We start from the raw sequence: 113,966 nt of genomic DNA on the forward strand, positions 1-113,966 counted from the left end.
TGGGCGTCGAAAGTTGCCTGCCAGGCATGCTTGAAGCGAGGCACGTCCAGCCCCTGCACTTGCACACGCAACTGGTTGATGTAGTTGCCGGCCTGCTGGTCGTACAGGGTGTGGAACAGCATGCCCTGCTGCATGGGCGACAGCGGGTACACATCGGCGATCTGCCCGGCGTTTAGCGGCAGGCTGTCCAGTTGTGCCTGGGTCAGTGCGGCCAGCGGGAAGTCCGAGGGCGTAACACCCTGGTGCCGAGCGTCGCAGCAGTGCTCTACCAGCTCGGTCAGGGCCTGCTCGTAGGCTTGGGCCAGGTGTTCGATGGTGGCCGGGTGGTGAACGTCGGCGCTGAAGGTCCACTCCAGGAACAGTTCACCGCCGTACACCTGGCCGGTGATGCTCAGCCAGTTGCCCAACTGCGCACCGGCACATTGGGTGCGACCTGCCGCTTCACCACTCGGCATGAACAGTGCGCCGGCCTCGCCAGCGAAGCTGGCGTCGAACTGGCCGAGGTAGTTGAAGGTGATGCGGGCCTGGCCGGCGCCCGCCAGCTGCTGACGCGCTTCGGCTGTACCGAGGTAACGCAACAGGCCGTAGCCGATGCCTTTGTCCGGCACCCCGCGCAACTGCTCCTTAACCGCCTTGATCGACTGGCCCAGATCGTGACCCGGGGTGAGGCGCACCGGGAACAGGCTGGTGAACCAGCCCACGGTGCGGCTGAGGTCGAGGTCGTCGAACAGGTCTTCACGGCCATGGCCTTCCAGCTGCACCAGTACGTTGTCCTGTGCACTCCACTGGCACAGGGTGCGTGCCAGTGCGGTCAGCAGCAGGTCGTTGATCTGTGTGCGGTAGGCGGCCGGTGCCTGCTTCAGCAGTTTGGCGGTGCGTTCGGCATCCAGCCGCGTGGCGGCGGTGCGGGCATGGCTGTTGTCCAGGCTGCCCTGTGGGTTGTCACGCGGCAGCTCGGCATGGTCGCCGGCCAGCACCTGCTGCCAGTAGCCTTGCTGCGCTTGCAGGGCAGGGCTACTGGCGTGGGCGGCCAGGCGTTCGGCCCAGGCTTTCACCGGGCTGGTCTTGGCAGGCAGGCTGATGGCCTGGCCGTTGAGTACCTGCTGGTAGGCGGCTTGCAGGTCTTCGAGCAGCACCCGCCACGACACACCATCCACCACCAGGTGGTGAACCACCAGCAGCAGGCGCTGCTGGCCATCGGCGAAGTCGAACAGTTCGGCGCGCAGCAGCGGGCCGAGCGCCAGGTCGAGGCCGGCTTGCACGTCGTTGCCGGCAGCGTCGAGTTCGTCCAGCGTGGCCAGCTGGCGCTGGCGCACCAGCGGCGCATTGTCCAGCGGCTGGAAGCGGGCTTGCCACTGGCCGTTGCCCTGGATGAAACGCAGGCGCAGGGCGTCGTGCTGTTCAACCACTGCGCGCAAGGCTGCTTCCAATTGCGGCACCTGTACCGGGTCGGCCGGCTTCAGCAATACGGACTGGTTCCAGTGCGCAGGCTGGGCGATATCCATTTCGAAGAAACGCACCTGGGCTGGCAGCAGCGCGGCCTCGCCACTGATGGCGGTGTCCACCGCTGCCGCTGCGGCCACGGGCTGCCTGGCCTCGATGCGCTTGGCCACCTGGGCCAGCTGGGCGATGGTCTGTTGCTCGAACAGTTGCTTGGGGGTGATCTTGATGCCCTGGCGCTTGGCCCGGGCGATGATTTGCAGGCTGAGGATCGAGTCGCCGCCCAGCTCGAAGAAGTTGTCGCTGCTACCGACCTGCTCCAGCTTCAGTACATCGGCCCAGACAGCGGCCAGCTTCTCCTCGATTTCGCCCTCCGGCGCCACGTAGCCACGGCTGACGGCACCCGGTGCCGGCAGCGCACGCTTGTCGAGCTTGCCGTTGGCGGTCAGCGGCAGGCGCTCCAGCAACAGCATCTGGGCCGGCACCATGTAGTCTGGCAGGCGTGCTTGCAGTTGCGCCTGCAACTGCTGCACGGTCACGCCGCCGTCGGCCACGGCATAGGCCACCAGTTGCAGGCGTTCGGCATCGCCTTCCAGCGGCAGGGCCAGCACCACGGCGTCGTTGACACCCGGCAAGCCTGCCAATACCCGGCCAACTTCACCCGGCTCCACCCGGTAACCGCGGATTTTTACCTGGTCGTCGGCGCGGCCGATGAACTCGACCAGGCCATCTGCCGTCAGGCGGGCGCGGTCACCGCTGCGGTACAGGCGGGTGCCGCCTTCGGCGGGCACAAAGCGCTCGGCGGTCAGCGCTGGCTGCCCCAGGTAGCCCTGGGCAACACCTTGCCCGCCCAGGTACAGATCACCGGCAACCTGCGCCGCCAGTGGGTTCAGGTAGCCATCCAGCACCTGGGCGCAGGCATTGCCCAGCGGGCGGCCTACCGGCACTGTGCGGCAGCCAGGTACAGGCTGCCCGGGCTCGAAGGTGAGCACGCCAACCGTGGTTTCGGTCGGGCCGTAGTGGTTGATTACCCGGCAGCCCGGGCGCAATTCGCGGACCTTTTCCAGCAGGCCCCAGCTGCACGCCTCGCCCCCCAGGATCAGCGCCTCGGCAGGCAGCACATCGGCGGCGCGGGCTGCTTGCAGCAAGCCTTGCAAGTGGCTCGGCACCAGTTTCAGCACACCCACCTGGTGTTGCGCCATGTAGCTGGCGAAACCATCCGGGTCAAACGCCAGTTCCTGCGGCAGCAGGTGCAGCAGGCGGCCGGACGCCAGGGCGCCGAACAGCACGGTATGGCCCAGGTCGGCTGCGGGGGTGGACACCATCGCCATGCTGGCTGCGGCCGGCAGTTGCAGGCGTTCCAGCACGGCCTGGGTGTAGCTGGCCAGCGCGCCGTGGCTGACCACCACACCTTTCGGTTGGCCGGTCGAGCCGGAGGTGTAGATCAGGTAAGCCGGCTGCTCAGGGGTGATCGCCACCTCGACCGGGATGTCGCTGCAGGCTGCCCAGGCGGTGTGCTCGCAGGCAATCACCTGCACGCCTTGCAGGTCGGCGAAACGCTCATCACCGGGCTCGTGTAGCAGCACGGCGGCACCACTGTCGGCAATCAGTTGCTGCAGGCGCTCTTGCGGCTGCTGGCCGTCCAGCGGCAGGTAGGCAGCGCCGGTCTTGAGCACCGCGAGCAAGGCGCTGACCCACTCGATGGAGCGCGGCAGGCACAGGGCAACGATGTTGCCCGCACCAACGCCACGCTGGCGCAGGTAATCGGCCAGGCGGTTGGACGCTGCCTCAAGCCCGGCCTGGGTCATGAACCGCTCACCGGCGCGCACGCCGCCATGGGCCTGGCCCTGGGCCATGGCCTGGCGCCACAACGCCAGGATGTCGCCGTGCGGATAAGACTGCACGGCAGCCGGCAGCGCGGCCACCCCTTCTGGGCAGTCGACGATCACCTGCTGCGGGTCGCGGGTCAACGCGCCCAGCACCTGGCGCAGCGAGCCGGCCATGCGCTCGATGGTGGCCTGTTCGAACAGGTCGGTGGCGTAGGTGAAGTAGCCTTCGATGCCATCGGCCTTGTCGGAGAAGTCGAACGCCAGGTCAAAGCGGGCATCGCCGCCGTCACGGGCAAAGCCTTCCACCTCCAGTGCCCCCAGGCGCTTGCGCCCGGTGTCGCTGGCGGCCACGTGCTGGTTGATCTTGAACTGGAACAGCGGGTTGTGGGCCAGGTTGCGCTCAGGCAGCAAAGCATCCACCAGGTGTTCGAACGGTATCTCCTGGTGCGACTGCGCGCCGCCGATCACGTCCTTGACCTGCTCCAGCAGCGCGGCGAAGGTGGCGCGCTCGTCAACCTGTACACGCAACACCTGGGTGTTGATGAAGAAGCCGATCAGGCCTTCCAGCTCCTTGCGGTTGCGCCCGGCATTCGGCGCGCCGATACGGATGTCGGCCTGGCCGCTGTAGCGCGACAGCACCACCGCCATGGCCGCCAGCACCAGCACGAACAGCGTGTGGCCGCCCTTGCGCGCCTGGTTGCGCAGGGCTTCGGCCTGTTCGCCGGCAATGTCCACGCGCACCACCGCGCCGCGCTGGCTGGGTGTGGCCGGGCGCTCGAAATCCAGCGGCAGGCTCAGCACCGGTTGCTCATCGCCAAGCTGCGTGCGCCAGTAGGCCAGTTGCCGTTCTGCTTCCCCGGCTTCAAGCCAGGCGCGCTGCCAGATGGCGTAGTCCGCGTACTGGATCGGCAAGGCCGGCAGCTGCGCTTGGCGGCCTTCGGCCAGGGCGGTGTATAGCTGGATGAACTCCTGCACCAGCACATCGCTGGACCAGCCGTCAGAGATGATGTGGTGCATGCTCAGCACCAGCACGTGCTCCTCGTCCGCCACACGCAGCAGGGTCACCCGCAGCAGCGGCCCGGCCAGCAGGTCGAACGGTTGCTTGAGGGCAGCGTCCACCGCCACGCTCAAGGCACCCTCATCAGGTGGGCTGGCGAACGTCACCAGCTCCAGTGGCAGCGGGCAGTGCTCGAGAATGTCCTGGTGGAACGCACCCTCATCCGATGCAAAACGCGTACGCAGCGACTCGTGCCGTTGCACCAGCGCATCCAGCGCCTGTTGCAGTACCGCCTGGTCCAGCGCGCCCTTCAGGCGCACCGCCATCGGCACGTTGTAGGCCGGGCTGTCGGGCTCCAGTTGCCAGAGGAACAGCAGGCGCTGCTGGGCATACGACAGCGGGATGTGCGCCAGGCCCTGGCGTGCGGGCACGATGGGCAGCAGGCGGAAGCTCTGGCCGCTGGCCTGCATCTTGTCCAGGATCTGCTGGCGCTGCTCCAGCGGAAGGCCGACGAAACGTTGGGCGATGCGTTGTGCTGCTGTGAGTTCCATGTCAGGCCTCTGAGAATGCGTTCATCATTTGTTCGATATCGCTCAGGCCATCGTCGGAAAGCGACAGGCCTTGCTCGTCCAGTGCCTGGGCGAACGTGCGCAGTTCGGGGTGGCTGAAGATCAGCCGCAGGGGCACATCCAGCCCCAGTTCAACGTTGATCCGCGACACCGCCTGGGCAGCCAGCAGGGAGTGGCCGCCCAGCTCGAAGAAGTTGTCGTTCAGGCCCACGCGGGTCACGTTCAGCAACTGCGCCCAGATGTTGGCCAACTGCTGCTGGCGCTCGCTCTGCGGCGCCTCGTAGTCATGCTGCGGCTGGTTAGGGTCGGGCAGCGGCAGCGCCTTGCGGTCGAGCTTGCCGCTGGGCGTCAGCGGCATGCTCGGCAGGGTCACCAGGTAGGACGGGATCATGTAGTCGGGCAGGCTGGCCTTGAGGTACTGCTTCAGCGCCAGGCGCAGGTCGCCGCTGTGGCCTTCGGCCGGTACGGCATAGGCGCACAGCTGCTTGCCGCCGGGCAGGTCGATGGCCAGCACGGTGGCCTCACGCACGTCCGGGTGTGCCCGCAGGTACTGCTCGATTTCGCCCAGCTCGATGCGGAAGCCCCGTACTTTCACCTGGTGATCAACCCGCCCGCGATAGGCCAGCTGGCCGTTTTCGTCGTAGCAGCCCAGGTCGCCCGTGCGGTACAGGCGGCCACCGCCAACCGGGTCGAACGGGTCAGGGATGAAGCGTTCGGCAGTGAGCGACGGCCGCTGGTGATAACCACGCGCCAGGCAACCTGCCCCGCCGATGAACAGTTCACCGGGTACGCCGACCGGGGTCGGCGCCAGGCCATCATCGAGCGCATGCAGGCTGCGGCCCGGCAAGGCGCGGCCGATCGGTACGCCGCCCTTGCTGATCTGCTGCCCGGTCATCTGCGAACAGTCATAGGTGGTGGCGACCACGGTGGCTTCGGTCGGGCCATAGGTGTTCAGCAAGCGCACCGCTGGCGGGCCATCCGCCAGCCAGGCGCGCAGGGCGTCTTCCGGCACGGCTTCGCCGCCCACGTGAATCTGCTTCAGCCGGCCGTAGGCTTCGGGGGCACGGCGTTCCAGCGCCAGCAGGCGCCAGTAGGCAGCCGGCAGGTCGGCGACGGTTACACCGTGGCGGTTGATTTCATCCAGCAAGGTGGCGGTATCCCACAGCCGCAGGTCGCGAAGCACCACACAGGCGCCCTGGGCCAACGGCGGGAAGAACTGCTCGATGAAACCGTCGAAGCTGAAGGTGGCGAACTGCAACACGCGGTCGGCCGGGCTCAGGCGCGAGTAATCGCCGGCTACCTGGCAGAACACCGACAAGGCGTGGTGATCGATCGCTACGCCCTTGGGCATGCCGGTGGAGCCGGAGGTGTAAATCACGTAGGCCAGGTTCTGCGGTGCAGCCAGGTTCGCCAGTGGCTCGGCTGGCCAGGCTTGCAGCCAATCGATGCCGGGCTCCAGCACCACGCAAGGCAGCTGCTTGCCCAACTGCAGGCGATCACGTGAAGGCGCATCGGCCAGCAGCAGGCCGATGTTGCTGTCCTCGACCATGTAGGCCAGGCGCTCTTGCGGGTAGTCCGGGTCCAGCGGCACGTAGGCGCCACCGGCCTTGTGGATGGCGATCAGCGCCAAGGCCATGCCCAGGCCGCGCTCCACGGCCACGCCGACCAGGCTGTCCGGACCTACGCCCAGCGCCCGCAGGCGATGCGCCAGCTGGTTGCTGCTGCGGTCCAGCTCGGCGTAGGTCATTTGCTGGTCGTCGAAAATCAGCGCCACGGCGTCTGGCCGCTCACGCGCCTGGCGTTCAAACAGCTGATGCGCGCACAACCCGCTGGTGGTTTGAGGCGCAGGGTTCCAGCCATGGGTCAACTGCTGGCGCTCGGCGGTGCCGAGCAAGTCCAGCTCGGCAATGCAGCGCTGCGGCTCGGCGCAGATGGCTTCCAGCAACGCCTGCCAGTGCCCGGCCATGCGCTCGATGCGCGCCGCGTCGAACAGGTCGGTGCAATAGTTGAACGACGCCGTCACGCCATCGGAGCGCTCCAGCGTGTTCAGCGAAATGTCGTACTGCGCGCCCGGCTCCAGCAGGTCCACTTCCTTCACGCTCAGGCCGTGCAGGGCATCGCTGGACACCTGCTCGCCCAGGTCGCGCAGGTGGTTGTACAGCACCTGGAAGAACGGGTTCACGCCCTGGTCGCGCTCCGGGTACAGCGCTTCGGCCACCTCCAGGAATGGCACATCCTTGTTGGCCTGGGCCTGCAAGGTGGTTTCCTTGATGGCCGCCAGCAGCTGCGGGAACGGCTGGCTGCCATCCACGCCGATGCGGGCCACCACCACGTTGATGAAGAAGCCGATAAGCCCTTCCAGCTCCAGGCGGTTGCGGTTGGTGACCGGCACGCCGATGTTCAGCGTGCCCTTGCGGCTGTAGCGCGACAGCACGATGGCGTAGGCGGCCAGGAACACATGGAACAGCGTGGCATTGGACGCCACCGCCAGTGCCCGCAAACGCTCGGTGAGGGCCAACGGCAGGCGCACGTCGAAGCGGCTGCCCTGGTAGCTCTTGACCTGCGGGCGAATGCGGTCGGCCGGCAGTTCGAGCACCTCGAAGTCATCCTCCAGGCGCGCTTTCCAGTAGTCGATCTGCGCCTGCATCTGCCCTTCGGCCAGCCACTTGCGCTGCCAGGCGGCGAAGTCGGCGTACTGCACCGGCAGCGGTTCGATGGCGTGCACCTGGCCAGTGGCCGCCGCGTTGTAGGCAGCGGCAAACTCGCGCACCAGCAGGCTCATCGACCAGCCGTCGGAGACGATATGGTGCAGGGTCAGCGACAGCAGGTGCTGCTGCTCATCCACCTTGAACAGGCGGGCACGCAGCAGCGGGCCGTGCTCCAGGTCGAACGGGACAAACGCTTCGGCTTCCAGCTTGCGCATCTGCGCCGCGTGGTCCTGGCCGCTGAGGTCTTCGAAGCCGATCGGCACCGCAGCAGCCGGCAGGATGCGCTGCCAAGGCAGGCCCTCAGCCTCTACGAACACGGTGCGCAGCGATTCGTGACGGGCGACCAGGGCGTCCAGCGCGGCCTGCACCGCTGCACGGTCCAGATTGCCCTGCATGCGCACCGCCATCGGCGTGTTGTAGGCCAGGCTTTCGGGGTTCAGCTTCCAGAACAGCCACTGGCGGTTCTGCGAGCGGGACACTGGCAGCGGCTGTTGCCGGTCAAGGATTTCGATGTCCAGCCCGGCACCCTGCTCGCCCTCGGCTACCGCTTGCGCGAAGGCTTGCAGGTCGACGGTGTCGAACAGGGTACGCAACGGGAGATCCACGCCCAGTTGCTTGCGCACCCGTGATACGGCCTGCGTGGCCAGCAGCGAATGGCCGCCAAGGGCAAAGAAGTTATCCGTCAGGCCCACCTGCTGCACTTGCAGGACTTGCGCCCAGATTTGCGCCAACTGCACTTGCAACGGGGTCTGCGGTGCCTGGTAAGCCACCTGGGTGGCGACCGGCTCTGGCAATGCCTTGACGTCGACCTTGCCGTTGACGGTGACCGGCAGGTGCTCCAGCACCATCAGGTAGGCGGGCACCATGTGCTCGGGTAGCAGGCCCTTGAGGGTGGCGCGGATCGCGTCCTGCCAGGCCACGCTGTCGGCCGGCATCTGGCTCGGCACCAGCCATGCGGCCAGTTGCAGTTGTGGCGCCTGACCATGCACGCGCACCACCGCGTTGGCAACGCCGTCCAGCGCACGCAACTGGCTTTCGATTTCGGCCAGCTCTACACGGTAGCCACGGATTTTCACCTGGCCATCCATGCGCCCGGAAAATTGCAGGTCGCTGCCCTGGCGTACCCAGTCACCGCTGCGGTACAGGCGCTGGCCGTGGCTACCATGTGGATCAGGGACGAAGCGCTCGGCGGTGAGCGCCGGGCGCTTCAGGTAGCCACGGGCCAGGCCGGCGCCACCGATGTACAGCTCGCCCTTGGCCTTGGCCGGCAGCGGTTGCAGGCAATGGTCGAGCACCGCTACGCGGGTGTTGGCCAACGGCTGGCCGAGGCGGGCGTGCTCGTCAAGCTCGGCGACCAGCACACCGACTGTTGTCTCGGTCGGGCCGTAGTGGTTGAACACCTTTAGCGCCGGGTTCAACTGGCGAATCTTGCCCAGCAGGCCCGGGCTGATGGCCTCGCCGCCCAGCACCAGGCATTGCTCTGGCAGCGCCGAACGGCCAGCCACCAGCATCGCCTCCAGGTGCGACGGCACGATCTTCAGCGCGTCCACCTCATGGTCGGCCAGGTAGGTGGCGAAGCCTTCGGCGTCCAATACCTGTTCACGCGACAGCAGGTGCAGGGTGTGGCCGCCGCACAGGGCACCGAACAACATGGTGTGGCCCAGGTCGGCAGCCGGCGTCGAGACCTGGGCCATGCTGCGGATGCGTTCGACCGGCAGGCGGGCGGCGATGCCATCGACGTAGTTGGCCAATGCACCGTGGCTGATTGCCACGCCTTTCGGCTGGCCAGTGGTGCCAGAGGTGTAGATCACGTAGGCCAGGTTGGCCGGTTCGGGCGCAAGGCGAACGGCACTGGCGCTACCCGTTTGCGCCCAGTCGATGTGCTGCACGCCATCCGCCAGTTCAACCTGCCAGTTAGCGGGCGCCAGCACCAGGCGCGTGCCGCTGTCGGCCAACATGTAGGCCAGGCGCTCGGCTGGTTGCTCGGGCTCCAGTGGCAAGTACGCAGCACCGGCCTTGAGCACGCCAAGGATGCTGGCGAGCATGCCAACGCTGCGGTCGGCCAGTACGCCGACCAGTGTGTCCGGCCCTGCCCCGGCCTGGCTCAAGCGGTTGGCGATGGCTTCGGCCCGCGCATCGAGATCGGCAAAGCTGGCCTGTTCGCCTGCGGCCATTACCGCCATACGCTGGGGGTGGCTGCTGGCGGCAGCGGCAAAGCGTTGATGAACCAGCAAGGCTGCCCCGCCTGGCTTCGGCTCACCTTGGGCAACGACCAGGCCCGGCAATGCCAGCTCGCCTACCGCACCAGCGGTTTCATCGGCCAGCGCTTGCACCAGGGCCAGCCACTGTTCGCCAAGGGCTTCGACGGTGGCGGCATCGAGCACATCGGTCGCGTAGGTGAACGCCGCGTGCAACTGCCCGGCGCTTTCGTGGGTGTCCAGCGCCAGATCGAAGCGGGCGCTGTGCTTCTCCAGCGTGATCGGCGCCAGGCTCAGGCCGGAGCGGGTTTCAATGGCCTGCACATCCGCCACCTGTGCCTGGTGGTTGAACAACACACGGAACAGCGGGCTTTCGGTGCTGCGCGGCAGGTCCAGCGCTTCGACCAGTTGTTCGAACGGCAAGTCCTGGTGGCTTTGCGCGCCCACGGCGGTTTCACGCACGCGTTGCAGCAGCCCGGCAATGTCCAACAGCGGGTCGATCTCGGTGTGCAGTACCTGAGTGTTGATGAAGCAGCCGATCAGGCCCTGGCCTTCTGCACGGTTGCGGTTGGCGATGGGCACGCCAACGCGGATTGCGGTTTGGCCGCTGTAGCGCTGCAGCAGCAGCTTGAAGGCGGCCAGCAGGACCATGAACAGCGTGGCGTTGTGCTTGCGGGCCACACCGCGCAGGCGCTCGGCGACGTTTGCGGCGATGGGGAACTCGTGGCGTGCGCCCCGGTAGCTGGGCCGGCCCTGGCGGGTGCGGTCCAGCGGCAGTTCCAACGCCGAATGGTCGTCACCCAGGCGGGTTTGCCAGTAAGCCAGCTGGCGCTCCTGTTCACCGGCTTCCAGCCAGCTACGCTGCCACAGGGCATAGTCGCGATACTGGATGGGCAGCGGCTCAAGGGTAGCGTCGGTGCCCGCCACGGCGGCGTCGTACAGGCGCAGGAACTCGTCGATCAGCACATTCATCGACCAGCCGTCGGCGACGATGTGGTGCAGGGTCAGCAGCAACACGTGATCCTGTGGGGCCAGTTGCAGCAGGCGCACGCGTATCAGCGGGCCGCTGGCCAGGTCGAACGGGGCCAGCGCCTCGGCTTCGGCGATAGACTCGACAGCGGCCTGGCGGGCACTTTCGTCCAGTTCGGCCAGGGCATCCTGGCGCAACTGCAACGGGGCAGCGACGGTATCGACCTGCTGGCGTACGTCATCGCCATCGGCGACAAAGCGGGTACGCAGGGTTTCGTGGCGGGCGATCAGGGCATCGAAGGCGTGCTGCAGGGCTTGCAGGTCCAGCGGACCGTGCAGGCGCACGGCCAGGGGCAAGTTGTAAGCCGCCCCCTGCGGGTCGAGCTGCCAGAGGAACCACATGCGCCGCTGGGCGTACGACAGCTGGTCACGCTCGGCCACCTCCACACCTGGCGCAATCGGCAGCACGGAAAAGTCCATGCCCTCGCCCTGCAGCGCCTTGAGGAACAGGCGGCGCTTGTCGGGGCTGAGTTCGATGAAGCGGCGGGCGAGCTTGAGCGTTTGGTCGGCATTCATGTCGAGCGAAGTCCTGGCAGTCGAGCGGTAACTGTCAGACGAAGGCATGGGGGGCTGATTTAGGGGGAGTTCAAGCGGAGCAATTGTCTTGCCGCGACTCTTTAAATTGGCGCGATCCGTGTGGGAGCAAATGTCTTGTTAAAAATCTGAAAGCTTGCGCAGTCCCTGTGGGAGCGGGCGAGCCCGCGAACACCGGCAGCGCCGGTGCCATCCACCGCGTCGCCTGCTTCGCGGGCACGCCCGCTCCCACAGGGATTGCACCGCTGCCTAGGGCGCAGATGATCCTGCGGGGGCCAGCACATCAAGCAGCTGTCAGCGCAGCAGCTCGGAATGCCCCTCGGCCATCGCCACCACCACCTTGCGCTTGCCGGTAAACGGCGAGCGGGCATGGGCCGCGAGCATGTTGTCGAGCATCAGCACGTCATTCGCCAGCCACGGGAAGCTGATGGTGCACTCGTCCAGCACCCCGCGCACTTCATCAAGCAACGCATCCTCGATGGTCGTACCATCGCCGTAGTACACGTTGCGCGGCAGGTCCTCTTCCTCGACGATGTCCATCAGCGATTCGCGCACTTCCGGTTGCAGGTTCGACACATGGAACAGGTGCGCCTGGTTGAACCACACGTTGTCCCCGGTTACCGGGTGCCGCCCCACCACCTGGCAACGCTGACGGGTGCGCAGTTCGCCGTCATCCTTCCAGATGCACTCGATGGCATGTGCCCGGCAGTAGGCCTCGACCTGGCGCGGGTCTTCGGTGTTGAACACCTGCGACCATTCAACATCCAGCCCGTTGCCGTAGTTGCGCACGTACATCAAGCCCTTCTCTTCCAGCCGCTGGCGAATACGCACGGGCATGCGCCGGTACACTTCGCGGCTGTCGGCAATTGGCGTTTCACCACCGGTCTCGGCGGGGATCACGCTGTAGAACCAGATCTTCATCGGCCATTCCAGGGTATAGGCCTGCTCGTTGTGCAGCGGGATGCTCTGGTGCGCCGGGTATTCGGTGGAGGTGTACACGCCCTTGGTCACATTGCTGCGCGGGGTTGAACCGAACTCGTAGTTGAGCAGCGGGTGGCCGAAGGAGGCAGCGAACTGACGGAAGGCTTCTGCACCCGCCACTTCGAACCCGCGGAACAGAATGCCGCCAGCTTGCAGCAGGTGCCGGTCCACCAGTGGCTGCAATTCGGCAAAGGCCTCCAGCAGGTCAATGCCCGGTTCAGGCGCACGCACCAGCAGCGGCAGGTTGCCACGCGCGGCATCCAGGGGTTCGATGGCAAAGCTCAGCAGTTCACTCATGTACGGTCACCTCAAGCCAGGGCCGCGTTGGCGGCGAAATCGGGTTTTGCGCCATGGCGGCGCCTGACTAGATGAACGAGCGGGCCTGCGGGAAATTCACCAGGGCAACACACACAGGTAAAGCAAGGGCGTGCCGGTTCGTCTGAACGATGTGCACCCTTTTATCGCCCAGGAACCGTACATGACTCGCCAGCTTCTGCTCCTCGCCCTGCTCGCTGCGGCCCCGGCCGCCTGGTCGGCGGAACAATGCGCCGTGGAAATCCACGGTACCGACCAGATGACCTTCGACAAGGCCGCCATTTCCGTGCCCAAGGCCTGCACCTCGTTCACCGTCACCCTCACCCACCCCGGCGACATGCCGAAGAACGTCATGGGTCACAACTGGGTACTGAGCACCCCGGCCGACATGCAAGGCGTGCTGGATGACGGCCAGAAGGCCGGCGAGGCACAGGACTATGTAAAACCTGGCGACACCCGGGTGATCGCCCACACCCGACTGATCGGCGGCGGCGAAAAGGACAGCGTCACCCTGGATACAAAACAGCTGAAGGCCGGTACCGACTACAGCTTCTACTGCTCGTTCCCGTTCCACAGCACCTTGATGAAGGGCACCCTGACCCTCGGCAGCTGACCCCGCCCCCACCTCACCAGCGAGATCATGTTTCATGAAAACCTCCTCCCCCGGGGCCATCCGCGAACTGCTGGCCCTGCTCAAACCCTACCGCCCTGCGGTAATCGTTTCGGTGCTACTGGGCATGGTCGGCGGCCTGGCAGTGACTGCCCTGCTGGCCACCGTCAACCGGGGCCTGCACGCCGAAGGCGGCATGAGCCAGGGCGTGATCCTGGCCTTCGCCGGCCTGTGCGTGCTGGCACTGGTCAGCAGCGTGGCGGCCGACAGCGGCACCAACTATGTGGGCCAGAAGGTCATTGCCCGCTTGCGCAAGGACCTGGGTGCCAAGGTACTGTCGGCGCCAATCGAACAGATCGAGCGCTACCGTACCCACCGCCTGATCCCGGTGCTGACCCGTGATGTCGACACCATCAGCGACTTTGCCTTCGCCTTCGCCCCACTGGCGATCTCGCTGACCACGGTGACCGGTTGCATGGCCTACCTGGCCTGGCTGTCGTTGCCGATCTTTGCCATCACCCTGGTGGCCATCGGTATCGGCAGCGGCGTGCAGTACATCGCCCGGCAAAAAGGCGTGGCCGGCTTCAACGCCGCCCGCGATGCCGAAGACAACCTGCAAAAGCACTACTCGGCCATTGCCGAAGGCGCCAAGGAACTGCGCATCGACCGCCGCCGCCGGCATGCCATGCTGACGCGCAACATCCAGGGCACCGCCGACTTCATCGCCAATACCCACATCCGCGCCATCAACATCTTCGTGGTGGCCAAGAGCCTGGGCTCGATGCTGTTCTTCGTGGTCATCGGCCTGACCCTGGCCCTGCAATCGCTGTGGCCAAGCAACGACCCGGCGGTGATGAGCGGTTTCGTGCTGGTGCTGCTGTACATGAAAGGCCCGCTGGAAACGCTGATCGGCAACCTGCCGATCCTTGGCCGCGCCCAGGTGGCGTTCCGCCGCATTGCCGACTTGTCCGAGCGCTTTTCCTCGCCCGAACCGCACCTGTTGCTGGAGCCCCCGGTCAAGCGCGAGGCCTTGGCTACCGCGCACCTGGAACTGCGCAACGTCGAGTACGCCTACCCGCCGGTGGATGGCAAGGAGCCGTTCCGCGTGGGACCGGTGAACCTGAGCATCGAGCCGGGCGAAATCCTGTTCATCGTCGGTGAAAACGGCTGCGGCAAGACCTCGCTGATCAAGCTGTTGCTAGGCCTGTACACCCCGCAAAGCGGCGAAGTGCGCCTGAACGGCAAGGCCATCGGCCCGGAAGGGTTGGACGATTATCGCCAGCTGTTTACGACCGTGTTTGCCGATTACTACCTGTTCGAAGACCTCCCGGAGCACGAACACAGCCTGCCGGAAGATGCCACGCGCTACCTGGAACGGCTGGAGATTGCCCACAAGGTCAGCGTGCGCGACGGTGCCTTCACCACCACCGACCTGTCCACCGGGCAGCGCAAGCGCCTGGCGCTGGTCAATGCCTGGCTGGACGGGCGCCCGGTACTGGTGTTTGACGAATGGGCAGCGGACCAGGATCCGACCTTCCGCCGCGTGTTCTACACCGAGTTGTTGCCGGACCTGAAGCGGTTGGGCAAGACCATTATCGTGATCTCGCATGATGACCGGTATTTCGATACGGCGGACAAGGTGGTGCACCTTAGCCGTGGGAAGGTTGTGGAGCAGGCACTGGAGCCGGCTTGAGAGACTGAGGGGCGTAATGCCAGTCAGTTAAGACTGCCGGGGCTGCTGCGCAGCCCATCGCAGGCAAGCCAGCTCCCACAGGGATCGCATCAGGGCTGACAGGTGTTTGCCACAAGATATGCGGCGCCTGTGAGATCGAGCGCCGCCCGCGCGGCGCATCGCGAGCTGGCGCTGAAGATGCCGTGGCGAGCACCCGGCAACCCTGATGCCCTTGCCAGAAACCATAGAATCCCTCACACCGATTGCACTGAACTCAAGCCATGCGCCGTACCTGTGGGAGCTGGCTTGCCTGCGATGGGCCGCAACGCGGCCCCAAATCGCTTAACTGACCGGCATTACCTCTAGTCGCTCTATAGTTTGTCTATAATCGTTCTATAATTACCTATAAAGCGTCGCTACCCCAGGTTCTATAATTCCCCTATAATCACTCTATAATCAGCTATAAATCCAAAAGCGAGGCCGAAATGCCGGAATCCGTCTATCACCGCCCAACGCTCGCATCGCGCCTGTCGAAATTGATCCTGCAAGTCGCCGTAGGCAGTGCTGCAAGCTCGGGTGTGTTCCTGGCTGCGCCCAGGCGTACCGGTAAATCCACTTTTGCCCGCGAAGACCTGCGCCCCGCTCTCGAAGCAGCCGGAGCAATTGTGCTGTATGCCGACCTGTGGAAAGACCTGACCAAAGACCCCGGCCAGGTCATCGTAGAAACCGTGCGTGAGACGGTCGGGCGTAACGAAGGGTTCATCACACGGCTGGCGAAGTCCTCAGGCATGGAGAAGGTCACTGTCGGCGGCCTGAATTTCAGCGTGGACAAGATCGGCCTAGGGCAGGATATCGACCTCACCACGGCCTTGGTGGCGCTTTCCGATGAGTCACGCAAGATCATCGTCTTGATCATTGACGAGGCGCAGCACGCCATCACAACCGATCAGGGCATAGCAGCCTTGTTCGCCCTCAAGGCTGCCCGGGACGAACTCAACAGCTCGAAGCACCATGGCCTGCGCATCGTCTGCACCGGCTCGAACCGGGACAAACTGGCCATGCTGCGCAATAGCAAGGATCAGGCGTTTTTCGGCGCCGCGATGGTGCAGTTCCCGACCCTGGATCAGGACTTCATCGACTGGCTCTGCGCCAATATCGACCTCCCCTGCGCACTCGACCCGGCAGAGGTGTTCCAGCTGTTCAAGGAAAGTGGCTACCGCCCTGAGCTACTGGGCGCGGCAGCGGATGAAATCCGCTTTGACTTCGGTATTGAGCCAGAAACCGTTCCAGCACGTTTCCGGGAGCTTGTTCAGGCGCAAGCGGACGACCTGAATGCAAACCTGAAAAAGGTGATCCGCAGCCTTACGCCTATCCAGTCCGCTGTTCTGCGTGTCATGTGCCTGAAGGGTAACGAATACGCACCGTTTGAGGCCCCAACCTTGGCTCTGTACGTCAAGGCGATGGAACAGGCGGGAGTGGACGAAAACGAAGTCAAGGCCGAGGTACCGGGGGTGCAGCAAGCACTCATCGCCTTGCAGGACAAACACCTGGTGTGGAAGGCATCAAGGGGCGTGTATGCAGTCGATGAGCAGGTGATAGTCGATCTGGTACGCGCCGATGGGTTGCTGGAAGGGCTTGGTTGATTGCGTACAGCGCCAGGTATACTCGGCGCTGTACGCAAACCGTAATCAGAACAACCAGCTATACAACGCGTAAGCCACCACTACCGCCAGCACCGGCCGCAGCACGCGGTAGGCCTTGGGGTTGGCGCGCTTGAACTGCTTTACACGGCCGCTGATCCTGTTGCTGAAGCGCTTGCTCCAGGCGTACGCCTGGTTGATCCCGCCCACGCGCTCGTCGTCGGTGTTCTGCGGCGCGGTAGCGCGGCCAAGGAAGGCGCTGACCTTGCGGTTGATGCGGGTCATGAACGGGCTGCTCAGCGGGCGTTCGATGTCGCAGAACAGGATCACGCGGGTGACGTCGGTCTCGTTCTTGACCCAGTGCACGTAGGTTTCGTCGAACATCACGTCTTCGCCATCACGCCAGGCGTACTCCTCGCCATCAACGTAGATGCGGCAAGCATCGGAGTTGGGGGTAGACAGGCCCAGGTGGTAGCGCAGCGAACCTGCGAACGGGTCACGGTGCGGGTTGAGATGGCTACCGCCAGGCAGCAGGGCGAACATGGCGCCCTTGACGTTGGGGATGCTGCTGACCAGCTCGACAGTGCGCGGGCACAGGGTTTCGGCCGACGGCAGCGGCTTGTCGTACCACTTCAGGTAAAAACGCTTCCAGCCCTTCTTGAAGAAAGAACCGAAGCCGGCGTCGTTGTCCTTCTCGGCGGCGCGGATATACCCTTCGTCGAACAGGCGCATGGCCTCTTCGCGAATTTCCTGCCAGTTGTCCTTCAGCACATCCAGCTCGGGAAAGCGCTGACGATCCAGATAGGGCTTGGACGGCACGCCGGAGAACAGGTAGATCAACGCGTTGTAGGGGGCGAACAGCGCCGAATGGTTGACGAACTGGCGCAACACCGGCAGGCGGGCCTTGCCGCGCAGGTGCACGAACAGCACGCTGCCGAAAAACACCAGCAAGACACCCGCCTTGGCTGCAAAGGAAAAGGTCATGCTTTCACTCCTTGGGGAAGAGCCAGGGCTGCGCGTCCCGCTCTCCTGAAAATCATCCTGCCATCATAAACCGATCCCGCCGAGGTACAAACAACCCGGGCGGGATCGCATTGATGAAGATTTTGCAATAAACCAGGCCGCCGATTGTTGCGCCGGATCAGCGGCAGGACCGATTACTGCTGGTTTTCCTGCTCGCTGAACATGTCGGCAAACAACATGCTCGACAGGTAGCGCTCGCCCGAATCCGGCAGTACTACGACAATGGTCTTACCCTGCATTTCAGGTTTTTCGGCCAGGCGCACGGCAGCGGCCATGGCTGCGCCACAGGAAATACCGCAAAGGATGCCCTCTTCCTGCATCAGGCGGATGGCCATCGCCTTGGATTCTTCATCGGTTACCGTTTCCACCTGGTCGAGAATCGACAGGTCGAGGTTCTTTGGCACAAAACCGGCGCCAATGCCCTGAATCTTGTGCGGGCTAGGCTTGAGCTCTTCGCCGGCCAGGGTCTGGGTGATCAGCGGCGACGAAACGGGTTCGACGGCCACCGACAGGATCGCCTTGCCCTGGGTGTGCTTGATGTAGCGCGATACGCCGGTGATAGTCCCGCCGGTGCCCACGCCTGCGACCAATACGTCGACTGCGCCATCGGTGTCGTTCCAGATTTCCGGGCCGGTGGTTTTTTCATGGATGGCCGGGTTGGCCGGGTTTTCGAACTGGCCCGGCAGGAAGTACAGGGCCGGGTCGGAAGCGACGATTTCGCTGGCCTTCTCGATGGCGCCCTTCATGCCCTTGGCCGGGTCGGTCAGCACCAGTTCGGCGCCCAGTGCCTTCAGCACCTTACGGCGCTCCAGGCTCATCGAGGCCGGCATGGTCAGCATCAGCTTGTAGCCACGGGCGGCGGCGACGAAGGCCAGGCCGATACCGGTATTGCCCGAGGTGGGCTCGACGATGGTCATGCCCGGCTTGAGCTTGCCGCTGCTTTCGGCATCCCAGACCATGTTCGCGCCAATGCGGCACTTGACCGAGTAGCCCGGGTTACGCCCTTCGATCTTGGCCAGGATGGTCACGCCGCGCGGGGCAATACGGTTGATCTGCACCAGCGGCGTGTTACCGATGGAGTGGGCGTTGTCTGCAAAGATACGGCTCATGGCAGGGGTCCTTGGCATGAAAAAAAGCAGGGAAAGACCTCAAGGGTAAGCCCCGGCCGGTGGCCCGTAAAGCCTGTTCGAACTCGGCCGGGCAGGTTGCGGTCAACCGCACATCCTGCTTGGGAGACACCCCGATGAGAGCCCGTTACCGCTGGCCGCTGGCAGGCCTGGCCAGCCTGGTCGCGCTGCTGGTAGCCCTGCACCTGGCCCTGCCCTACCTGGTGCGCGACTACCTGAACGACAAACTGGCCGACATGGGCGAGTACCGGGGCCAGGTGGCCGATGTGGACCTGGCCTGGTGGCGCGGCGCGTACCAGATAAACGGCCTGAAAATCGTCAAGACCAGCGGCAAGGTGCCAGTGCCGCTGCTCGACGCACCGCTGATCGACCTTTCGGTAAGCTGGAGTTCGCTGTGGTACGACAAGGCGGTGGTGGCCGAAGTGACCTTCGTGCACCCGCAACTGAACTTCGTCGACGGTGGTAGCAAGCAGGCATCGCAAACCGGCCGAGGCACCGACTGGCGCCAACAACTGGAAAAACTGCTGCCCATCACCCTCAACGAGGTGCATATCGACAACGGCGTGCTGGCCTTTCGCAACTTCAACGCCGATCCACCGGTCGACCTCAAGGCCACCCAGCTGAACGCCACCCTCCGCAACCTGACCAACGTGCGCAACAAACAGGGCCGGCGCGACGCCAGCCTGGACGCGAGCGCCCTGCTGCTGGGCGATGCCAAGGTCGAAAGCCGTGCCACCTTCGACCCGTTCAGCGATTTCGACGACTTCCAGTTCCGCTTGCGCGCCACGGGCATCGAGTTGCGCAGGCTCAATGACTTTTCAAGCGCCTATGGCAAGTTCGATTTCAATGCTGGCCATGGTGACCTGGTGATCGAGGCGCAGGCCGAGAATGGCCGGCTCACGGGCTATATCAAACCGTTGCTGCGCGATGTGGACGTGTTCAACTGGCAACAGGATGTGCAGGAAAAGGACAAAGGCTTTTTCCGCTCGGTGTGGGAGGCATTGATAGGGGCCACCGAGACCGTGCTCAAGAACCAGCGCAAAAACCAGTTTGCCACCCGCGTGGAGCTTAGCGGCAGCGTGCACAAGCAGGATGTCAGCGCCTTCGAGGCATTCTTGCAGATACTGCGTAACGGCTTTGTCCAGGCCTTCAATGCACGGTATGAGCAGCCCGGGCCGGATGCCGACTGACTGAGCGTGACGGGGCATTCAGGGACTGAATACCCGGTCTGCGTTTTCAGCTGCCTAAGCCCGCGTTATAGTCGGTAACAAATCGAAAACAGGTGTTGGACCTTTCGCGGGCACGCCCGCTCCCACAGGTACTTCACAGCTCCAGAAGCTCGTGCAATTCCTGTGGGAGCGGGCGTGCCCGCGAAGAGGCCGGCACAGGCTTACAACAGAGGACAGCCCCATGAAGTTCGAAGGCACCCGCGACTACGTCGCCACAGACGACCTGAAACTGGCGGTAAACGCGGCTATCACCCTCGAACGCCCGCTACTGGTCAAGGGCGAGCCCGGCACCGGCAAGACCATGCTTGCCGAGCAACTGGCGGCATCTTTCGGCGCGCGCCTGATCACCTGGCACATCAAGTCCACCACCAAGGCCCATCAGGGCCTGTACGAGTACGACGCGGTCAGCCGCCTGCGCGACTCGCAGCTGGGTGTGGACAAGGTCCACGATGTGCGCAACTACCTGAAAAAGGGCAAGCTGTGGGAAGCCTTCGAAGCCGAAGAGCGGGTCATCCTGCTGATCGACGAAATCGACAAGGCCGACATCGAGTTCCCCAACGACCTGCTGCAAGAACTCGACAAGATGGAGTTCTACGTCTACGAAATCGACGAGACCATCAAGGCAAAACAACGCCCGATCATCATCATTACCTCCAACAACGAAAAAGAGCTGCCGGACGCCTTCCTGCGCCGCTGCTTCTTCCACTACATCGCCTTCCCGGACCGCACCACGCTGCAACAGATTGTCGACGTGCACTACCCCAACATCAGCCAGTCGCTGGTCAGCGAAGCGCTGGATGTGTTCTTCGACGTGCGCAAGGTGCCGGGCCTGAAGAAAAAGCCGTCCACCTCCGAGCTGGTCGACTGGCTGAAGCTGTTGATGGCCGACAACATCGGTGAAGCCGTGCTGCGCGAACGCGACCCGACCAAGGCCATCCCGCCGCTGGCAGGTGCCTTGGTGAAAAACGAGCAGGACGTGCAGCTGCTTGAGCGCCTGGCCTTCATGAGCCGGCGCGGCAACCGCTGACAGGAGCCGGGCCATGCTGCTCAACCTGTTCAATGAAATGCGTGCAGCCAAGGTGCCGGTGTCGGTGCGCGAGCTGCTGGACCTGCACCAGGCGCTGCAAAAGCACGTGGTGTTCGCCGACATGGACGAGTTCTATTACCTCGCCCGCGCCATCCTGGTAAAGGACGAACGCCATTTCGACAAGTTCGACCGGGCGTTTGCCGCCTACTTCAAGGGCCTGGAAAACCTCGACCGACACATCGAGGCATTGATCCCCGAAGACTGGCTGCGCAAGGAATTCGAGCGCTCGCTCACGGATGAAGAGCGTGCGCAAATCCAGACCCTGGGTGGCCTGGACAAGCTGATCGAGGCATTCAAGCAACGCCTTGAAGAGCAGAAGGAACGCCACGCCGGCGGCAACAAGTGGATCGGCACCGGCGGCACCAGCCCGTTCGGCTCGGGCGGTTTCAACCCCGAGGGCATCCGCGTGGGCGACGCCGGCAAGCGCCAGGGCAAGGCGGTGAAAGTGTGGGACCAGCGCGAATACAAGAACCTGGACGACCAGGTGGAACTGGGCACACGCAACATCAAGCTGGCCCTGCGCCGGCTGCGCAAGTTTGCCCGTGAAGGCGCCGCCGAAGAGCTGGACATCGATGGCACCATCGACCACACCGCACGTGACGCAGGCTTGCTGAACATCCAGATGCGCCCCGAGCGGCGCAACACGGTGAAGCTGCTGTTGCTGTTCGACATCGGCGGCTCGATGGATGCGCACATCAAGGTCTGCGAAGAGCTGTTCTCGGCCTGCAAGACCGAGTTCAAGCACCTGGAGTACTACTACTTCCACAACTGCGTGTACGAGTCGGTGTGGAAGAACAACCTGCGCCGCACCTCGGAGCGCTATTCCACCTTCGACCTGCTGCACAAGTATGGCGACGACTACAAAGTGATTTTCGTCGGCGACGCGGCCATGGCGCCCTACGAAATCACCCAGCCGGGTGGCAGCGTGGAGCACTGGAACGAAGAGGCCGGGTATGTGTGGATACAGCGGTTCATGGAGAAATTCAGGAAGATCATCTGGATCAACCCGTATCCGAAGCAGGCCTGGGACTACACCGCTTCGACCCATCTGGTGCGGGACCTGATCGAAGACAAGATGTACCCGCTGACCTTGCAGGGGTTGGAGGAAGGCATGCGTTACCTGTCCAAGTGATGTTGTGTGCACCGGCCCCTTCGCGGGCTCGCCCGCTCCCACAGGTCACCCGCAAACCCTGAATGTTGCGGTGTACCTGTGGGAGCGGGCGAGCCCGCGAAAGGGCCAGCGGCCTTACAACCAACGGTTCAGGTAATCCTGCTGCTCCCGCCAGGCCTCATCCTGCACCACAGCCCTGAACCGCACAGCAGCCCCCGGCATGCACTGCGCCATCTGCGCCAGCGCCAACGGCGTCAGCGCTCCCAATCGTGGATAGCCACCAATGGTCTGCCGGTCATTGAGCAACACGATCGGCTGCCCGTCCGGCGGCACCTGCACCGCACCCAGCGGGATACCTTCGGAAATCATTGGCGCGCCCTGATAGACCAGTTGCCGCCCCAGCAAGCGGATGCCCATGCGGTCGGCCCGGCTGTCCAGGGTCCAGTCACTGTTGAACGCCTCGAACAGGCTGGTACCGCTGAAATCACCAATCTGCGCGCCCATGACCAAATCAAGCACAGGCTTTTGTGTGTACTGCGGCCGCAACGCATGCGGCACCTCGCGCAGGGTTGCATCGCTACCGGGGAACGCTAATGCCTGGCCTTTAACCAGCGCAGCCCCTTGGCCATCGATGCCGCCCAGCTCTTCACGTACCACCGTGGCACAACTGCCCAGCACATCTGCGCCCAGGAACCCGCCCGGTGCCGCCAGATAAGCCCGAACGCCCTGCTTAGGCTGCTTCAGGGTCAAGCGCTGCCCCTTGCCCAGGACAAAACTGCGCCAAGGCGCCAGCGGCTGATCATCGACCCACGCATCCAGGTCGGCACCGGCCAGCGCCAGCACGCAATCCTGCTCCGCCACCACACTGAAGCCACCCAGCGCCACCTCGACCACCGGCGCTCCCAAGGCATTGCCCAGCAGCCAGTTGGCCCAGTGCATCGCCACCCAATCCAGCGCACCGCCCTGGGTTACGCCCAAGTGGCGCACGCCAAAGCGCCCGGCGTCCTGCAACTGGCACAACGGCGTACTGGCCTCGATCTTCAACTGCTTCATCCCTGCGCCTCCACATCACCACCCAAGGCCAGGAATTCGCTGCGCGAAACCGGCACGAAGCGCACCCGGTCACCGGGTTGCAACAGGCTGTAGCCCTCGCGATCCCGGTCGAACAGGCGCACCGGGGTACGGCCAATCAGGTTCCAGCCGCCCGGCGATACCGCTGGATACGCTGCCGTCTGCCGCTCGGCAATGCCCACGCTACCCGCTGCCACGCGCTTGCGCGGCGTGCTCAGGCGCGGGCTGGCCAGGCGTTCGTCCACCAGGCCCATAAAGCCAAAACCGGGGGCGAAGCCCAAAGCGAATACCGGATAGTCGCGCTCGCTGTGCAAGCGGATGACATCGGCTTCACTTAAGCCGCTGCGGGCTGCCAGCGCAGGCAGTTCCGGGCCGACACTGGCGTCGTACCACACCGGGATTTCATGTCGCCGGCCACCACTGCCGGTGTCTGGCTGCAAGCCCTCCAGCGCCTGGCTGATCAGCGCCCTCGCCTCACCCGGCGGCAGGTCGAACTGCACCATCAGCGTGGTGTAAGACGGCACCAGGTCCAGCAGATGCTGGCCGAACGCAGCGCTCAAGCGCTGGCTGGCGGCGAGCATCCACGGCATGTTCGCTTCGTCGATACGGTCGAACAGGCGCACCATCAGGCTGTCGATGGCCACCACTTCGATGCGCAGCTTCATCCTGCCTCCAGCGCATCAAGGGCCTGACGTATCTGCCGCACCGCCGCCACCGAACTGTCGTTATCGCCATGCACGCACAGGGTGCTGGCTTGCAGGCGCAGGGCACTGCCATCGGCCGCCACCAATGTGTCGCCGCGGGCAACACGCACAGCCTGCTCCACTACCAGCGCCGGGTCGTGGTGCACCGCACCAGGCAAGCGCCGCGACAGCAGATGACCGCTGGCGGTGTAGGCGCGGTCGGCGAACGCCTCGAACCACAGCGGCACGCCGACTTCATCGCCCAGCGCCTGGGCGGCGCGGTTGTCAGCGGTGGCCATGAGCATCAGCGGCAGGTTGCTGTCGTAGGCCGCCACGGCCTCCAGCACCGTGCGCAGCTTGAGCGGGTCGGCCATCATGTCGTTGTACAGCGCGCCATGGGGTTTCACATAGGCCACGCGGCCCCCCAGCACCTTGCAGATACCCTCCAGCGCACCGATCTGGTAGTGCAGCAAGTCACGGATCTCCTCCGCGCTGCAAGCCATGGCGCGGCGGCCAAAGCCGACCAGGTCCGGGTAGGCGGGGTGCGCGCCGATGGTCACGCCATGCTCTAGCGCCAGCGCCACGGTGCGGCGCATGATGCCGGGGTCACCCGCGTGGTAGCCACAGGCGATGTTGGCGCAGTCGATGTAGGGCATCACCTCGGCGTCCAGGCCCATGCGCCAGCTGCCGAAACTCTCGCCCATGTCACAATTGAGTAGCAGGCGTTCCACCACGTGGTCTCCCTTGTTGTTGTCCATAGGCCTACCTTACCGCGCCTTGAGCTGTTTGCCGCGGGTTTCCGGCAGGCTCAAGGCCGCCACGATGACGATCCCGTAGGACACTGCAGAGAACACGCCAATGCCCAGGCCCAGCGGTACATTCTGGCCGAGCATGCCGATCATCAACGGGAACAACGCCGCTATGACCTTGCCGATGTTGTAGCAGAAGCCCTGCCCCGAGCCACGAATGCGCGTGGGGAACAGTTCGGTGAGGAACGCGCCCATGCCACTGAAGATGCCCGAGGCAAAGAAGCCCAGCGGGAAGCCCAGCCACAGCATCACGCCATCGCTGACCTGCATTTGCGTGTACAGCAGCACGATGACGAACGAGCCCACGGCGAACAGGATGAAGTTCTTCTTGCGCCCCAGCAGGTCGGACAGGTAGGCGCTGACCACGTAACCCACGTACGAGCCAACGATCACCATGGCCAGGTAGCCCCCGGTGCCCAGCACGCTCAGGCCGCGCTCGTTCTTGAGGAAGGTCGGCAGCCATGACGTGATGGCGTAGTAGCCACCCAGCGCACCGGTGGTCAGCAGGGATGCCCGCACAGTGGTCCAGAGCATGCCCGGGGCAAAGATTTCGTAAAAGTGCGACGGTGCCTCGGCCTTTTCTTCTGCCTTGGCCTCGCGATACACCTCGGGGTCCTTGACCAGGCGGCGAACGAAGATCACGAACACCGCCGGCACCAGCCCCAGCAGGAACAGCGCGCGCCAGGCCTGCTCTGGCGGCAGCCAGGAGAACAACAGCGCGTAAAGAATCGCCGTGAGGCCCCAGCCGATAGCCCAGCCAGACTGCACCATGCCCACCGCCTTGCCGCGGTCCTGGGCACGGATCACCTCGCCGATCAGTACCGCGCCAGCCGTCCATTCACCGCCGAAGCCAAAGCCCATCAAAGTGCGGGCGATCAGCAACTGCTCGTAGCTCTGGGCAAAGCCGCACAGGAAGGTGAAAAAGGCGAACCACAGCACCGTCAGTTGCAGGGTACGCACCCGGCCGATGCGGTCGGAAAGGATACCGGCTACCCAGCCACCCACGGCCGAGGCGATCAGTGTGCTGGTGTGGATCAACCCGGCTTCGGTGGTGGTGATGCCCCACAGCATGATCAGTGTGGGGATGACGAAGCTGAGCATCTGCGTGTCCATGCCATCCAGGCCATAGCCGATCTTGCAGCTCCAGAAGGTGCGCCGTTGCTGTTTGTCGATATCGCGGTACCAGGCGAAAGGCCCGGACGAAGGGGGGGAACTGACCTGCTGCTGCACGCCGGTGGGGTTCATGGATGCCTCGGCTTGTTGGTATTGTTTTATGGGCGACATAAAGCGTCGCGGCCTGGGCACCATTGTTCAGAGGCCGCAACGCTTGCGTCCAACGAGAAAAACCGCCGGTCTGGAACAAGAAAAACTGATCATGAACCTTCGCTTCCTCGAAACATTCGTCTGGGTCGCCCGGCTCAAGAGCTTCCGCCTGACGGCAGAAAAGCTGTTCACCACCCAGGCCTCGGTGTCCAGCCGCATTGCCGCGCTGGAGGCGGACCTGGGTGTGAAGCTGCTGTTGCGTGATTCCCGCGGGGTCAGCCTGACCCCGGAAGGCGCCAAGGTGCTGGAATACGCCGAGCGCATGCTGGAAACCGCCAAGGCCATGAAGCAGTCGCTGGACAGCGATCGGGCCAAGGTCGGGCGCATTCGAATCGGCGTGATGGACACGGTGATCCATACCTGGATGAGCGCGCTGGTGGCAGAGCTGACCGAGCGCTACCCGCAGGTGGAAATCGAACTGGTGGCCGACACCGCGCTGAACCTGCGCGAGCAGCTGCAGAAGGGTTTTCTCGATGTGATCCTGCAGACCGACCTGCTGCGTGAGCAGTCGATCCGCAGCCTGGACCTGGCGCGCTACCCGATGGGCTGGGTAGTGGCTGCCGGCTCGCACCAGCACCGGGACTACGCATCGCTGGCCGAGCTTGGGCGCGAACGCATCATCACCTTCTCGAAGAATTCGCGACCACACCAGGAGGTGCTGAGCTTGCTGCAAGCTGCGGGGGCTGAGGCGCCGCGGCTGAACTGCGTGAACTCGGTGGCGGCGATTACCCGGTTGTTGCGTGACGGGTTTGGTATTGGTGCGTTGCCGCCGGCATTGGTAGATGCCGAGTTGGGCCGGGGCGAACTGGTGTTGCTACAAGGGCTGCAACCGCCGCCCGGCCTGGAGCTGGTGGTGGCCTGGCAGACCGGGGTGGCGTTGGTCGATGAAGTGGTCGGGGTTTGCCGGCAGGTGTTGGAGGGGTACGCGCGTGATGTGGGGGGGCAGCGGATCGTGCTGGTCTGAAAGATTGTCTTTGCCTGTGCCGGCCCTTTCGCGGGCTTGCCCGCTCCCACAGGTACTGCACAGCTCTCAAGGGCTGTGATGATCCTGTGGGAGCGGGCGAGCCCGCGAAGAGGCCGGCACAGCTACCGCAGCAATCAGCGCCAGCTTTCTTTAACTGCCCTGCGCCGCCCACCGAGGATCACCCAGCCAATCCCCAGCAACAGGCTTTCAACCACAAATGCCAGCACGAAACCGGCACCAACGCCCCAGCCAACCGCTTCGGGCACCAGCAAAATCTGATAGCTGTAGCCATTCAACGTCTCTTCGCGCAGCTGTGGGTCAGCCTGTACCAGCACATGCCAGGTTCGCTGCGCCCATGGCCCTTGCAGCGCCTGCCATTCGTTTTCCAGCAGTTGGTTGCGGATCATCAGGCTTTCGATGCTGTTGGCATCACTGTTGAACACCGGGTCGTCACTGCTGCGGTAATGCCGGAGCAGCGCCTGCAAGTCGCCCTTGAAAAAGCGCTCGGCCGTTTGCCGGAAACCATCCAGCGCCTCGCGCGACTCGAACAGGTGCGCCTCGACCCGCTGGCTATAGTCCTTGACCAGCCCCGGGGCCTGGATACCGGCCAGCAGGCCGAAGGTGAACAGCAGCAACCGCAGGTAACTTCTGAACATGCAGCGTCCTTAGCTCTGGCCGTGCGCCACGCATTCGCCGTGCCGCCACAGGGCCCATTGACCCGGCTCGTAGCGGTTCCAGGTCTCGTTCTCGGTCAGGGCCTCGGTGGCAATCACCGTGACCACGTCGTTGGGGGTGGTTTCGGCATGAAAATCGACGATCAGGTCGACATCCTTCAACCGTGCGGCACCAAAAGGCGCACGCCGGGTAATGTGTACCAGCTTGGTCGAGCAGAAGCAGAACAGCCAGTCGCCGTCGCTGAGCATGCAGTTGAACACGCCCTGGCCACGGTAGCCGGCACAGGCTTCGACCAGCACCGGCAGCAGCTGTTCCACCGGCACCGGCTCGGGGAAGGCGCTGCGGATGCGGTTGAGCAGGTCGCAGAAGGCCGCTTCGCTGTCGGTGTCGCCCACCGGCCGGTAGAAGCTGGCCAGGCCCTTGAAGTCGCCCAACTGGCCGTTGTGCGCGAAACACCAGTTGCGGCCCCACATTTCCCGTACGAACGGGTGAGTGTTGGACAGGCACACCTTGCCGACGTTGGCCTGGCGGATATGGCCAATCACCACTTCGCTCTTGATCGGGTAGCGCTGCACCAGGTTGGCGACTTCCGACTCGCTGCTCGCTGCCGGGTCCTGGAACAGGCGCAGGCCACGGCCTTCGTAGAAGCCGATGCCCCAGCCGTCACGGTGCGGGCCAGTCCGCCCGCCGCGCTGCATCAGGCCGGTGAAGCTGAAAACGATATCGGTAGGGACGTTGGCACTCATGCCCAGCAGTTCGCACATCGGCGTGTCTCCTGCGCTTACAGACGGGGCTCGACCCGGCCATTGCCGCGTGGTGCGGCCGGGCGTGGGTCGTCGCGGTAACGGTCACCGCGCTCGGCGGCCAAAGGGGCATGGGCGGCGAGCTGGTCATCTTCGGCGGCCTGGCGCTGGGCGGCGGCCTCGGCTTGCTCGCGGCGCTCGCGGGCGCGTTTTTCCAGCGGCCAGCGCAGCAGCACGAAGAGCAAATACAGGCCAAAGGCAATCATGCCGTACATGGCGAAGTCGGACACTGCGCGCCAGGCGTTGTTACCGACCTTGAAGGCGACATCCAGGGCGGTGATGGCGATGGCCGGGGCGAAGCTGTCCTTGACCGGGTCGACCACGGTCGGCGTCAGCAGCAGCACCGCCAGCAGCACCCGCAGCGGTTCGCGCAGCCAGCGCCACATCCAGCCGGTCAGCTTGAAGCCCACCAGCAGGCAGCCCAGGGCGGCCACAGCGTAGAGGCCCCAGAGAAGGGTGTAGTCGTTCTCGGTCATGGTGTTCGTGCAAGCCAGGCAAAGAGATGCCTATGATAAACACTTTTCCGGGCGCAGACAGTGTTTGCCTGTGCCGGCCTCTTCGCGGGCTCGCCCGCTCCCACAGGTATTGCGCACTGCTCGAGGGCTGTGGGAGCGGGCAAGCCCGCGAAGAGGCCGGCCCAGGCAACCCCAATCAAGAGATCCTCAATGCCGACCAAGCCCCAACCCCCGATTGCCAAAGCCGATCAAGCCGCCGCCCCGTACGCCTGGCTGCAACAGCGCGACACCCCCGAGGTGCTCGCCTACCTGCAAGCCGAAAACGCCTACCAGGAGGCCTGCCTGGCCGACCAGGCGCCGTTGCGCGAGCACTTGTTCGAAGAGATCAAGGGCCGCATCCAGGAAACCGACCTGTCGCTGCCGTCTCCCTGGGGCCCTTACCTCTATTACACCCGCACCACCGCTGGCGACGAATACCCACGCCATTACCGCTGCCCGCGCCCGGCCGACGACTCCAACACCGTCGATGAAAGCCAGGAGCAACTGCTGCTCGACCCCAACGCCCTGGCCAATGGCGGCTTCCTGTCGCTGGGCGCGTTCAACGTCAGCCCCGACCACCGTCTGCTGGCCTACAGCCTCGACACCAGCGGCGACGAAATCTACACCCTGTACGTCAAGGACCTTGCCACTGGCAATGTCACCACCCTGCCCTTCGACGACTGCGACGGCAGCCTGACCTGGGCCAACGACAGCCAGACGCTGTTCTTCGCCGAGCTGGACGACACTCACCGGCCCTGGCGGCTGCGCCGCCACACGCTGGGCAGCGACGCTGCACAGACCGTGTTCGAAGAACCCGACGGGCGCTTCTTCCTGCACTGCTACCGCTCCAGTTCCGAGCGCCAGCTGGTGCTGCTGCTCAACAGCAAGACCACCAGCGAGGCCTGGGTACTGGACGCCGAAACCCCGCAGGCGCCGTTCACCTGCCTGGCGCCGCGTGTCGAAGGCCATGAGTACTTCCCCGACCATGGCCAGCTGGACGGCGAGTGGCGCTGGTTCATCCGCACCAACCAGGACGGCATCAACTTCGCCCTGTACCACGCGCCGGTTGCGCCGGTGCCGCGCCGTGAGCAGTGGCAGGCGCTGGTCGCGCACCGCGACGCGATCATGCTCGAAGGCCTCAGCCTGAATGCCGGCGCCCTGACCCTGAGCCTGCGCGAAGGCGGCCTGCCAATCATCGAGGTACGCCCGCAAGGCCAGGTGCCTTATCGCGTCGAGCTGCCGGACGCTGCCTACAGCCTGTACGTGCAGGACAGCCTGGAGTTCGCCAGCACCCGCATACGCCTGCGCTACGAAGCCCTCAATCGCCCGGCCCAGGTGCGTCAGCTGGAGCTGGCCACCGGTGCCCAGGCCGTGCTCAAGCAAACCCCGGTGCTAGGGGCATTCGATGCCGATGACTATGTAAGCGAGCGCCTGTGGGCAAGCGCAGCGGACGGCACCCGGGTGCCGATCAGCCTGGTGCGTCGCCGCCAGGACCTGGGCAAGACCGTGCCGCTTTACCTGTACGGCTACGGCGCCTATGGCGAAAGCCTCGACCCGTGGTTCTCCCATGCGCGCCTGAGCCTGCTGGAACGTGGCGTGGCCTTTGCCATCGCCCATGTGCGTGGCGGCGGCGAACTGGGTGAAGCCTGGTACCGCGCCGGCAAGCAGGAGCACAAGCCCAACACCTTCAACGACTTCATCGCCTGCGCCGAGCACCTGATCGCCAAGGGCGTGACCACTGCTGCCCGGCTGGCCATCAGCGGCGGCAGCGCCGGCGGCCTGTTGATGGGCGCAGTGCTCAACCTGCGCCCCGAGCTGTTCCGTTGTGCAATTGCCGAAGTGCCGTTCGTCGACGTGCTCAACACCATGCTCGACCCCGACCTGCCACTGACCGTGACCGAGTACGACGAATGGGGCAACCCTGAAGATCCCGAGGTGTATGAACGGATCAAGGCGTATGCGCCGTATGAGAACGTGAAAGCGCAAGCCTACCCGGCCATGCTGGTGGTGGCGGGCTACAACGACAGCCGCGTGCAGTATTGGGAAGCGGCCAAGTGGGTGGCACGCTTGCGTACGCGCAAGACCGACAACAACCTGCTGCTGCTCAAGACCGAGATGGGGGCTGGCCATGGCGGGATGAGCGGGCGGTATCAGGGGTTGAAGGATGTGGCGCTGGAGTATGCGTTCGTGTTTGGGGAGTTGGGGGTGGCGTAAAACCCAGGATTGAGCACCAGCGCCGATCCCTGTGGGAGCGGGCATGCCCGCGAAGAATTCAACGCGGTGATTGGCACCGGCTTTGCCGGTGTTCGCGGGCTCGCCCGCTCCCACAGGAATTCGGTGCAGGCTGGCTAGATTCAATCATCCTGCACCGGCGCTTTCGGCGGCTCCGGCCGCAAACCCGGCAATGGTTGGTCCTTTGGCGGCCCGGGCACGGGCATTGGCGGCAACAAGGGCGCCCCCGGCTGGCTGTCATAAGCCTTGGGCGGCGTACTCGGGGTTACCTGCGGGTATGGCGTGGGCGTGGGCGTACCCGGTGCACCCGGCACCGGGGTAGTGAGACGGGGTGGCGTGCTGGCGGCTTCGGCCATGGGCAGGCCAGCCAGCAACAGCGCGCTGAGGATCGCGTGAAACATCTGCAACCTCCTGTCGGGAACCTTCCTACAGGCTACGCCTAAATCAAACCTTTCGCCTGTCCGCCTGCCCTGCAAGCGCGCTAGACTCAATGACATAACCGTCATTTGCCTGATCAGAACCAAGGAAACATCATGAGCTCCACTTCTTCCGCCGCCGCCACCGCGCGCCTCGACCGTATCCTGGCCGATGCCAAGCGTGACAAGGAAATGGGCTACCGCGACAAGGCCCTGAGAATGTACCCGCACGTCTGCGGCCGCTGCGCCCGCGAGTTCGCCGGCAAGCGCCTGAGCGAGTTGACCGTGCACCACCGTGACCACAACCACGACAACAACCCGCAGGACGGTTCCAACTGGGAACTGCTGTGCCTGTACTGCCACGACAACGAGCACTCACGTTACACCGACCAGCAGTACTTCAGCGAAGGCTCCACCAGCACCCCGAGCATCGCCAAGGCCACCCACAACCCGTTCGCCGCATTGGCGGGCATGTTGAAGAAAGACTGACCATCGATTCGCCCCCCGCTGCTGCCGGGCAGCCCGTATAATCGCGCTTTTTTCGCGAAGGGCCCCGGTACGTGGCAAACAAACGATACAGCTGCATCGGCCTGTTCAACCCCAAATCGGCAGAAAACGTCGGCTCGGTGATGCGCGCGGCGGGCTGCTATGGCGTCAATTCGGTGTTCTACACCGGCAAACGCTACGAACGCGCGCGTGACTTCGTCACCGACACCAAGCGCGTGCATTACGACATTCCGCTGATCGGCATCGATGACCTGCAACGCATCATCCCGCTGGGCTGCACGCCGGTGGCGGTGGAGCTGGTGGAAGGGGCGCGGCCGCTGCCGGAATATACCCACCCGGACCGGGCTATCTATATCTTCGGGCCTGAGGATGGCTCGTTGAGCGAGGATGTGCGGGGGTGGTGTGAAGAGACCATCTACATACCCACCGAAGGTTGCATGAACCTGGCGGCGACGGTGAATGTGGTGCTGTATGACCGCATGGCCAAGGGGCTGAATACCCGGTCGGGGCCCAAGTTCAAATAAAAAGGCCACCTTGTATTGGCAGTGCCGGCCTCTTCGCGGGCTCGCCCGCTCCCACAGAGGCAGTGTGAACCCTTGTGGGAGCGGGCGAGCCCGCGAAGAGGCCAGCCCTGCAAACACAGGGCGGCCAGGTGCTGAGCTCCGTCAGAACAGCACCGGTCTTGCTCAGATCACGAAGCGTTGATCCAGATGGTCTTCAGCTCCGTGTATTGGTCATGGGCCCAGATGGACTTGTCGCGCCCACCAAAGCCAGACTCCTTGTAGCCACCGAATGGCGTGGTCACATCACCTTCGCCGAAGCAGTTCACGGTCACCACGCCCGCGCGGATTTCCCGCGACAGGCGCAGCGCGTTGCGCAGGCTGCCGGTGTAGGCCGAAGCGGCCAGGCCGTAAACGGTGTCGTTGGCCAGCTCGATCGCCTCGTCGATGGTCTCGAAGCTGGTCACGCTCAGCACCGGGCCAAAGATTTCCTCGACGAACAGCTTGTTGTCGCGGCTGACGTTGTCGACGATGGTCGGCTGCACGAACACGCCTTCTTCGGTTTCGCCACCCTGCACGATGCTGAGCTTCTGCTCGGCAGCGTACTCCAGGTACGACTTCACCTTCTCGAAGTGCGACTTGCTGACCATGGCGCCCAGGCGGTTGTCCGGGTCCAGCGGGTCGCCCAGTTTCCAGTCTTTCAGGTGCTTGGCGATCAGGCCCAGCAGCTCGTCCTTCACGTCCTTGTGCACGATCAGGCGCGAGGAGGCCGAGCAGTTCTCGCCCATGTTCCAGAACGCACCGGCGGTGACGAACTGGGCCACTTCGTCCAGGTCTTCGCAGTCGTTCATGACCACGGCCGGGTTCTTGCCACCCAGCTCCAGCACGATGCGCTTGAGGTTGGACTCGGCGGCGTATTTCAGGAACAGGCGGCCGGTGTCGGTGGAGCCGGTGAAGCTGACCATCGGGATGTCCATGTGGCGGCCGATGGCCTCGCCCACTTCACGGCCACCACCAGGCACCAGGTTGAACACACCGGCAGGAATACCCGCCTCATGGGCCAGCTCGGCCACACGCAGGGCGCTGAGGGTGGTTTCCTTGGCCGGCTTGACCACGATCGAGCAACCGGCAGCCAGCGACGGGGCGATCTTCCAGGCCAGCATCAGCAGCGGGAAGTTCCATGGCAGCACCAGGCCGACCACGCCAATGGCTTCACGCACCACCATGGTCACGGCCGCGTTGCCGGTCGGGGCGGTGGCGTCGTAGATCTTGTCGATCAGCTCGGCGTGCCAGCGGATGGTGTGGATGGTTTCCGGCACGTCGACGGTCTGGCACTCGCTGACGGGCTTGCCGCTGTCCAGCGCTTCCAGCACGGCCAGCTCGTGGGCGTTGTCTTCCAGCAGTTGGGCGAACTTCTGCAGCACGTGCTTGCGGTCGTTCGGCTGCATCTTCGACCAGGTGCCCTCTTCGAACACACGCTTGGCCGCGGCCACGGCGACGTTGACGTCGTTGACGTCGCAGGCGGCGACCTCAGCCAGCTGCTTGCCGGTGGCCGGGTTGGTGGTGACGAAGGTGCGACCGGAGATGGCATCGCGGAATTCACCGTCGATGAACGCCTTGGTGCGCAGCTGCAGGTCGGCGGCGATGGCCGCGTATTGTTCCTTGCTCAGCAATTCAGCCATTTTTCCAGCCTCCTTATTTGATCTGGGCGATGGTGGCCTTCAGTTCGGTGACCACGCGCTGCAGCTCTTGCTTCTCGGCGGCGTCCAGGTCGTACAGCGGCTTGCGCACACCACCGGTGCTCAGGCCATTCAGGGCCACGCCGTTCTTGATGGCCTGGACGAACTTGCCACCTTCGAGGAAGTCCATCAGCGGCATCATGGCAGCCATGATCTTGCGGCCCTTGTCGAAGTCTTTCTCGATCACGCAGGCCTCGTACAGGGCCACGTGCTCGCGCGGGATGAAGTTGGAGCCGGCGCAGACCCAGCTCTTGGCGCCCCAGGCGAAGAATTCCAGGGCCTGGTCGTCCCAGCCGCACGACAGCTGGATGTTCGGGCGCTTGATGGCCAGGCGGTGCAGCTGGGCCATGTCACCGGAGCTTTCCTTGATGGCGACAATATTTTTCACGTCGGCCACGGCGTCGAAGAACTCTTCACCCATGCTTACGCTCATGCGGCCCGGGTAGTTGTAGAGCATGATCGGCAGGCCGGCGGCGGCGTCGACCGCTTTGACGTGCAGGGCGATTTCCTGCTGGGTTGGCAGCGCGTACGGCGGGGTGCCCACCAGCAGCGCGTCGGCCTTGATTTCCTTGGCGTGCTGGGCAAAGGCCACGGCGTCTTCGGTGCGGATGCCACCGGTGCCGACGATCAGCGGCAGGCGGCCGTTGAGCACGTCCTTGGCCTGGGCGGCCAGTTCGATGCGCTCCTGGGTGGTGTGGGCGTAGTACTCGCCGGTGGAGCCACCAATGATGACGCCGTGGATTTTCGACTCGACCAGGTATTCGAGGACCTCGGCAAACGCTGCCTTGTCGATCGAGCCGTCCGCAGCCAGCGGAGTGATTGCCGGGGTGTAGATGCCTTCGAATTTCACGGTAGGTTCTCCAGTGCGTTGCTCAGTGTTGTTAAGGCCGCCACGCAACCACGCGGCGGTGGGTTGTAAGGCTTCAGCCTAGCGAAGCAGCTTGTTGCAGGTTCAGCGAGCGGGTTTCCGGGGCCAGGGCGACCGAGAAGGCCAGGCCGACGAAGGTCACGCCAGCAGCGGCATACATGGTGGCGCCTATGCCATAGCTGTCGAGGGCGATGGGCACCAGCCAGGTGCCAACTGCCGCACCGATCCGCGACATGGAGGTGCCCACGCCCACGGCGCCAGCGCGGATTTCGGTGGGGAACAGTTCGTTGGGGTACACCAGTTGCAGCACCTGGGCGCCACCGATGAACAACGCATAGGCCCCGAACAGCACCAGGATGAGCATCTCGTTGCCATTGCTGAAGACCCCCAGGCCCACCAGCGCCAGCCCCGACCAGAAGAAGCTGTGCAGCAGCGTGGTGCGCCGGCCGATGGTGTTGAGCAGGCGGGTGCCAACGATGCAGCCGACCACGAACAGGAAGGTGATGGCGATGGAGCCGATCGAGGCCCAGTCCCCTTTCAGGTTCAGCGCGCCCAGCACTTTCGGGGCGAACGCATACACGGCAAATACCGGGATCACCGAGCAGGTCCAGAACATGGTGACGAACAGCATGCGCTTGCCGTAGCCGGAGTGCAGCAGGCTGAGGAACGACAGCTTGCGGGTCTTGGGCTCTTCCGGCAGGTTCTGCAGCGAAAAACCGTTGCCGTAGACGCGCTTGATCACCTGCTCGGCCTCGGCCGAACGGCCTTTGCTGATCAGCCAGCGTGGCGACTCCGGTGTACCCAGGCGGATGGCGAACAGCAACGCACCGATCACCGCCGCACTGGCCAGCACCAGGCGCCAGGCGTCATCGCCACCGTGGCGCAGGATGGCCTCACCGGCCAGGTAGGCGGTAGCGGCGCCGGCAAACCACAATACGGTCAGGGTAGCCAGGCGCGGGCCGCGGTTCTTCTTCGGCAGGAACTCCACCAGCAAAGAGGTGGCAACCGGGTATTCGATACCCACGGCGATGCCGATGGCGAACCGCAGCAGGAACAATGCAAGCGCCGATTCCACCCAGAACTGCGCAACCGAGGCCAGGATAAACAGGGTCGGGCCAACGAAGAACACACGCTTGCGGCCGAAGCGGTCGGTCAGCCAACCGCCGAAGAAACCACCGAAGAAAATGCCGATCAACGCCGAGGCAGCAATCATGCCCTGCCAGAAACTGGTGAGCCCCAGGCCTGCAGACATCTGCACCATGGCTACGCCGATAATGCTCAGTACATAGCCATCGACGAACGAGCCGCCACCGGAACGCAGGGTCAGCAACTGGTGGAAGTTGTTGATCGGTACATCTTCAATCGAAACATTCGGATTTGTCATTGTTGTTCCTACCACGTCTGCTACTTGCACATTTTCAAGGCGAGCGCGTCCGCGAAACTGAAAACCGCACTCAGCCCCGGGTGACCGGACTACCCATCTCGATCATCAAATTCGGGCAAGCCGTACCCGTGCCGGCCAACTAACGCCGACGCAAAATGTTCCATGGCCTAACTCAGGTAACGATCAGCTTTCTTTGCCTGCGCGGAACTGCCCCCACATCAGGTTGGCGTTCAACCCCAAGGAAACCAAGGGCTGCGGTGGGTTTGCACAAGGCCCGGGGGCATTGAGCAGAAACTCGATCAGTTCGTTCTTGTCACCGGCCAGCCAGTCGGCCAGCAACTTACCGGTGACGGTGCCACGGGTAACACCCAGGCCGTTACAGCACAGTGCACCCACTACGTTTGGCGCCAACTGGCCAAAGAAGCCCATGTGGTTGCGTGACAATGCCAGTGCACCGCCCCAGGTATATTCAAAGTCCACAGCAGGCAACATCGGGAAGCGCCGGGCAAACGATTCGCGGTGGCGTTCCACGAAGCGCGCCAGGTACTTGCGGTTGCTGCGCCCGTCGGGGTTGTAGCTGAAGCTGTTGCGGATCAGCAGGCGGTTGTCGACCGTGCGGCGCATGGTGGTGCCGAACGGGTCGGCCGGGATGACGCCCCAGTAAGGCTTGCCGCCCAGGCGCGCCTGCTCTTCCTCGGTCAGCGGGCGGGTGATGCTGCCGTAGGTGAACACCGGCAGCATGCGGCCCTTGAGGAAACCGAAGCTCATGCCGAAGGCGTTGGTGGTGAGTACCAGCTTGTCGGCCGTGATCGAGCCGTTGGCATGGCGCAGCACGACCTTGTCGCCGTACTCGACGTCGGTGATCGGCGTGTGCTCGTACAGCGAAACATTCGCCGGCAAGCTGTCAGCCAGGCCTTTGACCAATGCCGAAGGTTGCAGCAAGGCGGTGCCCGGGGTGAACAGGCCCTTGCGGTAGAAGTCCGTGCCGATGTGATCGGGCAAGTCGCGGCCTTCAATCACTTCGTAGGGCTGGCCAAGCTTGTCCAGGCCCCGGCGGTAGGCGTCCAGCACGGCAATGCCGCGGTCTTCGATGGCCGCCTGGTACTTGCCGCAGTGCCGGAACTGGCACTCGATGTCGTACTGCTCGATCAGGTCCTTGAGGTACTGCTGGCCCCCCAGGTTGAGCTTGAGGATGGTCTTGGCGATGTCGATATCGCCGATGTAATCCTCGGCACCGATATCGTGCGGCAGGTCGATGGCAAAGCCAGCGTTGCGCCCGGAGGTGCCGAAGCCGACTTCCTGGGCTTCGACCAGCACGATCTCGTCATGCGGAAAGTTCGTTGCCAGCTGGCGTGCGGCAGCCAGGCCGGTGAAGCCTGCGCCCACCACGACCCAGCGCGCGTGGCTGTGGCCACTGTGGGCCGGCCTTGGCGTACGCGGTTTGCTCAGGTGGTACCAGCCACAGCTGGCATCATCGGCAGGTAACGAACTTATTTTTGTCATCTCACTAACCTGGATCTTGTTGTCGACGGGCGGTCAAGGCCGCAGGCCTGACCTTGGTAATTCATATCTGGATCGGTACATCCAGCCCTTGCGGTGCGGCGTACTCGGCCATGCGCCGGCGCGACAGCTCGAAGTGCTCGCGCACCAGCTGGCCGGCAGTTTGCGGGTCGCGGCGCTCGATGGCCTGGATCATCTGCTCGTGCTGCTCGCAGGCGATTTCGAGGTCGCGCTGCATGTCGTCGGTGGTCGGGTGGCGGTAGAAGATCTTGCCCAGCCGGGTGTGGTCGATCAGCAGGCGGCGCAGGCTCGGCAGCAGATAGTCGTTGTGTGCCATCTTGCCGATTTCCAGGTGGAAGGCGTCGTTGTAGAGCACGCGGTTTTCCACGTCGCGCTCTTCGATAGCCTGGCGGAACTGGGCCTGGATGCCTTTGAGCACTTCGATTTCTTCAGTGCTGGCGTAGGTGGCGGCCAACTGGGTGGTGGCCACGTAGATAAGCGGCGCGGCAACGTAGAAGCTGTGCAGCGACTCGTGGTTCATGGCGGCGACGCGTGGCGCGCGGTTGGCTTCGAGCTCGATGTAGCCTTCGGCGGCAATCTGGCGCAGCAGCTCACGGACAGGGGGGCGCGACAGACCAAATTCGTCGCACAGGGCCAGTTCGTCCACCACGGCGCCCGGGGCCAGTTCCATGCTGAGGATCCGGCGGCGCAGCGCTTCGGCCAGGACGGCTTTGCGGTCCGGCGGCACTTCTGCGGCGAGTGGTTGGACGGTGGCTTTCATGGCGGCCTTCTTTGTTGTCATAGAGCTATGTCTACTATTTGTATAACGACTATAGGGCACTGTTAGACAATGTGTCTACAGCAATTTCGATGAACGGTGAAATCTGTTTGGGCCTTTGTTTTTAGGGGTTTCAGCGGGGTCCAAGGGTGGAATTAAACACCCTTGGGGCTGCATTGCCAAACCGGACAGGTAATTATCCAGATCAGACAAATGTGCAAAATGTACGGGCCCCTTCGCGGGCTTGCCCGCTCCCACAGGTCCGGCGCAGGCCCTGAAAGCTGTGCTGTACCTGTGGGAGCGGGCAAGCCCGCGAAGGGGCCGGCACAAGCAAAAAAGCCACCTGCAGGCAGGTGGCTCTGTTTCATTCACACAAATCCTGTTACGCGGTCGCCAAGGCCTCGCGCCGTGCATGCCGCTTGCTGGTAATCACCCCCAACACCAAAATCACCAACGCCAGTGCAAAGGTCAGCGACACCTCCATGCGGTGCTTGGGCATGACGAACATGGTACCCAGGGCAAAGATGATGAAGCCGATCACCGCATAGGTCAGCCACGGGTACAGCCACATCTTGAAGGCAATCTCCACGTTCTGCCGTTGCAGGATGGCGCGCATGCGCAGTTGCGAGAAGGCAATCGCCAGGTACACCAGCAAGGCGATCGACCCGGAGCTGGCCAGCAGGAAGGCAAACACCTCGGCCGGGGCGAAATAGTTGACGATGGTCGCCAGCATGCCGATCAGCGTGCTGCCGATCACCGCCGCACGCGGCACGCCCACCTTCGAGGTGCGCTGGATGAAGCCCGGCGCATCGCCGCGCCTGCTCAACGAGTAGAGCATCCGTGAAGAAATGTAGATCGACGAGTTCAGGCAGCTGGCCACCGCCACCAGCACCACGATGTCCACCAGTTGCTTGGCATACGGGATGTTCATGATTTCCAGTGCCCGCTGATACGAGCCCTGTACCGGCAGCAACGGGTCGTTCCACGGCACCACCGAGATGATCACGAAGATCGACAGCAGGTAGAACACGCTGATGCGCCAGATCACCGAGCGGGTAGCCTTGGCGATGTTGCGCGCCGGGTCTTTGGATTCGGAGGCGGCAATGGTGACCGCTTCGGTACCCAGGTAGCTGAACATGGTGGTCAGCAAGGCGCCGATGATCGCCGTCCAGCCATTGGGCATGAAACCGCCCTGCTGCTCCAGCAACAGCGGCAAACCGCTCACTTCACGCCCCGGCAACACACCGGCCAGGGCCGCTGCGCCCAAGGTGATGAAAGCGACGATGGCGATTACCTTGAGCATGGCGAACCAGAACTCGAACTCGCCGTACTTGGCCACGCTGAAGAGGTTGGTAGCGGTCAGCAGCACGGTCATGCTCAGGGCGAAGAACCAGGCATCGATGTGCGGGAACCAGTTATTGAGTACCACGCCAGCGGCAATGGCTTCGATCGGTATTACCAGCACCCAGAACCACCAGTACAGCCAGCCGATGGTAAAGCCGGCCCAACGGCCGATGGCGCGGTCGGCATACGTGGAGAACGAACCGGTATCGGGGCTGGCGACGGCCATTTCCCCAAGCATGCGCATCACCAGCACCACCAGCGCGCCGGCCAGTGCATAGGCGACGATGGCCGAGGGGCCGGCTGCGGCAATGGCGTGCCCGGAGCCGATGAACAACCCGGCACCGATGACCCCGGCGATGGAGAGCATGGTCACATGGCGTTGCTTGAAGCCTTGCGCCAGCTGATTGCCGGCGCCACTCGCGCTTGTCATTGTCATCCTGATCCCTGCTTTTGTTTTCTTTGTGGGGGGACGTGAAGCTCCTGGATCGAAACCCAGCGTGGATGAGCTTCGCGCCCGGTCACGGTACGCCAGCGAGGGGCTGGTCAAGTTGCCTGGATCCGCCACGGACTTGACCATAAATGACATTGGCAGCTTTGAAACCTGCGCGGCAGAGCCTTCTGCGCGACACGGGATGTCGCCCGGCGCACCGACTGAACCCTGGCGAGGGTTGGCAGGTCAGCTGCTTACACTTCACAAGGAGGCCTTGCCATGCTCGATATCCATAACGCGACGTCGTCGCAGCATAATGTCCATGGCCTGGAACGGGTCGGCTCGCTGGCCGGTGGCGCATTGATGTTCAGCAAGGGGCTGCGCCATGGTGGCCTAGTCGGCTTGCTGCAGATGGTGGTGGGGGGGATTGCGGTGGCACGCGGGGTCAGCGGGCATTGCTCGACCAAGGCGTGGTGGCAGCGGCACCGGCAGGAATATCACCGGTTGCGCCTGGATATAGAACGCAGTGCGGCGGAGCTGGAGGCGTTGAAGGCCAGTGCCAAGGCGGCGACCAGAGGGGTTACGGTGACTGGCAAGGATCCGCTGGCTGGCGCTTGACTGATGCATTGCCTGTACTGGCCTCTTCGCGGGCTTGCCCGCTCCCACAGGTATTGCGCAACCCTGTAAGGCCGTGCAGTACCTGTGGGAGCGGGCAAGCCCGCGAAGAGGCCGGTGCAGGCAATTGAGATGCCTAACGCAACGCCTTGCTCTGCAACACCTCGGAGCGCCGCCCCAGCACATTCTCGCTGATCTGCACGAAGTCTTCGGTACTCACGCTGGGCAGGCGCATCAACCCGCGTACCACATCGTCCAGCGAACGCTTGGCCTGGGTATGGATACGGATTTCCTTGTCCAGTGCCTGGAGCAGCATCACCCCACGGGCCACCTGGGCGGGGCTTGCGCGGTCGCCCTTGAGCCGGGTGACCTTGGCGCCCTGCTTGCTCAGACGTGCCTGCCAGGCCTGGTAACGGTCGTCACTCACGCCGCCGGAGCGGCGCAGCAGTTCGCTGGCGTAGTAGTCGGTCAGGCTTTCCACCAGCCAGTCACTGCCATCACGCCCACGAATTTGCGCAAACAACTGCACCACTTCGCGCAGCAACGGGCTGCTGCCGTTCTCGCTCACCATCGGCCGGGCGCTGTGCAGGTACAGCGAACCCTGCGCAGCCATTGCCCCGCGCCACATGCCATCACGGGCACCCACCAGCAACAGTTTTGGCGGGTTACGTGGGAACACGGCCTGCAACTGCGGCCACACGAACGTCAGCAGGGTCAGGCTGTCCATGCGCCGCATGCCCTGCCCCACCGGTGCGGCTATGGTGACCTCGGTATCGCCCAGGCGGGCACGGCGGCTGCCCAGGTCGCCAGCCAGCATCCAGCCGGTCGGGCGGTCGAACAGGCGCGAAACGTTGTCGATGCGGAACTTGTCCTTGCCAATGCGCGGCCAGGAGGTTTCGATGCTCTTCCAGCCCTCAGGCAGGTCAAACGCCAGGCGCGCCACCAACTCGGTGCCATCCTGCTGGTCAAGGCGCGCAGGCGGTACCAGCTGGTCGCCAAGGAACAGCGCCCAGTGCGGGGTAATGCGCGAGGAATAGGCACCGCTGGCGAGCTTCTGATCCAGCTGCACGCGGTAACTGAGGCTGGTCTTGCCGGCCGACGGCTGCCACACGCCGCGCTGCCCCTGCACTTGCCATTGGCCATCAGCCTGGAAGCCGCTATAGGCCCCGGCCTTGCCCAGGTCGAAGTCGAGGCGGCGTACGGCACTGCCGTCTGCCAAGGTGAGGCGGACTTCAGCCTGGCCACTGGCTGGCAGCAGATGCACCTGGTAGTCGAGGTCGACCTTTTTCGCCCAGGCCGGCGAACTGGCCATCAGGGTCAGTAACAGAAACAGCTGGCAACGCATACAGAAACTCCTTGTTTCCCCGTGGCAGCGGGCCGCGCCGGTCAGCTGGCACGGAAGATCAGGTGGTCTTCCCAGTCGTCTTCGTGCACATCGTCTTCACTGAGCATACGCCCCGACTGGGAAATGCGCTGTTCATGGACCTGCTGGCGATCGCCGCAGACCAGGTGGTGCCAGGCGGGCAGGTCCTTGCCTTCGCTGACCAGGCGGTAGCCGCAGGTACTTGGCAGCCACTTGAACTGGTCGGCCTTGCCCGGGGTAAGCTGAATGCAGTCGGGCACGTGGGCGAAGCGATTGGGGTAGTCGCTGCACTGACAGGTGTGCATGTCCAGCAGCTTGCAGGCGATGCGCGTGTAATAGACGCTGTTGTCATCCTCGTCCTCGAGCTTTTGCAGGCAGCACAGGCCACAACCGTCGCACAGCGACTCCCACTCTTGCGGGCTGAGTTGTTCGAGGGTCTTGCGCCGCCAGAACAGCGCGTTTTCAGCGATCATCACACGGGGTTCCTGCATTGAGTCAGCTACTAGCTTCAAGCTGTAAGCTTCAAGCTAAGACTGCGCGTACGGCTTTTCTCTTGGGGCTTGCAGCTTGCCACTTGAAGCTGGGTGCCATGGCGGCGCCAGTCTAGAGCCTGGCCTTCGGCAAAGCCAGACCGCTTGTCAGTCGCGACGGGACGCAGTAGCGTGCGGGTTTCCCGTCCGTTTGCAGGAGCAGTCATGAGCGCCAACCCCCGCATCGCCGATTACGCCATCAACGAGCAGTTCATCAACCGCTGGTCCCCGCGTGCTTTCACCGCCGAGCCTATCAGCGAAGAAACCCTGCTGAGCTTCCTGGAAGCCGCGCGCTGGGCACCGTCGGCGTACAACTCGCAGCCTTGGCGCTTCCTCTATGCCCGCCGCGACACGCCGAGCTGGGAGCGTTACCTGAGCCTGTTGGTGCCGTTCAACCGCGGCTGGGCGCAGCAGGCGTCGGCATTGGTGCTGGTCATTTCCAAGACGACGTTTGCCGCCCCGGGCGCGACGGAAGAAAAACCCGCGCTGTGGCACACCTTCGACACCGGCTCCGCCTGGGGGCACCTGGCGTTGCAGGCCAGCATCAGCGGCTGGCATACCCATGGCATGGCCGGCTTCGACCAGGACCTGGCGCGTCAGGAACTGAAGATTCCCGAGGGCTATGTACTGCATGCCATGGTGGCGATCGGCAAGCTGGGTGACAAGGCCAGCCTGGATGAAGCACTGCAATCGCGTGAAGTACCAAGCCCGCGCAAGCCGCTGAGCGAGCTGGCGGCTGAGGGTGATTTCAGCCTGTAAGCCTTTGGTTGGCTGTACTGGCCTCTTCGCGGGCACGCCCGCTCCCACAGGGATTGCACAGTACCTGAGGGATGTGGGGTACCTGTGGGAGCGGGCGTGCCCGCGAAGAGGCCGGTACAGGCACTACAAATCAATAGCCCCGGGCAAAGTCCACTTCACCCCGCAACCCCTGCCCCGCTTCATACGCCTGCACATTCTCGACAAACAACCGCACCATCGCCGCCGGCGAGGTGGGTGCCGAGCTGTGCCCGGTGAGCAGCAGCCCCCAGGCGGTCCAGAACGGGTGCTGGCGGGGCAATGGCTCCTGCCGGCACACATCGATCACCGCACCGGCCAGATGCCCTTCCTTCAGGGCCTCGACCAGATCGGCATCGACCACCGCCGCGCCACGCCCGGCATTGATGAACAACGTGGTCGGCTGGAAGCATTTGAACAGCGCAGCGTCATACAAGTCATGCGTGGCCGGGGTATCCGGCAACAGGTTGAGCACGTAGTCGACCTGGCCAACCATGCGCGGCAGGTCGGCCAGCGCCGCCACTTCGACGAACGGCGCCTGCTCCCGGGCGCTACTGGCCACGCCGTACAGCACCACGCCAAACGGTTGCAGGAATTCGGCCACCCGCTGGCCAATGTCGCCGGTGCCCACAATCAGCACCTTGCGCCCTTCCAGCGTACGCCCCGGGCGGTCGTCCCAGCGCCGCTCCACCTGGCTGACCAGGCGCGACAGCACCTCGCGCTCATGGCCGAGCATGTAGGTGAGCATGTACTCGGCCATCACCTGACCGAAGATGCCCACCGCCCGGGTCAGGCGATAGTCCCGCGGCAGGCCATCGGCCAGCAACGGCGTGATACCGGCCCAGGTCGACTGCATCCAGCCCGGCTTGTGGCCCTGGCGCAACAAGCTCGCCAGCAAGTCCGGCTGGCCTAGCCACACCGGGCACTGCGCTGCCTGACGGGCCAGTTCGGCAGAGTCACCGCTGGTGAGGATTTGCAGCTCTGGCGCCGCTTCGCGCAAAAGCCCGGCGTATCGGGCATGGTCATGCTCTGCGATCAGTACTCGCATGATCAGACCGGGTCGTTTCGGCGCAGCAGCTCTTCGGGCAGGTGCTCGATGTACTCGTCTTCCACCGGCGGCATCTGCAGGTGGTAGCCCTGGCTGTCGAGGTTCTCCAGCACCTTGGTGATGTCCTCGCGGGCCAGCTTGCGCTCAGGGGTGAGCACCAGGTCGAAGGCATGCAGCGGGGTACCGAAGAACGGCAACAGGCCTTCGGGTACGCGCTCCAGGCCGTCAGCCTTGAGCACGTACAGGTACATTTCGTTCTTGCGGGGGCTCTTGTAGATCGAGCAAATGCGTTTCATCGGGTCTCTCCGGCACCTGCAAGGCTGTCCAGCAGGGCCTGGCCCATACGCTCACGGCGCCAGCCGCGCAGCGAATCGGGCAGTTGATAAGGGCCATTGGGGTAGCCGCTCTTGAGCAGCGCTTCCAGGGCTTTCTTGCGCAGCATCAGCTCGGGGGCAATCCCCAGGCGCTCGCCTTCGGCCTGGCCGATGGCACGCAGCTGCTTGAGGATGCCAGCCGCCTCGATCGGCAGCGGCTCGGGCAACGCCTGAGGCCATTGCTCGGCAGGCTGGCTGGCAGCGCGCTGGATCAGCTGGATGAGGAATTCACCGTCCTGACGAATGGTGCGCGGGTGCATCTCGTCGATCCTGGCCAGCGCCGACAGGTTGTTCGGCTGGCTCTTGGCCATGGGCCACAGCGAGTGCTCCTTGAGGATACGGTTGCGCGGCACATCGCGGTTGCGCGCTTCGCGCTCGCGCCAGGCACACAGCGCTCGCAGCACCGCCAGTTGCTGGGGGGCCAGCTTCCAGGCGAGCTTGACGTCGCGGTAGAGGGTTTCGGGCTCGACCTCACGGCGCAACGCAGCCACCAGCTCGGCGCCGTCTTCGAGCACCCAGGCGTACTTGTCGTCGCTCAGGCGCGGGCGCAGGGCGGTAAACAGCTCGGCCAGGTGCACGGCATCCTCGGCGGCGTAGCTGACCTGGGTTTCCGACAGCGGGCGCTGCAGCCAGTCGGAGCGGGTTTCACCCTTGGGCAGTTCGATGCCCAGCACCTCCTGCACCAACCGCGAATAGCCCATGGAGAAACCCAGGTTCAGGTAACCGGCGGCCAACTGCGTGTCGAACAACGGCTGGGGCAGCTTGCCGGTCAGGCGCAACAGCACTTCGAGGTCTTCGCTGCAGGCGTGCAGCACCTTGACCACTGCGCTGTCATCCAGCAGGTCGGCCAAGGGTTGCCAGTTGCCGATCAGCAGCGGATCGATCAGGAAGGCCCGCTGGCCGTCGCCGATCTGGATCAGCCCGGCTTTCGGGTAGAAGGTGTCGACCCGCATGAATTCGGTGTCGACGGCGACAAAGGGCAGTTGGTGCCAGTCGCGGCAGTGTTCGGCCAGGCTCTGGTCGTCACGGATCCAGTGAATTTCGATGGCCACAAGGCTCTCCCACTAACATTGGCGCGCAGTATATACGGCGCGGGCACTGCTGGTGAAACCTGCGCCATCCTTGATATCGATCAGTGGTGCTGTTGTGCATGCCTGGCCCTGTGGGAGCGGGCATGCCCGCGAAGCAGGCGACGCGGTGGATGGCACGGGCTTCGCCCGTGTTCGCGGGCACGCCCGCTCCCACAGAGACCGCGCAAGCTTGCAGGTTTTGAACAAGACGGCCGCTCCGACATGGAACGCTCGTCGCTTCAGCGCTTGGCCGCCAGCCAAGGCCGGCAACTGGCGAACATGTCCAGCGACTGCTGGTAGACCTCGGTACGCACCTGCAACAGGCCGAGCATGGAGTGGAACAGGTTGTCCTGCGACAGCGGGGCATCGCTGAGCTTGGCCAGGCAGTCGGTATCGACGCCAAAGTCCTCTTTGTAGCTGTCAGAGAACCAGGTCAGCAGTGGCACGTGTTTCTGCTGCTCCGGGGCGATGGCGTAAGGCGTGCCGTGCAGGAACAGGTTGTACTCACCCAGCGACTCGCCATGATCGGAGAGGTAGATCATCGCGGTGTCGACCTTGTCCTGCTTGCTGCGCAGGGTGTCGATCAGCGAAGCCAGCACCTTGTCGGTGTAGGCCAGGGTGTTGTCGTAGCCGTTGATGATTTCCTGCTCGCTGCATTGGTTGAGCGCGTTGCTCTGGCACACAGGGGTGAAGCGCTCGCTGCCACCTGGGTAACGCTTGAAGTATTCCGGGCCATGGCTGCCCATCTGATGCAGCACCAGCACGGTATCCTTGTCGAGGTTGTCGATCAGCTCGTCCAGGCCTTGCAACAGGATCTGGTCATGGCATTCGCCATTGGCGCACAGCTGAGGGTCCTTCAGGTTGCTGACATCGATGAACTGCACGCGGTCGCAGGTACCTTTGCAGCCCGACTGGTTGTCACGCCACTGCACGGCCAGGCCGGCACGCTGAAGGATATCCAGCAGCCCTTCGCGGTTCTTCGCTACACGGGCATCGTATTCCTTGCGCGTCATGCCAGAGAACATGCACGGCACCGAGACGGCCGTTTCGGTACCGCACGAATGCACATCGGAAAACGCCAGCAGGCCCTGCTCCTTGGCCAGGTTCGGCGTGGTATCGCGCTCATAGCCCAGCACACCGAAGTGGTCTGCCCGCGCACTTTCACCCACCACCAGCACTGTCAGCGACTTGCGCTCGTGCTTCTGCCAGGCCACATCGCGTTTGGCATCTTCGCCGTAGTTCTGGAACGGCCGCGATGCCGTACCGACACGCTCGCTCACATAACCAATGGAAGCGCCGACGATATTGCTGGGGGTGAGCATCAGGCGCAATTCGTGGTGGTTGCGCAGCAACGACGACAAACCCTGGTAGTTGACCAGCGCCACCGAGCCCAGGGCCACCACGCAGGCGCCACTGACCACCAGCTTGCCGAGCAACTCGCGGTGCCAGCGGCGATAGGCGATGGGCGCCTTCCATAACAGCACCGAAGGCAGTACACCAAGCAGCAGGATATAGGCGGCAAACTTGAACGACATCAGGTCGCGTACTTCCGCAACGTTGGTCTCGGCCATATTACGGAACATGCCGGCATCAATAAGTACGCCGTACTGGTTCATGAAGTAAGCCACGCCCGCGCCACTCATGAACAACACAATGAGCAACGGTTTCAATACATAGCGGAAGGCAAACAACGTGAGGATCAGGTTGAAGGCAAACAGCATCAGCACGGCAAACGCCAGGCTCAGCCACAACCCCGACAGGCCGGGCGGCACAACCTCTTGCAGATGCTCCCAAAGGAACATGTTGAAGCCAATCAGCAGGTAAAGGCTGGCCAGCAGCGTGACCCATTCAGTCCGCAGGGATTTGAAGTTGAGCATCAGCGTTCGCAATCAAGAGTGATTATCAACCCCCAGGCCAGATGGCACCGTGGGAAAGTTGGGCGAACTCTAGAAAGCGCGTCATCAATTTTTTGTGAAAAAGACGGTAACAATTTCGTGAGCAGGCGTCTTTTATCAAATACGTGAAAACCGTTCAGCTGCCATTCAGCCTGGCAGCCGTCACCAGGCTGCGCAAAGACGGCTATCCTCAGAGGTCAGGACCTTACCGACAACCCCTGACAGAGGTGAAGAAATGCCAGTTCCGCATGATCTGCTCGCTGACCTGCACGTTACCGCTGATGCATTCCAGGCGCTCATTGACAAGGACCAGACGCTGCACTCGCTGCACAAGGAATACAACGCCAAGGACAAGGAGGTGGTTGCCGCCGAAAACAACGGCACCAACGACGAGACCGTCAACCGCTTGCGCAAGGAAAGGTTGCTGATCAAGGACAAGATCGAACGGATCATCCATCCGCCCAAATCCTGATGTAAATGTATTGAATTTACTGGCCTCTTCGCGGGCTTGCCCGCTCCCACAGGTCCCCACTGCCCTGAAGACCTGTGCAATACCTGTGGGAGCGGGCAAGCCCGCGAAGAGGCCAGCAGCCCTTACACAGCAACCAAAGCGTTCAACGCCCCATCCAGATCCTCGATCAGGTCACGATAGTCCTCGATCCCCATCGAAAGCCGCAGCAGGTTTTCGCTGATCCCCATCACCCCTTTCTGCTCCGGGCTCAGCGAGCAGTGCGACATGGTCCACGAGTGGTTGATCATGCTCTCCACCCCGCCCAGCGAGTCGGCCAGCACAAAAATCTGCAGCGCCTCCACCAGGCGGTTGAGCGCGGCGCGGTCGCCCTTGACCTTCATCGCCACCACCGCCCCGCCGCTTCGCATCTGCCGTTTGCACAGTTCGTGCTGCGGGTGGCTTTCCAGCCCTGGGTAATACACCTGTTCGATCTGCGGGTGGCTTTCAAGGAAGCGCGCTACCTGCAAGGCATTGGCACACTGGCGCTCCATGCGCACATCCAGGGTCTTCAGGCCGCGCAGGGCCAGGTAGCAGTCGAACGGCCCCTGCACCGCGCCAATCGCCATGCTGATGCGGCGCAGGCGTGCCAACAGTGCATCGTTGGCCGCCACCACCACGCCGCCGGTCAGGTCGGAATGGCCGCCGATGTACTTGCTGGCCGAATGCATCACCAGGTCCACACCCAGGGTGATCGGGCGCTGGTTCCACGGCGAGCAGAAGGTGTTGTCGATACAGGTGAGGATGCCCCGGGCCTTGGCCAGGTCGCACACCGCCTTGATGTCGACCAGGTGCAACAACGGGTTGGTGGGCGACTCGATCCAGATCAGCTGGGTTTCCGGTTTGATGGCTGCGGCCACCGCCTCAAGGTCGTTGAGGTCGACGTAGGTGGTGGTCAGGCCCGAGGTGCGGCTGCGGTAGTCCTCCAGGATGCGGAAGGTGCCACCGTACACACCGTTCATCACCACCACATGGGCATCCTTGGGCAGCAGCTCGAGCACGGTTGCCGTGGCGTTTACGCCCGACGCACAGGCCACCGCGCCCACGCCTTCTTCCAGGGCCGCGACACAGGTTTCGTAGGCATGCCGGGTGGGGTTGCCGACACGGCTGTAGGAGTACTCCGGCTTGTCGTCCAGGCTGCGCTTGGTGAACGAACTGGCGGTGACGATGGCCGGGAAAATGGCGTTTTCGGCGACGCTGAACTGCTCGCCGGCGTGAATGGTGCGGGTGGCGAAATTGCGTGGCTTGTCGGACATGGTCAGGCCCATTGGCAGAGTGAAAGCTGCAACTATCGCACAACCCAAATGTTCTGGCCTTGGGGTAATCTGTGAAAAATTTTTCTACACGGCCCGCGCGCGATATGGACAGTTTCGACCAGCACATTCTTACCCTGCTTCAGCGCGATGCCTCGATCTCGCTCAAAGACCTGGCCGAGGCCGTCAACCTGTCCACCACTCCCTGCTGGAAGCGGGTCAAGCGCCTGGAAGAAGAAGGCTACATACTCGGCCGTGTTGCCCTGCTGGACCCGGAACGGCTGGGATTGGGGCTTACCGTGTTCGTCCAGCTCAAGACCCAGCGCCACGACAGCGCCTGGCTGGAGCAGTTTGCCGCGACCGTGACCGGGTTCGAGGAAGTGATGGAGTTCTACCGCATGTCGGGGGACTGGGACTACATGTTGCGAGTGGTGGTGGGGGATATTGCGGCGTATGACCGGTTCTACAAAAAGCTGATTACCAGCACCGATGGGCTGTCCAACATCACTTCCAGTTTTGCCATGGAGCAGATGAAGTACACCACCGCTTATCCGGTGAACCGTTCCTGATTCTGGTAGGCAGTACCGGCCCTATCGCCGGCAAGCCAGCTCCCACAGGTACAGCACAGGTTCTGACATCTGTGCGATCCCTGTGGGAGCTGGCTTGCCAGCGATAGGGCCCTTACAGGCAACAATCAATCCGAGGCCAACACCGCCGCAATCCGGTTCCCCGCCTTGGCCTTCTCCACCTTGATCGCCACAAACTTCGACGTCGGCGTATACGTTCCCACACCATAACTCTCCAGCGGCACCAGCGGGTTGGTCTCCGGGTAATACGCCGCTGCCTGCCCTTCAGGCACGTCATACGCCACCAGGCGGAAGCCCGACACCCGCCGCTCCACGCCATCCTCCCACAGCGACACCAGGTCCACCTGCTCACCCGGTTCAAAGCCCAGGCGGCGGATGTCGGCCTCGTTGACGAACACCACCTCACGCAGGCCGAACACACCGCGGTAGCGGTCGTCCAGGCCATACAGGGTGGTGTTGTACTGGTCGTGCGAACGCAGGGTCTGCAGGATCAGGTCGGGCTTGTCGCCCCGCGCCAGCACCTTGGCGTTGATCAACTCTTCCGGCAGTGCGTGGGGCATGAACCGGGCCTTGCCCGTGGCGGTGCGGAAGTTGCGATCGGCAGCATTGTTGCCCAGATGGAAACCGCCCGGGCTATGCAGGCGTTCGTTGAAACCGGTAAAGCCCGGGATCACGTCGGCAATCATGTCACGAATACGGTTGTAGTCGGCCACCGCATATTCCCAGTCGATCGGCTGGTTGCCCAGCGTGGCCTTGGCCATGCCGGCGATGATCCACGGCTCCGAGCGCATGTGCGGCGAACGCGGGCGCAACTGGCCGTTGGAAATGTGCACCATGCTGAAGGTGTCTTCCACGGTCACGCCTTGCGGCCCTTCGGCCTGCAGGTCGATTTCGGTCCGGCCCAGGCAGGGCAGGATCAGCGCATCGCGGCCAGTGACCAGGTGCGAGCGGTTGAGTTTGGTGGATATCTGCACGGTCAACGCGCAATTCTGCAGCGCCGCGTGGGTGCGCGGCGTGTCCGGGGTAGCTTGGGCAAAGTTGCCGCCCAGGGCGACGAACACCTTGGCCCGCCCCTCTTCCATGGCCTTGATCGCCAGCACCGCGTTGTGCCCATGGGCACGCGGCACACGGAACTGGAAGCGTTTTTCGATGGCATCGAGCAGCGCCGGCTTGGGCTTTTCGTCGATGCCCATGGTGCGGTCGCCCTGCACGTTGCTGTGGCCGCGTACCGGCGACAAGCCAGCGCCTGGTTTGCCGACGTTGCCGCGCAGCAACTGCAGGTTGACGATTTCCTGCACGGTAGGCACCGAATGGCGGTGCTGGGTAACGCCCATGGCCCAGCACATGATCACCCGCTCAGCCTTGCGGTACATGCGTGCCGCCAGCTCGATCTCGGCCAGGGTCAGGCCCGACTGCTTGACGATATGCTCCCAGGAGGTGGCGTCCACTGCCGCCAGGTAGTCATCGACGCCGCTGGTATGCTCGGCGATAAAGGCATGGTCGAACACCGCAGGCTCACCGTTGGCCTGGGCTTCGCGCTCCCACTGCAACAGGTATTTGGCAATGCCGCGCATGGCCGCCATGTCACCGCCCAGGGCCGGGCGGAAGTAGGCGCTGGAGGTCGGTTCGGAGCCGTTGCTGAGCATTTCGAACGGGTGTTGCGGGTGCTGGAAGCGCTCCAGGCCCCGCTCTTTCAGCGGGTTGAAGCACACCACCTGAGCCCCGCGCTTGACCGCCTCACGCAGCGGCTCGAGCATGCGCGGGTGGTTGGTGCCTGGGTTCTGGCCGATGACAAAGATCGCGTCGGCCAGTTCCAGGTCGTGGAACACCACCGTGCCCTTACCCACCCCGAGGGTTTCCGACATGCCTGCGCCACTGGCTTCGTGGCACATGTTCGAGCAGTCGGGGAAGTTGTTGGTGCCGTAGGCGCGCACGAACAGCTGATAGAGGAACGCCGCCTCGTTGCTGGCCCGGCCCGACGTGTAGAACTCGGCCTCGTCTGGCGACTGCAGCGCACGCAGGTGCCTGGCGACCAGCTCGAAGGCCTCCTGCCAGGTGGTTTCGACATAGTGGTCGGTGGCAGCGTCGTAGCGCATCGGGTGCGTGAGGCGGCCCTGGTATTCGAGCCAGTAGTCAGTCTGGTCCTTCAGCGCGCTGACGCTGTATTTAGCGAAGAACGCCGGGTCAACCGAGCGGCCGGTGGCTTCCCAGTTGACTGCCTTGGCGCCGTTTTCGCAGAACTTGACCATGTCGCTTTCCGGCGACTCGCCCCAGGCGCAGCCGGGGCAGTCGAAGCCGCCGTTCTGGTTGGTCTTGAGCATGGCCCGCAGGTTCTTGAAGGCATTTTCGCTGCCAAGCCAGCTCTTGGTGACGCTCTTGAGCGCCCCCCAGCCGGCGGCGGCGCCTTTGTAGTCCCTGATGTGTTCGTCCTGGCTCATGCGATGAATCCTCACGCTGCGGTGCTTTTATCCAGCGTATGGAGCGTGGGGTGGGGGCGTCCAATCGAAAGATCTTACGGCGTGATAGGCGGTTTCGATCATGGGCCGGAATTGGGGTTGCAGCCTTCGCGGGCACGCCCGCTCCCACAGGATCACCTTGAACCTCAGCCTTGTGCTGTACCTGTGGGAGCGGGCATGCCCGCGAATCAGGCGACGCGGTGTCGGCACTGAAATGCCTGGCCTTAGCCATGATAGAGGCCATCGATCAACCGGTCGGACAAAGCAATTTGACGCCCCTGCCCCCAGGTTATAGCTTGGAGTTGTGTCCCAACCCATCGAGATTCGAGCGCGAACGTGGAACAGAACAGCCGGGCCCTGATCGACGGCTTCAACCGGAAAATCGACTACCTGCGGATGTCGGTCACCGACCGTTGTGACTTCCGTTGCGTGTATTGCATGGCCGAAGACATGCAGTTCCTGCCGCGCCAGCAAATCCTCAGCCTCGAAGAACTGTTCCAGGTGGCCGAGCGCTTCGTCGCCCTGGGTACCCGCAAGATCCGCCTGACCGGCGGCGAACCTCTGGTGCGCCAAGGCATCGTCGAACTGTGCGGGCGCATCGCCGCCCTCCCCGGCCTGCGCGAGCTGTGCATGACCAGCAACGGTTCGCAACTCGGGCGCCTGGCCCAGCCGCTGTTCGACGCAGGGCTGTCGCGCCTGAACATCAGCCTCGACAGCCTGGATAGCGAGCGTTTCAGGCAACTGACCCGTACCGGCGACCTGCATCAGGTCATCGCCGGTATCGACGCCGCACGCCGGGCCGGCTTCAAGCGTATCAAGCTCAACTGCGTGGTGCTGAAGGGCCGCAACGACCACGAACTGGTCGACCTGGTGCGCTTTGCCATCGACCGGGAACTGGACATCACCTTCATCGAAGAAATGCCGCTGGGGGTGATCGACGAGCACGAACGTGGCGAGTCGTTCTACTCCAGCGATGAAGTACGTGAGCGCCTGGCCGGGCGGTTCACCCTGGTCGAATCGACCGAGTCTTCCCAGGGCCCGGCCCGTTACTGGCGCCTGGCGGAATCTGCCAATACCCGGGTCGGCTTCATTTCGCCGCACAGCCACAACTTCTGCGCTACCTGTAACCGCGTACGCCTCACTGTCGAGGGGCGCCTGCTGCTGTGCCTTGGCAATGAACATTCGGTGGACCTGAAACAGGTGCTGCGTGCCCACCCCGGCAACGCCGAACGGCTGGAAAAGGCCATCCGCGATTCACTGCACCTCAAGCCTTACCGCCATCACTTCGAAGTCGGTGGCGACGTGCAGATCCTGCGCTTCATGAACATGACCGGCGGCTGAACAGTCGTCTCTGGATTTCCATGATTGTCCACCCAAACCCCGATGTGCTGCGTGTGCTGTTCACCCTCAAGGGATCGATCGTCAAGCGCATCGCTTTGCGCTGCCTGATGGTGACCCTGCTGGCCGCGCTGATCGTGCTGGTCGAGCGCCATTTCCCCTCGTTTTTCTACCCGGTCAGCGCCACGCCGTTTACCTTGCTGGGCCTGTCGTTGTCGATCTTCATGAGCTTTCGCAACAACGCCTGCTACGACCGCTGGTGGGAGGGCCGCAAGGCTTGGGGCAAATTGATTATCGAAACCCGCTCATTCGTGCGCGAAAGCGTGGTGATTGCCGACCAGAACCTGCGCGCCGAACTGCTGCGCAGCCTGTGCGGCTATGCCCATGCGCTGAATGCCCGGTTGCGCAACGAGGACGACCTGGCGGCTGCACGGCCCTGGCTGGCCCGGCCAGAGGCGATCAGCTCGCACAACGTGTGCGACGGCATCTTGCGCGTCATTGGCGAGCATTGCTCGCGGCTGGCAGAACAGCAGCAGATCAGCGATTGGCGCTACAGCTTGCTGGAGCAGCGGCTGGTAGGCCTTACCGAGGTGCAGGCGACCTGTGAGCGAATCAAGTTCACACCGTTGCCGTTCCCCTACACGCTGTTGCTGCACCGCACCATTTACATCTTCTGCCTGCTGCTGCCGTTTGCCCTGGCCGAGCCGTTGGGTTGGCTGGCGCCGCTGTTCACCACCATCGTGGGCTACACGTTCTTCGGGCTGGATGCGATTGGCAACGAACTGGAAGACCCGTTCGGGCGGGACGAGAACGACTTGCCGACCGATGCCATGGTGCGGACCGTGGAGCGGGATGTGCTGGCGGGGTTGGGCGAGGTGCAGCTGCCGCCGGCGTTGTTGCCGGTGGGGTATGTGTTGAGCTGATTTTTTGTGCTTGCCTGCGCTGGCCTCTTCGCGGGCTTGCCCGCTCCCACAGGGACCTCACGCATTCCGAGTCCTGTGCTGTACCTGTGGGAGCGGGCAAGCCCGCGAAGAGGCCGGTACAGGTAAAAGATCACCCCCGACTGGCGCAGGCCTCAATGGGCAACAGGTGCTTGACGAAGTTGCACGGCCGGTGCCGGGCATCCAGCTGCTCCGCCAGAATCCCTTCCCACGCCGTGCGGCAGGCCCCGGTAGAACCCGGCAAGCAGCACACCAACGTGCGGTTGGACAACCCGGCCAGTGCCCGGCTCTGCACGGTCGAGCTGCCGATATCCAGAATCGACAACGCCCGGAACAGTTCACCAAAGCCATCGATACGCTTGTCCAGCAGGCACTCGACCGCCTCCGGCGTACTGTCCCGCCCGGTAAAGCCGGTGCCACCGGTAATCAGCACCACCTGCACCTGCTCATCGGCAATCCAGGTCGCAACCTGGGCGCGGATCTTGTACAGGTCGTCCTTGAGCAACGCTCGCGCCACCAGGCGGTGGCCGATCTCTACCGACCGGCTGGCCAGCAGTTCGCCGGAGGTGTCGTTGTCGTACGTACGGGTGTCGCTGACGGTCAGCACGGCGATGTTGAGCGGTACGAAAACCGCATCGGGTTGGACGCGCATGGTGAGGCTCCTTGAATGGCATTGTCGCCACGCTAGAGCCATGAGCTGCAAGCGTCCAATCGATATGGCGAACTGTTCCATCGACGAGGCCTATCGCTGCCTGTACCGGCCCTATCGCTGGCAAGCCAGCTCCCACAGGTAGGGCGCAGGCCTTGAGGGCTGTGATATCCCTGTGGGAGCTGGCTTGCCGGCGATAGGGCCCGGACAGGCAATATCAAACAATGGCCAGTTACCGCAGACTTGGTTAAGGTCAGCACATCAAGCACGCCAGGCACTTCCATGGACATCAAGCAGCTCAAGTTCCTCATCGCCCTCGACCAGACCCGCCACTTTGGCCAGGCGGCGGCGCTGTGCCATATCACCCAGCCGACGCTGTCCATGCGCCTGCGCAACCTGGAGGACGAGCTGGAGCTGGTGCTGGTCAAGCGCGGCCAGCGCTTCGAAGGTTTTACCGAGGCCGGCGAGCGCATCCTGGCCTGGGCACGCACCCTGCTCGCCGCCCATGACGGCCTGCAGGCCGAGGCTGCCAGCTGCCGCGGCCAGGTGGTCGGCAGCCTGCGCCTGGGCACGGTGCCGCTGGCCAGCTTCAACCCCATGCACCTGCTGCTGCCGCTGCGCGACAAATACCCCGAACTGCACTTCCAGCTCAGCTCGCTGAGCTCGGAGCAGGTCATCGATGGGCTTAGCCGCAACCAGCTCGACCTGGGCATCTGCTACCTGGACCAGGTCAACACCAGCTTCTTCGAAGTGATCGAACTGGGCACCACCACCATGGGCCTGCTGCACGACACCCGGCACTTCCAGTTCAGCGGCGAAACGCTGCGCTGGGATGCACTCAGCGACATACCTCTGGGCCTGCTGAGCAAGGGCATGCACTACCGCCAATCGCTGGACCTGAGCTTCCGCAGCCGTGGCCTGGAGCCGCATGCGGTGCTGGAGAGCGATTCGACCTTCCAGCTGATCCAGGCCATCAACACCGGCATGTGCTGTGCAATCATGCCGCTGGATTGCGGCCTGGAAGACCTCAGCGAGCACCTGCGCATCCTGCCGGTGGCCGACGCCGCCATCCACAGCCCGGTCGGACTGCTGCTGCGCCGCAGCGAGCCGCGTTCGGCGATTGCCGAGCAGTGCTTTACCGAAGCGCGGGCGCTGTTTCAAGCCAGCTGATCGCCGGTTGCCTGACGGTACTGGCGCGGGGTAAAGCCGGTCAGCTGCTTGAACTGGCGGCTGAAGGCGCTGTGGTCGGTGTAGCCGCAGCACATTGCCACTTCGGTGATCGGCAGGTCCGAATGCAGTAGACGATGGGCGTGTTCCAGGCGTGCCTTGTGGATCATCTGCCGGGGCGTGAGGTGGAACACCCGCTTGCAGTAACGCTCCAGCTGGGCCACGGAAATACCGGCAATCCGGGTCAGCTCGCCCATGCTGATTTGCTGGTGGAAATGCTGGCGAATGTGCTCGTCCACCGCAGCCAGGCGTTGATAGGCGGGGTGGCTGTCGGCGGCTGATTGCAGGTCGACCGAAATGCCGACCAAGCCGATGATCTCGCCCGCCTGGTTGTACAGCGGGCGCTTGTGGGTGAGGCACCAGCCGGGCTCGCGGCTGCCGTACAGGTGCAACTCCAGTTGATCCTCCAGCACCCGCCCTTCCTTGAGCACACGGCGGTCCTGCTCGGTGTAGCCGGGGCCCAGCTGGGCCGGGAACACTTCGGCGCTGGTCTTGCCCAGCAACGGCTGCAAGCGCTTGAGGCCGCAACGCTGGACCAGGGTGTTGTTGGCCAGCACGTAACGGGCCGCCGGGTCCTTGATGAAGATGGCGGCGTTGGGTATGGCGTCGAGGATCGGCAGCAGCAGGGATACGCTGGCGAGCAGGGCCTCCAGGCTGGCGGGGCGGTGCTGGTCGAGGGACTGGTAGAGGGTTGCCAGGGTCATGTCGGTCATCTGTCAGTTCTCTGATGGCTGTGCCGGCCCTTTCGCGGGCGCGCCCGCTCCCACAGGTCCTCCACACATTTCGAATTCTGCGCCGTACCTGTGGGAGCGGGCATGCCCGCGAAGAGGCCGGCACTATCAAAATCCCCCTCCAGGCCTTGTGCGGTATGGCCTACAGCCTATCCATCAGGCCACCATCGGCGCCAGTTTTTTCTGCAACTGTGCCGATTTCGTCATTCCCCTTGCGGAAAACCATCAAGAACCGCCGCCCCGACCGGTTCACTCTATGCCCCACGCAAGCCGCCCAAGTTCAACAAGAGCGCGGCCCAAAAAGCCGCATCTCGTGACATCAGACCTGCCTATCCAATAACCAACAAAAAGGCGAACCCATGTCAGGCAAATTCAAGAAACAGTTGTCATTGCTGGACCTCACCTTCATCGGCCTGGGGGCCATCTTCGGCTCCGGCTGGCTGTTCGCCGCCAGCCACGTCTCGGCCATCGCCGGCCCGGCCGGCATCCTGTCCTGGTTCCTCGGCGGTTTCGCCGTGCTGCTGCTGGGCATCGTCTACTGCGAACTGGGCGCCGCCCTGCCGCGTGCCGGTGGCGTAGTCCGCTACCCGGTGTACTCGCACGGCCCACTGCTCGGCTACCTGATGGGCTTCATCACCCTGATCGCCTTTTCCAGCCTGATCGCCATCGAAGTGGTCGCCTCGCGCCAATACGCCGCCGCCTGGTTCCCCGGGCTGACCAAGGCCGGCTCCAGCGACCCGACCGTACTCGGCTGGCTGGTGCAGTTCGCCTTGCTGGGGCTGTTCTTCTTCCTCAACTACCGCAGCGTGAAAACCTTCGCCAAAGCCAACAACCTGGTCAGCGTGTTCAAGTTCATCGTGCCGCTGCTGGTGATTGGCGTACTGTTCACTTTCTTCAAGCCAGAGAACTTCCAGGTCCAGGGCTTTGCCCCGTTCGGCCTGTCCGGTGTTGAAATGGCCGTATCGGCCGGTGGCATCATCTTCGCCTACCTGGGCCTGACGCCGATCATTTCGGTGGCCAGCGAGGTGAAAAACCCGCAGCGCACCATCCCGATTGCGCTGATCCTTTCGGTGTTGCTGTCCACCGCGATCTACGCCCTGCTGCAACTGGCCTTCCTCGGCAGCGTGCCGACCGAAATGCTCGCCAACGGCTGGGCCAGCGTGACCAAGGAACTGGCCCTGCCCTACCGTGACATCGCCCTGGCCCTGGGTGTGGGCTGGCTGGCCTACCTGGTGGTGGCCGACGCGGTGATCTCGCCCAGCGGCTGCGGCAACATCTACATGAACGCCACCCCGCGCGTGGTCTATGGCTGGGCGCAGACCGGCACCTTCTTCAAGTACTTCACCCGCATCGACGCCGAGTCCGGCATTCCACGCCCGGCGCTGTGGCTGACCTTTGGCCTGTCGGTGTTCTGGACCCTGCCATTCCCGTCGTGGGAAGCGCTGATCAACGTGGTATCCGCCGCCCTGGTGCTGAGCTATGCCGTGGCGCCGGTCACCGTCGCAGCCCTGCGCCGCAACGCCCCAGACATGCCGCGCCCGTTCCGGGTCAAGGGCATGGGTGTGCTCGGCCCGCTGTCGTTCATCATCGCCGCGCTGATCGTGTACTGGTCCGGCTGGAACACCGTGTCCTGGCTGCTGGCCCTGCAAATCGTGATGTTCGTGCTGTACCTGCTGTGCGGCCGCTTCGTGCCTACCCAACACCTGTCGCTGGGCCAGCAAGTGCGCTCGTCGGCGTGGCTGATCGGCTTCTACGCGGTAACCATCTTGCTGTCGTGGCTGGGCAGCTTCGGCGGCCTGGGGGTCATCGGCCACCCGCTCGACACCGTGGCCGTGGCGGCCTGTGCCCTGGGTATCTACTACTGGGGTGCGGCCACCGGTGTGCCTGCCCATCTGGTACGCCTGGAAGGCGAGGACGAAAGCGAAGCCAGCCATGAGCCGCTGGTAGACCAGCGCCCGGCCGCACTGGCTCGGTGAAGGCTACTTGCCTTATCGCCGGCAAGCCAGCTCCCACAGGGTCCGCGCTGCCCCAAAGGCCCATGCAATACCTGTGGGAGCTGGCTTGCCAGCGATGAGGCCCGCACAAGCAGCACAAGACCATACAGATCAAAGAAGGGACAAGCCCATGAAACAGATTCACGTCATCGACTCGCACACCGGCGGCGAACCGACCCGCCTGGTGATGAAGGGCTTCCCGCAACTGCACGGCCGCAGCATGGCCGAGCGGCGCGACGAATTGCGCGAGCTTCACGACCCGTGGCGCCGCGCCTGCCTGCTGGAGCCACGCGGCAACGATGTGCTGGTGGGCGCGCTGTACTGCCCACCGGTGTCGGCCGACGCCACCTGCGGGGTGATTTTCTTCAACAACGCCGGCTACCTGAACATGTGCGGCCACGGCACCATCGGCCTGGTCGCCTCGTTGCAGCACCTGGGCCTGATCACAGCGGGCGTGCACAAGATCGATACCCCGGTCGGCCAGGTCAGCGCCACCCTTCATGAAGATGGCGCCATCACCGTGGGTAACGTCCCTTCCTACCGGTACCGCCAGCAGGTGGCGGTGGATGTGCCCGGGCATGGCGTGGTGCATGGCGACATTGCCTGGGGCGGTAACTGGTTCTTCCTGGTTGCCGAACACGGCCAGCGTATCGAGCTGGACAACCGCGAGGTGTTGACCGACTACACCTGGGCCATGCTCAAGGCCCTGGAAGACCAGGGTATCACCGGCGAAAACGGCGAGCCTATCGACCACGTCGAACTGTTCGCCGACGACGCCCAGGCCGATAGCCGCAACTTCGTGATGTGCCCAGGCAAAGCCTACGACCGCTCGCCCTGCGGCACCGGCACCAGCGCCAAGCTGGCCTGCCTGGCCGCCGACGGCAAGCTTGCCGAAGGCCAGACCTGGGTGCAGGCCAGCATCACCGGTAGCCAGTTCCATGGCCGCTTCGAGCGCGACGGCGATCGCATTCGCCCGTTCATCACCGGCCGCGCCTACATGACCGCCGACAGCACCATGCTGATCGACGAACAGGACCCGTTCGCCTGGGGCATCTGAGCCCCGGCCTTTTTCCGACTGAATATTGCCAGGAGTAACAACAATGACCGACAACATCTTCACCGGCACCATGCCCGCCCTGATGACCCCGTGCACCGCCGAGCGCAAGCCGGATTTCGGCGCCCTGGTGCGCAAGGGCCGCGAACTGATCGAGGCCGGCATGAGCGCCGTGGTGTACTGCGGCTCGATGGGCGACTGGCCGCTGCTGACCGAGGCCGAGCGCCAGGAAGGCGTGGCGCGCCTGGTAGCTGCCGGCATCCCGACCATTGTCGGCACCGGCGCGGTGAACACCCGTGAAGCCGTGTCGCACGCGGCCCATGCGGCCAAGGTCGGCGCCGCAGGGCTGATGGTCATCCCCCGCGTGCTCAGCCGCGGCGCTTCGCTGATTGCCCAGAAGCACCACTTCTCGGCCATCCTCGCTGCAGCGCCGAAGCTGCCGGCGGTGATCTACAACAGCCCCTACTACGGCTTTGCCACCCGCGCCGACCTGTTCTTCGAGCTGCGCCGTGAGTTCCCCAACCTGATCGGTTTCAAGGAATTCGGCGGTGCTGCCGACCTGCGTTACGCCGCTGAGCACATCACCTCCAAGGATGACGATGTAACCCTGATGGTCGGCGTGGACACCCAAGTGGTGCATGGCTTCGTCAACTGCAACGCCACTGGCGCCATCACCGGCATCGGCAACGCCCTGCCGCGCGAAGTACTGCACCTGGTCAGCCTGAGCAAGCAGGCCGCCAAGGGTGACGCCAAGGCCCGCCGCCTGGCGCGCGAGCTGGAAGCGGCACTGGCGGTGCTGTCGTCGTTCGATGAAGGCTGTGACCTGGTGCTGTACTACAAGCACCTGATGGTGCTGAACGGCGACCGCGAATACAGCCTGCACTTCAACGAAACCGACGTGCTGACCGATGCCCAGCGCAACTATGCCGAGCAGCAGTATTCGCTGTTCCGCAGCTGGTATGCGAGCTGGTCGGCCGAACAGAACATCGCCTGACTCAAGCCCTGCGCGGCCCCTTGTAGGAGCGGCCTTGTGTCGCGATCGGGCTGCAAAGCAGCCCCAGCATTTTGTGCATCTGCGCGGAAAACCCGGGGCTGCTGCGCAGCCCTTTCGCGACACAAGGCCGCTCCTACAGGTGCCGCGGTTTCCCCTGATACCCGGATCTGATTTCCCAAGGAGGCTCCATGACCCTGACAGGCAACCTGCTGATAGGCCAAACCCCGGTAACCGGCAGCCGCGAAGCCATCCACGCCATCAACCCGGCCACCGGCCAGGCGCTGGAGCCGGCCTACCTCGGCGGCACCGGCGAGCACGTGGCCCAGGCCTGCGCCCTGGCCTGGGCGGCGTTCGACGCCTACCGCGAAACCTCGCTCGAACAGCGGGCACAGTTCCTCGAAACCATCGCCGCGCAGGTCGAAGCCCTGGGCGATGCACTGATCGACCGCGCCGTGGCCGAAAGCGGCCTGCCCAAGGCCCGCATCCAGGGCGAACGTGGCCGCACCTGCGCCCAACTGCGCACCTTCGCCCGTGTGGTACGGGCCGGTGAATGGCTGGATGTGCGGGTCGACAATGCCCAGCCCGAACGCCAACCGCTGCCCCGCCCCGACCTGCGCCAGCGCCAGGTCGCCTTGGGGCCGGTAGCAGTGTTCGGCGCCAGCAATTTCCCGCTGGCGTTCTCGGTGGCCGGTGGCGACACCGCGTCGGCACTGGCCGCTGGCTGCCCGGTGGTGGTCAAAGCCCACAGCGCTCACCCCGGCACCAGCGAACTGGTTGGCCAAGCGGTGGCCCAAGCGGTAAAGCTGTGCGGCTTGCCGGCCGGCGTGTTCTCGTTGTTGTACGGTTCTGGCCGTGAGGTGGGCATCGCACTGGTCAGCGACCCGCGCATCAAGGCCGTTGGCTTCACCGGCTCGCGCAGCGGTGGTATGGCCCTGAGCCAGGCAGCCCAGGCGCGCCCCGAGCCAATCCCGGTGTATGCCGAAATGAGTTCGATCAACCCGGTGTTCCTGTTCGAAGCCGCCCTGCAAGCCCGTGCCGAAACGCTGGCGCAAGGCTTTGTCGCCTCGCTGACCCAAGGTGCCGGCCAGTTCTGCACCAACCCCGGCCTGGTGATTGCCCGCCAAGGCCCTGCGTTGCAGCGGTTTATCGACGCTGCCAGCGAGCACGTGCGCCAGGCCGCCGCGCAGACCATGCTCACCCCTGGCATCTTCAACGCTTACCAGGCGGGCATCGGCGCCCTGGCAGACAACGCCAATGCCCAGGCTGCGGCGAGCGGCCAGGCCGGGCAAGGCCGCAACCAATGCCAGGCGCAGTTGTTCGTGACCCAGGCCGAAGCCTTCCTGGCCGACCCTGCGTTGCAGGCCGAGGTGTTCGGTGCGGCGTCGCTGGTGGTGGCCTGTGCAAGCGATGAACAGGTACGCCAGGTGGCCGAGCATCTGGAAGGCCAGTTGACCGCGACCTTGCAGCTGGACGATGCCGACATCGACAGCGCCCGGGCCCTGTTGCCGACCCTTGAACGCAAAGCCGGGCGCATTCTGGTCAATGGCTGGCCGACCGGCGTCGAGGTATGCGATGCAATGGTCCACGGCGGGCCGTTCCCGGCCACCTCCGATGCCCGCACCACTTCGGTGGGCACGGCGGCGATCCTGCGCTTCTTGCGCCCGGTGTGCTACCAGGACTTCCCCGACGCCCTGCTGCCGCAGGCTGTGCAGCACGGCAACCCGCTACAACTGCGGCGCCTGCTCGATGGCAAACGGGAAGGCTGAGCATGGTAGAAGCCCACCAAGCTGATATCGCCGTGGTCGGCGCCGGCATTGTCGGCGTCGCCTGCGCCCTGCAACTGGCCCGCCAGGGCCGCAAGGTGCTGCTGGTGGACCGCCAGGCACCCGGCAACGGTGCGTCCTATGGCAATGCCGGGCACCTGGCCACCGAGCAGGTGTTTCCGATTGCCGACCTGTCCATCCTCAAGCGACTGCCGCGCATGCTGCTGGACCCGATGGGCCCCCTGCGCCTGGACTGGAAGTACCTGCCCAGGGCCATGCCGTGGTTCACCCGCCTGCTGCTCAACCTGCGCCCGGCACCGTTCAAGCGCAGCGTGGCCGGCATCCGTACACTGAACGAAGGCAGCCTGGGTGCCTGGCAGCGGTTGCTGGGCTCGATCGGGCGCAGCGAGCTGTTCCAGGAAGATGGCTCGCTGCTGGTGTTCGAAAAGCCTGAGTCGCGCCAGGCCCTGCAAGCCCTGCGCACGCGCATGGAGCAGCAGGCAGTGCCGGTGGACTTCTGGGCGGCCGCAGCCGTGCACGAGGCGGCGCCGCAGTTGAGCCCTGCGCTATTGGGTGGGTTGTACTTCCCACGCACCGGGCACTTCATCGACCCCTACCGTGTGGTGTGTGAGCTGTTTGAAGCAGCCAAAGCCAGTGGCGTGCGCTTTGTCCAGGCGCAGGTCGATGGCGGGCAGTTGCACAGCGGCGGGGTCAGCCTGGTCAGCGAGCAAGGCACGTTCAATGCCCGTCAGGTGCTGATCAGCTGTGGCGCGCATTCCGCCAGATTGACGACCGCGCTGACGGGCACACGGGTGCCGCTGGATACAGAGCGCGGCTACCACCTGATGTTACCGGGTGAGCAGCAGCGCCTGCCGTTTGCGGTCACGTCGCTGGAGCGCAAGTTCATCATGACGCCCATGGCCGAAGGTTTGCGCTTGGCGGGCACGGTGGAGTTTGCCGGGCTGGAGGCACCGCCGAGCATGCAGCGGGCGTGGCAGTTGCACCGGTTGAGCAAGGGGTTGTTCCGGCGGGACTTGAGTGCTGAAGGGGCTATGCCGTGGATGGGGTTCCGGCCTTCGTTGCCGGATTCGTTGCCGGTGATCGACCGGGTGTGTGATGGGCGGGTGCTGTTGGCGTTTGGGCATCAGCATCTGGGGTTGACCCAGGCGGCGGTGACGGCGGAATGGGTGGGAAGATTGGCTGAGCGGGGCGGTGGGCCAGGGATAGGGGCTTACCGGTTGGATCGGTTCTAGATTCGGGGCCGCCATGCGGCCCAATCGCCGGCAAGCCAGCTCCCACAGGTAATGCACGGGGCTCGAAGCCTGTGATGACCCTGTGGGAGCTGGCTTGCCGGCGATTGGGCTGCATGGCAGCCCCTTCTGAACTCAGCGATAACGCTCAAGCCAGTGCGCGTATGGAGCTGGCAAAGTCCAGGAGGCTTTCTCCACCCCCAGCTCCTTGGCTGCAAAGTACGCCCAGTGCGGGTCGGCCAAATGCGCACGCCCGACCGAAACCAGGTCCAGCTGATTGGCCTGCAACGCAGCCTCCGCCAGTTGCGGCGTACCAAAGCCCCATGCCGAAGTCACCGGCAGCTTCGCCTCACGGCGTACACGCTCGGCAATCGGCCCCATGAATGCCGGGCCCCACGGGATATTGGTCTCGGGGATGGTGAAACCCACGCTCACGCTCAACAGGTCCAGGCCACCGGCCTTGAAGCGGCGCGCCAGCTCGATCGACTCTTCCAGGGTCTGCTCGTCGCGGCCATCGTATTCCAGTACGCCAAAACGCGCGGTCAGCGGCAGGTTCTCCGGCCACACTTCACGCACCGCGGCCAGGGTTTCCAGCAGGAAGCGGCTGCGGTTGTCAAAGCTGCCGCCGTAGGCGTCGGTACGCTTGTTGGAGTGTTCAGAGAAGAAGCTCTGGCCCAGGTAACCGTGGGCAAAGTGCAGTTCGATCCACTCGAAGCCGGCTTCACGCGCACGGCGGGCAGCATCGACGAAGTCCTGCTTGACCCGGGCGATGTCATCCAGGCTCATCTCGCGTGGCACGTTCGGCAGGTGCGCGCCAAAGGCAACGGCAGACGGGGCGATGGTTTGCCAGCCGCGGGCGTCGTCGGCGGCAATGTGGTCATCACCTTCCCACGGGCGGTTGGCGCTGGCCTTGCGCCCGGCGTGGGCGATCTGGATACCTGGCACGGAGCCGGCAGCCTTGATTGCCTGCACCACCGGCACGAAGGCCTGGGCATGGGCATCGCTCCAGATACCGGCACAACCGGGGGAGATACGCCCTTCCGGCGCCACCGCCGTGGCTTCGACCACCAGCAGGCCGGCACCGCCACGGGCGAGGCCTGCGTAATGCACGTGATGCCAGTCGTTGATCATGCCGTCCTCGGCCATGTACTGGCACATTGGCGGGATGGCGATGCGGTTGCGCAGGGTGACGTCCTTGAGGGCGTAGGGTTCGAACAATGCGGACATGGGAAACTCCGGGTTCATCTGAATACTGTTGTTCGATCATAATCGAACTATGGCAATTAATGAAACCCCCGTTATCATGTGAGCCATGCGAGCCTATAAACACCCCACCGCTGAAGACCTGATCCTCGAACGCCTGCTCTACGCGCTGAGCGACCCCGTGCGCCTGGAAATCGTCCGCCATCTGGCCGGTGTAACCGAAGCCAGCTGCGGCGAGCTGGACGGCGGCCGGCCGAAGTCGAGCATGTCCCATCACTTTCGCGTGCTGCGTGATGCAGGGTTGGTGCATACCCGCAATGTGGGCACGACCCATATGAATTCGCTGCGCAGCGAGATGCTGGGCGAGCGGTTTCCCGGGTTGCTGGAGTGCATCCTGCGGCAGAATTGATTTTTCCTGTGCCGGCCTCTTCGCGGGTAAACCCGCTCCCACGGGGTTAACCTGTGTTCTCAAAAGCTGTGCGGTCCCTGTGGGAGCGGGTTCACCCGCGAAGAGGCCGGCACAGACACTATCAATCGCCCTTTTTGCCCAAGGCAAACCGGCACACCTGCCCGCCCCTGAGCATGCATTCCTCATGGCTGACTGCGGCCCCGCCCAGGGCGCCGATCAACGCCAGGTCCAGCTCGCAGACCACCGGATGCGCCTTGGCCAGATGATGGAACACACAATTGTGCGCGACGATCTCGGGTTCACCTGACGAACGAAAGAACACCTGCGCCTCATACCCGGCAGTGTTCATGTGCTCGACGATACGGGCTTCATCCACCACCTCGTGTTCAACGTCTGCGGCCAGCTTGCGCCCCAACTGACGCATCAGCGCCAGCAGTGCTTCCTGGCCCAGCAAACCTGCCACCTCGCCAATCAGCAGGTTGGCCAGCAGCGGGTACTGGCGGGGGAACTGTTCGCGGGCGAGATCGGTCAGCTCGTGCAGCTGTTCCGGCCGACGCCCGGTTGGCCGGGTAGCGCCGCGCTTGACCAGGCCATCACGCTCCAGCGCGGCCAGGTGCTGGCGCACCGCCGTGCGGGTGATGGCCAGGGCCTGCGCCAGGTCGTCGATGCTCATGCCGGCTGGCTGGTGCAGCAACGCGTGGAGCAGGTCCTGTTGGGTACGGCCCAAACCTTCAAGCATCAGAACTTGTCCGGGAATTGTTTGACCAGCGCTGCGGCCAAGGCATCGGACAAGGTCAGGATATGCTCCCGCATCATCCCCCAGGTACGCGCCTCACCCGCGTAGTCACCGGTCGCCAACTGGTCGATCTGGGCTACATGGTGGCCGCCATGGGCACTGAGCAGCGTCAGCAGGGTCGGCTCGGGCAGGTTCGGGTTGGCCTTGGCCAGAAACGCAGCGATGGCTTTGGCATTGCTGGTCAGCTCATCGACGGCGGCTTGTTGGCCCTTCTTGTCCTTGCCCACGGTGGCGTCGCTGTAATGCTTGATAGCGCCCCAGTGGCCGGCCAGCAGCTTGAGCAACTGGTCTGCGGCGGGCTGGCCATACAACGGCGCGATGCTGTTGGCGATGCGGGTGGCGTCGCTGACCACTTCATTGGCGGCGACTTCAGCTTGTTTGGCGTTGCCGGCCTGGTTGGCGACGGCATAGTTGCGCACCCAGAAGATATGCTCGACCCATAGGTCGCGCAGGGCCATGCGGGTGGTCAATGCAGCGGATTCTGCGGGTTTTGCGGCAGGGGTCGGGGAGGAGTAGCTCTGGCTCCATGCCGGCTGGGCGCACAGGGCGAGCAGCAGTAAGGCAGCAATCTTGATGTTCATGACGGCACCCTCCTGGAGGGGATCGACTGACAAGATTAATTTAAGCATCAAAATATGTTTTTATCGGTTGCTGTGCAGGTTTCCGATCAGTGGTTTTCTGTGCCGGCCTCTTCGCGGGCTTGCCCGCTCCCACAGTAACTGCAAAGGCCTGCAGGCAACGCTTTACCTGTGGGAGCGGGCGAGCCCGCGAAGAGGCCCGAACAGGCAACAAAAAAGCCACGAGGTCACCCCCGTGGCTTTTTTGTCACAACAATGGCCGATTACAGCGCCATATCGTTCTCAGGCTTGCTCTCAACCGGCTCGCTCGCAGCGCCACCGAAGTCGACGCTGGCATCGATCACCGGCGGTTTTTCCAGTTGCAGCACTTCAGCGGTGTAGTTCCACTCTTTCTGAGTGGCCGCTGCCGAATCGTTCAGCTTGGTGCCGTAGCTCGGTACGATTTCCTTGATCTTGGCTTGCCACTCAGGGGTAGCAACCTTCTCCTTGAACACCGTCTCCAGCACGTTCAGCATGATCGGCGCAGCAGTGGAGGCGCCTGGCGATGCACCCAGCAGGCCAGCGATGGTGCGGTCTTCGGAGGCAACCACTTCGGTACCCAGCTTCAGCACGCCGCCCTTCTCGGCATCACGCTTGATGATCTGCACGCGCTGGCCGGCCTGCCACAGGCGCCAGTCTTCCTTCTTGGCGTTCGGGAAGTAGGTGCGCAGGGCTTCGAAGCGGTCGTCATCCGACAGCATCAGCTGGCCGGCAAGGTACTCGACCAGCGGGTACTGCTCGATACCCACCTTGGTCATTGGCCACACGTTGTGGGTGGTGGTGCTGCTCAGCAGGTCCAGGTACGAACCGTTCTTCAGGAACTTGGTCGAGAAGGTGGCGAACGGGCCAAACAGGATCACGCGCTTGCCGTCCAGCACACGGGTGTCCAGGTGCGGTACCGACATGGGTGGTGCGCCGGTCGAAGCAATGCCGTAGGCCTTGGCCATGTGCTGCATGGCCACGGTCGGGTTCTCGGTCACCAGGAACGAGCCGCCCACCGGGAAGCCTGCGTATTCCTTGGCTTCAGGAATGCCCGACTTCTGCAGCAGCTTCAATGCGCCGCCGCCGGCACCGATGAACAGGAACTTGGCATCGGTGGCCGACTCGGTACCGTCCTTCAGGTTCTTGTACTCGACGTGCCAGGAGCCGTCCTTGTTGCGGGTGATGTCCTGCACTTCGCTGGACAGCTTGAGGTCGAAGCCTTTCTGGGTTTGCAGGTGGCCAACGAACTGGCGGGTGATCTCGCCGAAGTTCACGTCGGTGCCGATTGGCGTCCAGGTCACGGCCAGCTTCTGGTTAGGGTCGCGGCCTTCCATCATCAGCGGGACCCACTTGGCGATCTGCGCGTGGTCCTCGGAATACTGCATCGGGCGGAACAGCGGGCTGGCCTGCAGCGCGTCGTAGCGCTTCTTCAGGAACTTGATGTTGTCATCGCCCCACACGAAGCTCATGTGCGGGGTGGTGTTGATGAACGAGTGCGGGTTCTTCAGCACGCCCTGGCGTACCTGCCACGACCAGAACTGGCGGGAGATCTGGAAGGCTTCGTTGATTTCGATGGCCTTGGAGATGTTGACGTTGCCGTCTTTGTCTTCCGGGGTGTAGTTCAGTTCGGCCAGCGCGGAGTGGCCGGTACCGGCGTTGTTCCAGCCGTTGGAGCTTTCTTCGGCCACGCCGTCCAGGCGCTCGACCATTTCCATCGACCAGCTTGGCTCCAGCTCGTGCAGCCACACGGCCAGGGTGGAGCTCATGATGCCGCCGCCGACTAGCAGCACGTCTACTTTCTTGGTTTCTGCGGCGTGCGCTTGCATGACGCTTGCAGCGACAGCCAGACCCAGCAAGGTCTTGCCAGCTTTCTTGAACATTGATCAATTCCAGTCAGGAGAACGGAGGGAGGGCCTGTGGCTGGCCCAGGTGTTCCTTGTTCTTCAGCGCAGGCTTTTTGTTGGTCATTGTTCAGCAGCCAGAGAACCAGAAAACGACCCGGCCTTTTGTCGAATTGACCGACAGGGCTGAATCGTTTTTCCGATTGTATCTGAAATGCCAGCACAAACAAATTGCAGGCCTGTGCGTCAAGGCGGCAGGTTGTCCCATGGCCAAAGGGCAAAACGCCCTGCCGATTGCAGTATTCGTCCGACGCCCCTACTATCGCGATCACTTCTCATTTACACCAGTATGCGCTCGCGCCGGATGCCGCCGTGGTTTCGATCCCTGAGTTGAACACCTCGCTCCATACCCTGTACCACAGCCATTCACGCTGGTTGCTGGGTTTTCTGTACCGTCGGCTGGGCTGCCGTTGCGATGCTGCCGACCTGGTGCAGGACACCTTCGTGCGCATCCTCAACCGCCCAAGGCAGTTTGACGGTGAACGCGGTGAGCGCTCGTACCTGGCCACCATCGCCCGTGGCCTGTGCGTGGACCACTGGCGACGGCAGAAGCTGGAACAGGCCTGGTTGCAGCAGTTGGCCTTGCAGCCCGAAGCACTGCAGCCCTCCCCCGAACAGCGCGCAATCATTGTCGAAACCCTGCACGAGGTGGACGCGATGCTGCTGCGCCTGCCGGCCAAGGTACGCCAGGCATTCCTGCTGGCGCAGATCGACGGCCTGGCCTACCGCGATATTGCTGCACATATCGGGGTGAGTGAACGCATGATCAAGAAGTACCTGGCCCAGGCGTTTGTGCACTGCGCCATTCTTGAAGCCGAACTCGACGGGTTGCTGGTGGAGTGACGCCATGACCTCATCCGCACAAAAACTCAGCCATGCCAGCCTGGAACAAGCCGCGCAATGGTATGTGCAGTTGCAGGACGATAACGCCAGCCCTCACCTGCGCGCACAGTGGCAACATTGGCTGGGCCAACACAGTGACCATCAGGCGGCCTGGCACTACGTGCAACGTGTCGGCCAGCGTTTTGCCCCCTTGCAGGGTGAAGGCGCAGCGGCGGGCCGGGCACTGCGTGAGCACGACGCACAGCGCTTCAGCCGGCGCACCGGGCTCAAGTCACTCCTGGTGCTGGGTGCCAGCTCGCTACTGGGCTGGCGGGCCTGGCAGGGTGCGCCGTTGTCGGGCTTGGGCGCCGATATTGCCACGGGCATCGGGGAAATCCACGAGACGCGCCTGGCCGATGGCAGCCAACTGTGGCTGGGTGCACAGAGTGCCGTGGACATGGAGTTCTCCACATTCAGCCGGGTGCTGAAACTGCGTTTTGGCGAACTGCTGGTGGAAACCGCCCACGACCCGCGTCGCCCCTTCTTTGTCGATACCGCCCAAGGGCGCATGCAGGCGCTGGGTACACGCTTTGCGGTGTGCCAGCAGGGCGAGACCACCCGGCTGGATGTGTATGCAGGCGCGGTGGAGGTATGTACCGCGCTTGGCGGCGAGCGCTGCGTCGTACAGGCGGGCCAGCAGGTGGACTTCAGTGCCCGGGGCATCGGCAGCACGCGCGCGGCGCAAAGCGCGGGTGAGTCGTGGATTCATCACCGGTTGAATGCCGAAGACATGCCCTTGGCGCAGTTGCTGCAAACGCTCGGGCGTTATCGGCACGGGCATCTGGGTTGGCACCCGGATGTGGCGCAGCTCTCGGTGATGGGGGCCTTCCCGCTCAACGATACCGACCGGGCACTGGAGCTGTTGCAAGCGGCGTTGCCGGTGCGGGTGCAGCGAGTGACACCGTGGTGGGTCACGGTCGAGCCGGTTTGATACCGGTACACCGCGCTGGACTCTTCGCGGGCACGCCCGCTCCCACAGGTGCAGTGTGAACCCGCTGCCTGCGCAATACCTGTGGGAGCGGGCAAGCCCGCGAAGCAGGCGACGCGGTATTTGAATCCCGCTGTGGCGGTGTTGGCAAGTTCGTTGGAGCAGGCAAAAAAAATCTGCCTATCCGGTTCCCTTTTTCCAATCTCGTTCGGTTAACCCGGCATAGCCCTCCCAACTCACCCTTTCGACTCCAGAGACCCGCATGCCGACGCCCTTCCAACCCGCGCTTCGCCTGGCGCTTGCCGCGCCCCTTTCGCTGTGTGCCGCCGCACCGCTGATGGTGCCGGCCACCCCGGCCCACGCCGCACAGGCAGCCGAAACGAGCTTCAACATCGCTCCCGGCTCGCTCACCAGCGCCCTCAACCAGTTCAGCAGCCAGGCCGGCATTTACCTGGCCGGCAGCAACGAACTGGCCGCCGGCAAGACCAGCCAGGGCCTGCAAGGCCGCTACAGCGTCGCCCAAGGCCTGGCGCGCCTGCTACAGGGCAGCGGCCTGCAAGCGGTACCGCAAGGCAGCGCAGGCTATGTGCTGCAGCCACTGGCCGACGGCACCGCATTGCAACTGGACGCCACTTCGATCAACGCCGCCGCCCTGCTCGCCAGCAACGGCCAGGGCGACAGCGGCTACCGCGCCGTGGCCAGTAGCACGGCGAGCAAGACCAGCAGCGCCCTGGCCGACACCCCGCGCTCGGTTTCGGTGGTAACCCGCCAGCGCATGGATGACCAGCAATCGCAAACCCTCACCGAGGTGCTGGGCTATGTCCCTGGTATTTTCTCCCCGCCGTTTGCCGGCGGTGATGGCCAGGCAGGTGACCTGTTCTTCATCCGTGGCTTCAACGCCACCGACTACGGCTATGGCCTGTTGCGCGATGGCCTGCGGGTGCAAGGCAACCGTTACGACACCAGCAGCGAGCCCTACGGCCTGGAGCGGGTGGAAGTATTCCGCGGGCCAACCTCGATCCTGTATGGCGAGAACGCCCCCGGTGGCGTGGTCAACCTGGTCAGCAAGCGGCCTACCGCCGAGGCACGCGGCGAAGTGCAACTGAGCTACGGCTCGCACAACCGCCGCCAGCTTGGCGTGGACGTTTCCGGCCCGCTGAACGATGAGGGCAATGTACTTGGCCGCCTGGTAATGATGGGCCGCAAGTCTGATACCCAAATCGAGCACCAGCCCGATGACCGCCTGTACATCGCGCCCTCGCTGACCCTGAACTTCGATGACTTCAACAGCCTGACAGTGCTGGCCACCTACCAGCGCGACCGCACCCTGATGGAACTGGGCTTCCCTGCGGCCGGCACCTTGTTGCACAACCCCAACGGCAAGATCGACAAGGACCAGTTGTCCGGCAACCCGGACTGGGACAACTTCGAGCGGGAAACCTGGAGCCTGGGCTACGAGTTCAGCCACCAGTTCAACGACACCTGGCAGTTCCGCCAGAACTCGCGCTACATGCAATCGCGCATCGACCGCCAGGAAATGTGGCCGGGCAGCCTGAACAACGGCGGCTTCGGTACCACCCTGAGCAACCAGGCCTACGACCGCTACAACAAATCCATCGCCTACTCACTGGACAACCAGTTCGAAGGCCACTTCACCAGCGGCGCGCTCGACCACACCTTCCTGATAGGCGCCAGCCTGGACCGTACTTCCTTCAACCAGGACTGGGACGTGCTCAACGGCGGCACCGTCAATGTGTTTGACCCGGTCTGGAGCAAGCCGACCTTCCTGGCCCATGTGCAGAACGCCCTGCTGGAACAGACCATGTATGGCCTGTACAGCCAGCTGCAGACCAAGGTCGACAACTGGGTGCTGCTGCTGGGCGGGCGCCTGGACCGGGTCAACAGCCAGTACCGCAACAAGGCCGGCACCCTGAACGCGCAAGCCGACATGGACAACTGGGACAGCAAGTTCACCTGGCAGACCGGGGTCATGTACCAGTTCGAAAACGGCCTGTCGCCGTACTTCAGCTACTCCACCGCGTTTGCCCCGACCCAGCAGACCGAAAGCAAGAACGGCCCACTGGACCCGACCACCAGCGAACAGTATGAAGTGGGCATCAAATACGAACCCAAGGGCTGGAACACTGCCTTTACCGCATCGGTGTACGACCTGCGCAAGAAGGACGACGTGATTTTCGAGGGCGGCGACTACCGCCAGGTCGGTGCCAGCCGGGCCAAAGGTGTGGAGCTGGAGCTGAACAGCGACCTGAGCGAAAACCTTAACGTGACTGCCGCGTACACCTACACCGATTCGCGCGTCACCAAGGATATTGCCGGGTCGCTGCTTGAGGACCACCAGATGACCGGCGTGCCGCGTAACCAGGCCTCGGTGTGGAGCACCTATCGCTTCCGTGACGGGTTGCTCAAAGGCCTGCAGATCGGTGGCGGCGTGCGTCACTTCGACAGCACCTTCGCCTATACCCCGGCCAGCCTGTACGGCAAGCTGGATAGCGGTGATGTGACGCTGGTGGATGCCAAGGTCGGCTATGAAATCGACGAAAACTGGTCGGTCGAGGTCAATGCCCGCAACCTGTTCGACAAGGAGTATGTGGCAGGTTGCAACAACGCCGGGCGCTGCTATTGGGGTGAAGAGCGCACCTTGCTGGGGACCGTTTCGTTGCGCTGGTAACGTTCGCCTGTAATGGCCTCTTCGCGGGCACGCCCGCTCCCACAGGGAATGCGCAAACCTCGAAGGCAGCGCTGTACCTGTGGGAGCGGGCATGCCCGCGAAGAGGCCGGTAAAGCCCCCCACAAACTCCATTCAGAAAACCGATCACCCGATCGGTTTTTTTCGCCTTACAGCCCTGCCCCACCGCTTTATCCTGCGCCCAGACCCCGCCTCCACAGCACAATAAAAGGGCCGCGCCACATCATCCGGCTCGCCTTTTGACGACGGTTGCATTTCATGAACATCGAGAACCTGCGGGCCTTCATCGAAGTGGCCGCCAGCGGCAGCTTCCAAAGGCCGCCGAGCGCCTGCGCATTACCCAGTCGTCGGTCAGCGCACGCATCAATGCCCTGGAAGAACGCCTCAACCGCCCGCTGTTCAACCTTGATCGAGACACAGAAAGCCGTTGAAGGGCTCAAGGCTATCCCTTTCTATACCCAGGGCAAGACCTTCAGTTGAGCCCCACAAACAAAAACCCCCGGCCATCTACATGACCGGGGGTCTTGGATCACGCCGCGAACGTCGCGATCAGGGTACCGCCAAGATTACTGCTGCTGAGGCAGTTTATCGATCGGGCCGCAGCCACCGATGATCTTGGAGATGGAAACCGAAGGGTGGAACAGGTAGTCGTAAGTGCAGTTTTTCGGTTGGTTGTAAACCTGGCCAGTGCAACCCGACAGCAGGGCAACACCCGAAACGACAGCAACGGCTACGGTGGCCTTGAACAGCTTTTTCATTACTAAGTCCTTTAAATGAATCATCTTCGGCCATCGTCTGATGGCGGCGGGATGATACCGGACCCAGGCATTGGATCCAAGTCGTGCATGGCATGGACTGTTTGCAATTGTGCAACAACAGGTTGTAAAGCTCGCAACTGGCGACGATAGTTGGCTGCACTGCCTTTGCACTGCCCAACAGGAGTTCCCCATGCTCGGTGTCACCGACTACGGCGCATTCGTCATCGCCTTCATCATTCTTCTGGCCATCCCCGGCCCGGGCAATTTCGCGTTGATCACCGCTACCGGCAAGGGCGGCATCAAGGCTGGCCTGGCCGCGACGTTCGGGGTGATCGTGGGTGACCAGGTACTGTTGTGGCTGGCGGTAGTCGGCGTGGCCACCTTGCTCGCCACCTACCCTGCCGCCTTCCACATCGTGCAATGGGCCGGCGCCGCGTACCTGGCCTATCTGGGCCTGCGCATGCTGCTGAGCAAACCCGGTGACGCGCCGCGGGCCAGCCGCATGGACAATGGCCAGTACCTGCGCCAGACCATGCTGATCACCCTGCTCAACCCCAAGGCGATCATGTTCTACATGGCGTTCTTCCCGCTGTTCATCGACCCGGTGAAGCACCAAGGGCTGGTGACCTTCGGCTTCATGGCTGCGACGGTGGCGGTGATAACGTTCCTGTACGGGTTGATTGCCGTGGTGCTGACGCACCGGCTGGCCGAACGCATGCGCGCCAACCCTCGGATTACCAATATGTTCGAGCGGCTGGCGGGGGCTTGCCTGGTAGGGTTCGGCATCAAGCTGGCGGCGATGCGCTGAGCGGGGGCTGCAAAGACCTGCCAGCCACAAAAAAGCCCCCGGCAACTCACGGTTGCCGGGGGCTTCTTGAACAGCCATCAACCAGTCAATTGGTTTCCAGCTCATACCCCTTGCTCACGAACAACGCCGCAAACAGGCTCTTGCCTTCCTTGAAGGTGTACTGCTCTTCAAACTTGCCATCTTCTACCAGCTTCTGCCCGATGGCACATTCCGAGTCACTGTGGTTCTTGCCTTTGGCACCGAAATCACTGCTCCAGGTCGACAGCCCGACCTGCTCACAGAAGGCCGTGAACTTCGCCTTGGGTACATTCTGCTGGTACTCGCTGTAGGCCTCTTTCAGCGGTTTGAAGCCGCTGTAGCTCACGGTGTAGTTTTCCACCTTGGCCTTGCGCGCAAAACCACTCACCGCCTCGGCCAATACCGCCTGGCCGGAGTACGAGCTGTAGGCCCCGATCAGCATGGCGCTCAACGCGCTCTTGAGCTGGGTTTCGACATCGTCGAGCTCCGGCAGCGACTGGAACTCGGCCTTGCGCACGATCTCACCCACCTTGGAGCCATCGTTACGGTGGGTCACGATGAACGCCATCGAGCCTTCGCCGTCACTGGAGCGCTTGAGGGTGAAGTCCACGTCGACCGTGGTGCCGAAATCACCGGTGCTGCTGACCAGGAATGCACCGGTCATTGGCTGACGCACTGCCATGTTGCTACCCCAGCTAAAGTCAGACTGGGTGGCACGCCCGTTGGCGGCCAGCTCGGCACGCGGCTGGATCTCGTCGCTGACATCAGACACCAGCACTACCTCGGCGCCTTTGCTGGCAACGAAAGGGTCGCCCATTTGCATGCCCAGCAGCTGGATGTGGATCGTGCCGTCCTTGCTGTCACCGTCGTGCGCCAGCTTCAGCGCATCGGCCTTCAGGTAGACGCCTGCAACGTTGCCGCTGGCGTTGAGCTGGTACTTGGCCCAGCCGGCCAGGCCTTCTTCCGCCGAGCTACCGCGAACCGACTCCATCAGGCCGGTCAGGCCACGCATGAACTGCTGGGCACCGTTGGTCTGCGCGGCCGCCACGCGGATCTCTGGGTCGGCAACGGTGAGGTTGCCAGAGAACGCCGAGTAGGAAATGTCACCTTCAGACAATACGTCCTCAAGGAAGTAGCGCTCCTTGAAGTCGTCGTAGTAGGCCATCGCAGCCTTCTTGCCCGAGCTGGAAACCATCGCGTAACCACCGCCGAGCACCAGCACCGCTGCGGCCACACCGCCAATCAGCAGCTGCTTCTTGTTCATCTGTTTGATCATGGTGTTTGCCTCACTGGACCATGGCGGAAGCGTTGTTCCAGTCGTTCACGTACTTTTGGGAGACCTCGGGGGTCCAGCTGAAATCGATACCGGCGTTGGGGAATTCCTTGGCCAGCACGGCGCCGAACGACACGAGGTCGGCGCACTTGTCCTGCTTGCACGCCTGCGGCTCGCCCGCGGTGTAGGCCCGGTAAGTCGGCACGGCGCGGCCATCGTCCAGCGGGTAGTACGGCGTGGCGTTGGCCACCTGGGCCACGTACCAGCCTTCGCTGTATTCCTCGTCCGCCACCAGGCGGCCCTTGCTCGGGAAGTCGATGGCGTAGAAGTCGCCCTGCTTGCCGGTGACATGCACCATCATCGGCGCCACGCGGGCCGAGGTTGCCGGGTTTTGCTGCTCCAGCGGCGAAGCGAAGCGCACCTTGATGCCGGCCATTTGTGCCAGGGCTTCGGTTTCGCGCCCTTTGAACTCGCTCATGCCGTCTTGCAACTGCTGGTAGCGCTCCAGCACACGCGTGTGGACGCGGGCTAGCTCCTGTTGACGCTGACGCGCCTCGCGCACGCGCTGCTCTTCGCGCTGAACGGCCCAGTTCGCGCCATCGCGCACATCGAAGAACAGGCCTTGGCGGTTGATGCCGATGCGGTTGCGGGTGATCTTTTGCGCGTCGTTACCCCACATGTTGTTCGTGATCGCCGCAATGTCCTTGACGATGAGCAGGTTGGCCACATCGGTGGTGGTCGGCGAGGTGGTCTTGATCAGATCGAAGACTTCCAGCGCGGCTTCCTTGTACTTGGCCGCGTCCAGGGCGAACGACTCGTCCGGGGTTACCGCCACGTAGTAAGGGTCGCTGCCGAATGGACGGCGCACGCCGTAGCTGCTGCGGGTGAACGTGAGGTAGACCTTCATCTGCCGGCTGGGGATCTCACCCACCAGGAATGCGGCCTGGTCAGCTTCGCCCGTGAGGTAGGAAACGGCCTTGTCCTTGACCGCAGGCTCGAAGACCTTGTTGAAGATCAAGCCGCTCGGGTGAACGTAAACGCGGTTCCAGTTATCGCCACGGTAGGTACCCACGGCCTTCCAGCTGATTTTTTCGAAGTTGCCTTCGCCAAAGCCGGACGCCGGGCACGGCATGGCCGGGGTGGTGCCGAACGACAGGGTGTCACCGTTGCTGATGATCTCGCGGCTGAGTACCCACTTGCAGCCGGCACCGTCCGTTACCTGCATCAGGTTGCGGTTTTCCAGGACCACGGAACGGCCGAAGTCCGAGGTGGGGGCTGCGGCTACTGCGGCGGCAGGGGGCGCGACGGGCGGAGCGGCAGGTGCTGCGGTCGGGGTTTCGGCTGCTGGTGCTGGGGCGGGCTCTGCGGCAACGGCCGGCGCTGGAGCAGGAGCAGGAGCTGCTTCTACTTTCGCGGGTGCTGATTCAACTACCGCAGGAGCTGGCTCAGGCGCCGGGGCTGGAGCAACGGCCGCCGGGGCTTCCGCTGGCGCTGGCGCTGGCTCTGGTGCTGCTGGTGCTGCCGGAGCAGGTGCCGGGGCAGCGGCAGGCGCAGCGGCCAGGGTCACCAGCCCCAGGTTGCTGGCATTGCCCGAGCCGCTGGCGTAAAGGTTGCCCTTGGCATCGACCGCCTTCCAGCTCACCTTGGCCGTCGAGCAGTCCTTGGCGAACACAAACGGCAGCTTGGTCAGCAGGCCCGACAGCAGTTCCTGGTTATCCCAGGCCGGGCGGGTGATGGTCAGGTCGACCTGGGGTTTGCACCAGGTGGTGGCATCCCCAGGCACTTCGACCTTGATGTTGTCTTTCTTGGAAAAGGCCAGCTCGTGGGCGAACGCCTGTGGTACCAGACCACAAGCGCCGATCACGGCCAGCGCGAGCGCGTGCTTTTTCATGGAGTTCCTCAGATCAGTTCCCAGGTGCCGTTGGCTTGTTTGCAGAAGGTGTTCTGCTCTTGCTCGGTCTTGCCGCTTTGCGACTTCAGGTTGACCGTGACCGGGCGGCAGGCGGCTTCGGCAGCGACCGTTTCGGTAGGCAGCGACTGCACCGAGTCCAGGTCGAAGCCCTGGGTTTCCTTGCTGGCGGCAACGTCCAGCTCGTCCAGGTTCACCGCCGGGGTCACGCGCTTGGCCACGGCTTGCGCCTTGGGCTCGACGTAGTTCTTGTGCACATAGCCAACGGTTACACCCTTGCGACCGACCAGGATCCAGTCACCGCTGGAGCCAACGGCGGTGAACTCAGTGTGGTTTTTCAGGCTGCCGACCTTTTCACCGTTCTGGTTGGGTGCGGCGCGCACGTTCAGGTTGTCGCTGATGGTCACGTATGGTTCGTTGATCAGCTTCATCGACGGCACCGCCTGGATCTTCGGTGCACGCTTCACCTCGACCTTCTTGGTCTGGGTGTATTCCTTGCCCGGCACGATCTGCGCAGTGGCGCCCGAGTGGTCGGATGTCCAGGTCACCGGCTGGGCGCTGGCGGTGGTCTGCTGCTGGCTCAACACTTCCTGGGTGCGCAGCGCCAGGGCTTGCTGATCCTTCTCGTCCAGCATGTGGCCGATGCGGTTGCCCACGTAGGCACCAATGCCACCTGCAATCAGGGCCGCGGCGATCTTGCCGTTGCCACTGCCCATGGTCGAGCCGATGGCCACACCGGCCAGGCCACCGATTACGGTGCCCGCTTGCTCTTTGCTGATCCCGAGCTGTGCACAGGCCGTGGTAGAGGCGATGGCGACCGCCAGAAGGGACGCGACGAATTTCTTACGCAAGTGGAGCACTCCATTTTCGGTGGGGCGCACAGCCGCGTACCGCAGCCAAGGGTTGGCGGCAGCATTCGAAGTTGTGCGGGGTTTTCAGAGAGAGGGCGGCACTGGCCGCAGACGGCAATTCAGCCGTCCAGCGAGGGGCGCAGGGGGAGACCAGTACGGCGCAAAGCATCCAACGAATCCATGTCAGGAAGAGTTCATCGCCCAGCGCGCGTAATCATTACGGCGTGTGGCCTGGGCGTGAGTGGCGTAGTAGAGGCCCGCATTGTAGCGCAAGGTGGCATTGGCAGTTCAAGACAAAATGTTGCGAGAAGCCGCCCTGAAGCAGGCCTGCTTCGCAGGCCATCGCTGGCAAGCCAGCTCCCACAGGTAACGCGCCGTTCTCATCGTCTGTGCAGTATTTGTGGGAGCTGGCTTGCCGGCGATGGGCCGCAAAGCGGCCCCGTCCTACACGAGAAACTCAGAATCATCCCCTTCCGTGTAGGCCATTTCCCAAACATACTGCCAAACCGCTCAAACGCTTGCGACGGGTTATGTCGCGCTCTAGTCTCGGCTTGTCGTTGCAAAATCAACGACCGGCTTTGACAGGCCGTCGATTTCCCGCACACGTGCGCTGTTTATGGCGGCTGTATGTGGGGCACCCTCGTGGTGCGCCGAGTTGCTCCGGGATCCTCGGTCTGTCAACCCATGTACAGCTGCCACCCTCTTGTTTGACAGCAAGCTTGCGGCAGCTCCAATGATCCTGGAGATGTGTATGCGCAAGATGGTCCCCGATCCACCCCACTCCCTCGATTCAACTCAAGTACTGCAAGACACCCTCGTCCAGTCCTCAGAGTACGTACTCTGCGCCCTGTCCGTGGCCCGCCAGTCGGTGCAACTCAAACCCACTGCCCACAGCTCGATCGTGATGCAGGCCGTGATCCATGAAATGGAGGCGGTACAGGGGCTGGTCGAGTCGGCATTGATGCAGTTGCAGATGCGGCCGCATTTACCTGCTGAGCCCTACGCCTTGCATTAGCAGGCCCGGCCTCTTCGCGGGCGCGCCCGCTCCCACAGGGACTCCATAACCTTCAAGCACTGCACCGTACCTGTGGGAGCGGGCAAGCCCGCGAAGAGGCCAGCCCAGACAACCAAGAGTCCAGGGAGATAAAAACAATGCCCACCCACTACACCAAAGAACCCACCACAGTCGGCAAGACCTGCTTCTACCAAGGCGAAAACAACACCCACCCCCTGTTCCGCATCGAAGCCGGCATCCCCTGCCAGGACGCCCGCGAGCAGGCCTCGGAGCTGATGGGCTACGTGCGCGACCTGATCATCACCGGCCTGATGGACGGCGACCAGAAACTGATCTGGGCCTCGCATTACCTCAGTGCGATGGCCAAGGCGTTGCTGGATGATGCTGAGTTGGGGATGATGAAGAAATGAGCGACGATGTGCCGCAAGTCGGTTTCCGTTGCGCTGAAGGAGAAAGCCATGCAATTCCCAATCTGCATTGAATGGGGCGACGAAAACACCGCTATTGGTATTCAGATTCCTGACATCCCTGGCGGGGTAACTGCGGGCGACACCTTCGAAGAGGCCTATGCGGCAGCTATTGAGGTGGCCCACATCATGTTGGAGGAGATTGCCAGCAGCGGGCAGGCCATTCCAATGCCTACCAGCGCGGCATTACACCGGAAAAATCCGGCTTTCGCTGGCATGGGCTGGGGGATGCTGGAACTCGACATCACGCCGTATCTGGGCAAGACCGAGAAAGTAAACGTCACGTTGCCAGGATTCGTCATCCAACAGATCGACCGGTACGTGCGTGATCACAACGTAAAGAGCCGGTCTTCGTTCCTGGCCGATGCAGCCATGGAAAAGCTGGGTCGCTAGAGACAACAAAGCCCCACTCAATGCTGGGGCTCTACAGATTTCAATGGTAGGCACTTAGCGCTTCGAATCGAACAGACCGCCTCGGGAGCGCATGAGGGCAATACACCCGCCCTCACCAACAAACTCTCGCGAACGAAAAAGCCCCTGGAAACTTTCTTTTCCAGGGGCTTGATCTTGTATGGCGGAGAGATAGGGATTTGAACCCTAGGTACTGTTGCCAGTACAACGGATTTCGAATCCGTCCCGTTCGACCACTCCGGCATCTCTCCAATGCCGCGCATCTTACCAGCGTTTTTTTAAAACGCAAATCTTTTTTTCAAAAAAATCGCGTGGTATCAGGCGCTTGCGTGAACGCGCCGCTTACAGCGGCACGCCCAGGCGCTTGGCAACTTCTTCATAGGCTTCGATCACGTCGCCCAGGCCCTGGCGGAAGCGGTCCTTGTCCATCTTCTTGCGGGTTTCTTTGTCCCACAGGCGGCAGCCGTCCGGGCTGAACTCGTCGCCCAGCACGATCTGGCCGTGGAATACGCCGAACTCCAGCTTGAAGTCGACCAGCAGCAGGCCGGCGTCATCGAACAGCTTGCTCAGCACTTCGTTGACTTTCAGCGACAGCTTTTTCATTTCGACCAGCTGCTCGGCGGTGCCCCAGCCGAACGCAACAACGTGGGATTCGTTGATGAAGGGGTCGCCCTTTTCGTCGTTCTTCAGGAACAGTTCGAAGGTGGACGGCTCCAGCTTGATGCCCTCCTCCACGCCCAGGCGCTTGACCAGGCTGCCGGCAGCGTAGTTACGCACTACGCATTCAACCGGGATCATGTCCAGCTTCTTCACCAGGCACTCGTTGTCGCCCAGCAGCTTGTCGAACTGGGTCGGCACGCCGGCTTCTTCCAGTTTCTGCATGATGAAGGCGTTGAACTTGTTGTTCACCATGCCTTTGCGGTCGAGTTGTTCGATGCGCTTGCCGTCGAACGCCGAGGTGTCGTTACGGAACAGCAGGATCAAGCGGTCGGCGTCGTCGGTCTTGTAAACCGATTTGGCCTTGCCGCGGTAGAGTTCGTCGCGTTTTTCCATGATTGGGCTCCGCTTGCTTGAGGTGTTGGGCTAGGCGATTTCGCGCCAGTCGAGCCCGTGTTCCTGATTCGCCACCTGGAGCCAGTCCGGGTCGCACCCAAGGGTGTCGACGAAGCACTGGCGGGCCAAGTGTGGCAGGTTGTTCTTGCTGCTGAGGTGGGCCAGCACCAGGTGCTGCAGGTTGTTCCAGCCCAACTCGTGCACCAGGCGCGCAGCCTGGTGATTGTTCAAATGCCCTTGCATGCCACCCACCCGCTGCTTCAAAAAGGCCGGGTAGTGACCGCGTGCCAGCAGGTCGCGGCAGTGGTTTGCCTCGATCAACAGTGCATCCAGGCCTTGGTAACGCTCCAGCAACAGCGCGTCGTACGAACCCAGGTCGGTCAACATGCCAAAGCGCCGCTGGCCATCGCTGATCACGTATTGCAACGGCTCGTAGGCGTCGTGCTCAACCCGCGCTGCGGTCACTTCCAGGCTGCCGATACGCAGGCTTTGGCCACAAGCGAGAAAACCGGCCACCTCCACCGGCTTGCGCATGCCGCGCAAAGTGCCCTGGCTGAGGTAGACCGGTACATTGTAGCGCCGGGACAGCAAGCCCACCCCATGCACGTGGTCGGCATGTTCGTGGGTCACCAGTACCGCGCTGAGCTGGGCCGCCGACACACCGAGCAGCGCCAGGCGCCGCTCGGTTTCGCGCAGGGAGAACCCGCAATCGACCAGGATGAACGTGTCACCACTGGCGATCAGCGTGCCGTTCCCTTGGCTGCCGCTTCCGAGTACCGCGAAGCGCACTTAACCCAAGTGGTCCTGAATGGCGCTCAGCACACGGCGGGCGACATCGGCCGGAGCCACGGTGTTGATGTTTTTCTCGACCGTGACCTGCACGCTCTCACCCACCTTGCTCAGGCGAACCTGATAGCGCTCGGCACGGGCTTCACGCTCTTCCTTGGTTGGCTCGCTGCCGAACATGCGGCTGAAGAAGCCAGGCTGGTTCTGCTTGTCGTCAGGCTTTTCAGACAGGTTGATGTAGTACAGGCCCAGGCTGCGGTTGATGTCCTCGACGCGCCACTCGCCACCCTGCTCCAGGGCACGGCCTACGCCAGACCAGGCACGGTCCAGGTCGGAACCCAGGTACAGCACCGGGTTGCCGCTACCGTCTTCGCTCAGGCTGACACGGCTTGGCGCGTCGAAATCACGCGCAGCCAGCAGCGACACCGAACCGCCCTTCTCGGCGCTGCGGTTCATGCTGGCAAGCATTTCGTCAACCAGCAGGGCATCGGCGCCGGTGTTGCTGGACGTGGACGGGAAAGCAGGCTCGGCAGTGCTGCCGGCCGGCCGCTCGACGCTGACCACGTACACCTCGGAAGTATTGCGCTGCACGCCAGGCTCCATGCGCACACGTACGCGCACTTCGCTGTCACCGCTGCTGGCAGTGCTGGCCAGGCGCTGACCGAGCGATGCCGACAGCTCGTCGAAGCGCTGCCAGGTGGTGTTGAATTCACCGGTCTGCGGGCGCTCTTCAGCAATGCGGAAGCCGTTGTCCTCGAAGAACTGCCGGGCCACTGGCCACACTTCGGCCGGCGAATGCTGGGCCAGCACCCAACGGCTGCTGCCGCTGCGCTGCAGGCTGTAGTCGGTTACCTGGGCAGCACCGCCAGTGAGCGGTTGCGGGCGCGGCACTTCGAACTCGCCGGCGACGTGATCGTCGGCGACGTTACGCGGGATTGGCAGCAGCGGATCAAGGCGCTTGACGTTGCTGGCGTCCGGCGGCAGCTGCATCGGCGCGGTCGGGTGCGCCTGCAGGTAGTCGCTGCCGCGGTCGCGGAAATAGCCATCTTCGCCCCACAGCCAGCCACACCCACTGGTGCTGGAGATAATCAGGGCAAGGGCGGAAAGACCAGCCAGTCGCTTCATGCGGTGTACTTCCTCTTAAACCAGTACGCCGGACTGGCGCAAGGCAGTACGGACTTTTTCGTGACAGCCTTCGCTCAGCCAGGTCAGTGGCAGGCGAATACCCTTTTGCATCAGGCCCATTTCGACGAGCGCCCACTTCACCGGGATCGGGTTGGCTTCGCAGAACAGGTCTTTGTGCAGCGGCATGAGTTTTTCGTTGATTGCGCGGGCCTTCTCGGCATTGCCCTCAAGGGCGGCCTCGCACAGATCGGCCATTTCGCGCGGGGCGACGTTGGCGGTAACAGAGATGTTGCCCTTGCCGCCCATCAGGATCAGCTCGACAGCAGTCGGGTCATCGCCGGACAGGACGATGAAGTCGCTGCTGACGCCATCGAGGATGGCCTTGGCGCGGACCAGGTCGCCGGTGGCTTCCTTGATACCGATGATGTTTGGCACGGTCGACAGGCGGATCACGGTCTCGGCCTGCATGTCGCAGGAGGTGCGGCCGGGTACGTTGTAGAGGATCTGCGGGATGTCGACGGCTTCGGCAATGTGCTTGAAGTGCTGGTACAGGCCTTCTTGCGTCGGCTTGTTGTAGTACGGCACCACCAGCAGGCAGGCGTCGGCACCGGCGCTCTTGGCGTTCTGGGTCAGGTGCACGGCTTCGGCAGTGGCGTTGGCACCGGTACCGGCGATGACCGGAACACGGCGGCTGCTGCGCTTGACGCGCTCGACCACGTGCTTGATGACCAGGATGTGTTCTTCGACATCCAGCGTGGCGGACTCACCGGTGGTGCCGACAGCGACGATCGCATGGGTGCCGTTTTCCAGGTGGAAGTCTACAAGTTTGTCGAGGCTGCCCCAGTCCACACGCCCTTGTGCATCCATGGGTGTGACCAATGCCACCATACTGCCCGCAATCATGTAACTGCTCCTGCCGGAAAAAGAGAGCCGTAATGGTACTGGGGGCATCGGCCTTGCACAAGCGAAGCAGGCGGGCGGAGCATTCCCCTCGGCGCCTTATTTCGCTACCCTTGATGCTTTGATCGGTGCAGCGCGGCCCGCCGGGCCGTCGACCTTGCTCCCCGCCAGCGTCCACGACCTCGCATGCGAGCCCCGGGCCCTGCCGACAGGAGGCTTTCGCCCGTCCTGTACCGACCGCTCATCGCTTTAGGAACGCTGCATGTCCACCCCCACCGTCCGCGAACAATTCCTTGTCATCAGTGCCCTGGGCCCAAACCCCATGGAACTGGCCAACGTCCTCAGCCGCGCTGCCTTCGAGAACCGCTGCGCGGTGGTCACCTCGCGCCTGAGCCGCCACGGCGAGACCAGCGCCCTGGTGCTGCAGGTGGGCGGCAGCTGGGACGCCCTTGCACGCCTGGAGTCCACCCTGCCGGGGCTGGGCAAAAAGCACGGCCTGACCCTGGACGTGGTGCGCAGCGCCGACCAGGAAGTACGCCCGCAAGCCCTGCCATACGTGGCCTACGTCAGCGCCGCCTACCGCCCGGACATCATCAACGAGCTGTGCCAGTTCTTCCTCGACCACCGCGTCGAGCTGGAGGCCATGACCTGCGACACCTACCTGGCCCCGCAGACCGGCAGCAGCATGCTCAACGCCCAGTTCACCGTGATCCTGCCGGCCGGCACCCAGATCAGCTGGTTGCGAGACCAGTTCCTGGACTTTGCCGATGCCCTGAACCTGGACGCGCTGATCGAGCCTTGGCGCCCACAGAACCCCATGTAAGGAAACCACCATGGCTGTAGCACTCGACCAACCCGTCGCCGACTTCCAGGCCCAGGCCACCAGCGGGCAAACCGTCAGCCTGGCGGAGCTCAAGGGCCAGCAGGTGGTGGTGTACTTCTACCCGAAGGACAGCACCCCGGGCTGCACCACCGAGGGCCAGGGCTTCCGTGACCAGCATGACGCCTTTGCCGCCGCCAACACCGTGGTGTTCGGCGTATCGCGTGACGGCATCAAGTCGCACGAGAACTTCAAGGCCAAGCAAAGCTTTCCGTTCGAGCTGATCAGCGATAAGGACGAGGCCCTGTGCCAGCTGTTCGACGTCATCAAGCTGAAGAAGCTGTACGGCAAGGAATACATGGGCGTTGACCGCAGCACCTTCCTGATCGACAAGGACGGTGTGCTGCGCCAGGAATGGCGTGGGGTGAAGGTGCCGAGGCATGTGGATGCCGTGCTGGCTGCTGCTCAGGCCCTGAATAAAGCCTGAATTGATTGGGGCTGCTTTGCAGCCCTTCGCGGGCACGCCCGCTCCCACAGGAGTTGAGCCCTGCCCTGTGGGAGATTCTATGGTTTCTGGCAATGGTATCAGGGTTGCCAGTGCTCGCCGCGGCATCTTCAGCGTGTGTGAGATCGAGCGCCGCGCGGGCGGCGCTCGATCTCACAGGCGCTGCATATCTTGTGGCAAACACTTGTCAGCCCTGATGCGGCCCTGTGGGAGCGGGCGTGCCCGCGAAGGGCCGCAAAGCGGCCCCAACTTCACTTACAGCATCGGTGAAACACTAGGCTCCTGTCTGGGCCAGGCATCCAGCACGGCCTTGATCAGGGTCGCCAGCGGGATGGCAAAGAAGATCCCCCAGAACCCCCACAGCCCGCCAAACAGCAGCACCGCGCAGATGATCGCCACCGGGTGCAGGCTAACCGCCTCGGAAAACAGCAACGGCACCAGCACGTTGCCGTCCAGCGCCTGGATGATCGCGTACACCGTCATCAGGTAGATGAACTGGTCGCCCCAACCCCACTGGAACAGCGCAATCAGCGTGACCGGCACCGTCACCACTACCGCGCCCACATACGGCACCACCACCGACAGCCCCACCAGTAACGCCAGCAGCGCGGCGTAGTTGAGCCCCAGGCTGATGAAGGCGATGTAGGTGGCAATGCCGCAGATCAGGATTTCGATGCCCTTGCCGCGAATGTAGTTGGCAATCTGCCGGTTCATCTCGCTGCCCACCCGGTTCAGCAAGGCGCGCTGGCTGGGCAGGTAACCACTGACCCAGCGACCGATCAGCTCGCGGTCCTTGAGGAAGAAGAACACCAGGATCGGCACCAGCACCAGGTAGATCATGGCGTTGACCAGCAACGGCAGGCTCGACAGCGAAAAGGTCAGCGCCCACTGGCCAAACTTGCCGATCTCCCCGCGCACAGACTCGATGGCATGCAGCACCTGCTCGTCCGAAACCAGGTGCGGGTAGCGCTCCGGCAACAGCAGCAGCAACGACTGCCACTTGCCCAGCATGCCCGGCAGCTCGTTGAACAGGGTGATCAGCTGGTGCCACAGCAGCGGCACCAGCACCAGCAAGAACACTGCCAGCGCGCCCATGAACAGGGCGAACACCAGCATCACCGCCAGCCGGGTGGGTACCCGCACCCGCTCCAGGGCGTTGACCAGGCCCTGCATCAGGAACGCCAGCACCATGCCCGCCAACACTGGGGCCAGCATGCCGCCCAGGGTCAGTACCGCGGTAAAAGCCAGAAACAACAGGACCGCCAGCACCACCGCTTCTTCATCGGAGAAGTAGCGCTGCATCCAGTCGCGAAGCACTTTGAACATTGACGATCCTTGGAAAAGACTCAGGCCTTGCGCAGCCAGTAAGTGTAGGTGCCGGCCTCGGCCGTTTCCTGCAGCAGGGTATGACCGGCCAACCGGGCGAAAGTGCGGAAGTCACGCTGCGACCCGGCATCCGTGGCGATCACCTTGAGCACCGCGCCGCTGGCCAGGCGGTTGAGCTCCATCTTGGCCTTGAGCAGCGGCAAAGGGCAATTCAGCCCGCTGGCGTCCAGTTCGGCGTCGCAGGTCAGGGGGTCACTCATCGCAGGGTCTCCAAAGGCGTTGCCAGACTGCTGGCTGGCAGGGTCGGCTAGGATAGCGCCACTGGTCGCCAACGTGTGAGCCCGCTACAGTAGGTATCTTTGACCGACGCGAGCTTCATGCATGAATCTACTGCGCCCTACCCTGCTGACGCTGGCCTGCCTGTTGGCCCTACCCGGCCACGCTGACGACCTGCCATCGCTGGGTGACGCCAGTTCTGCGATCGTTTCACCGCAGCAGGAACACCAACTGGGTCGTGCCTGGCTGAGCCTGCTGCGCGGCCAGGTCAACCAGCTGAACGATCCGCAGCTCAAGGACTACGTCGAAAGCAGTGTGTACAAGCTGGCCGAGACCAGCCAACTGCAGGACCGGCGCCTGGAGTTCATCCTTATCGACAGCCGCGAGCTGAACGCCTTCGCCGCGCCTGGTGGCATTGTCGGGGTCAACGGCGGCTTGTTCCTCAACGCCCGAACCGAAGGCGAGTACGCCTCGGTGCTGGCGCACGAGCTGGCGCACTTGTCACAACGCCACTTCGCCCGCGGCGTAGAAGCCCAGCAGCGCATGCAACTGCCGATGATGGCAGCATTGCTGGCCGGTATCGTGCTGGCAGCGGGTGGTGCCGGCGATGCCGGTATCGGCATGATTGCCGGTACCCAGGCGGCGGCCATTCAAGAACAACGGCGTTTCTCGCGGCAGAACGAACAGGAAGCCGACCGAATCGGTATTCAAAACCTGGAAAAGGCCGGTTACGACCCTCGCAACATGCCGACCATGTTTGAACGCCTGGCGCAGCAGTATCGCTACGGCGCCAAGCCGCCGGAATTCCTGCTGACTCACCCGGTGACAGAATCACGTATCGCCGACACCCGCAACCGCGCCGAACAGGCGCCCAAAGGCGGCATCGAGGACAGCCAGCGCTACCAGCTGATTCGCGCTCGCGTGGCGCTGATCTACGAAGAAACCCCAGGCCTTGCGGCCAAGCGTTTCCGCACCCAGCTCGATGACGACCCCAAACTGGACGCCGCCCGCTATGGTCTGGCCCTGGCGCAGGTCAAGGGAGGCCAGCTGAACGAAGCGCGTGAAAACCTGAAGCCACTACTGGCCAAGGCGCCCAACGACATCACCTATAACCTGGCGCAGATTGACCTGGACATCACCAACAACCGCCTGGCCGACGCGCAGCAGCGGGCCGAGCGGATGCAGGGGCTGTACCCGGGCAACTACCCGCTGAAACAGGTGCGGGCCGATTTGCTGGTGAAACAGAACAAGCCTGCCGAGGCGGAAAAGGTGTTGAACGAGCTGGTGAAGAGCCGGCCGGACGACCCGGACGTGTGGTACGACATGGCTGAGGTGCGGGGTTTGTCGGGCAACACCATTGGCTTGCACCGGGCGCGGGCGGAGTACTTCACCTTGGTGGGGGATTTTGACCAGGCGATCCAGCAGCTGGATTACGCCAAGCGCCGGGCGGGCGGCAACTTCCCGCTGGCTTCGCAGATTGACCAGCGCCAGCGCGAGATCATGGAGCAGCAGCGGATGGTTCGGGAAATGATGGGGCGTTGAGGGCCCTTTCGCGGGCGAGCCCGCTCCCACAGGGACCGCGCCGCTCGTAAGCGTTGCGCTGTACCTGTGGGAGCGGGCATGCCCGCGAAGAAGGCTACGCGGTCTGGCGTCAGGCGTTACCAGACAGCTTCAGCCGCGCCGCCTGGGTAAAGTCCAGCATCCGGTTCAGCGGTTTGATCGCCTTGGGCACCAGCGCCGGGTCAACGAAAATCTCATCACCGCCATTACGCAAGCAATGCAACACCCGCTCCAGGGTATTCATCGCCATCCACGGGCAATGCGCGCAGCTACGGCACGCCGCGCCATTGCCGGCAGTCGGCGCCTCGACAAATTCTTTATCCGGGCACAACTGCTGCATCTTGTAGAAGATGCCGCGGTCGGTCGCAACGATGAAGGTCTTGTTCGGCAGGGTTTGCGCCGCTTTGATCAGCTGACTGGTGGAGCCCACTGCGTCCGCCAGCTCGATCACTGCTTCCGGCGACTCGGGGTGCACCAGGATCGCTGCGTCCGGGTACAGCGCCTTCATGTCGGCCAGCTGGCGCGACTTGAACTCTTCGTGAACGATGCAGGCACCGTCCCACAGCAGCATGTCGGCACCGGTTTGCTTCTGGATGTAACGGCCCAGGTGCTGGTCCGGCCCCCAAATGATGGTCTCGCCGTTATCCATCAGGCTTTCGACGATTTCCAACGCGCAGCTTGACGTTACCACCCAGTCGGCACGGGCTTTTACCGCAGCAGACGTGTTGGCGTACACCACCACGGTGCGCTCAGGGTGCTTGTCGCAGAAGGCTGAGAAGTCCTCCACCGGGCAGCCCAGGTCGAGCGAGCACGTGGCCTCCAGCGTGGGCATCAGCACGCGCTTTTCCGGCGTGAGGATTTTCGCCGTTTCGCCCATGAAACGCACACCGGCCACGATCACCGTTTCGGCCGGGTGGTTCTTGCCAAAGCGGGCCATTTCCAGCGAGTCGGACACACAGCCGCCGGTTTCTTCAGCCAGCGCCTGGATGACCGGATCGCAGTAGTAGTGGGCGACCAGCACGGCATTCTGGGCCTTGAGCTCGGCAGCGATGGCCGCACGGTATTCGGCCTCCTGCTCGGCTGTCAGCGGGTTGGGCTGCTTGGCATCGAGGTGAGCCTGAACCAACAGGCGTTCGGAAATCTGGGTCATGATCGCTGGACCTGCAGGCGCGTGTGCGCATCAAATCGAGTGTATCACCCGGCCCTGGCAGATCGGCTAAGGGTGCCGGACGGCACGCAGGCCGCCACGGCCCTCTGCGGGCGCGGATTATTATCGGAGGCCGAAGGCTACAGACAATCCAGCGAATTCTAAAGTGGTTTTTGTGTTGGCTGCACTGGCCTCTCCGCGGGCATGCCCGCTCCCACAGGTACGGCGCCGCCCTCAGGACCAATGAGTAACCTGTGGGAGCGGGCGTGCCCGCGAAGAGGCCGGTACAGGTTCAATCAATCAACCCTGCGGGGACAGGGCGGCCAGGTGTGCGGCCATGAGCATGGCGAACTCTTCCACGGTCATTTTCTTGCCGTTGAAGTCGACCATGCCATCGGCATAGTGCAGGCTGCTCACTACATCGTTGCCTTCGACCGTAGCCAGGCCACTCTGCAGGGCCATCATGCCGACCATTTCCCCCGCCTGGCTCGACTGCATGGCAATCGCCTGGGCGTCGGTCTGGCCATCCAGCAGCGCCTGCAACGTCGCAAGGTCACCCATCATCGGCTTGGACAGCGACAGCTTGCTCTTCACTTCGGTGATCAGTTGCTTGCTCAACTGGTCCGGCGGCAGGTCGAAGCTGGCCGGGGCGGCGAAGCCCATCGACAGGTTGAAGCGGCTCTCGCCATTGGCGGTCTTGAACGACAGGTTTTCTATGGCCACCTTGGGCTTGGCGGCCAGCAGCTTGTGCAGGTCACCCTGGAACATGGCCTTCTCTGCGTCGCTCATCTGGATCTGCGGCACCGGCTGGCCGGCTGCAGCTGCGGCCTCGAACTCCGGCAAATGCGCCTGGTACCACTTCGACAACGCCTGCAGCGCCGGCGCGTTGACCGAAGCAATGGTTATCGCCATCTGCGCCTTGCCCACCGCACGGCCATCCCAGGTGATGTCGCCGACCTTGTAGTCCACGCGACCGCCTACGGTATCCGGGCCTTCGAGGGTTTGCAGCGCATTCTGCTCCAGGCCCTTGATCAGCAACACCTGCTGCTTCGGCCCCAGGGTGACCTTGGTTTCGGCCAGATACAGGTCGACGTTACCCACATAGATGGCGTCGTGTGCAGTGGCCGCCAGCTTGCCACCCACCTTCAGGCCGGTCAGCTCGAACGTTGCTGGCGGCTGGTCGTCGCGCACAAGCTTCATCACGAAACGGTCGGCCTGACCGTGGAACTTCGAAGCCTTGCCTTCCTTGTCGCCACTGACCTCCAGCCGCATGCCCGAGAAGTCGAGGCTGTTGCCGTCCGCCTCGTCAAGCTTGACCGGCGCCAACCGGACCTGGCTGACCACATTGCCGTCGTAACCCAGGCTGGTCTGTGCGCTGACCGGCGCCTGCTCGCCTGCGGCGGCAAACCATGCTGCAGTGGCATCGTCCTTTTGCAGGGTGCTGTTGCTGACCGCCATGACCGGCATCAGCTTCAACGCCTTGACCCGTGACCAGGGGAACGGACCATGCTCGATCTGGTCAGTCACGCCCACGTCGAAACTCACCACCTCACCTTCACCCACGTTGATGTCGCGGGCCTTGAGCCGGTACTGGGCGGTACTGCTGAAGAAATGCTGCTCCAGCGACACCCGCTCGATGCTCATGCTGCCGCCGGTGGTCACCAGGGCCTTCTTGAGCTCCGTGTTGCTGCGCTCAAGGGCATGGTCCAGCTCGGCAGGCAACTGCTTGCCGGTGTACCAGGCGCCAGCGGTGGTTACGACGGCAATGGCGATAGCCAGGCCAGAAAGGATGCCTACTGATTTCTTCATGAATAGAACCGTTAGTCCGTAAGGGCTGCCTGGGCAGCAGAAGGCTACCCAGAAAGCGAAGAGTACCACCGCGACAGTAGACGAAGGTCAACCCGAAACGCGAAAAAACACTTTTTCGGAAGGGTCTGACAACCCAGTCGAGGAGTGACTATTTGTTAATTTTTACGAACATTCAAATTGATCATAACCGCGCAAAAACGCGCAAAAACCGAACATATCTCCGTTTAAATCGATAAATATTTCAATTCAGCAACATCTTGTCATGTTTAACTTGACACCAACCTACCCATCGTTTTTTATTTTCACCACTTTGCGCGTCCCCCCACGCGCCTTCCGCCGCTCCTACAAAAAAGGTGAACAACATGGAGCCCACCCGCTCGCCCTTGCCGCATGCGCAATACACCGTGCCCGACGTTTACGCCCAGCCGCAGGAGCCATGCCAGCATGCAGCCTGACCACAGCGCAACCGGCAACGGCCAACTCCGTAAAACCCTGCGCCTCTGGCACGTAATCATCATCGGCCTGGCCTACCTGACGCCGATGACCGTGTTCGACACCTTCGGCATCGTCAGCGGGATTACCGCCGGCCACGTTCCCAGCGCCTACATCCTGGCGCTGGCCGGCATCCTGTTCACCGCCGTGAGCTACGGCACCCTGGTAAAACGCTTTCCGCAGTCGGGCTCGGCCTACACCTACACCCAGCGCGCGATCAACCCGCACGTGGGCTTCCTGGTCGGCTGGTCGTCGCTGCTGGACTACCTGCTGCTGCCAATGGTCAACGCGCTGCTGGCCAAGCTGTACCTGTCGGCCATGTTCCCGGAAGTGCCGGAGTGGATGTGGGTGGCCGGCTTCGTCACCCTGATCAGCCTGATCAACATGCGCAGCGTGAACCTGGTAGCGCACTTCAACCTGCTGTTCGTCGGTGTGCAGGTGGCGATCATCGCCGTTTTCATCTACCTGTGCGTGCGCGGCCTGGACCACGGCGAAGGGCTGGGCACTGCCTGGAGCCTGATGCCATTTGCCGACAGCCAGACCCAGTTCAGTGCCCTGGCCGCCGGCGCGACCATCCTGTGCTTCTCGTTCCTGGGCTTCGATGCGGTCACCTGCCTGTCCGAAGAAACCCGTGACCCGGCCAAGACCATCCCGCGGGCGATCTTCCTCACCGCACTGATCGGCGGTGTGGTGTTCATCACCGTGTCGTACTTCATCCAGGCCTACTTCCCGACCATGGCGCGCTTCCATGACCAGGAAGCGGCCCTGCCGGAAATTGCCCTGTACGTCGGCGGCAAGCTGTTCCAGTCGATCTTCATCGCCTGCACCGTGATCAACACCATCGCCTCGGGCCTGGCCTCGCAGACCAGCGTGTCGCGCCTGCTGTACGTGATGGGCCGCGACAACGTGATCCCCGCCAGCGTCTTCGCCCGCCTGCATTCGCGCTACAAGACACCGGTGCTGAACATTGCCGTGGTCGGTGTCATCTCGCTGTCGGCAATCTTCTTCGACCTGGTGACCGCCACTTCGATCATCAACTTCGGCGCCCTGGTTGCGTTCAGCTTCGTCAACCTGTCGGTGATCAACCACTGCTACCTGCGCGAAGGCAACCGCAAAGGCCTGGCCAACCAGCTGAAGTACCTGGTGCTGCCTACCATCGGCTTCTGCATCATTGTCTCGCTGTGGCTTGACCTGAACGCGCACTCGCTGATGTTCGGCGGCATCTGGGCTGCGCTGGGGTTGGTCTATCTGGGCTGGCTGACCAAAGCCTTCCGGGCAGCACCACCCAACTACGTCGCCGAATGACCCACGCTGCCGACAACGCCCGCGCCTGACCGCGGGCGTTGTACTTGTTCGAAAAGGAATACCCTCATGCCGCTGCGTCGCCTCTCCATCCAGTGGAAGATCACCCTGCTCGCCGGCCTGTGCCTGCTGGCCATCGTCGCCTTGCTGGTGGCCACGTCGTTGACCCAGGCGCAGCGCAGCGCTGCCCTGGTCAACCAGGCCAACACCGCCATGCTCGACACCAGCACACGCCATCGCCTGCAGGCCCACGCCGAAACCCAGGCCCTGCGAATCCAGCGTTACTTCATGGACGCCTACCAGTACGGCAATGGCTTTGCCCGCCTGGTGCAGGTGCTCAAGGCCCGTGGCGGCAGCGACCTGCGCGCCGAACTGACCCGCCAGGCCCGTGCCAGCCTGGCCGGCAACCCGGATGTGATCGGCTTGTACCTGGTGTTCCAGCCCAACGCTCTGGACCAGCAGGACAGCCAGTTCGTCGGCCAGGATGCCGCAGGCAGCAACGAAAGCGGGCGCTTCTCGCTGTATTGGTCGCAGCCCGCCCCCGGCACACTGGAGCTGGAGGCCATGCCGGAATCGATGCTCGGTGACGCCAGCATCGGCAGCAACGGCGCGGCGAAAAACCGCTGGCTGACCTGCCCGCAGGACACTGCCAGGGCGTGCATGCTCGAACCGTACCTGGACGAGGTCAACGGCCGCCAGGTGCTGATGACCAGCATTGCCGTGCCGCTGCTCGAGCACGGCAAGGTAGTGGGCGTTGTTGGCCTGGACATCGGCCTGGCCAACCTGCAGCAACTGAGCGTTGACGGCCGCCGTGAGCTATTCGATGGCCAGGGCCAGGTGAGTATTGCCAGCGCCGCCGGCCTGCTGGCTGGCAACAGCCGCGACGCCGGTACGCTCGGCAAGCCGATGGACAAGGCGGTAGCCGACGGCCTGTTGCGAGTGGCCCACCCCTTTGCCCCAATCCCTGACGCGGCGCCCTGGCAGGTGTTGCTGGAGTTGCCTGAAAGCGTGCTGCAGGCACCGGCCGTTACCCTCAACCAGCGCCTGGACGCGCACAACCAACGAGCCAATCTCACCAGTTTGCTGATCGGCCTGGGCGCCGCAGTGGTGGGTTTGCTGCTGGTGTGGCTGACCGCACGGGGTGTTACCCGCCCCATCCTGGCCGTGGCCGCACGCCTTGAAGACATCGCCAGCGGTGAAGGCGACCTTACCCGCCGCCTGGACTACGCCCGCGAGGACGAACTGGGCCAGCTCACGGGGTGGTTCAACCGCTTCCTCGACAAGCTGCAGCCGATCATTGCCCAGGTCAAAGGCTCGCTGCAGGAAGCCCGCAGCACTGCCGACCAGTCAGCCGCCATCGCCAGCCAGACCAGCAGTGGCATGCAGCAGCAGCACCGCGAAATCGAGCAAGTAGCCACTGCGGCCAACGAAATGAGCGCCACCGCGCTGGATGTTGCCCACAATGCCTCACAGGCCGCCCAGGCCGCGCGCGCCGCCGACCAGGCCAGCCGCGAAGGCCTGCAACTGATCGACAGCACCCGCCAGGGAATCGACCGCCTGGCACCCGGCATGGACACCGCCATGGACGAGGCGCGTGCGCTGGAAGGACGCAGCGGGCAGATCGGCTCGGTGCTGGAAGTGATTCGCACCATCGCCGAGCAGACCAACCTGCTGGCACTGAATGCCGCCATCGAAGCCGCCCGCGCTGGCGAGGCCGGGCGCGGTTTTGCCGTGGTCGCCGATGAAGTACGGGGGCTGGCGCAGCGCACGCAGGTGTCGGTGGAGGAAATTCGCCAGGTCATCGAAGGCCTGCAGCAAGGTACCCAGGATGTGGTGGGCGCGATGCACGAAGGCCAGCGCCAGGCTCAGGACAGCGCGGCACGCATGGAGCAGGCGCTGCCGGCCCTGCAACGGATCGGCGAAGCGGTGACCGTGATCAGCGACATGAACCTGCAGATTGCCTCGGCGGCGGAAGAACAGAGCGCGGTGGCCGAGGAAGTGAATCGCAATGTGGCAGGTATTCGGGATGTGACCGAATCGCTGGCGGGCCAGGCGGATGAGTCGGCACGGATTAGCCAGGCCTTGAACCGGCTGGCCAACCAGCAGCAGGCGCTGATGGAGCAGTTTCGCGTCTAGCCTATAAGGGCCAATGCGCCTGCTTCGCGGGCTTGCCCGCTCCCACAGGAACTGCACTGCCCTTCAGGGTGGCGCCATACCTGTGGGAGCGGGCAAGCCCGCGAAGAGGCCCTCAAAGGCACCGCACCATTGTTAATTTTGAGCACAACCCATGCAAAACCCAAGCAGATCCACTTTCTTCGACATCACCAGCGAACAGGGCCTGTTACGCACCTCGATCGCCGTCACCTTGTTCATCGCCACCATCGGCATCGCCTTTGGCATAGCCTCTGGCTCGTTCTCCATCATGTTCGACGGCGTGTATTCACTGGTCGACGCCAGCATGAGCGGGCTGTCGCTGGTGGTGGTCAAGCTGATTACCTCGCACACCACCAGCGTGCAGATGTCACGCAAACTACGTGAGCGCTTCACCATGGGTTTCTGGCACCTGGAACCCATGGTACTGGCGCTCAATGGCATCCTGCTCAGCGGCGTGGCCATCTATGCGCTGATCAACGCGGTCAGCAGCCTGCTGCAAGGCGGCCGTCACCTGGAATTCGGTATTGCCATGGTCTATGCCGTACTCACCGTGATCGCCTGCGTCACCATCGCCATCGTCGAAGCCCGCGCCAACCGCAAGCTGGGCTCGGACTTCGTGCGCATGGACGTCAAGGGCTGGGTGATGTCGGCCAGCATCACCGCTGCTCTGTTGATCGCGTTCTGCTTTGGTTACGCGGTGCAGGGCACATCACTGGAGTGGATATCGCCGTACATCGACCCCGCGGTGCTGGCACTGGTATGCCTGGTGATCGTGCCACTGCCGATGTCGGTGGTGCGCCAGGCGCTGTCGGAAATTTTCCTGGTCACGCCGGGTGACCTTAAGGAACACGTAGATGACGTGGCAAAGGCGTTCGTCAGCAAGCACGGTTTGCAGTCCTATCGGGCCTATGTGGCCAAGGTAGGACGCTCACGGGAGATCGAGTTGTATTTCATCGTGCCACCAGAGATGGGGGCGAAAACAATCGACGAGTGGGACGCGCTGCGCAACGAAGTGGGCGATGCAGTTGGGGGTGAAGGGCCGGATCGCTGGATTACAGTGGTGTTTACCGGGGATAAAGAATGGGCAGAATAGACCGCCAGCTTACTAAGCAAATCTGCAAAACGTCGAAATGAAAATAGTTTAAACCCCCATTTCTCGCGAAATGGGGATTTACGACTGTATCAATCATCAGGAACCAAAATTCAATAACCCAACATTTGAACCCGAGCCAAATACCAAGACCCTTCAAGAATAGCTATTAAGCTACCACAGCAACCTATTACCTATCGCCTGCGCAACCACGTGAAGCTTATTTGCACACCCAGTTTTAGCAAGCAACTTCTTAACATGATAGATAACTGTATTCTCAGATATAAACAATATTCTGGATATTTCGGAGGCACACTTACCATCTGCAGTCCAACGTAAAATCTCCAGTTCCCGACTGGTCATATTCAAAACGCACGTTCCCTCTTCCCGCAGATCAACCCCTACTTGTCTGATCAAGGCTATGACACAAGCCATCCTCATGTTCAATGTAGCATCACTGACTTCTTTCCCTCCCTTCGCGGCTCGAAAAAATAAGACCGAATAAAGCGAACCGTCATTAGATAAAAAACCACTTGCGATACCGTGTAACGGTTCTTCTTGCGGACTGCCCTGCTCTGGGACTAGCAGCGAGGAATCTTCTAAGCTCCATTTAACCAGGCCAGCGGATTCTGCACAACTTAATAGAATAGGCCGTAAAGGAGCAATATAAGCATCATCAATTGCCCCAGACCACATCGACTCTCGGTCCTTTATCATGAGGCAGCGATGACGACTAAAGGGAGTAGGAAACTCCACAATCAACACAGCTTGCTCAAAACCTAACTGGATAGCGATCCTTTTTAGAGCGGCACCTAACTCAACGACATCCGAAACACCTCCAAATAACTCTAAGTTATCCCTATATTCAGCATCGCACCGACACAACATACCACCCCCTTGTTGGCAAATCATAAAGGCACACTTCTTCGATTGAGATAGACACTCCAAATCACTGCGGATCACAGCAAACCACAGACGCTCCACACTGACAACTACAGGGTGACCTTTTGAATTTCACCCCAACCACTAAAAACCCTATTTCACAGAAACTTCCTTCAGAACATTCCTACGACCATTCTGCCAAATAATCCTGAATTTCCCACCACTGTCCTTAATGCTGCTCTATATGACCAAAATCCCACAAATAAAAATCCAGATGACTCCATTCCGCCTCTAAAAGCAGCGAGCAACAAGATATACAATGTTACAACTGAATAGAAAAAATTTGCATGATTAGACGATTTCCACCTGCCAGCCCTAAACTTCCGGCTGGACCTCATTTTTCTCGTGGCTTGGTACAGAACCTAAGAAAAACAAGACGAGCCCGCCAGATCAAAACTATCAACTCTGATAGTTGACCCTCACGCCTTGCCAACCGTTAAATAGGCACATCACTCATCGCCAGCGAAAATTAACTTATGCACCTGATTGTGACAGGCAATCGAAAAAAGGCGGCTGCTTATCTTTTAGCAGCTCAACAAAGTAACTCCCTCGCGAATGTAGATGCAGACCGGCAGCTTGAAAGTATTCTTCATGATTTTCCGGTGCAGCGAAAAGAGGACTTGATTGAATACGCCAAAGACCACCAACAAGCTATTTTGGAGAATGCAATTTTATTCAGCGAAACCTCCGGCACTACTGCTCGCCCTTTGCAAACACCGCGCAACAGTGTCGACATCACTTGGAACACTCACAACCAAGCTTTTGCCTACAAACGACTGGTAACTGCCGGTACGGACCGGGTGGCCATTATTCACCCTGGAGTGCTCAGTCCTTTTATTGAAGCCACAACCTTCGCCTTGCGCCACCTAGAAGCTGGCTACGTCAAATTGTTTCCCATCCAAGGTATATGTAATTACATGCGGATGATTGAGGTGCTAGAACGTTATGCCATAACGGCCATCATGACCACACCATCTCTAGCCCTCAAAGTATTGCACGAGACAGCCCGACTCAATGCTTTTGGACGGCTGAAAGTTCATAAACTGTTGCTAACTGGCGAACTAATTTCACCTGCCTGCATCTATAATTTCAAACATATTCTTGGACCGCAATGCGAGGTTCACGCGTTTGTTTACGGTGCCAGCGAGACTGCCAGCCTTATGTATGGCGTGGGAAATGGACTATATAAGGCGTTCGTCGACGATTTCATCTTCGAAAGAACGAAGCCATTAAGTTGCTGGAGTCCAAAATTGCTGTCAAGGCAGGAGATGTGATAAGTCCTCAGACGGGCTTCTACGACAGGTCTGCCTACTTCATTGCACGCCTCAAGGACGAACGGGCAGCTCTGGCGTTTGAGCGATTTATGAACGGCTTCACTATAGAAATGGCTACAGAGGACCAAGAATGAAAGAACATACCTATACCGTTACCGTGAACTGGGTCGGCAATACTGGTAAAGGAACGACCCATTACACGTCCTACCTGCGCGATTTCGATATAAAAGAAGGTAGCAAAAGTACCATTGCCGGCTCTGCAGACCCTGCATTTCGCGGCGACTCCTCGCGCTGGAACCCAGAGGATCTTCTGCTCGCCTCGCTCTCGGCCTGCCATCAGCTGTGGTACTTGCACCTGTGTGCCGTCAATGATGTGAACGTACTGGAGTATGTCGATCGCTCGCTGGGTCGCATGTCTGAGGGCGATAATCAGCGTAAGGGACATTTCACAAAGGTCACGTTGCGCCCACGAATCGTGGTCGCAAGCGGGGCGGATATCGACCTTGCCATGCGCCTGCACGAACAGGCCCATCACGAATGCTTCATTGCCAACTCGGTAAATTTCCCGGTGGTTTGTGAAGCGGTTATAGAGCATCAGCGCTGAATCATCTGCGTTGGGTATGCGGTTCAGGGCCCGTCGCTGGTATGCCTGGCGACGCAAGATGCACGTGGATGAAGTGGTCAGCTAACGGTGGTGTTTACTGGCGACCCGGAGTGGGCTGAGTAAGCTGGGGGCGCTTTGCGCCCCTATCGCGACACAAGGCCGCTCCCACAATGGTCGGCATATACAGGCCCCTGTGGGAGCGGCCTTGTGTCGCGATTGGGCCGCAAAGCGGCCCCATGATCCCTGATCGAGTAGGAGGCGGGTTCACACCCGCCGTCCTCTCACACCACCGTGCGTACGGTTCCGTACACGGCGGTTCAGGTTATGCGGCTAAGCCGGTTGATCGTATCCAGTATTGAGACCAGTCCGAGTTGATCCCACAGTTTCTTCGGTAGGGCCTGATTTACATGTGGCGCACCCGAGTTCCACCATGGGCCTCGGCCATTGAAGGCAGATTTACAAGCACGCTCTCGGCTCAGTCCCAGACGCATCAGGTTGTTGGCCCTCGTAGAGGGTTGCTTCCATTGCCGCCAGATGACACAGCGAAGTTTGTGCCTGATTCACCCGTCCAGCTCTTCTAGTGGACGCCTGCTCTGACTGAGCTTGAAATAGCTCGCCCAGCCCCGTACCACGGGGTTCAGCCGCTCGATGATGTAGGCCACCTTACGGCCTCGCGCCCCGCGCAGCAGTTCCTTGAGTCGACCGCGCAGGCGACCAAGGCTCATCGTCGCTACCCTCAGCCTAGGCTGTTGACGCCAGCTCATCCCATAACCCAAGTAGTCGCATTTCCACGCCCATGCCACTTGGCTCTTCTTCCTGTTCACCGTCAGTTTCAGACGCTCTTTCAGGAAGCGCTCGACGCTGGTCAGTACTCGCTCGCCTGCCCGCTGACTACGCACATAGATGTTCGCATCATCGGCATAGCGCACGAACCGGTGGCCCCGCCGCTCCAGTTCACGATCAAGTTCGTCGAGCAGGATGTTCGACAGCAACGGCGAGAGCGGGCCGCCTTGCGGCGTCCCTTCCTGCCGTGGGCTGACGACACCGCTCGACATGACCCCGGCTTCAAGGTAACGGCGGATAAGCCTGAGCACGCATTTGTCTTCGACACGGCGCTCGATACAGGCCATGAGTATGTCGTGGTTGACCCGATCAAAGAACTTCTCCAGATCAAGTTCCACGCACCAGCGATGGCCCGTCGCCACATGGGAGCGGGCCGTTTCGACGGCTTGATGAGCGCTTTTGCCCGGACGAAAGCCGTAGCTGTAGTCCGAGAACAGCGGGTCAAAGATTGGCGTGAGCTGTTGCTGCAAGGCTTGCTGGATCAGGCGATCCACGACACTGGGAATCCCCAATTGCCGTGTGCCGCCCTGCGGCTTGGGGATTTCAACCGCCCGCACTGTTTGGGGATGGTATTCACCGGCCAGCAACCTGGCTCTGAGAGTTGGCCAATACTGTTTCACATAGCCAGCCAAGTCAGCGACCGTCATGCCATCGGCACCCGGCGCGCCCTTGTTGCTGGCCACTCGCTGATACGCACGCTTCAGGTTGGCCGGTGCAAGCACCCGCTCCATCAGCGTGTCCGGCTCCGCGTTCGTCCACGCCACAGACGCCGTCGATGCCTGCGCACTGCCAGCCGTCACTCTCGGATTCTGTCCGGAACTTGGGGTCACAGTTCTCCCTCGGAGAAATTTCTGCTTTTCGACATTCGACGAGACTCTGGCGCCTACTGGCGGCATAACCTGTTCGGCCCTTGGTGGCGCGGTTAACCACCACTTACTACGGCTTCGGCTGACTTCTGCACGTCCGTCCCGTCGCCTCTCGGCGCTCGGTAGCACAATGGCAAACGTGCAGATCTCCCAGGGTAATTCGCGTGACCTTCCTGCTTATGCCTGTCGGATCTACGTCGCAGCGTTCCGTGCAAGTATTGGGCTTTGAAGATGTTTGCCTTCTTACCCCACTGCGCCGCCTCTATCCGCTTCCTGTTCGTCAGGCCAGCATTTTGCCTCGGGCTTCCTTCAGATTCGCAGTCGCCCGCGACACCCTTGCCTCTGGCTAACACTTCCCCTTGCCGGGTGTGTAGAGGACTTTCACCTCCAAGTCTCCTGCTTTGGCCACCACAACCAAGCAGGTTGCGCTAACGCGCAACGCGCCATGCCTGGCGCACAAACGAAAAAGCCCGCGACCATTGCTGGTAGCGGGCTTTGACGTACTGCATATGGTGGGTCGTGTAGGATTCGAACCTACGACCAATTGGTTAAAAGCCAACTGCTCTACCAACTGAGCTAACGACCCATTTGATGGCGCGTATAATACTGATTTCTAAAGAAAAATCAATACCCCATCAAAAATTTTCAATAATACCGCGTCGGGTCTTCTACGCCCGCCGCCTTGAAGCCGTCGGCGCGCAGGCGGCAGCTGTCGCACTTGCCACAGGCACGGCCGTCATCATCGGCCTGGTAGCAGGAAACCGTGAGGCTGTAATCCACGCCACGAGCCATGCCGGCCTGCACGATCTGCGCCTTGCTCATGTTCTGCAGGGGTGCCTGAATGCGGAAGCCCTGCCCTTCAACACCCGCCTTGGTCGCCAGGTTGGCCATGCGCTCGAAGGATTCGACGAATTCGGGGCGGCAATCCGGGTAGCCAGAATAGTCCACGGCGTTCACACCAATGAAGATGTCCCGCGCCTCCAGCACTTCTGCCCAACCCAGGGCCAAGGACAAGAATACGGTGTTACGCGCCGGCACGTAGGTGACCGGTATGCCTTCACTCGGGGCTTCCGGCACGTCAATGCTGCTGTCGGTCAACGCCGAGCCGCCAATGCCGTCGAGGTTCAGGCCGATCACCTTGTGCTCGACTACACCCAGGTCACGGGCAACGCGGGCGGCAGCGTTCAGTTCGGCGCGATGGCGCTGGCCATAGTCGAAGCTCATGGTGTAGCAGCTGTAGCCTTCGGCCTTGGCCATGGCAACCACGGTGGCCGAGTCCAGGCCACCGGACAACAGGATTACTGCGCGTTTTTCTGTCATGTGTGCTTGCTCCTCAATCAACGTCCGGGTTCGTCGTTCCACAACAGCTTGTGCAACTGCAGCTGGAAACGCACGGGCAGGTTGTCGGCGATGATCCAGTCCGCCAGGTCACTGGCGTTCACCTGGTGGTGGCTCGGCGAGAACAGCACCTCGCCGGCGCGCTCGGCCAGGTTGTACTGGATCAGCTTGGATACGGCCCAGTCGTAGTCCTCACGGGAACAGATGACAAACTTGACCTGGTCGTTGCGGGTCAGATGCTCGATGTTCTCGTAACGGTTACGGTGCGACTCTTCGGAACCCGGGGTCTTCAGGTCGACCACGCGGCTGACGCGGGTATCGGTGCCAGAGATGTCGAGTGCGCCACTGGTCTCCAGTGATACCTCGTAACCGGCGTCACACAGGCGCTGTAGCAACGGCAGGGCGTTTGGCTGGGCCAGTGGCTCGCCACCGGTGACGCAGACGTAGCGGGGTTTGAAGCCGGCAACCTGCTCAAGGATCGAATCAAGGGTACGAATGGTACCGCCAGTGAAGGCATAGGCACTGTCGCAGTACTGGCAGCGCAGGGGGCAACCGGTGAGGCGCACGAAAACCGTGGGCAGCCCAGCCGTTCGCGTTTCACCCTGCAAAGAGTAAAAGACTTCGGTGATGCGTAATGTGTCTTGCATGCTCGCCACGGGCGTGACAGCTAAACAGGCTGTCCGCCTCCGTCAGGCACTGTCGCGGACTCGACATAGCGTTATCCGCAGCAGCGTGTTTACGAAAAAAGGGCAGTGATTCTAACGAAAAAACCCGCGGCTGGCGCGGGTTTCTTTCGAACGGTGCTGCTACAAGGCTTAGAGCTTCTGCAAGTCACGCTGTGCCAGTTGCGCGGCGGAGGTGCCGGGATACTGGGTAATGACCTGCTGCAGGATGCCCTTGACCTTGTCGGTGTGGCCCATGCGGCGCTCGACGTCGGCCAGCTTGTACAGCGAATCTGGCACCTTGCTATGCTTCGGATACTTCTGGCTGACCTGGGCAAAGGCCTGGCTGGCGCCTGGCAGATCACCCTTGGCAAGGTTCACCTCACCCAACCAGTACTGGGCATTGCCGGCGTACTGGCTGTTGGGGTACTTGCGCAGGAAGGCGTTGAACGCCTGGCTGGCCTTGTCGAAGTCTTTCTGCTTGATCAGGTCGAAAGCGGCATCGTAGTAGAGCTTTTCTTTCGCCGGATCACCGGGCTCGCTACTGGCGGCCGGTTGTTGCGCAGCAGCACCCGCTGCTGCATCGGGGGCGGCATTGGATGCACCACCACCGGAGGAATTGTCAGGGGTTGCGGCAGGCGCAGCGCCACTGTTGATGCGACGGTCCAGGTCCTGGTATCGCTCCAGGTTTTCCTGCTTCATGCGCGACACATCGTTCTGCAGCTCTTCGATGATGCCTTGCTGGCGGGAAAGCTGGTCCTGCATCTGTTGCAGCTGCATGAACAGCTGGCCCTGTGCAGAGGCAGGGGCCGAAGCCCCTGACCCGGCATAGGCGCCGCTCGTGCCATAACCCGCAGGCGGATAACTGCCTGCGTTGTCATCTACTACAGGGACCTCAGCCCAGGCCGCGAGCGGCAGGCTGAGTGCGAGGACGGTTACTACACGGCGGCACATACGCATAAGAACTTACTTACGCAGTTCTACGCGACGGTTCTGAGCCCAGGACTGCTCGTCGTTGCCGGTGGCAACTGGACGCTCTTCGCCGTAGGAAACCAGTTCCAGCTGAGCAGGGGAAACGCCCTGCAGAACCAGGTAGCGCTGAACGGCCTTGGCACGACGCTCACCCAGAGCCATGTTGTACTCGCGGGTGCCGCGCTCGTCGGTGTTACCTTCCAGAACAACGCGGTTGCCGTTGGCTTTCAGGTCCTTGGCGTGAACGTCCAGAGCGCGCATGGCTTCTGGCTTCAGGTCCGAGCTGTCGTATTCGAAGTAGAAGGTGGTGATTGCGCGCAGGGCAGCTTCTTCGCTCAGGGAGCCGTCAACTGCGCCAGTGTTGGCACCGTAGCCAGCGTTAGGGTCTACAGCAGCGCCTTCGCCTGCGTTGTCACCGCCCTTCGAGGAGCAACCTACAGCTACGGCCATGGCCAGAGCCAGCGCAGCAAATTTACCAAACTTCAGCATTTCCATCGTGAAACTCCTAATGAAACCCCAGTGTGTTAAGCAAAACGTATTACGCCGCAATCAGTTCAGGTAAGGGGACCAGGACGGTTCTCTGACTTCGCCTTGAGCGGTAGGAAGTGGGAGCCTCACGCGGCCATTAAGCGACACGAGCATCAAGACTCCCCGGCCCTGCTGGCGGGTGGCGTAGATTAGCATGGTGCCGTTTGGCGCAACAGTGGGAGACTCATCAAGACTTGTTTCAGACAGAATCTTTACACTTCCGCGCTGCAAGTCCTGTGCCGCCACTTTAAAGTTGGTAAAGCCCTGTTGGCGATGGATCATCACCAAGGTCTTTTCGTCCGCCGAAAGTTTCGGGTTGGCGTTGTAGTTACCCACGAAGGTTACGCGCTCGGCACCACCGCCACCGACCGACTGTTTGTAGATCTGCGGCTTGCCGCCACGGTCGGACGTGAAGTAAAGGGTGTTGCCATCCTTACCCCAGAACGGCTCGGTATTGATACCCGGGCCTGCGGTAACACGGCTGATCTGGCGCGATGCCACGTTCATCACGTAGATGTCCGGGTTGCCGTCTTTCGACAGCACGAATGCCAGGCGCGAACCGTCCGGCGACCAGGCTGGCGCGCCGTTCAGGCCTTCGAAGTTGGTCACCTGCTCGCGGCGGCCGGTATCGATGTTCTGGATGAAGATGCGCGGACGCTTCTGCTCGAACGAAACATAGGCAATACGCTTGCCATCTGGCGCAAAGCGCGGCGACAGGATCGGCTCACGCGATTGCAGCAGGGTGACCGCACGCGCACCGTCGTAGTCCGAACGCTGCAGGGTGTAGCGGGTGTTGTTGGTGGAGAAGCGCTCGGCCGTCACGTACAGCATGCGGGTGGAGAACGCACCCTTGATACCGGTGAGCTTCTCGAACGACTGGTCGGCAATGTAGTGCGCCATGTCGCGCAGCTGGTCGGTGCTGCCCGCCACGCTGCCGGTCAGCACTTGCTGCTCGGTAGCAACGTTGAACAGCGCGTACTGCACCTGCAGGCGACCGCCCGACGGCACGATGCTGCCCACCATCACGTACTGGGCACCCAGCGCTTTCCAGTCACGGAAGATGACTTCGCTGGCCTGCGACGGCTGGCTGATCATGTTCTGCCGCGGAATCGGCGAGTAGTAGCCCGAGTTACGCAGGTCGTTGCTGATGATGTCGGCAATGTCTTCGGGCAGCACGCTGCCGCCCTGCAGGCCGAACGGCACTACCGCAATGGGGGTTGCCCGGTCGCTGCCACTGGTGACCAGGATGTTCTTTTCATCTGCCACGGCCATGCCTGCAATGCAGCACAGCATGACCAGCAGCCCTCTCAGACGTTTAATCACAACGCTAGATCCTCAGGTGTAAATGTCATCTTGAACGAACGATAACGGTTGAAATCGCTCGGCTTCATACCCTGCATCTCGGTCAGTCGACCGATGTTCTTCACTGCCGCCACTGCCGAACTGTCGAACGGGCCGTCGCCACTGGAGCGCAACACGCTGACACTGGTAATGGTGCCGTCTGGCAACATATTGACCTGCAGGGTCACCGTCATGCCCTTGCGCGCGGAAGGCGGACGTGCCCAGCCCTCGGCCGCGCGCATGCGGATCAGGTCGTCGAAGTCGCCGGCCACCTGGTCACCCTGCTCGTCGGCCAGCGCCTGCTGCCGCTCGGTGGTATCGGACAACAGCTCGGCCAGGGCCTGGGCTTTCTTGTCTTCTGCCGCCTTGCGGGCCGCTTCCTGTGCCTTTTTCTTCTGGGCGTCTGCAGCGGCCTTTTTCTTGGCCTCTTCAGCTGCCTTCTTCTTCGCGTCCTCGGCCGCCGCTTTCTTCTTGGCGTCCTCGGCTGCTTTCTTCTTGGCCTCTTCGGCTGCCTTTTTCTTGGCGTCCTCGGCGGCTTGTTTCTTCGCCTCTTCAGCGGCCGCTTTCTTGGCCTCATCTTCGGCTTTTTTCTTGGCTTCGTCCTCGGCCTTCTTCTTGGCGATGTCGGCCTGCTGTTTCTCGGCGGCCTTTTTCGCCTCGTCGGCCTTCTTGGCTTCGGCGGCTTTCTTGGCTTCGGCAGCTTCAGCGGCCTTGGCCGCGTCCTCGGCTTTTTTCGCTTCGGCGGCTTCGCGGGCCTCTTCGGCCTTTTGAGCAGCGTCGGCTTTCTTTTGTTCCGCGGCCTTCACAGCCTCCTGCTCGACCTTTTTCTGCTCCAGCTGCTCGACTTCGGTCTGGCGCGACGCGGTTTTCTTCGCTTCCCCGGCAATCTTCTGATTGGTCTGGGTGGTCGCCTGGCTCTTGGACTTGAGCTGATACAGGGTAGCCTGAACAATCGGCTTGGATGGCGGCAGCTCAGGCGTCATGGCAAAACTGACGAACAGCAGGGCGAACACCAGCACATGCAGGCCGATGGCCCAGACACTGGGCCAGAAGTAGCTTTCCGAGGCGGATGGCTCTCGCTGTTGCATCAGGGCGCCTCGGTAATCAGGCCAACGTTACCGACACCGGCCTTCTGCAACCCGCCCATGGCACCCATGACCGCGCCATAGTCGACAGCCTTGTCGCCACGAATGAACACCTGGGTCTGCTTGCCCTGGTCACGGCCGGCAGCAATGATCTTGGTCACTGCATTGGTCATGTCAGGCAAGGTCATGGCCTTGTCCATCTGCTTGTCGGTGTCGACTTCGCTGCCAAGGTTCCAGTAGTAGGTCTTGTCGGCCTTGATGGAGATGGTGAGGATCTGGACGTTGTTGTCCTGCGGCAAGGCTTCGCTGGAAACCTTGGGCAGGTCGACCTTCACGCCCTGATTGAGCATGGGCGCCGTCACCATGAAGATGACCAGCAGCACCAGCATCACATCGATGTAGGGCACCACGTTCATCTCGGCGACGGGCTTGCGTTTGTGGCGAACTCGGGCCATGGGCTTCTACCTGATTACTCTTCGCTGGTGTGCACTTTGCGGTGCAGGATCGCCTGGAACTCGTCGGCGAAGGTGTAGTAACGACCGATCAGCACTTCGCTGCGCGCGGCAAACCGGTTGTAGGCGATTACTGCCGGGATTGCGGCGAACAGGCCGATGGCGGTGGCGATCAGTGCTTCGGCGATACCCGGGGCAACGGTGGCCAGGGTGGCCTGCTGGGCGCTGGCCAGGCCGCGGAACGAGTTCATGATGCCCCACACGGTACCGAACAGGCCGATGTAAGGGCTGGTGGAACCGACGGTGGCCAGGAACGGCAGGCTTTGCTCGAGTTTTTCTTCCTCGCGCGAAATGGCCACGCGCATGGCACGGCCAACGCCTTCCATGACGGCGTCCGGGTCAACGCCTGGCTGCTGGCGCAGGCGCGAGAACTCCTTGAAGCCGGCACGGAAAACCTGCTCGACACCCGAGTCCGGGTCTGGGTTGCTGCCTGCCTGGCGGTACAGCTTGGACAGGTCGATGCCCGACCAGAAGCGCTCCTCGAAGGCATCCAGCGCACGACGACCGGCACGCAGCATGGTGCTGCGCTGGAAGATCATGATCCATGAAGTGACCGAGGCGGCCACCAGGGTCAGCATTACCAGCTGTACCACCACGCTGGCATTGCTGACCAGACTCCACATGGAGGTATGGTCGACGACGTTAGCTTCCACGCTTATTCTCCTGCATTCGATTGATTACCCGAGCCGTCCGCCGCAAAGGCGTCGCGTAGCTGGGGGGGTATGGCTCGGGGTTTGAAAGTGTCGGCGCGCACGGCAGCCACCAGGAACTGCCCTTCGCAGAGCAGCGTTTCATCCTTTTCCCGCCAGACCTGCTGTACGAAACGCAGGCTGGCGCGATTGAGTTCAAGTACGTGCGCGGTGACCCGCAGCTCGTCGTCCAGCCGCGCCGGCGCGTGATAACGCGCTTCGCTGGAGTGGACCACGAACAACAGGTTGTCTTGCGCCAGTTGCGACTGGGAAAAGCCCAGGTGCCGCAGGCGTTCGGTGCGCGCGCGCTCCATGAATTTCAGGTAATTGACGTAATACACCACGCCACCGGCATCGGTGTCTTCGTAATAGACGCGACAACGGTGTGCGAACGGTTCCAGGCCATTTTGCGCGCGCATACTCTAGTGCTTACTCCTCAGCTTGCCAATCCGCTGTGGCAACTGTTTTTTCTTCATTAATGTCTTATTGCCAGCGCACCTTCGGCATGCCAGCGGTAGGACCACGAAAAGCCGGTTTTGATCTGTCATTCATCGCCTGCTTCGGAAAAATCACCACCCTCCCCCAGACGCCCGGGTATGTTCAGGCCAAAGTGCAGGTAGGCATGCCGGGTAACCACGCGGCCGCGCGGCGTGCGCATGATATAGCCTTGCTGGATCAGGTACGGCTCAAGCACGTCCTCGATGGTGTGGCGCTCTTCGCTGATGGCTGCAGCCAGGTTGTCGACCCCTACCGGGCCACCATCGAACTTCTCGATCATGGTCAGCAGCAGGCGGCGGTCGGAATGGTCGAACCCGCGCTCGTCGACATCCAGCAGGTTCAGCGCCATGTCGGCCACGGCCTTGGTGATCTGGCCCTTGCCGCGCACTTCGGCGTAGTCGCGCACGCGGCGCAACAGGCGGTTGGCGATACGTGGCGTACCACGGGCACGCCGGGCAATCTCGTAGGCGCCCTGGTCTTCGATGACCAGGCCCAGGATGTTGGCCGAGCGGCTGACGATGGTGGCCAGGTCCTTGTCGCTGTAGAACTCCAGGCGCTGGACGATACCGAAGCGGTCACGCAACGGGTTGGTGAGCATACCGGCACGGGTGGTGGCACCAACCAGGGTAAACGGCGGTAGGTCGAGCTTGATCGAGCGGGCAGCAGGCCCTTCGCCGATCATGATGTCGAGCTGGAAGTCTTCCATGGCCGGGTACAGCACCTCCTCGACGACCGGCGACAGCCGGTGGATTTCGTCGATGAACAGCACGTCGTGCGGCTCGAGGTTGGTCAGCATGGCCGCCAGGTCGCCGGGGCGCTCAAGAATCGGCCCCGAAGTGCTCTTCACCGACACGCCCATTTCATGGGCAATGATATTGGCCAGGGTGGTCTTGCCCAGACCCGGCGGGCCGAAGATCAGCGTGTGGTCGAGCGATTCGCTACGGCCACGGGCGGCCTGGATGAACAGCGACATCTGTTCGCGCACCACCGGCTGCCCGATGTACTCGTCCAGGCTCAGCGGGCGGATTGCCCGGTCCTGAACCTCTTCACGGTCGCGGCCACTGGCGGCGATCAGGCGGTCGGCTTCGATCACTTGGTAATCATCCCTTTCAGGCTGCGGCGGATCAGCTCTTCACTGCTCAGGCCGGCCTTGTCCTTGATCGCGGCGATTGCCTTGCTCGCTTCCTGCGGTTTGTAGCCCAGCGAGACCAGCGCGCTGACGGCGTCAGCCTCTGCGCTGGATTCGCTGGCGACCGGCAATGGGCCATCAGAGACCAGGGTGAACATGGCTGGTGAGGTTTCCCAGGCCTTGAAGCGGTCCTTGAGCTCGACCAGCAGGCGCTCGGCGGTTTTCTTGCCGACACCGGGCACGCGCACCAGGGCCGATGTGTCCTGGGCCTGCACGCAGCGCACCAGTTCGTCGACCTCCAGGCCAGACATCAGCGCCAATGCCAGCTTCGGCCCCACGCCATTGAGGCGGATGAGTTCGCGGAACAGCTCGCGCTCGCGCTTTTCGGCAAAGCCGTAAAGCAGGTGGGCGTCTTCGCGCACCACCAGGTGGGTGTGCACGGTGACGCTTTCGCCCACTTTGGGCAGACGGTACAGCGTGGTCATGGGAACTTCCAGTTCGTAACCCACGCCGTTGACGTCGATAATCAGGTGCGGCGGCTGTTTTTCCGCCAGGGTGCCGCGCAAACGTCCAATCACGTTCCGATCCTTCTTCTCGGGGAGCCGGTCAAAGACCGCTCAACCCTATCAGCAAATGCAGCGGGTGAACGCTTCACCCGGACAAAATGTGTATCAGCGCATGAAGCGCCTACAGACGCAAGCGCCCGCCGCGTCGCCGTGCCGTGGCCAGGCCATGTGGCACCAGGCTGGAACGGGTATGGGCGTGACACAGGGCAATGGCCAGGGCGTCGGAGGCATCGATCTGCGGCTTTTGCGTGAGTTTCAGCAAGTGCATGACCATCATCATCACCTGCTCCTTGTTGGCCCCCCCGGTGCCGGCGACGGCCTGCTTGACCTGGGTGGCACTGTATTCGGCGATCTCCAGGCCTGCTTCGGCGGCGGCAACGATGGCTGCGCCACGGGCCTGGCCAAGCTTGAGCGCCGAGTCGGCATTACGGGCCATGAACACCCGCTCGATGCCCATGGTCACCGGGCCGTGCTGGGTGATGATTTCACTCACACCACGAAAAACAATCTGCAGCCGCTCGTGCAGCTCGCCGCTGCCGGTGCGGATGCAGCCCGACGCCACGTACTCGCAACCACGGGCGGTCTGGCGGACCACGCCATAGCCGGTGATGCGCGAGCCGGGGTCGATACCTAGAATCAGAGTCATAGTGCCTGTTTGTTCAAAATGTACCGGCCTATTCGCGGGCAAGCCCGCTCCCACAGGGACCGCACCAAACCTGAACCTGGTGCAATACCTGTGGGAGCGGGCTTGCCCGCGAATAGGCCCTCAAGGCCAACGCAACAACCTTAGCCGAGGTTTTCCATGATCTCATCGGAAATCTGGGCATTGGAGTAGACGTTCTGCACGTCATCCAGGTCTTCGAGCATGTCGATCAGCTTGAGCACCTTTTCGGCACCTTCCTGGTCGAGTTCGGCGCTGGTGGTCGGCTGCATGACGATTTCCGCGTCAGCGGCCTTGAAGCCCGCCTCTTCCAGGGCATTACGCACGGCATAGAAGCTGTTGAACGAAGTGAATACATCGAACGAACCGTCATCGTTGGCCACCACGTCGTCGGCATCGGCTTCCATCGCCGCTTCCATCAACGCGTCTTCGTCCACGCCCGGCGCAAAGCTGAGCTGCCCCTTGCGCTCGAACAGGTAGGCCACCGAGCCGTCGGTACCGAGGTTGCCGCCACACTTGGTGAAGGCATGACGCACAGCGGCAGCAGTGCGGTTGCGGTTGTCGGTCATGGCTTCGACCATGATCGCCACGCCACCCGGGCCGTAACCTTCGTAGCTGAGCTCTTCGACGTTGTCGCTTTCGTTGGTGCCGGCACCACGGGCCACGGCGCGATCGATGATGTCGCGGCTCATGTTGGCGCCCAGGGCCTTGTCCAGCGCCAGGCGCAGGCGCGGGTTGGATGCCGGGTCAGGGCCGCCCTGCTTGGCAGCGACCGTCAGTTCGCGGATCCACTTGGTGAAGACCTTGCCTCTCTTGGCATCCTGGCGCTCTTTGCGGTGCTTGATGTTCGCCCACTTGGAATGACCAGCCATAACGACTCCGAATCCTTTGTTTCACAAACAGCCCCGCCCCTGTACGGGGCGGGACGGAAAAATACCTGCGCCGAAACGCAAAGGCGCATCCATGTGGATGCGCCCGGGGACCGCTTACTCGACCTTGGTCTGTTCGCGCAGTCGGATGTGCAGCTCGCGCAGGGCCTTGGCATCGACCAGGCCTGGGGCCTGGGTCATGACGCACGCGGCGCTCTGGGTTTTCGGGAAGGCGATCACTTCACGGATCGACTGGGCGCCGGTCATCAGCATG

Annotated in this window: 100 protein-coding genes, 2 tRNA genes and 2 pseudogenes (1 of these 104 running past the window's edge); 41 read left to right on the plus strand and 63 right to left on the minus strand. The window is 62.8% G+C overall.

Translation table 11 applies throughout. The annotated features are described in order from the left end of the window. From ACIQUI_RS13575 to ACIQUI_RS13585, 3 genes are all read right to left on the minus strand, one after another. Positions 1-4,817, minus strand: a 4,817-nt coding sequence (locus ACIQUI_RS13575; RefSeq protein ID WP_403199244.1) for an amino acid adenylation domain-containing protein, incomplete at its 3' end; no start/stop codon positions are given. Position 4,818: 1 nt separating this feature from the next. Then, on the minus strand, positions 4,819-11,286 hold the full coding sequence (locus ACIQUI_RS13580) for an amino acid adenylation domain-containing protein (RefSeq protein ID WP_403199247.1): 6,468 nt from the start codon (positions 11,284-11,286) through the stop codon (positions 4,819-4,821). Between the two features lie 312 nt (positions 11,287-11,598). After that, positions 11,599-12,582, minus strand: coding sequence for a TauD/TfdA family dioxygenase (locus ACIQUI_RS13585; RefSeq protein WP_391126799.1), 984 nt, complete (start codon positions 12,580-12,582; stop codon positions 11,599-11,601). A gap of 181 nt (positions 12,583-12,763) precedes the next feature. Here ACIQUI_RS13585 and azu point away from each other — a divergent pair, with 181 nt between their 5' ends. From azu to ACIQUI_RS13600, 3 genes are all read left to right on the plus strand, one after another. Next, complete coding sequence (gene azu, locus ACIQUI_RS13590; RefSeq protein ID WP_403199249.1) at positions 12,764-13,213, plus strand: azurin; 450 nt, start codon at positions 12,764-12,766, stop codon at positions 13,211-13,213. Between the two features lie 34 nt (positions 13,214-13,247). Further along, the gene (locus ACIQUI_RS13595; RefSeq protein WP_403199251.1) at positions 13,248-14,903 is read left to right on the plus strand and encodes a cyclic peptide export ABC transporter; all 1,656 of its coding nucleotides are present in this window, start codon (positions 13,248-13,250) and stop codon (positions 14,901-14,903) included. Between the two features lie 464 nt (positions 14,904-15,367). Next, on the plus strand, positions 15,368-16,525 hold the full coding sequence (locus ACIQUI_RS13600; RefSeq protein ID WP_403199254.1) for an ATP-binding protein: 1,158 nt from the start codon (positions 15,368-15,370) through the stop codon (positions 16,523-16,525). Positions 16,526-16,570: 45 nt separating this feature from the next. Here the strand turns inward: ACIQUI_RS13600 and ACIQUI_RS13605 are convergent, their stop codons facing one another. Together ACIQUI_RS13605 and cysK are read right to left on the minus strand one after the other, a co-directional pair. After that, positions 16,571-17,506, minus strand: coding sequence for an aspartyl/asparaginyl beta-hydroxylase domain-containing protein (locus tag ACIQUI_RS13605; RefSeq protein WP_403199257.1), 936 nt, complete (start codon positions 17,504-17,506; stop codon positions 16,571-16,573). Positions 17,507-17,679: 173 nt separating this feature from the next. Further along, positions 17,680-18,654, minus strand: coding sequence for a cysteine synthase A (cysK, locus tag ACIQUI_RS13610; RefSeq protein ID WP_403199260.1), 975 nt, complete (start codon positions 18,652-18,654; stop codon positions 17,680-17,682). 134 nt (positions 18,655-18,788) lie between these two features. Here cysK and ACIQUI_RS13615 point away from each other — a divergent pair, with 134 nt between their 5' ends. The 3 genes from ACIQUI_RS13615 to ACIQUI_RS13625 all read left to right on the plus strand — a co-directional run bounded on the left by ACIQUI_RS13615 (position 18,789) and on the right by ACIQUI_RS13625 (position 22,120). Next, the gene (locus ACIQUI_RS13615) at positions 18,789-19,862 is read left to right on the plus strand and encodes a DUF748 domain-containing protein (protein WP_403199262.1); all 1,074 of its coding nucleotides are present in this window, start codon (positions 18,789-18,791) and stop codon (positions 19,860-19,862) included. Positions 19,863-20,082: 220 nt separating this feature from the next. After that, positions 20,083-20,928, plus strand: coding sequence for a MoxR family ATPase (locus ACIQUI_RS13620; RefSeq protein ID WP_012273667.1), 846 nt, complete (start codon positions 20,083-20,085; stop codon positions 20,926-20,928). Positions 20,929-20,941: 13 nt separating this feature from the next. After that, positions 20,942-22,120, plus strand: coding sequence for a VWA domain-containing protein (locus ACIQUI_RS13625; protein WP_403199264.1), 1,179 nt, complete (start codon positions 20,942-20,944; stop codon positions 22,118-22,120). A 114-nt stretch (positions 22,121-22,234) separates the two neighbouring features. Here ACIQUI_RS13625 and ACIQUI_RS13630 read toward each other — a convergent pair whose 3' ends face one another. The 4 genes from ACIQUI_RS13630 to ACIQUI_RS13645 are packed head-to-tail and all read right to left on the minus strand — an operon-like array spanning position 22,235 to position 25,907. Next, the gene (locus ACIQUI_RS13630) at positions 22,235-23,152 is read right to left on the minus strand and encodes a biotin-dependent carboxyltransferase family protein (protein WP_403199267.1); all 918 of its coding nucleotides are present in this window, start codon (positions 23,150-23,152) and stop codon (positions 22,235-22,237) included. Continuing rightward, a complete protein-coding gene (gene pxpB, locus ACIQUI_RS13635; protein ID WP_403199269.1) occupies positions 23,149-23,835 on the minus strand; it encodes a 5-oxoprolinase subunit PxpB in 687 nt (228 codons plus the stop codon). The genes ACIQUI_RS13630 and pxpB overlap by 4 nt, the downstream gene beginning before the upstream one ends. Beyond that, a complete protein-coding gene (locus ACIQUI_RS13640) occupies positions 23,832-24,611 on the minus strand; it encodes a 5-oxoprolinase subunit PxpA (RefSeq protein ID WP_403199271.1) in 780 nt (259 codons plus the stop codon). The genes pxpB and ACIQUI_RS13640 overlap by 4 nt, the downstream gene beginning before the upstream one ends. A 9-nt stretch (positions 24,612-24,620) precedes the next feature. Continuing rightward, complete coding sequence (locus tag ACIQUI_RS13645) at positions 24,621-25,907, minus strand: MFS transporter (RefSeq protein WP_403199273.1); 1,287 nt, start codon at positions 25,905-25,907, stop codon at positions 24,621-24,623. A gap of 130 nt (positions 25,908-26,037) precedes the next feature. Between ACIQUI_RS13645 and ACIQUI_RS13650 the strand changes: the two genes are divergently transcribed. Then, the gene (locus ACIQUI_RS13650) at positions 26,038-26,949 is read left to right on the plus strand and encodes a LysR family transcriptional regulator (protein ID WP_403199276.1); all 912 of its coding nucleotides are present in this window, start codon (positions 26,038-26,040) and stop codon (positions 26,947-26,949) included. A gap of 134 nt (positions 26,950-27,083) precedes the next feature. On the opposite strand, the gene ACIQUI_RS13655 is transcribed toward ACIQUI_RS13650, so the two are convergent. From ACIQUI_RS13655 to ACIQUI_RS13665, 3 genes are read right to left on the minus strand one after another with little or no spacing between them, the layout of a single operon-like run. Then, positions 27,084-27,605: a DUF2937 family protein gene (locus tag ACIQUI_RS13655; RefSeq protein ID WP_403199279.1), complete on the minus strand. Its 522-nt coding sequence runs from the start codon at positions 27,603-27,605 to the stop codon at positions 27,084-27,086. Between the two features lie 9 nt (positions 27,606-27,614). Further along, entirely contained in the window at positions 27,615-28,388 is a 774-nt protein-coding gene (locus ACIQUI_RS13660; RefSeq protein ID WP_403199281.1) for a class II glutamine amidotransferase, read from the minus strand. A gap of 17 nt (positions 28,389-28,405) precedes the next feature. Continuing rightward, the gene (locus ACIQUI_RS13665) at positions 28,406-28,903 is read right to left on the minus strand and encodes an MFS transporter (RefSeq protein WP_403199284.1); all 498 of its coding nucleotides are present in this window, start codon (positions 28,901-28,903) and stop codon (positions 28,406-28,408) included. Between the two features lie 189 nt (positions 28,904-29,092). On the opposite strand from ACIQUI_RS13665, the gene ACIQUI_RS13670 reads away from it, so the two are divergent. After that, positions 29,093-31,135: a S9 family peptidase gene (locus tag ACIQUI_RS13670; protein WP_403199286.1), complete on the plus strand. Its 2,043-nt coding sequence runs from the start codon at positions 29,093-29,095 to the stop codon at positions 31,133-31,135. 140 nt (positions 31,136-31,275) lie between these two features. Here the strand turns inward: ACIQUI_RS13670 and ACIQUI_RS13675 are convergent, their stop codons facing one another. Beyond that, positions 31,276-31,554 (minus strand): hypothetical protein, encoded by a 279-nt coding sequence (locus ACIQUI_RS13675; RefSeq protein WP_403199289.1) that lies wholly within the window; start codon positions 31,552-31,554, stop codon positions 31,276-31,278. Positions 31,555-31,686: 132 nt separating this feature from the next. Between ACIQUI_RS13675 and ACIQUI_RS13680 the strand changes: the two genes are divergently transcribed. Both ACIQUI_RS13680 and ACIQUI_RS13685 read left to right on the plus strand, forming a co-directional pair. Further along, positions 31,687-32,058, plus strand: a complete 372-nt coding sequence (locus ACIQUI_RS13680) for a YajD family HNH nuclease (RefSeq protein WP_016488597.1) — start codon at positions 31,687-31,689, stop codon at positions 32,056-32,058. A gap of 71 nt (positions 32,059-32,129) precedes the next feature. Further along, positions 32,130-32,600, plus strand: a complete 471-nt coding sequence (locus ACIQUI_RS13685; protein ID WP_028693028.1) for an RNA methyltransferase — start codon at positions 32,130-32,132, stop codon at positions 32,598-32,600. 167 nt (positions 32,601-32,767) lie between these two features. Here ACIQUI_RS13685 and ACIQUI_RS13690 read toward each other — a convergent pair whose 3' ends face one another. From ACIQUI_RS13690 to gabP, 6 genes are all read right to left on the minus strand, one after another. Next, a complete protein-coding gene (locus ACIQUI_RS13690; RefSeq protein WP_403199293.1) occupies positions 32,768-34,258 on the minus strand; it encodes an aldehyde dehydrogenase in 1,491 nt (496 codons plus the stop codon). A gap of 13 nt (positions 34,259-34,271) precedes the next feature. Next, positions 34,272-35,165 (minus strand): dihydrodipicolinate synthase family protein, encoded by an 894-nt coding sequence (locus ACIQUI_RS13695; RefSeq protein WP_391126853.1) that lies wholly within the window; start codon positions 35,163-35,165, stop codon positions 34,272-34,274. Positions 35,166-35,238: 73 nt separating this feature from the next. After that, positions 35,239-36,567, minus strand: coding sequence for an MFS transporter (locus ACIQUI_RS13700; protein ID WP_403199296.1), 1,329 nt, complete (start codon positions 36,565-36,567; stop codon positions 35,239-35,241). Positions 36,568-36,750: 183 nt separating this feature from the next. Further along, positions 36,751-38,070 (minus strand): NAD(P)/FAD-dependent oxidoreductase, encoded by a 1,320-nt coding sequence (locus ACIQUI_RS13705; RefSeq protein ID WP_403199299.1) that lies wholly within the window; start codon positions 38,068-38,070, stop codon positions 36,751-36,753. Between the two features lie 61 nt (positions 38,071-38,131). Next, positions 38,132-38,848, minus strand: coding sequence for a GntR family transcriptional regulator (locus ACIQUI_RS13710; RefSeq protein WP_403199302.1), 717 nt, complete (start codon positions 38,846-38,848; stop codon positions 38,132-38,134). A gap of 379 nt (positions 38,849-39,227) precedes the next feature. Continuing rightward, complete coding sequence (gene gabP / locus ACIQUI_RS13715) at positions 39,228-40,625, minus strand: GABA permease (protein WP_403199305.1); 1,398 nt, start codon at positions 40,623-40,625, stop codon at positions 39,228-39,230. A gap of 273 nt (positions 40,626-40,898) precedes the next feature. On the opposite strand from gabP, the gene ACIQUI_RS13720 reads away from it, so the two are divergent. Next, positions 40,899-41,237, plus strand: coding sequence for a DUF2892 domain-containing protein (locus tag ACIQUI_RS13720; protein ID WP_403199308.1), 339 nt, complete (start codon positions 40,899-40,901; stop codon positions 41,235-41,237). A 133-nt stretch (positions 41,238-41,370) separates the two neighbouring features. On the opposite strand, the gene ACIQUI_RS13725 is transcribed toward ACIQUI_RS13720, so the two are convergent. Both ACIQUI_RS13725 and ACIQUI_RS13730 read right to left on the minus strand, forming a co-directional pair. After that, on the minus strand, positions 41,371-42,579 hold the full coding sequence (locus tag ACIQUI_RS13725; protein WP_403199311.1) for a hypothetical protein: 1,209 nt from the start codon (positions 42,577-42,579) through the stop codon (positions 41,371-41,373). Between the two features lie 41 nt (positions 42,580-42,620). Then, the gene (locus ACIQUI_RS13730; protein ID WP_403199313.1) at positions 42,621-43,070 is read right to left on the minus strand and encodes a YcgN family cysteine cluster protein; all 450 of its coding nucleotides are present in this window, start codon (positions 43,068-43,070) and stop codon (positions 42,621-42,623) included. 222 nt (positions 43,071-43,292) lie between these two features. Here ACIQUI_RS13730 and ACIQUI_RS13735 point away from each other — a divergent pair, with 222 nt between their 5' ends. Further along, positions 43,293-43,886: a nitroreductase family protein gene (locus tag ACIQUI_RS13735; protein WP_403199316.1), complete on the plus strand. Its 594-nt coding sequence runs from the start codon at positions 43,293-43,295 to the stop codon at positions 43,884-43,886. 130 nt (positions 43,887-44,016) lie between these two features. Here ACIQUI_RS13735 and ACIQUI_RS13740 read toward each other — a convergent pair whose 3' ends face one another. The 4 genes from ACIQUI_RS13740 to ACIQUI_RS13755 form a co-directional block, all read right to left on the minus strand. Beyond that, positions 44,017-44,949, minus strand: a complete 933-nt coding sequence (locus ACIQUI_RS13740; protein ID WP_403199319.1) for a D-2-hydroxyacid dehydrogenase — start codon at positions 44,947-44,949, stop codon at positions 44,017-44,019. A gap of 2 nt (positions 44,950-44,951) precedes the next feature. After that, positions 44,952-45,245: a YcgL domain-containing protein gene (locus ACIQUI_RS13745; protein ID WP_403199322.1), complete on the minus strand. Its 294-nt coding sequence runs from the start codon at positions 45,243-45,245 to the stop codon at positions 44,952-44,954. Beyond that, entirely contained in the window at positions 45,242-46,375 is a 1,134-nt protein-coding gene (rnd, locus tag ACIQUI_RS13750; RefSeq protein WP_403199325.1) for a ribonuclease D, read from the minus strand. Before rnd ends, ACIQUI_RS13745 begins: the two co-directional genes overlap by 4 nt. A gap of 257 nt (positions 46,376-46,632) precedes the next feature. After that, complete coding sequence (locus ACIQUI_RS13755; RefSeq protein WP_403199328.1) at positions 46,633-48,270, minus strand: phosphoethanolamine transferase; 1,638 nt, start codon at positions 48,268-48,270, stop codon at positions 46,633-46,635. Between the two features lie 253 nt (positions 48,271-48,523). On the opposite strand from ACIQUI_RS13755, the gene ACIQUI_RS13760 reads away from it, so the two are divergent. Then, positions 48,524-48,760, plus strand: coding sequence for a YdcH family protein (locus ACIQUI_RS13760; protein ID WP_403199330.1), 237 nt, complete (start codon positions 48,524-48,526; stop codon positions 48,758-48,760). Between the two features lie 122 nt (positions 48,761-48,882). Here the strand turns inward: ACIQUI_RS13760 and ACIQUI_RS13765 are convergent, their stop codons facing one another. Continuing rightward, a complete protein-coding gene (locus ACIQUI_RS13765) occupies positions 48,883-50,064 on the minus strand; it encodes an aminotransferase class I/II-fold pyridoxal phosphate-dependent enzyme (RefSeq protein WP_391127212.1) in 1,182 nt (393 codons plus the stop codon). 92 nt (positions 50,065-50,156) lie between these two features. Here ACIQUI_RS13765 and ACIQUI_RS13770 point away from each other — a divergent pair, with 92 nt between their 5' ends. After that, positions 50,157-50,618: an Lrp/AsnC family transcriptional regulator gene (locus ACIQUI_RS13770; protein ID WP_403199333.1), complete on the plus strand. Its 462-nt coding sequence runs from the start codon at positions 50,157-50,159 to the stop codon at positions 50,616-50,618. Positions 50,619-50,743: 125 nt separating this feature from the next. Here the strand turns inward: ACIQUI_RS13770 and ACIQUI_RS13775 are convergent, their stop codons facing one another. Next, the gene (locus tag ACIQUI_RS13775; RefSeq protein ID WP_403199336.1) at positions 50,744-53,074 is read right to left on the minus strand and encodes an FdhF/YdeP family oxidoreductase; all 2,331 of its coding nucleotides are present in this window, start codon (positions 53,072-53,074) and stop codon (positions 50,744-50,746) included. Between the two features lie 354 nt (positions 53,075-53,428). Here ACIQUI_RS13775 and moaA point away from each other — a divergent pair, with 354 nt between their 5' ends. After that, positions 53,429-54,433, plus strand: coding sequence for a GTP 3',8-cyclase MoaA (gene moaA, locus ACIQUI_RS13780; RefSeq protein ID WP_403199338.1), 1,005 nt, complete (start codon positions 53,429-53,431; stop codon positions 54,431-54,433). A gap of 20 nt (positions 54,434-54,453) precedes the next feature. Next, positions 54,454-55,353 carry a bestrophin family protein gene (locus ACIQUI_RS13785; protein ID WP_403199341.1) on the plus strand — a complete coding sequence of 300 codons (900 nt, stop codon included), beginning with the start codon at positions 54,454-54,456 and terminating at the stop codon, positions 55,351-55,353. Between the two features lie 130 nt (positions 55,354-55,483). On the opposite strand, the gene moaB is transcribed toward ACIQUI_RS13785, so the two are convergent. After that, complete coding sequence (gene moaB, locus ACIQUI_RS13790) at positions 55,484-56,023, minus strand: molybdenum cofactor biosynthesis protein B (protein ID WP_012273701.1); 540 nt, start codon at positions 56,021-56,023, stop codon at positions 55,484-55,486. A gap of 279 nt (positions 56,024-56,302) precedes the next feature. Between moaB and ACIQUI_RS13795 the strand changes: the two genes are divergently transcribed. Then, positions 56,303-57,190: a LysR family transcriptional regulator gene (locus tag ACIQUI_RS13795; protein ID WP_403199344.1), complete on the plus strand. Its 888-nt coding sequence runs from the start codon at positions 56,303-56,305 to the stop codon at positions 57,188-57,190. Here the strand turns inward: ACIQUI_RS13795 and ACIQUI_RS13800 are convergent. Further along, entirely contained in the window at positions 57,178-57,960 is a 783-nt protein-coding gene (locus tag ACIQUI_RS13800; RefSeq protein ID WP_403199346.1) for a helix-turn-helix domain-containing protein, read from the minus strand. The genes ACIQUI_RS13795 and ACIQUI_RS13800 overlap by 13 nt on opposite strands. A gap of 377 nt (positions 57,961-58,337) precedes the next feature. Here ACIQUI_RS13800 and ACIQUI_RS13805 point away from each other — a divergent pair, with 377 nt between their 5' ends. The 5 genes from ACIQUI_RS13805 to ACIQUI_RS13825 all read left to right on the plus strand — a co-directional run bounded on the left by ACIQUI_RS13805 (position 58,338) and on the right by ACIQUI_RS13825 (position 65,036). Further along, positions 58,338-59,954, plus strand: a complete 1,617-nt coding sequence (locus ACIQUI_RS13805; RefSeq protein WP_403199349.1) for an APC family permease — start codon at positions 58,338-58,340, stop codon at positions 59,952-59,954. Between the two features lie 148 nt (positions 59,955-60,102). After that, complete coding sequence (locus tag ACIQUI_RS13810) at positions 60,103-61,029, plus strand: 4-hydroxyproline epimerase (RefSeq protein WP_403199352.1); 927 nt, start codon at positions 60,103-60,105, stop codon at positions 61,027-61,029. A 43-nt stretch (positions 61,030-61,072) separates the two neighbouring features. Beyond that, positions 61,073-62,020, plus strand: a complete 948-nt coding sequence (locus tag ACIQUI_RS13815) for a dihydrodipicolinate synthase family protein (RefSeq protein WP_403199354.1) — start codon at positions 61,073-61,075, stop codon at positions 62,018-62,020. A gap of 188 nt (positions 62,021-62,208) precedes the next feature. Continuing rightward, the gene (locus ACIQUI_RS13820) at positions 62,209-63,786 is read left to right on the plus strand and encodes an aldehyde dehydrogenase (NADP(+)) (RefSeq protein WP_403199357.1); all 1,578 of its coding nucleotides are present in this window, start codon (positions 62,209-62,211) and stop codon (positions 63,784-63,786) included. Between the two features lie 2 nt (positions 63,787-63,788). Next, positions 63,789-65,036 (plus strand): NAD(P)/FAD-dependent oxidoreductase, encoded by a 1,248-nt coding sequence (locus ACIQUI_RS13825; protein WP_403199360.1) that lies wholly within the window; start codon positions 63,789-63,791, stop codon positions 65,034-65,036. A 132-nt stretch (positions 65,037-65,168) separates the two neighbouring features. Here ACIQUI_RS13825 and xenA read toward each other — a convergent pair whose 3' ends face one another. Continuing rightward, positions 65,169-66,260 carry a xenobiotic reductase XenA gene (xenA, locus tag ACIQUI_RS13830; protein WP_403199362.1) on the minus strand — a complete coding sequence of 364 codons (1,092 nt, stop codon included), beginning with the start codon at positions 66,258-66,260 and terminating at the stop codon, positions 65,169-65,171. Between the two features lie 85 nt (positions 66,261-66,345). Here xenA and ACIQUI_RS13835 point away from each other — a divergent pair, with 85 nt between their 5' ends. Continuing rightward, on the plus strand, positions 66,346-66,645 hold the full coding sequence (locus ACIQUI_RS13835) for an ArsR/SmtB family transcription factor (RefSeq protein ID WP_403199365.1): 300 nt from the start codon (positions 66,346-66,348) through the stop codon (positions 66,643-66,645). A gap of 121 nt (positions 66,646-66,766) precedes the next feature. Here the strand turns inward: ACIQUI_RS13835 and ACIQUI_RS13840 are convergent, their stop codons facing one another. The 3 genes from ACIQUI_RS13840 to mqo all read right to left on the minus strand — a co-directional run bounded on the left by ACIQUI_RS13840 (position 66,767) and on the right by mqo (position 69,920). Continuing rightward, entirely contained in the window at positions 66,767-67,384 is a 618-nt protein-coding gene (locus tag ACIQUI_RS13840; protein WP_403199368.1) for a helix-turn-helix transcriptional regulator, read from the minus strand. Continuing rightward, the gene (locus ACIQUI_RS13845; protein WP_403199370.1) at positions 67,384-68,022 is read right to left on the minus strand and encodes a hypothetical protein; all 639 of its coding nucleotides are present in this window, start codon (positions 68,020-68,022) and stop codon (positions 67,384-67,386) included. The genes ACIQUI_RS13840 and ACIQUI_RS13845 overlap by 1 nt, the downstream gene beginning before the upstream one ends. Before the next feature lie 260 nt (positions 68,023-68,282). Then, complete coding sequence (gene mqo / locus ACIQUI_RS13850; RefSeq protein WP_391126943.1) at positions 68,283-69,920, minus strand: malate dehydrogenase (quinone); 1,638 nt, start codon at positions 69,918-69,920, stop codon at positions 68,283-68,285. A gap of 56 nt (positions 69,921-69,976) precedes the next feature. On the opposite strand from mqo, the gene ACIQUI_RS13855 reads away from it, so the two are divergent. The 5 genes from ACIQUI_RS13855 (at position 69,977) to ACIQUI_RS13875 (ending at position 74,889) form a co-directional block, all read left to right on the plus strand. Continuing rightward, positions 69,977-70,270, plus strand: a complete 294-nt coding sequence (locus tag ACIQUI_RS13855; RefSeq protein ID WP_391126946.1) for a hypothetical protein — start codon at positions 69,977-69,979, stop codon at positions 70,268-70,270. Beyond that, positions 70,254-70,784: a sigma-70 family RNA polymerase sigma factor gene (locus ACIQUI_RS13860; RefSeq protein WP_403199373.1), complete on the plus strand. Its 531-nt coding sequence runs from the start codon at positions 70,254-70,256 to the stop codon at positions 70,782-70,784. The genes ACIQUI_RS13855 and ACIQUI_RS13860 overlap by 17 nt, the downstream gene beginning before the upstream one ends. A gap of 4 nt (positions 70,785-70,788) precedes the next feature. Then, entirely contained in the window at positions 70,789-71,754 is a 966-nt protein-coding gene (locus ACIQUI_RS13865) for a FecR domain-containing protein (RefSeq protein WP_403199375.1), read from the plus strand. A 259-nt stretch (positions 71,755-72,013) separates the two neighbouring features. Continuing rightward, complete coding sequence (locus ACIQUI_RS13870) at positions 72,014-74,440, plus strand: TonB-dependent siderophore receptor (RefSeq protein WP_403199378.1); 2,427 nt, start codon at positions 72,014-72,016, stop codon at positions 74,438-74,440. 257 nt (positions 74,441-74,697) lie between these two features. Then, complete coding sequence (locus ACIQUI_RS13875) at positions 74,698-74,889, plus strand: LysR family transcriptional regulator (protein WP_403199380.1); 192 nt, start codon at positions 74,698-74,700, stop codon at positions 74,887-74,889. A 135-nt stretch (positions 74,890-75,024) separates the two neighbouring features. Here ACIQUI_RS13875 and ACIQUI_RS13880 read toward each other — a convergent pair whose 3' ends face one another. After that, positions 75,025-75,216, minus strand: coding sequence for a YhfL family protein (locus tag ACIQUI_RS13880; protein ID WP_003254720.1), 192 nt, complete (start codon positions 75,214-75,216; stop codon positions 75,025-75,027). A gap of 190 nt (positions 75,217-75,406) precedes the next feature. On the opposite strand from ACIQUI_RS13880, the gene ACIQUI_RS13885 reads away from it, so the two are divergent. Beyond that, entirely contained in the window at positions 75,407-76,024 is a 618-nt protein-coding gene (locus ACIQUI_RS13885) for a LysE family transporter (RefSeq protein ID WP_403199382.1), read from the plus strand. Between the two features lie 85 nt (positions 76,025-76,109). On the opposite strand, the gene ACIQUI_RS13890 is transcribed toward ACIQUI_RS13885, so the two are convergent. The 3 genes from ACIQUI_RS13890 to ACIQUI_RS13900 are packed head-to-tail and all read right to left on the minus strand — an operon-like array spanning position 76,110 to position 80,075. After that, positions 76,110-77,318, minus strand: a complete 1,209-nt coding sequence (locus ACIQUI_RS13890) for a hypothetical protein (protein ID WP_403199385.1) — start codon at positions 77,316-77,318, stop codon at positions 76,110-76,112. 10 nt (positions 77,319-77,328) lie between these two features. Further along, a complete protein-coding gene (locus ACIQUI_RS13895) occupies positions 77,329-79,206 on the minus strand; it encodes a hypothetical protein (RefSeq protein ID WP_403199387.1) in 1,878 nt (625 codons plus the stop codon). An 8-nt stretch (positions 79,207-79,214) separates the two neighbouring features. Continuing rightward, entirely contained in the window at positions 79,215-80,075 is an 861-nt protein-coding gene (locus ACIQUI_RS13900) for an SH3 domain-containing protein (RefSeq protein ID WP_403199390.1), read from the minus strand. A 751-nt stretch (positions 80,076-80,826) separates the two neighbouring features. On the opposite strand from ACIQUI_RS13900, the gene ACIQUI_RS13905 reads away from it, so the two are divergent. The 3 genes from ACIQUI_RS13905 to ACIQUI_RS13915 all read left to right on the plus strand — a co-directional run bounded on the left by ACIQUI_RS13905 (position 80,827) and on the right by ACIQUI_RS13915 (position 81,950). Then, the gene (locus ACIQUI_RS13905; RefSeq protein WP_403199392.1) at positions 80,827-81,090 is read left to right on the plus strand and encodes a hypothetical protein; all 264 of its coding nucleotides are present in this window, start codon (positions 80,827-80,829) and stop codon (positions 81,088-81,090) included. 137 nt (positions 81,091-81,227) lie between these two features. After that, positions 81,228-81,500: a DUF3077 domain-containing protein gene (locus ACIQUI_RS13910; RefSeq protein ID WP_403199394.1), complete on the plus strand. Its 273-nt coding sequence runs from the start codon at positions 81,228-81,230 to the stop codon at positions 81,498-81,500. Between the two features lie 48 nt (positions 81,501-81,548). After that, on the plus strand, positions 81,549-81,950 hold the full coding sequence (locus ACIQUI_RS13915; RefSeq protein ID WP_403199396.1) for a type II toxin-antitoxin system HicB family antitoxin: 402 nt from the start codon (positions 81,549-81,551) through the stop codon (positions 81,948-81,950). 179 nt (positions 81,951-82,129) lie between these two features. Here ACIQUI_RS13915 and ACIQUI_RS13920 read toward each other — a convergent pair. The 5 genes from ACIQUI_RS13920 to dapA all read right to left on the minus strand — a co-directional run bounded on the left by ACIQUI_RS13920 (position 82,130) and on the right by dapA (position 85,835). Continuing rightward, a tRNA-Ser gene (locus ACIQUI_RS13920) sits at positions 82,130-82,219 on the minus strand. Between the two features lie 91 nt (positions 82,220-82,310). Further along, positions 82,311-83,021, minus strand: coding sequence for a phosphoribosylaminoimidazolesuccinocarboxamide synthase (gene purC / locus ACIQUI_RS13925; protein WP_011535129.1), 711 nt, complete (start codon positions 83,019-83,021; stop codon positions 82,311-82,313). Between the two features lie 30 nt (positions 83,022-83,051). Next, the gene (locus ACIQUI_RS13930; RefSeq protein WP_019098480.1) at positions 83,052-83,810 is read right to left on the minus strand and encodes an MBL fold metallo-hydrolase; all 759 of its coding nucleotides are present in this window, start codon (positions 83,808-83,810) and stop codon (positions 83,052-83,054) included. After that, on the minus strand, positions 83,811-84,932 hold the full coding sequence (gene bamC / locus ACIQUI_RS13935) for an outer membrane protein assembly factor BamC (protein WP_403199399.1): 1,122 nt from the start codon (positions 84,930-84,932) through the stop codon (positions 83,811-83,813). A gap of 15 nt (positions 84,933-84,947) precedes the next feature. Further along, positions 84,948-85,835, minus strand: a complete 888-nt coding sequence (gene dapA, locus ACIQUI_RS13940; RefSeq protein WP_403199401.1) for a 4-hydroxy-tetrahydrodipicolinate synthase — start codon at positions 85,833-85,835, stop codon at positions 84,948-84,950. A gap of 259 nt (positions 85,836-86,094) precedes the next feature. Here dapA and ACIQUI_RS13945 point away from each other — a divergent pair, with 259 nt between their 5' ends. Beyond that, the gene (locus ACIQUI_RS13945) at positions 86,095-86,655 is read left to right on the plus strand and encodes a glycine cleavage system protein R (RefSeq protein ID WP_003254741.1); all 561 of its coding nucleotides are present in this window, start codon (positions 86,095-86,097) and stop codon (positions 86,653-86,655) included. A gap of 10 nt (positions 86,656-86,665) precedes the next feature. Next, positions 86,666-87,139, plus strand: coding sequence for a peroxiredoxin (locus ACIQUI_RS13950; RefSeq protein ID WP_403199403.1), 474 nt, complete (start codon positions 86,666-86,668; stop codon positions 87,137-87,139). Between the two features lie 273 nt (positions 87,140-87,412). Here the strand turns inward: ACIQUI_RS13950 and ACIQUI_RS13955 are convergent, their stop codons facing one another. Beyond that, positions 87,413-88,483 (minus strand): AI-2E family transporter, encoded by a 1,071-nt coding sequence (locus ACIQUI_RS13955; RefSeq protein WP_403199405.1) that lies wholly within the window; start codon positions 88,481-88,483, stop codon positions 87,413-87,415. Positions 88,484-88,503: 20 nt separating this feature from the next. After that, positions 88,504-88,743 (minus strand): sulfurtransferase TusA family protein, encoded by a 240-nt coding sequence (locus tag ACIQUI_RS13960; RefSeq protein WP_403199407.1) that lies wholly within the window; start codon positions 88,741-88,743, stop codon positions 88,504-88,506. Between the two features lie 121 nt (positions 88,744-88,864). Here ACIQUI_RS13960 and ACIQUI_RS13965 point away from each other — a divergent pair, with 121 nt between their 5' ends. Then, complete coding sequence (locus ACIQUI_RS13965) at positions 88,865-90,301, plus strand: M48 family metalloprotease (protein ID WP_403199410.1); 1,437 nt, start codon at positions 88,865-88,867, stop codon at positions 90,299-90,301. A 109-nt stretch (positions 90,302-90,410) separates the two neighbouring features. Here the strand turns inward: ACIQUI_RS13965 and nadA are convergent, their stop codons facing one another. Both nadA and ACIQUI_RS13975 read right to left on the minus strand, forming a co-directional pair. Next, positions 90,411-91,469, minus strand: coding sequence for a quinolinate synthase NadA (nadA, locus tag ACIQUI_RS13970; protein WP_391127023.1), 1,059 nt, complete (start codon positions 91,467-91,469; stop codon positions 90,411-90,413). Positions 91,470-91,766: 297 nt separating this feature from the next. Beyond that, positions 91,767-93,275 (minus strand): YdgA family protein, encoded by a 1,509-nt coding sequence (locus ACIQUI_RS13975; RefSeq protein WP_403199412.1) that lies wholly within the window; start codon positions 93,273-93,275, stop codon positions 91,767-91,769. Positions 93,276-93,719: 444 nt separating this feature from the next. On the opposite strand from ACIQUI_RS13975, the gene ACIQUI_RS13980 reads away from it, so the two are divergent. The 4 genes and pseudogenes from ACIQUI_RS13980 to ACIQUI_RS13995 all read left to right on the plus strand — a co-directional run bounded on the left by ACIQUI_RS13980 (position 93,720) and on the right by ACIQUI_RS13995 (position 98,316). Next, a complete protein-coding gene (locus ACIQUI_RS13980) occupies positions 93,720-95,072 on the plus strand; it encodes an APC family permease (protein WP_403199414.1) in 1,353 nt (450 codons plus the stop codon). A 285-nt stretch (positions 95,073-95,357) separates the two neighbouring features. Further along, positions 95,358-96,347: pseudogene (locus ACIQUI_RS13985) on the plus strand (HAMP domain-containing protein); the annotation flags it as partial. Between the two features lie 102 nt (positions 96,348-96,449). After that, positions 96,450-97,205, plus strand: coding sequence for a methyl-accepting chemotaxis protein (locus tag ACIQUI_RS13990; protein WP_403199550.1), 756 nt, complete (start codon positions 96,450-96,452; stop codon positions 97,203-97,205). 151 nt (positions 97,206-97,356) lie between these two features. Beyond that, complete coding sequence (locus ACIQUI_RS13995; protein ID WP_403199416.1) at positions 97,357-98,316, plus strand: cation diffusion facilitator family transporter; 960 nt, start codon at positions 97,357-97,359, stop codon at positions 98,314-98,316. A gap of 171 nt (positions 98,317-98,487) precedes the next feature. Here the strand turns inward: ACIQUI_RS13995 and ACIQUI_RS14000 are convergent, their stop codons facing one another. Continuing rightward, positions 98,488-99,297, minus strand: coding sequence for a LuxR C-terminal-related transcriptional regulator (locus ACIQUI_RS14000; RefSeq protein ID WP_403199419.1), 810 nt, complete (start codon positions 99,295-99,297; stop codon positions 98,488-98,490). A gap of 434 nt (positions 99,298-99,731) precedes the next feature. Between ACIQUI_RS14000 and ACIQUI_RS14005 the strand changes: the two genes are divergently transcribed. Together ACIQUI_RS14005 and ACIQUI_RS14010 are read left to right on the plus strand one after the other, a co-directional pair. Beyond that, the gene (locus ACIQUI_RS14005; RefSeq protein ID WP_403199422.1) at positions 99,732-100,529 is read left to right on the plus strand and encodes an AMP-binding protein; all 798 of its coding nucleotides are present in this window, start codon (positions 99,732-99,734) and stop codon (positions 100,527-100,529) included. Positions 100,530-100,659: 130 nt separating this feature from the next. Then, positions 100,660-101,133, plus strand: a complete 474-nt coding sequence (locus ACIQUI_RS14010) for an OsmC family protein (protein WP_403199425.1) — start codon at positions 100,660-100,662, stop codon at positions 101,131-101,133. A 317-nt stretch (positions 101,134-101,450) separates the two neighbouring features. Here the strand turns inward: ACIQUI_RS14010 and ltrA are convergent. From ltrA to aspS, 16 genes and pseudogenes are all read right to left on the minus strand, one after another. Further along, positions 101,451-102,872: pseudogene (gene ltrA / locus ACIQUI_RS14015) on the minus strand (group II intron reverse transcriptase/maturase). 480 nt (positions 102,873-103,352) lie between these two features. After that, positions 103,353-103,428 (minus strand) — tRNA-Lys (locus tag ACIQUI_RS14020). A gap of 59 nt (positions 103,429-103,487) precedes the next feature. Beyond that, entirely contained in the window at positions 103,488-104,162 is a 675-nt protein-coding gene (gene queC, locus ACIQUI_RS14025; protein WP_403199428.1) for a 7-cyano-7-deazaguanine synthase QueC, read from the minus strand. A gap of 17 nt (positions 104,163-104,179) precedes the next feature. Beyond that, positions 104,180-104,827, minus strand: a complete 648-nt coding sequence (gene queE / locus ACIQUI_RS14030; protein ID WP_391127041.1) for a 7-carboxy-7-deazaguanine synthase QueE — start codon at positions 104,825-104,827, stop codon at positions 104,180-104,182. Between the two features lie 168 nt (positions 104,828-104,995). Continuing rightward, on the minus strand, positions 104,996-105,802 hold the full coding sequence (gene ybgF, locus ACIQUI_RS14035; RefSeq protein WP_110743807.1) for a tol-pal system protein YbgF: 807 nt from the start codon (positions 105,800-105,802) through the stop codon (positions 104,996-104,998). A 6-nt stretch (positions 105,803-105,808) separates the two neighbouring features. Continuing rightward, positions 105,809-106,309 carry a peptidoglycan-associated lipoprotein Pal gene (pal, locus tag ACIQUI_RS14040; protein WP_003254755.1) on the minus strand — a complete coding sequence of 167 codons (501 nt, stop codon included), beginning with the start codon at positions 106,307-106,309 and terminating at the stop codon, positions 105,809-105,811. A 54-nt stretch (positions 106,310-106,363) separates the two neighbouring features. Continuing rightward, entirely contained in the window at positions 106,364-107,635 is a 1,272-nt protein-coding gene (gene tolB / locus ACIQUI_RS14045) for a Tol-Pal system beta propeller repeat protein TolB (protein WP_403199554.1), read from the minus strand. A 26-nt stretch (positions 107,636-107,661) separates the two neighbouring features. Next, entirely contained in the window at positions 107,662-108,771 is a 1,110-nt protein-coding gene (gene tolA / locus ACIQUI_RS14050) for a cell envelope integrity protein TolA (RefSeq protein ID WP_403199433.1), read from the minus strand. Next, on the minus strand, positions 108,771-109,223 hold the full coding sequence (gene tolR / locus ACIQUI_RS14055; RefSeq protein ID WP_012273765.1) for a protein TolR: 453 nt from the start codon (positions 109,221-109,223) through the stop codon (positions 108,771-108,773). Before tolR ends, tolA begins: the two co-directional genes overlap by 1 nt. A 14-nt stretch (positions 109,224-109,237) precedes the next feature. Beyond that, positions 109,238-109,933, minus strand: a complete 696-nt coding sequence (tolQ, locus tag ACIQUI_RS14060; protein WP_010952367.1) for a protein TolQ — start codon at positions 109,931-109,933, stop codon at positions 109,238-109,240. Positions 109,934-109,935: 2 nt separating this feature from the next. Beyond that, positions 109,936-110,388: a tol-pal system-associated acyl-CoA thioesterase gene (gene ybgC, locus ACIQUI_RS14065; protein ID WP_403199436.1), complete on the minus strand. Its 453-nt coding sequence runs from the start codon at positions 110,386-110,388 to the stop codon at positions 109,936-109,938. A 125-nt stretch (positions 110,389-110,513) separates the two neighbouring features. Then, positions 110,514-111,560: a Holliday junction branch migration DNA helicase RuvB gene (ruvB, locus tag ACIQUI_RS14070; RefSeq protein ID WP_403199439.1), complete on the minus strand. Its 1,047-nt coding sequence runs from the start codon at positions 111,558-111,560 to the stop codon at positions 110,514-110,516. Then, positions 111,557-112,174 (minus strand): Holliday junction branch migration protein RuvA, encoded by a 618-nt coding sequence (gene ruvA / locus ACIQUI_RS14075; protein ID WP_201204529.1) that lies wholly within the window; start codon positions 112,172-112,174, stop codon positions 111,557-111,559. The genes ruvB and ruvA overlap by 4 nt, the downstream gene beginning before the upstream one ends. A gap of 109 nt (positions 112,175-112,283) precedes the next feature. Beyond that, positions 112,284-112,808 (minus strand): crossover junction endodeoxyribonuclease RuvC, encoded by a 525-nt coding sequence (ruvC, locus tag ACIQUI_RS14080; RefSeq protein WP_029888028.1) that lies wholly within the window; start codon positions 112,806-112,808, stop codon positions 112,284-112,286. 140 nt (positions 112,809-112,948) lie between these two features. Further along, a complete protein-coding gene (locus ACIQUI_RS14085; protein WP_403199443.1) occupies positions 112,949-113,695 on the minus strand; it encodes a YebC/PmpR family DNA-binding transcriptional regulator in 747 nt (248 codons plus the stop codon). 114 nt (positions 113,696-113,809) lie between these two features. Continuing rightward, positions 113,810-113,966: the end of an aspartate--tRNA ligase gene (aspS, locus tag ACIQUI_RS14090; protein ID WP_403199444.1), read on the minus strand. 1,619 nt of this gene lie beyond the right edge of the window; 157 of the gene's 1,776 nt are visible here — the last part of the coding sequence; its start codon lies beyond the right edge, outside the window; the stop codon is at positions 113,810-113,812.

This window comes from Pseudomonas sp. NPDC090592, assembly GCF_044769185.1.
In the GTDB taxonomy this organism is placed as follows: Bacteria; Pseudomonadota; Gammaproteobacteria; order Pseudomonadales; family Pseudomonadaceae; genus Aquipseudomonas.

Excerpts from the sequence above, each read along its gene's own strand:
- ACIQUI_RS13580 (WP_403199247.1), bottom strand. The coding sequence starts at position 11,286 with ATGAATGCCGACCAAACGCTCAAGCTCGCCCGCCGCTTCATCGAACTC.
- ACIQUI_RS13585 (WP_391126799.1), bottom strand. The coding sequence starts at position 12,582 with ATGAGTGAACTGCTGAGCTTTGCCATCGAACCCCTGGATGCCGCGCGT.
- azu (WP_403199249.1), top strand. The coding sequence starts at position 12,764 with ATGACTCGCCAGCTTCTGCTCCTCGCCCTGCTCGCTGCGGCCCCGGCC.
- ACIQUI_RS13595 (WP_403199251.1), top strand. The coding sequence starts at position 13,248 with ATGAAAACCTCCTCCCCCGGGGCCATCCGCGAACTGCTGGCCCTGCTC.
- ACIQUI_RS13600 (WP_403199254.1), top strand. The coding sequence starts at position 15,368 with ATGCCGGAATCCGTCTATCACCGCCCAACGCTCGCATCGCGCCTGTCG.
- ACIQUI_RS13605 (WP_403199257.1), bottom strand. The coding sequence starts at position 17,506 with ATGACCTTTTCCTTTGCAGCCAAGGCGGGTGTCTTGCTGGTGTTTTTC.
- cysK (WP_403199260.1), bottom strand. The coding sequence starts at position 18,654 with ATGAGCCGTATCTTTGCAGACAACGCCCACTCCATCGGTAACACGCCG.
- ACIQUI_RS13615 (WP_403199262.1), top strand. The coding sequence starts at position 18,789 with ATGAGAGCCCGTTACCGCTGGCCGCTGGCAGGCCTGGCCAGCCTGGTC.
- ACIQUI_RS13620 (WP_012273667.1), top strand. The coding sequence starts at position 20,083 with ATGAAGTTCGAAGGCACCCGCGACTACGTCGCCACAGACGACCTGAAA.
- ACIQUI_RS13625 (WP_403199264.1), top strand. The coding sequence starts at position 20,942 with ATGCTGCTCAACCTGTTCAATGAAATGCGTGCAGCCAAGGTGCCGGTG.
- ACIQUI_RS13630 (WP_403199267.1), bottom strand. The coding sequence starts at position 23,152 with ATGAAGCAGTTGAAGATCGAGGCCAGTACGCCGTTGTGCCAGTTGCAG.
- pxpB (WP_403199269.1), bottom strand. The coding sequence starts at position 23,835 with ATGAAGCTGCGCATCGAAGTGGTGGCCATCGACAGCCTGATGGTGCGC.
- ACIQUI_RS13640 (WP_403199271.1), bottom strand. The coding sequence starts at position 24,611 with ATGGACAACAACAAGGGAGACCACGTGGTGGAACGCCTGCTACTCAAT.
- ACIQUI_RS13645 (WP_403199273.1), bottom strand. The coding sequence starts at position 25,907 with ATGAACCCCACCGGCGTGCAGCAGCAGGTCAGTTCCCCCCCTTCGTCC.
- ACIQUI_RS13650 (WP_403199276.1), top strand. The coding sequence starts at position 26,038 with ATGAACCTTCGCTTCCTCGAAACATTCGTCTGGGTCGCCCGGCTCAAG.
- ACIQUI_RS13655 (WP_403199279.1), bottom strand. The coding sequence starts at position 27,605 with ATGTTCAGAAGTTACCTGCGGTTGCTGCTGTTCACCTTCGGCCTGCTG.
- ACIQUI_RS13660 (WP_403199281.1), bottom strand. The coding sequence starts at position 28,388 with ATGTGCGAACTGCTGGGCATGAGTGCCAACGTCCCTACCGATATCGTT.
- ACIQUI_RS13665 (WP_403199284.1), bottom strand. The coding sequence starts at position 28,903 with ATGACCGAGAACGACTACACCCTTCTCTGGGGCCTCTACGCTGTGGCC.
- ACIQUI_RS13670 (WP_403199286.1), top strand. The coding sequence starts at position 29,093 with ATGCCGACCAAGCCCCAACCCCCGATTGCCAAAGCCGATCAAGCCGCC.
- ACIQUI_RS13675 (WP_403199289.1), bottom strand. The coding sequence starts at position 31,554 with ATGTTTCACGCGATCCTCAGCGCGCTGTTGCTGGCTGGCCTGCCCATG.
- ACIQUI_RS13680 (WP_016488597.1), top strand. The coding sequence starts at position 31,687 with ATGAGCTCCACTTCTTCCGCCGCCGCCACCGCGCGCCTCGACCGTATC.
- ACIQUI_RS13690 (WP_403199293.1), bottom strand. The coding sequence starts at position 34,258 with ATGGCTGAATTGCTGAGCAAGGAACAATACGCGGCCATCGCCGCCGAC.
- ACIQUI_RS13700 (WP_403199296.1), bottom strand. The coding sequence starts at position 36,567 with ATGACAAATCCGAATGTTTCGATTGAAGATGTACCGATCAACAACTTC.
- ACIQUI_RS13705 (WP_403199299.1), bottom strand. The coding sequence starts at position 38,070 with ATGACAAAAATAAGTTCGTTACCTGCCGATGATGCCAGCTGTGGCTGG.
- ACIQUI_RS13710 (WP_403199302.1), bottom strand. The coding sequence starts at position 38,848 with ATGAAAGCCACCGTCCAACCACTCGCCGCAGAAGTGCCGCCGGACCGC.
- gabP (WP_403199305.1), bottom strand. The coding sequence starts at position 40,625 with ATGACAATGACAAGCGCGAGTGGCGCCGGCAATCAGCTGGCGCAAGGC.
- ACIQUI_RS13720 (WP_403199308.1), top strand. The coding sequence starts at position 40,899 with ATGCTCGATATCCATAACGCGACGTCGTCGCAGCATAATGTCCATGGC.
- ACIQUI_RS13725 (WP_403199311.1), bottom strand. The coding sequence starts at position 42,579 with ATGCGTTGCCAGCTGTTTCTGTTACTGACCCTGATGGCCAGTTCGCCG.
- ACIQUI_RS13730 (WP_403199313.1), bottom strand. The coding sequence starts at position 43,070 with ATGATCGCTGAAAACGCGCTGTTCTGGCGGCGCAAGACCCTCGAACAA.
- ACIQUI_RS13735 (WP_403199316.1), top strand. The coding sequence starts at position 43,293 with ATGAGCGCCAACCCCCGCATCGCCGATTACGCCATCAACGAGCAGTTC.
- ACIQUI_RS13740 (WP_403199319.1), bottom strand. The coding sequence starts at position 44,949 with ATGCGAGTACTGATCGCAGAGCATGACCATGCCCGATACGCCGGGCTT.
- ACIQUI_RS13745 (WP_403199322.1), bottom strand. The coding sequence starts at position 45,245 with ATGAAACGCATTTGCTCGATCTACAAGAGCCCCCGCAAGAACGAAATG.
- ACIQUI_RS13755 (WP_403199328.1), bottom strand. The coding sequence starts at position 48,270 with ATGCTCAACTTCAAATCCCTGCGGACTGAATGGGTCACGCTGCTGGCC.
- ACIQUI_RS13760 (WP_403199330.1), top strand. The coding sequence starts at position 48,524 with ATGCCAGTTCCGCATGATCTGCTCGCTGACCTGCACGTTACCGCTGAT.
- ACIQUI_RS13765 (WP_391127212.1), bottom strand. The coding sequence starts at position 50,064 with ATGGGCCTGACCATGTCCGACAAGCCACGCAATTTCGCCACCCGCACC.
- ACIQUI_RS13770 (WP_403199333.1), top strand. The coding sequence starts at position 50,157 with ATGGACAGTTTCGACCAGCACATTCTTACCCTGCTTCAGCGCGATGCC.
- ACIQUI_RS13775 (WP_403199336.1), bottom strand. The coding sequence starts at position 53,074 with ATGAGCCAGGACGAACACATCAGGGACTACAAAGGCGCCGCCGCCGGC.
- ACIQUI_RS13785 (WP_403199341.1), top strand. The coding sequence starts at position 54,454 with ATGATTGTCCACCCAAACCCCGATGTGCTGCGTGTGCTGTTCACCCTC.
- moaB (WP_012273701.1), bottom strand. The coding sequence starts at position 56,023 with ATGCGCGTCCAACCCGATGCGGTTTTCGTACCGCTCAACATCGCCGTG.
- ACIQUI_RS13795 (WP_403199344.1), top strand. The coding sequence starts at position 56,303 with ATGGACATCAAGCAGCTCAAGTTCCTCATCGCCCTCGACCAGACCCGC.
- ACIQUI_RS13800 (WP_403199346.1), bottom strand. The coding sequence starts at position 57,960 with ATGACCGACATGACCCTGGCAACCCTCTACCAGTCCCTCGACCAGCAC.
- ACIQUI_RS13805 (WP_403199349.1), top strand. The coding sequence starts at position 58,338 with ATGTCAGGCAAATTCAAGAAACAGTTGTCATTGCTGGACCTCACCTTC.
- ACIQUI_RS13810 (WP_403199352.1), top strand. The coding sequence starts at position 60,103 with ATGAAACAGATTCACGTCATCGACTCGCACACCGGCGGCGAACCGACC.
- ACIQUI_RS13815 (WP_403199354.1), top strand. The coding sequence starts at position 61,073 with ATGACCGACAACATCTTCACCGGCACCATGCCCGCCCTGATGACCCCG.
- ACIQUI_RS13820 (WP_403199357.1), top strand. The coding sequence starts at position 62,209 with ATGACCCTGACAGGCAACCTGCTGATAGGCCAAACCCCGGTAACCGGC.
- ACIQUI_RS13825 (WP_403199360.1), top strand. The coding sequence starts at position 63,789 with ATGGTAGAAGCCCACCAAGCTGATATCGCCGTGGTCGGCGCCGGCATT.
- xenA (WP_403199362.1), bottom strand. The coding sequence starts at position 66,260 with ATGTCCGCATTGTTCGAACCCTACGCCCTCAAGGACGTCACCCTGCGC.
- ACIQUI_RS13835 (WP_403199365.1), top strand. The coding sequence starts at position 66,346 with ATGCGAGCCTATAAACACCCCACCGCTGAAGACCTGATCCTCGAACGC.
- ACIQUI_RS13840 (WP_403199368.1), bottom strand. The coding sequence starts at position 67,384 with ATGCTTGAAGGTTTGGGCCGTACCCAACAGGACCTGCTCCACGCGTTG.
- ACIQUI_RS13845 (WP_403199370.1), bottom strand. The coding sequence starts at position 68,022 with ATGAACATCAAGATTGCTGCCTTACTGCTGCTCGCCCTGTGCGCCCAG.
- mqo (WP_391126943.1), bottom strand. The coding sequence starts at position 69,920 with ATGTTCAAGAAAGCTGGCAAGACCTTGCTGGGTCTGGCTGTCGCTGCA.
- ACIQUI_RS13865 (WP_403199375.1), top strand. The coding sequence starts at position 70,789 with ATGACCTCATCCGCACAAAAACTCAGCCATGCCAGCCTGGAACAAGCC.
- ACIQUI_RS13870 (WP_403199378.1), top strand. The coding sequence starts at position 72,014 with ATGCCGACGCCCTTCCAACCCGCGCTTCGCCTGGCGCTTGCCGCGCCC.
- ACIQUI_RS13880 (WP_003254720.1), bottom strand. The coding sequence starts at position 75,216 with ATGAAAAAGCTGTTCAAGGCCACCGTAGCCGTTGCTGTCGTTTCGGGT.
- ACIQUI_RS13885 (WP_403199382.1), top strand. The coding sequence starts at position 75,407 with ATGCTCGGTGTCACCGACTACGGCGCATTCGTCATCGCCTTCATCATT.
- ACIQUI_RS13890 (WP_403199385.1), bottom strand. The coding sequence starts at position 77,318 with ATGATCAAACAGATGAACAAGAAGCAGCTGCTGATTGGCGGTGTGGCC.
- ACIQUI_RS13895 (WP_403199387.1), bottom strand. The coding sequence starts at position 79,206 with ATGAAAAAGCACGCGCTCGCGCTGGCCGTGATCGGCGCTTGTGGTCTG.
- ACIQUI_RS13905 (WP_403199392.1), top strand. The coding sequence starts at position 80,827 with ATGCGCAAGATGGTCCCCGATCCACCCCACTCCCTCGATTCAACTCAA.
- ACIQUI_RS13910 (WP_403199394.1), top strand. The coding sequence starts at position 81,228 with ATGCCCACCCACTACACCAAAGAACCCACCACAGTCGGCAAGACCTGC.
- ACIQUI_RS13915 (WP_403199396.1), top strand. The coding sequence starts at position 81,549 with ATGCAATTCCCAATCTGCATTGAATGGGGCGACGAAAACACCGCTATT.
- purC (WP_011535129.1), bottom strand. The coding sequence starts at position 83,021 with ATGGAAAAACGCGACGAACTCTACCGCGGCAAGGCCAAATCGGTTTAC.
- bamC (WP_403199399.1), bottom strand. The coding sequence starts at position 84,932 with ATGAAGCGACTGGCTGGTCTTTCCGCCCTTGCCCTGATTATCTCCAGC.
- dapA (WP_403199401.1), bottom strand. The coding sequence starts at position 85,835 with ATGATTGCGGGCAGTATGGTGGCATTGGTCACACCCATGGATGCACAA.
- ACIQUI_RS13945 (WP_003254741.1), top strand. The coding sequence starts at position 86,095 with ATGTCCACCCCCACCGTCCGCGAACAATTCCTTGTCATCAGTGCCCTG.
- ACIQUI_RS13950 (WP_403199403.1), top strand. The coding sequence starts at position 86,666 with ATGGCTGTAGCACTCGACCAACCCGTCGCCGACTTCCAGGCCCAGGCC.
- ACIQUI_RS13955 (WP_403199405.1), bottom strand. The coding sequence starts at position 88,483 with ATGTTCAAAGTGCTTCGCGACTGGATGCAGCGCTACTTCTCCGATGAA.
- ACIQUI_RS13960 (WP_403199407.1), bottom strand. The coding sequence starts at position 88,743 with ATGAGTGACCCCCTGACCTGCGACGCCGAACTGGACGCCAGCGGGCTG.
- ACIQUI_RS13965 (WP_403199410.1), top strand. The coding sequence starts at position 88,865 with ATGAATCTACTGCGCCCTACCCTGCTGACGCTGGCCTGCCTGTTGGCC.
- nadA (WP_391127023.1), bottom strand. The coding sequence starts at position 91,469 with ATGACCCAGATTTCCGAACGCCTGTTGGTTCAGGCTCACCTCGATGCC.
- ACIQUI_RS13975 (WP_403199412.1), bottom strand. The coding sequence starts at position 93,275 with ATGAAGAAATCAGTAGGCATCCTTTCTGGCCTGGCTATCGCCATTGCC.
- ACIQUI_RS13980 (WP_403199414.1), top strand. The coding sequence starts at position 93,720 with ATGCAGCCTGACCACAGCGCAACCGGCAACGGCCAACTCCGTAAAACC.
- ACIQUI_RS13990 (WP_403199550.1), top strand. The coding sequence starts at position 96,450 with ATGCAGCAGCAGCACCGCGAAATCGAGCAAGTAGCCACTGCGGCCAAC.
- ACIQUI_RS13995 (WP_403199416.1), top strand. The coding sequence starts at position 97,357 with ATGCAAAACCCAAGCAGATCCACTTTCTTCGACATCACCAGCGAACAG.
- ACIQUI_RS14005 (WP_403199422.1), top strand. The coding sequence starts at position 99,732 with ATGCACCTGATTGTGACAGGCAATCGAAAAAAGGCGGCTGCTTATCTT.
- ACIQUI_RS14010 (WP_403199425.1), top strand. The coding sequence starts at position 100,660 with ATGAAAGAACATACCTATACCGTTACCGTGAACTGGGTCGGCAATACT.
- queC (WP_403199428.1), bottom strand. The coding sequence starts at position 104,162 with ATGACAGAAAAACGCGCAGTAATCCTGTTGTCCGGTGGCCTGGACTCG.
- queE (WP_391127041.1), bottom strand. The coding sequence starts at position 104,827 with ATGCAAGACACATTACGCATCACCGAAGTCTTTTACTCTTTGCAGGGT.
- ybgF (WP_110743807.1), bottom strand. The coding sequence starts at position 105,802 with ATGCGTATGTGCCGCCGTGTAGTAACCGTCCTCGCACTCAGCCTGCCG.
- pal (WP_003254755.1), bottom strand. The coding sequence starts at position 106,309 with ATGGAAATGCTGAAGTTTGGTAAATTTGCTGCGCTGGCTCTGGCCATG.
- tolB (WP_403199554.1), bottom strand. The coding sequence starts at position 107,635 with ATGCTGTGCTGCATTGCAGGCATGGCCGTGGCAGATGAAAAGAACATC.
- tolA (WP_403199433.1), bottom strand. The coding sequence starts at position 108,771 with ATGCAACAGCGAGAGCCATCCGCCTCGGAAAGCTACTTCTGGCCCAGT.
- tolR (WP_012273765.1), bottom strand. The coding sequence starts at position 109,223 with ATGGCCCGAGTTCGCCACAAACGCAAGCCCGTCGCCGAGATGAACGTG.
- ybgC (WP_403199436.1), bottom strand. The coding sequence starts at position 110,388 with ATGCGCGCGCAAAATGGCCTGGAACCGTTCGCACACCGTTGTCGCGTC.
- ruvC (WP_029888028.1), bottom strand. The coding sequence starts at position 112,808 with ATGACTCTGATTCTAGGTATCGACCCCGGCTCGCGCATCACCGGCTAT.
- ACIQUI_RS14085 (WP_403199443.1), bottom strand. The coding sequence starts at position 113,695 with ATGGCTGGTCATTCCAAGTGGGCGAACATCAAGCACCGCAAAGAGCGC.